The organism is Bradyrhizobium sp. CCBAU 53421 (genome assembly GCF_015291625.1).
Taxonomy (GTDB): Bacteria; Pseudomonadota; Alphaproteobacteria; order Rhizobiales; family Xanthobacteraceae; genus Bradyrhizobium.
In genome coordinates, this window is sequence record NZ_CP030047.1 from 512,206 (window position 1) to 627,548 (window position 115,343).

Here is a 115,343-nt window from a genome sequence, read left to right on the forward strand (position 1 = left end):
CCACGCAACTTTGCTGACGCAGCGTTATCCGACGGTGAAAATCGCACGCCGTAGAAGTACGGCTTGCGCGGCGGCGAGCGGTCTAAAGCGCGATGAAATTGGGTTGGATCGTCATCGCGCTTTAGCTCCTTGTTTGAGCATGACCTCCGCGCAAACGCTTCGCGTTTGTCGCAGGGAAAACCGCTTCACACTTTTCCGGATCATGCTCTAGGAGCCGGTTTCCTGGCAACTCAGCAGCCTCGCGTACTGCACCTTGACTGTGGCGTAGCATTCGCACGCTGTCCTGATCAGTCCGTCCGCGTTGGTAATCTCGATGTGGCCGCGGCTGTAGTGGATGAAATTCGCCTGCTGCAAAGTATGCGCGACCAGCGACACGCTGTTGCGACGCGCACCGATCATCTGCGCCATCGCCTCCTGGGTCAGGGCGACCTTGTTGCTGCCGGAGAGATCGCGCGTCTGCAGCAGGCATCTTGCCAGCCGCGACTCCACCGTATGCACGGCATTGCAGCCAGCCGTCTGCTGGATCTGGGCATAAACGGCGAGACCGTGCCGAATCAGCTTCGCCCGCAGAGCCGGACTCTGGCCGGCGGCCGTCCGCAAGGCTTCGACCTCGATCATCGAGGCGACGCCCGGGACCAGCACCACGGCGCTGTTCAGCGTGGGGGCTTCACCAAGCCCCGCGAACGCACCATAGATGCTGTCGCGACCGACCATCGCAACCTGGACGCGCTCGCCTCGTGCCAGCTTGACCACCAGCGAGATCACGCCCTTGTGCGGCATATAGGTCCGCTTGAGCATCTCGTCGGTCTCGATCAGGACCGACTCGGCGGCGAGGTCGACCGTCCGCAGATGAGGCCGGATCAGCTCAAAATCGCTCTGCGAGAGCGAAGCCAGAAACCCGTTAGGCGATCGCGGAACCGTATCCAAAGCAACCTCCTGCCTGTCGGCAAAGCTTGTCTCTGGCCATGAGGGCTAACGCGTGCAAGTGAACGCTCTTGCAACTTATTCTGGCACGTCTTGGTTCCAATGGAAACATATCTCGGTTCCATTGAGAAGATGCCGAAAGCGCGCACCGGCATCGTCGCGTGTTGAGCATCCGGATCGCTGCGGCCGATCAGTCTTCCGGCCCGATCAATTGTTCGGTGTGCGCCTTGACGGTCGCATAACATTCACACGCCGCCTTCCGCAGACCGTCGATATCGGTGATTTCGATATGGCCGCGGCTGTAGCGCAGGATGCCGGCCTGCTGAAACCCGTGGGCGACGATCGAAACCGCATTGCGCCGCACACCGATCATCTGTGCCAGCATCTCCTGGGTCAGCGGCAAGGCTTCGCTGCCGCACAGGTCGCGTGCGCGCAGCAGCCAGCGCGACAGCCGTGCCTCCACCGGATGCGACACGTTGCAGGCGACGGATTGTTGCGTCTGCGCCATCAGCGCCTGCTCGTAGAGCGCAACCAGGGTCCGGAACTCGGCGCTGCGATTGGCTGCCTCGCGGAAATCCTCCGCCCGCACCATCGATGCCGTGCCCGGCACCACGACAATCGCGTCGGCGAGCAGCGGCCGCTCATGCAGCGCGGCGGATGCGCCGACGACACCGTCACGACCGATGGTTGCAATCTCGACGGATTGCCCGTCGGACAGATTGATCATCATCGAGACCACGCCGCCGTGCGGGAAATAAACCCGCTGCACCGGCGCGCCGGCATCGGCGAGCACCGTTTCCTTGGTCAGGTCGACGGTTTCCAGAAGGGGATGAAGTTGCGCGTATTCCGTGGGGGGAAGGGCTTGCAACAGGCGATTGGGCGGGCGCGATACCGCGGACATTGGAGCTCCTGCCGAGGGCGGGAGCACTACAGTCTCGCATCACCTACTCTTGGCGTGTGGTCAGCGAACATAGCTTGCCTGTCCAATAGCACAAGGGTTGTAGTGCGAACCTTATACCCTCTAGGGGGCAGACGATCGCATCGCATCGGCCTGCGCGGCGTTCGAGACGATTCGAATGCCGCACATCCCGGACGATAAGGTTGCGGCATCGTCTCGCATTTATTGATTTCGATTAACTCTGTTGCCTACCCAAGCGTGTGCCGTCGCGATTGCAGTTACGGAGCTCCAAGCCCTCCGGCCGACGGCGCCAGCATGCGGCAAGTCCCGCAAATGCGAGGACAAATTCGCTGACACGAGATTGGTCCGGCAGTGCACGCGCGCCCTACAAACGAGCATTTGCGGCGGCGGCCGTAGAATTACCGGCAAGGCTGTTCTGGGTATTTGTACGGAGCAGCCCTTTAACGAACGGGTAGCGCGGACGGACCAGTGTGGCAGCGGTCGCCGTGCGAAATTTACGGCGTCGCGTCAATCGTGTTCATCCAGAAGGGTATCAGTATGTCCGGCATCGTCCTCTCGGCATCGGTCCGTCAAAATCTGCTTTCGCTGCAGTCGACGGCCGACCTGCTCGCCACCACGCAGAACCGCTTGTCCACCGGCAAGAAGGTCAACACTGCGCTCGACAATCCGACCAACTTCTTCACCGCGCAGTCGCTCGACAACCGCGCCAGCGACATCAACAACCTGCTGGACGGAATCGGCAACGGCGTGCAGGTGCTGCAGGCCGCCAACACCGGCATCACCTCGCTGCAGAAGCTCGTCGACAGCGCCAAGTCGGTCGCCAACCAGGCGCTGCAGGCGGCAGTCGGCTATTCCCAGAAGTCTCAAGTGACGACCGCCGTGATCACCGGCGCCACCACCGATGATATCCGCGGTACCGCCACCTACAGCAACGCCACCCTCGCCGGTACGGTCGTCAACAACAATCTCTCGACGCCCGTGCCGATCACGGCCGCCACCAAGCTCGTCACCGCGGCCAACTCCGATACCCTGGCGGCGACCCCGACCGGCACGATCAGCGTCAACGGCAAGTCGATCACGTTCTCGACCTCGCAGACCACCTCGACGACCGATGCGTCCGGCAACGTGACCCTCGGCACCGGCGCGGGCAGCAACCTGACGGTCGGCGACCTGCTCACGGCGATCGACGGCATCACCGGCGCGACCACCGCCTCCACGGTGTCGGCTGGCGCGCTCCAGATCAGCACCGGCATCAACCAGGATCTCAACATCTCCGGCTCGGGTCTGGCCGCGTTCGGCCTCACGGCCACGACCAAGGCACGTACCGTGGCGACGCCGTCGCCGCTGGATGGCTTGACGCTGACGATCGGCGCGACCGGCAACGGCACGGCCACCAACATCACGTTTGGTAGCGGCGTCGGCAAGGTGAAGTCCCTCAACGACCTGAACGCCGCACTGTCGGCCAACAACCTGCAGGCCTCGCTCAGCGCGGGCGGTGCGCTCACCATCAGCACCACCAACGATGCTGCGTCGGCGACCATCGGCACGATCGGTGGCACCGCCGCCGCCTCCGGCAAGCTGTTCAACGGCCTCGCGGGCAGCGCTCCGGTGCAGGATCCGAATGGCCTGTCGAACCGCGCCAACCTGGTCAATCAGTACAACAACATCCTGGACCAGATCACCACGACCGCCCAGGATGCGTCGTACAACGGCATCAACCTGCTCAATGGCGATCAGCTCAAGCTGACCTTCAACGAGACGGGCTCCTCGACGCTGAAGATCCAGGGCGTCACCTTCGATGCTTCCGGCCTCAACCTCACCAAGCTGGTTGCCGGCACGGACTTCATCGACAACGCCTCGGCCAACGCCACGCTGAAGACGCTCAACAACGCCAGCGGCCTGCTGCGCACCCAGGCTTCGACCCTCGGTTCGAACCTGTCGATCGTGCAGATCCGCCAGGACTTCTCGAAGAACCTGATCAACGTGCTGCAGACCGGCTCGTCCAACCTGACGCTGGCCGACACCAACGAGGAAGCGGCGAACAGCCAGGCGCTGTCGACCCGCCAGTCGATCGCGGTGTCCGCGCTGGCTCTGGCCAACCAATCGCAGCAGAGCGTTCTGCAGTTGCTCCGCTAAGCGTAGCCGCGACAGACAACGACCAGCGAGGCGGCGGAGGAAACTCCGCCGCCTTTGCTTTTGGGTTCGCTTGACCATCCGACAAGCTTCAACCAAAGGGCGATCGGGCTTTGATGCGGGCCGACGCCATGGCGCGAATGTTTCGCTCGGCTTAACGGGATCCTGATCCCATTTGATTCAAAATGCGACGACCGGTGGAACGGCCTCTTTCCCGTCCGGGTGGTATGGCCTGTCTGGCCGGGACGTCGTGATGCATCGCCTGACTTCGTGTGGCTCATCTTCCGTATTTGCACGGACGGCAAAATTAACGTCGCCGTGAAGGCGGTGGGTTTATCGATGTGAGGCGAGCGTTCCGTAGCACCTTGAGGGGACCTATCCATGGACGATCTGTTGCGCGAGTTCCTGACGGAGAGCAGCGAGAGCCTGGATACGGTCGACAACCAGCTGGTGCAGTTCGAGCAGGATCCGAACAACGCGAAGATCCTGGACAACATTTTCCGCCTTGTGCACACGATCAAGGGGACCTGCGGCTTCCTCGGGTTGCCGCGGCTGGAAGCGCTGGCGCATGCCGGCGAGACCTTGATGGGCAAGTTCCGCGACGGCATGCCGGTGAAGGCGGAAGCCGTGACGCTGATCCTGTCCTCGATCGACCGCATCAAGGAGATCCTGGGCGGGCTCGAGGCGACCGAGGCCGAGCCCGAAGGCAACGACCGCGACCTGATCGATCAGCTGGAAGCGATGGTCGAGCACGGCATGGCCGCATTGTCAGGCTCGACGCAGTCGATGCCGACTGCCGAAGACGATGTGCCTGTGGTTGAAGCGCCGTCCGTGCAGGCGGCGATGACAGAGGGCACGCTGGTGGTGCAGACGCTGGAGCGTCCGCTGCGCCCGGGCGAGGTCTCGCTCGACGAACTCGAGCGCGCCTTCCGCGAGACCGAGACCGAAGTCGCCGCGCCTGCGCCGGTCGCGAAGCCTGCTGCTGCGCCCGCCGCCGAGCCGACTGAAGCTGCCAGGAAGCCGGCCCGCAAGGCCATAGCCGAAGACGTCCAGGAAGGCGACAAGATCGCCAACCAGTCGATCCGGGTCAATGTCGACACCCTCGAACACCTCATGACCATGGTCTCCGAGCTGGTCTTGACCCGCAACCAGCTCTTGGAGATCTCACGGCGCAACGAGGACACCGAGTTCAAGGTGCCGCTGCAGCGGCTCTCCAACGTCACCGCCGAGCTGCAGGAAGGCGTCATGAAGACGCGCATGCAGCCGATCGGCAATGCCTGGCAGAAGCTGCCGCGCATCGTCCGCGATCTCAGTGGCGAACTCGGCAAGCAGATCGAGCTGGAGATGCACGGCGCCGACACCGAGCTCGACCGCCAGGTGCTCGACCTGATCAAGGACCCGTTGACGCACATGGTGCGCAACTCCGCCGATCATGGCCTCGAGACCACCGCCGAGCGCGTCGCCGCCGGCAAGCCGGAGCAGGGCACCATTCGCCTCTCCGCCTATCACGAAGGTGGCCACATCATCATCTGCATCGCCGACAACGGCCGCGGGCTCAACACCGAGCGGATCAAGGCCAAGGCGCTCCAGAACGGCCTCGTCACCGAGGCTGAGCTGGAGAAGATGACCGAGGCCCAGATCCACAAGTTCATCTTCGCGCCGGGCTTCTCGACCGCCGCGCAAGTGACCTCGGTGTCCGGCCGCGGCGTCGGCATGGACGTGGTGCGCACCAATATCGACCAGATCGGCGGCACCATCGACATCAAGAGCGTGGCCGGCGAGGGCGCCTCCGTCACCATCAAGATCCCGCTGACCCTGGCCATCGTCTCCGCCCTGATCGTGGAGGCCGGCGGCGACCGTTTTGCGATTCCCCAACTGTCTGTCGTCGAGCTGGTGCGGGCCCGTGCCAACTCCGAGCACCGCATCGAGCGGATCAAGGACACGGCAGTGCTGCGGCTGCGCAACAAGCTCTTGCCGCTGATCCATCTCAAGAAGCTGCTCAAGATCGACGACGGCGCCACCACGTCAGACGCCGAGAACGGCTTCATCGTGGTCACGCAAGTCGGCAGCCAGACCTTCGGCATCGTGGTCGACGGCGTGTTCCACACCGAGGAGATCGTGGTCAAGCCGATGTCCACCAAACTACGGCACATCGACATGTTCTCCGGCAACACCATTCTGGGTGATGGCGCCGTGATCATGATCATCGATCCCAACGGCATTGCAAAAGCCTTGGGCGCGTCCGGCTCCTCGGCCCATGACATGGCCGACGACAGCGCGAGCGCCCACGCCAATAGCGGCGAGCAGCTGACCTCGCTCTTGGTGTTCCGCGCAGGTTCGAGCCAGCCCAAGGCGGTGCCGCTCGGCCTCGTCACCCGGCTGGAAGAGATCGCAACCGACAAGATCGAGCTCTCGAACGGCCGCTACATGGTGCAGTACCGCGAGCAGCTGATGCCGCTGGTGCAGATGGCAGGGGTCGAGATGCAGAGCCAGGGATCGCAGCCGATCCTGGTGTTCGCCGACGACGGCCGCTCGATGGGGCTCGTGGTCGACGAGATCATCGACATCGTCGAGGAGCGGCTCAACATCGAGGTGGCGGGCTCGCAGGACGGCATCCTCGGTTCGGCCGTGATCAAGGGCCAGGCCACCGAGGTGATCGACGTCGGCCACTTCCTCCCGATGGCGTTCGCCGACTGGTTCTCGCGCAAGGAGATGCGGCCGTCGGCCTCGGCGCAGTCGGTGCTCTTGGTCGACGACTCCGCGTTCTTCCGCAACATGCTGGCGCCGGTGCTCAAGGCCGCCGGCTACAAGGTGCGGACCGCGGGAGGCGCCCAGGAAGGGCTCGCCGCGCTGCGCTCCGGGCAGGCCTTCGACGTCGTGCTGACCGACATCGAGATGCCCGAGATGAACGGCTTTGAGTTCGCCGAGAACATCCGAAGTGACCACAATCTCAACCAGCTGCCGATCATCGCGCTGTCGGCGATGGTGTCGCCGGCGGCGATCGAGCGCGGCCGGCAGGCCGGCTTCCACGACTATGTCGCCAAGTTCGATCGTCCCGGGCTGATCGCGGCGCTGAAAGAGCAGACCGCCGAGATCCGGAAAGCGGCCTGACGGGACCGAGGGAAACAACATCGATGACCAGCAAGACCGAGACCAGTGAGGGCGCGATGGCCGAATACGTCACCGCGGTGATCGGCGGGCAGCTGTTCGGGCTGCCGATCTCGCGGGTGCAGGACGTGTTCATGCCGGAGCGGCTGACGCGGGTGCCGCTGGCCTCCAGCGAGATCGCCGGCGTGCTCAACCTGCGCGGCCGCATCGTCACCGTGGTCGACATGCGCGCCCGGCTCGGCCTGCCGAAGGCCGACGACGGCCAGCTGCCGATGGCGGTCGGCGTCGACCAGCGCGGCGAATCCTATGGCCTTTTGATCGACCAGATCGGCGAGGTGCTGCGGCTGCCGGACGACAGCCGCGAGGACAACCCGGTCAACCTCGATCCCCGCATGGCCAAGCTCGCCGGCGGCGTCCACCGCCTCGACGGCCAGCTCATGGTCGTCCTCGACGTCGATCGCGTGCTCGAACTGGTGCCCAAGATAGCTTCCAACACACTTGCTGCAGCGTAACGCTCCGCCGCGGAGACGGCGGATTCCACAAGGAGGCCAAGCTATGAAGACATGTCTTGTCGTCGACGATTCCGGTGTGGTGCGCAAGATCGCACGCCGCATCCTCGAAGGAATGGAATTCACCGTCATCGAAGCCGAGGACGGCGCGGTCGCGCTCGAAGCCTGCAAGCGGACGATGCCGGACGCGGTGCTGCTCGACTGGAACATGCCCGTCATGGACGGCTTCGAATTCCTCGTGCAACTCCGTCGCATGCCCGGTGGCGACCAGCCCAAGGTCGTGTTCTGCACCACCGAGAACGGCATCGACCACATCTCGCGGGCGCTGCATGCCGGCGCCAACGAATACATCATGAAGCCGTTCGACAAGGACATCGTGATCGCGAAATTCCAGGAAGTGGGTCTACTGGCGCTCGATACGCCGGCCGAAGCCTGACACCCAGTTTCACCCATTGCCTTTGCGAGGCTCCCGTGACGCCCCCCGACTACGAGTATCTGCGTAAGCTCCTGAAGGACCATTCCGGTCTCGACCTGTCCGCGGACAAGCAATATCTGATCGAGAGCCGCCTGCTGCCGCTAGCACGCAAATGCGGCCTGTCCGGCATTCCCGACCTGGTCGCCAAGATCAAGGCCGGCTCATCGACGCACACCGTCCAGGTGGTCGAGGCCATGACCACCAACGAGACCTTCTTCTTCCGCGACAAGGTGCCGTTCGACCATTTCCGCGACACCATCATGCCCGAGGTCCTGAAGGCGCGTGCCGCGCGCCGCAGCGTCCGGATCTGGTGCGCCGCCGGCTCGACCGGCCAGGAGCCCTATTCGCTGGCGATGTGCCTCAAGGAGATGGGCGCGGCGCTTGCGGGATGGCGGGTCGAGATCACGGCGACCGATCTGTCGCAGGAGGTGCTGGAGAAGTCGAAGGCCGGCATCTACAGCCAGTTCGAGGTGCAGCGCGGGCTGCCGATCCAGATGCTGGTCAAGTATTTCAAGCAGTCGGGCGAACTCTGGCAGATCAATCCGGAGTTGCGCGCGATGGTGCAGCACCGTCAGCTCAATCTGCTACACGATTTCTCCCAGCTCGGCACCTTCGATGTGGTGTTCTGCCGCAACGTGCTGATCTATTTCGATCAGGACACCAAGATCAACATCTTCAACCGGCTCGCCCGGCTGATGGAGGCCGATGGCTTCCTGGTGCTCGGCGCCGCGGAAACCGTGGTCGGTCTGACCGACACGTTCAAACCGATTCCCGAGCGGCGCGGCCTGTACCGGCCGAGCGGGCTGCGGGCCGCGCTTGCGATGCCAAGGCCTGCCATGGCGGTCGGATATTGAGCGATGACGGAGGACGGCAAATCCATTGAGCGTGTCACGTTCAGCCGGGGCGTCGATGTCTGCATCATGGCCATCGACGGCACCTGGCGGCGCGACTGCCAGCTCAACGCCATCTCCGACAATGATGCGGCGCTGACCGTCGAGGGTTCCATTCAGGGGCTCAACCTGAAGGAGTTCTTCCTCCTGCTGTCGTCGACCGGGCTCGCCTATCGCCGCTGTGAACTGGTGCGCGTCAACGGCACCGAAATGGACATCAGCTTCCTCAAGGGCAAGCCGACCAAGCGGCGGTCGGGCTCCGACGAAGAGCGGGCCAGGGCCTGATAACGAGAAGGCCTGATTTGGAGAGGGGCTGACCCGGCCGCGTGGGCGATGCCTGCTGCCAATCCGAATGTGGAACTGATCGTCGCCTGGAGGGTTGGACGTCGTCTGGACAATCTGCGCTGACGTGTCGAACCCGGCGGTGGCGGCCTGATCAATTCAGGAAACGTACCGGTGCCTCTGGGTCGCGCAGCCGGTCGAGCGCGATGCCGAGGCCTGCGTCGCAGGCCTTCAGGGCCGTGGACGCCACGGCGTAGCGCGGGGTGACGTCGTCAAGCACGAAGATGTTGGCGGCGGCGTCCTGCTCGGCCAGAAGTGCCTCGCGCGCAATCGCCGCCTCGATCAGGCGCAGGCTCGCCTGGACATGGCCGATCAGCGCGACCAGGTCGGTCACGATCAGGCTGTAGGGATCGCTACCCTCGTCCAGGCACACCGCAACGCCGTCCGCCGCTGCATTTTCCATGCATGTTTCTCCACTGCCGCCAGTTTTAGGGACCGCGGTGCTACTTGTGCGTTAAGCGGACGTCCCGTACAAATACGGGTCCATGATCGAGATGGTCGAGTGACTTCTTGTGCAGTCTGGCAGCACGCTTCACCACTGATGGACGAGACATATGGTTGAGAATGGCGCTCCTCGCGGGGAAATCTTTGTAGTCGACGACGATCCCGCCGTTCGCGAGACGCTTTCCGTGGTCCTGTCGACCGCCGGCTACAAGGTGATCTGCTTTGCGGACGGCGCTGCGCTGCTTGCGGTGGCGCGCAGCAGGACCCCGGCCTGCATCCTGCTCGACGTGCATATTCCCGGCAAATCCGGCCTCGACATCCTGCGGGAGCTGCACGGCGAGGATTACCCAGCGCCGATCTTCATGATCTCCGGTCAGGGCGACATTCAGATGGCGGTCAGCGCCATCAAGAACGGCGCGCTCGACTTCATCGAGAAGCCGTTCCGCGGCAACGAGATCGTCAGCCGCCTCAATGAGGCGATCGACGCCTATACCAGGCGGCAGGCCGAGACCTCGGCGTCGCGCATCGCCTCGCTGCACTTTCCCGGCCGCGAGCCGCTCACCCGCCGCGAGCGCGAGGTGCTCGAGCAGTTCACTGCAGGCGCTTCCAACAAGGAGGCCGGGCGTCACCTCGGGATCAGCCCGCGCACGATCGAGGATCACCGCGCCAACATCATGAAGAAGCTCGGCGCGCGCAACGCCGCCGATCTCGTCCGCATCGTGATGACGGCGCAGCAGAAGTAAGCCAAGTCCGTCCTACGCCGGCCAAGGCTGGTTCACATTCCGGCTTCCACATTGCGGAGTTTGTGCGCCGCACGCTCGGCTTGTGGCGCGGGCCAGTGCCGATTGCGAAACAGGCGCGAGCCGCGAACGGCACGTCTGCGCCGCGCGCGGGACGACACGTCCGGAAATCCTGTATATGCGTGACGCAGGGCATACGCGCCGGGAGCGCGCGCGTGCGAGCAATGTCGAGACCCGCGATACCAAAACAGATGGCGCATCCAAGATGACCAAGAAGAACAAGACCCCGGATCAATTGCGCAGCGCGCGCTGGTTCGCGCCCGACGATCTCAGAGCCTTCGGCCATCGTTCGCGCGCGATGCAGATGGGCTACGCGCCGGAAGAATGGCGCGACCGGCCGGTGATCGCGATCATCAACACCTGGTCGGACGCGCAGCCCTGCCACATGCACTTCAAGAGCCGGGTCGACGACGTCAAGCGCGGCGTGCTGATGGCCGGCGGCTTTCCGCTGGAGCTGCCGGCGCTGTCGCTGTCGGAATCGCTGCTGAAGCCGACCACGATGCTCTATCGCAACATGCTGGCGATGGATGCCGAGGAGCTGCTGCGCGGCCATCCGGTCGATGGCGTGGTGCTGATGGGCGGTTGCGACAAGACCACGCCCGGCCTGCTGCTCGGGGCCACCAGCATGAATCTGCCGGCGATCTATCTGCCGGCGGGGCCGATGCTGCGCGGCAACTGGAAGGGCAGGACGCTCGGCTCCGGCTCGGACGCCTGGAAATACTGGGACGAGCGCCGCGCGGGAAAAATCTCCGACAAGGACTGGGTCGACATGGAGGCCGGCATCGCCCGCAGCTATGGTACCTGCATGACGATGGGCACGGCTTCGACCATGACCGCGATCGCCGAGGCGATCGGCATGACGCTGCCCGGTGCCTCGTCGATCCCCGCGGCCGACGCCAACCACATCCGCATGAGCTCGGAGGCCGGCCGCCGCATCGTCGAGATGGTGTGGGAGGATCTGACGCCGCAGAAGATCCAGACGCGAAGAGCCTTCGAGAATGCGATCACGGTCGCGATGGCGATGGGCTGCTCAACCAATGCGATCATCCACCTGATCGCGCAGGCGCGCCGCGCCGGCCAGGACATCTCGCTCGACGATTTTGAAAAGGCGAGCCGCAAGGTGCCTGTGATTGCCAATGTGCGGCCGAGCGGCGACCTCTATCTGATGGAGGATTTTTTCTATGCCGGCGGGCTGCCCGCCCTGATGAGCCGGATCAAGCCGCATCTGCATCTCGACTCCATCACCGTCACGGGCAAGACGCTCGGCGAGAACATCGCAGGCGCCGAGGTCCATAATGACGACGTCATCCGCAGCGTCGACAACCCGATCTACAAGGAGGGCGCGCTCGCGGTGCTGAAGGGCAATCTCGCACCCGACGGCTGCGTCATCAAGCCAAGCGCCTGCGATCCGCGATTCCTCAAGCACACCGGGCCGGCGCTGGTGTTCGACGACTATCCGTCGATGAAGAAGGCGGTCGACGATCCCGATCTCGACGTCACCGCAGACCACGTGCTGATCCTTCGCAACGCCGGGCCGCAAGGCGGGCCGGGCATGCCGGAATGGGGTATGCTGCCGATCCCGACCAAGCTGGTGAAGCAGGGCGTGCGCGACATGGTGCGGCTGTCGGATGCGCGGATGAGTGGCACCAGCTACGGCGCCTGCATCCTGCACGTCTCGCCGGAGTCCTATATCGGCGGCCCGCTGGCGCTGGTGAAGAACGGCGACCGCATCACGCTCGATGTTGCCGCGCGCACCATCAATCTCGATGTGTCTGAGACGGAGCTCGCCAGGCGCCGCGCGGAATGGAAGCAGCCGGAAAAGCGCTTCGAGCGCGGCTATGGCTGGATGTTCTCGAAACACATCAAGCAGGCCAATGAGGGCTGCGACTTCGATTTCCTCGAGACCGGTTTCGGCAAGCCGGTGGGCGAGCCGCCGATCTATTAACTCACCACGTCGTTCCGGGGCGCGAAGCGGACCCGGAGCCTCGAGATTCCGGGTTCGATGCTGACGCATCGCCCCGGAACGACAACCGGAAAAATCACATGTCCAAACTCAGCGACGCCACCCGCAACAGGCTGAAATCCGTCTCCACCGCGACCGTTGCGACCGCGCTGTTCAAGCGCGGCTTGCGCATCCAGATGATCCAGGATGTCCACCCCTTGAGCCCGGATCAGCCGACCATGGTCGGCGAGGCCTTTACCTTGCGCTATATGCCGGCGCGCGAGGACCTCAACACCATCGAGGTATTCCGCGATCGCGCGCATCCGCAGCGTAAGGCGATCGAGGATTGTCCGCCGGGCAGCGTGCTTGTGATGGACAGCCGCAAGGATGCGCGCGCCGCGTCTGCCGGCGCGATCCTGGTGACGCGGCTCATGAAGCGCGGCTGCGCCGGCGTCGTCACCGACGGCGGCTTCCGCGATTCGGCCGAGATCGCGCGGCTCGGCTTCCCGGCGTTTCACCATCGCCCGAGCGCACCGACCAATCTGACGCTGCATCAGGCGATCGAGATCAATGTCCCGATCGGTTGCGGCGACGCGCCGGTGTTTCCCGGCGACGTGATCCTCGGCGACAGCGACGGGGTCATCGTGATCCCGGCGCATCTCGCCGACGAGATCGCCAATGAGACCTTCGAGATGACCGCGTTCGAGGATTTCGTCACCGAGCAGGTCCAGAAGGGCCGCGGCATCTTCGGCCTCTATCCCGCGACCGACGAGCAGACGCTGAAGGATTTTGCAGCCTGGCGGAAGGTGAAGGGACGCTAGCTTTCGCTACGCCCTCCGCTTTCATTGCTTGATCAGCGATCGCCACACACTCCGCCGTCGTCCCGGCGAAGGCCGGGACCCATAACCACAGGGAGAAGTTTGGCGAAGACTGCCAGTTGCGTTGTGCCGTGGTACCGCGACTTCCCAGCTCGATGGATCACGCGGCATGGGTCCCGGCTTTCGCCGGGACGATGGGGAGGGGGCCGCGCAAGCCAACCGGCGTCCTACACCTCCGCCCTCTCCGCCATCCCGACCGCCCACAGCGCGAACGCATAGACGATCGCGACTTCGTCCAACCGGTTGAACCGACCCGACGCGCCGCCGTGGCCGGCGCCCATGTTGGTGCGCAGCAGCACCGGGCCGCCGCCGCGCATCGTGGCGCGCAGCCGCGCGATCCATTTCGCCGGCTCCCAATAGGTGACGCGCGGGTCGGTGAGCCCGCCCATCGCGAGGATCGCCGGATAGTCCTTGGCCGCGACATTGTCGTAGGGCGAATAGGACAGGATGGTGCGGAAATCCTTCTCGCTCTCGATCGGATTACCCCATTCCGGCCATTCCGGCGGCGTCAGCGGCAGCGTGTCGTCGAGCATGGTGTTGAGCACGTCGACGAACGGTACCTCGGCGACGATGCCGGCGAACAGCTCGCCGGCGCGGTTGGCAACCGCGCCCATCAGCATGCCGCCCGCCGAGCCGCCATGGCCGACGATGCGTTTCTCAACCGTATATTTCGCCTCGATCAGTGCGCGGCCTGCGGCGGCGAAATCGTCAAACGTATTGGGCTTCTTCTCGCGCTTGCCGTCGAGATACCAGCCCCAGCCCTTGTCGGCGCCGCCGCGAATATGCGCGATCGCATAGACGAAGCCGCGATCGACCAGCGACAACCGGTTCGCTGCAAACGACGCCGGCATCGCCATGCCATAGGAGCCGTAGCCGTAGAGCAGCAGCGGCGCCTTGCCGTCGCGAACGAAACCCTTGCGGTGCAGGATCGAGACCGGCACCTGCGCGCCGTCATGCGAGGTCGCCATGATGCGCGTGGTGACGTAATCGGCCGGGTTGTGCCCCGACGGAATCTCCTGCCGTTTGCGCAGCACTCGTGTCCGCGTCGCCATGTCGTAGTCATAGACCTCCGACGGCGTCGTCATCGACGAATAGGCGAAACGTAAGTTGGTGGTGTCGAATTCGTAGCCGCCCATGGTGTCGAGCGAATAGGCCGCCTCGTCGAACGCGATCGCGTGCTCCTCGCCGCTGCTGAGGTCGCGGATGATGATCGCCGGCAGCGCGTTGGCGCGCTCCAGCCGCACCATGTGGCCGGCATAGAGCTCGACGTCGAGCACATAAACCCCTTCACGATAAGGGATCAGGTCGCGCCAATTGGCACGTTCGGGCGAGGTAAGCGGCGCGGTGACGACCTTGAAGTCGATGGCGTCGTCGGCGTTGGTCAGGATGAACAGCTCGTCGCCGCGGTCGGCGATCGAATATTGCACGCCTTCCTCGCGCGCCGCGACGAGGCGCGGCGGCGCGTCGGGGTTGGAGAGGTCGATCAGCCGCTGTTCGGAGGTCTCATGGTCACCGCCGGCGATCACGCAGAAGCGGCCGCTGGCGCTCTCGTGCAGATGGGTGAACCAGCCGGAATCCTGCTCCTCATAGATCAGGGTGTCGTCGGCCTGCCTGGTGCCGAGCTTGTGCCGCCACACCTGCATCGGGCGGTGATTGTCGTCGAGCTTGACGTAGAAGAAGCTCTTGGAATCCAAAGCCCAGACCACGCCGCCGTCGGTCTCCTCGACGAGGTCGTCGAGATCGCCGCCAGTTGCCCAGTCACGCACGCGAATCGAGAAATATTCCGAGCCCTTGGTGTCGGCGCTCCAGGCATGCAGGCGATGATCGTTGGAATGCCGGCTGCCGCCGAACTTGAAATATTTGTGGTCCTCTGCAAGCGCGTCGCCGTCGAGCACGACATGCACCTCGCCGCCGTCGCGCGGCGTGCGGCAATACAGCTCGTGCTGGCCGCCCTCGCGGAACTTGCGGAAATAGGCGAACGGGCCGTCCGGCGACGGCACGCTGGAATCATCCTCCTTGATCCGCCCGCGCATCTCCTTGACCAGCCGCTTCTGCAACGCGTCGGTATGGCCGAGCAGACTCTCGGTGTAGCCGTTCTCGGCTTCGAGATAGCTCCGGATATCAGGATCGAGGATCGAGGGATCGCGCAGCACCTCCTGCCACCTGGGATCCTTGATCCAAGCGTAGTCGTCCGTCACCGTGATGCCGTGGGTGGTGAAGGAATGCGGCCGGCGCGGCGCGACAGGGGGCGGTGTTGTGGTGGCGGATTTGGTCACACGATCCTCATGGTGCGGGGTTCCGCTTTATATCGGGATGAATGTGGCGATTGCCAGATGGTGTGGGCATGCTTGGTTGCCTCGTCATTGCGAGCGAAGCGAAGCAATCCATCGTTCCCCGAAGGGATAGAATGGATTGCTTCGTCGCTTCGCTCCTCGCAATGACGACGTGGTTAGGGGAAGCTACCCGTTCCGTAGCCTCGCCCCCGCATTGCCGCCGGACATCGGGATCTGGTTCACCGCCAGCACCACGGCGAAGGTGATCACCAGCATCGCGATGCCGAGCACCGCGATCGCGGCGAGGTCGCCGCCTTCGTTGAGGTCGTAGATCAGGACCGAGAGCACCTTGGTCTGCGAGGTGAACAGCACGATCGCCGCCGACAGTTCCCGCATCACGCCGATGAAGATGAAGCACCAGGTCGCGATCACGCCGGTGCGCAGCAAAGGCGCGGTGATCTGGCGCAGCGCCTGCAGCCGTGTCGCGCCGAGGATGCGGCTCGCCTCCTCGAGCTCGGGATGGATGGTCGCGAATGCCGCCTGCAATTGCTGATAGGCCGAGGGCAAATTGATGGTGAGGAACGCGAGCAGCAGGATCCACAACGTGCCGTACAGCACGAAGGGCGGTCGCGTGTAGCTCAGGAACAGGCCGACGCCGAGCACGATGCCGGGCACCGCGACCGGCGCGGTGGCGAGGAAGCCGAGCACACGATGGCCCGCGATCACCTTCCGCGTCGTCACATAGGCGATGACCAGCGCGAGGATGGTGCCGATTGTCGCGGTCGCGGTGCCCAGGATCACCGTGTTCTTCAGCGCGAGCTGCGTCGACGACAGCTCGGTGAACACGAAGACGATGTTGTGCAGCGTCGCCGTCGACGGCGTCACCAGCGTGGTCGCGTTGGGCGAGAACGCGGCGTTGAGCAGCGCGAGGTAAGGCAGGAAGACGGGATTGAGCAGGACCAAAAGGCAGAAGCCGAGCGCGGCCCAGCGCCAGCCGCGCAACTCGACCCGGCGCGGTGCGCCATATTTGCCGCCGATCACCGAATAGCCGCGTCGCCCGAGCAGGGCTTTCTGGCCCTGTAGCAGCAGGATGGTCAGCACCAGCAGCGGCACCGCGGCGGCGGCCGCGAGCTCGAGCTTCGGCGGATACTGGAACAGGCTCCAGATCTTGGTCGTCATGGTGTGGAAGCCGGCCGGCAGCGCCAGGATCGCGGGCGAGCCGAACAGCGTCATCGCTTGCAGGAACGCGATCAGGGCACCGGCGACCAGCGCGGGCAGTGCCAGCGGGATCGTCACCCGCCGCGCCGTGGTCCAGGCATTGCCGCCGAGGATCGCGGAGGCGTCTTCCAGCTCGCCCGGCATGGTGTCGAGTGCATTGGCGACCAGCACGAACACGAACGGGAACGTGTAGCAGGAGATCACGAAGATGATCCCGGTCATCGAATAGATGTTGAACAGCGCGTCGGCATCCTCACCCGCGAACAAGCGGTAGAGCTGGTTCAACAGCCCCGAATTCGGCGCCGCCAGCAACTCCCAGGCGACCGCGCCGAGGAACGGCGGCGTCACGAACGAGGCCGTCACCAGCGCGCGGATGGTCTGCCGCCCCGGCATGTCGGTGCGCGACACCAGCCAGCTGATCGGCGCTGCGACGATGCAGCAGATCAGCGCCGACGTGGTCGCGATGATCGCGGTCGTCAGCAGCGGATCGAGGAAATCGGGATTGCTGAATAGCGTGACGAAGTTTTGCAGCGTCGGATGGCGGTTCTTGTCGGTGAAGGCAAACACCGCAAGCCACGACAGCGGCAGCAGGATGAGGAGGACCAGCACGGCCGCGAACAGCCACAGCACGGGGCGGGTCCAGTCGATGCGGGGGCGGGGGGCGGGGGAGGTGGTGGTTGTTGTCATGTTGACCCGCGGTGAACTGTCTCAGCTCCCTCGCCCCGTTCTTGCGGGAGCGAGACGAGCGAAGCTCGCTCTTGGAGGGTTGGGGTGAGGGGCTGCTTCGGCGAGCAGAGCGCGCGGAGAGTCCCCCTCACCCGCCGCGCATCTTGCGATGCGCGTCGGCCTCTCCCCGCAAGCGGGGCGAGGCAAGGAAGCGTGCACGCGACCTTCATCCTCACACCCGAAACAGCCGCGCATAGCGCGTCTTGATCTCTTCGGTCATCGCCTCCACCCCTGCCGGGTCCTCCTTCATCAGCTTGATGTCTGCGAGCTTGCGCCGGCCGGCCTTCGGCTGCACCTGGGCATGCAGCGAATACTGGCCGGTGAAGTCGACGAAGAATTGCTGGGTCGCGCGGGTGTGCAGCCAGGCCTGGAACAGCTTTGCGGCGTTCGGATGCGGCGCGCCGGCGAAGATGCCGGTCGGACCCGAGATCGTCGGCGTGCCTTCGGTCGGATAGACCGGCTCGACCGGCTGTCCGGCCTCCTTCAACAGCACGATGCCGTATTCATTGCCGTCGGCCATCACCGCGCGCTCGCCGAGCGAGAGCTTCTTCGGCGGATCGGTCGAGGACTGCACCTGCATCACGCGCTGCTTGGAGAGCTTCTCCAGATACGGCCAGCCGAGCTCGCGCACGATCTGGAACGTGGTGGTCATGATGGTGCCGCTATAGGCCGGATGGCCCTTCACCATCTTGCCGATCCATTTGGGATCGAGCAGGTCGTTAAAGCTCTTCGGCGCATCCTCCGCCTTCACCAGATTGGTGTTGTAGGCGATCGACGACAGCCACAGCCGCGTTGTCACGGCCATGCCGTCCGGATCGCGATATCCGTCGGGAAAATGTTTCGCGACGTCCTCGGGCACGAACGGCATCAGCCAGCCGCTCTTTTTCCACGGAATGAAGTGCGAGGCATCGGCGCTGTTGACGACGTCGGCGGCGTGGATGTTGGAATCGAATTCCTGCGCCACGCGCTGGAACAGCCGCTCCGAGCCGGATCGCTCGATCTGCACGCTGATGCCGGGATAAGCGGCCTCGAACGCCCTGCCGAGTTTTTCGCCGACCGGCAGGTCCATCGACGAATAGAACACCAGCTTGCCTTCCCTGGTCGCGGCCGCGACGAGGTCGGGCGTGATCGCGGCCGGCTCGGGCGCCGCGGCGCGTGCCGGTGAGGCGAACACCGCGCCGGCCGCAAGCACCGCCGAGCCTTTCAGGACATCGCGTCTGGAAATCTTCTTCCGCATCGCGTCCTCCCGTTTCTTCTTGTCTATCGGCTGAGCGCGCGGCAGCGCTCGGGCGGCAAGGTCAGCCAGACCTCGCTGCCCTTCTCGACGGCGGTCTCCGTCGGCGTGGTCACCCGCAGCGAGGTGCCGTCTGATGTTTCCACCATGTAGTCGCGGTTCATGCCGAGATAGACCTGCCGCGTCACGATGGCCTTGAGCGTGTTCTGCGCCGCCGCGGGCGCCTGCGTCGAGAGCTGGATCTCATGCTGGCGGATCGCAACCGGCGCGCTCTGGCCAGCCGTGAGTCTCGCGCCGACCACAGCGAGCGTCGCGCCGGCGAACTCGACATGGGTCGCATCGCGCGCGATGCCCTTGATCACATTGGCGGCGCCGATGAAGCGCGCCACGAATTCGGATTCCGGCCGCGCATAGATGTCCTCAGGGCTGCCGAGCTGGTCGATCTTGCCGGCATTCATCACCGCGATCAGGTCGGCCGTCGTCATCGCCTCGGACTGGTCGTGGGTGACATAGACGGTGGTGTAGCGGTATTCGTCGTGCAGGCGACGGATCTCGAACCGCATCTCCTCGCGCAGATTGGCGTCGAGATTGGACAGCGGCTCGTCGAGCAGCAGTGTCTCGGGACCGACGATCAGCGCGCGTGCGAGCGCGACGCGCTGCTGCTGACCGCCGGAGAGCTCGCCCGGATAGCGCTGTGCCAACGGTTCCAGCTTGGTCGTCGCCAGGATCGCGGCAAGCTTCTTGGCGATGGTGTCGCGGTCCATTTTGCGCAAGCGCAGCCCATAGACGATGTTCTCCGCCACCGTCATATGCGGCCACAGCGCGTAGCTCTGGAAGATCATCGACATGTTGCGCTGCTCGGGCGGCAGCGTGCGCGCCTTCGACGACACCACGCGGTCGCCGACCCGGATCTCGCCGTCGGACGGCTCGAGAAATCCGGCAATCAGCCGCAGCGTCGTGGTCTTGCCGCAGCCGGACGGTCCGAGCAGGCAGACCAGCCGGCCGTGGTCGATCTTAAGCGAAACGTCATCAACCGCGACAAACGATCCAAACCGCTTGACCAGGCCACGCAGTTCCACCGATGCCAAGCGATCCCTCCATTTTGTTCTGTCGCAGGGATCAGTGCCCGGCCGTTGCCGGCAGTAAAGCGGAAATTGATGACGACGAAAAGTGCGCGGGGCCTGTCAAATAGTTGGGGTGCCGCTTCGTTGCGTCTCCGGTCATTTCTCCCGTCATCCTGAGGAGCGCGCCCTTGCGCGCGTCTCGAAGGATCGACGGCCCGGATATCTCGGCGCACTCCGGTTCGCTCGCGGCGGTGACAGCGGGGGCCGTCGATCCTTCGAGACGGCCGCTGCGCGGCCTCCTCAGGATGACGGGGAAAGGGTTGCTCCGCCTCGATGCGCCAGTCGGCTGATCGTGGCCCAATCCGATTTGATCAGTGCCTCCTTCTTCGCCCGGCTCCAGCCCTTAATCTGCCGCTCGGCCGCGATGCCGTCGGTGATGCGCTCGAAGTGTTGCGACCAGACCAGAACGACGGGCCGCCGATTATAGGTGTATCCGGGGAAGGTGCCCGCATTGTGCTGCTCGATACGTGGCGCGAGATCGTCACCTGTCGTACTGCCGACGTAGTACGAATTGTCGGCGCAGCGAAGCATGTAGACGTAAATGCCCATCGCGACGGTCCTGGCGCGCGTACGCTTGAACCAAGCATACGTCGCAACGGCCAAGTGGCAAGCGCTCGTCGGATATTTTTGCCACACCGTGAATGTCGTCCCGTCATCCTGAGGAGCGCGCTTTTGCGCGCGTCTCGAAGGATGGACCGCCCGGCTGTCTCAGCGCGTGTGTGTTCACTCGCGGCCACAGCGTGGCCCGCCGATCCTTCGAGACGCCGCTTCGCGGCTCCTCAGGATGACGGGTTTGATAGTGTTAACCGCAGCTCTCGCCGAGCCTACGCCTTCACGTTCTCGCCGAGCCACTGGATGGCGGCGTCGGCGCCGGCTTTGCCGTGGGGGATGTTCAGCGCGGTCAGCGCGACCTCCACGACGCCGAGCGTGCCGAGGATCATCGGCGCGTTGACGTGGCCCATATGCGCGATGCGGAAGGCCTGGCCCTGCAAATCGCCGATGCCGGTGCCGAGCACGACGCCGCATTTCTCCTTGGCATAGCGCTGGATCGCGGCGGGATCGGCGCCCTTCACGGTCACGGTCGTCACCGTGTTGGAGCGCTCGGCGGCTTCTGCGATGTTGAAGCCGAGCACCTGGCCTTCGCCCCAGACCGCGACCGCACGGCGCACCGCTTCGCCGAGCAGGCGGTGCCGCTCGAAGGCATTCTCCAGCCCTTCGGCATGCAGCATGTTGATCGCCTCGCGCAGCGCGAACAAGAGATGCACCGGCGCGGTGCCGGCATATTTGCGGTAGTGCTCGGAGCCCTCGCGCTCGGTCCAGTCCCAATAGGGCGTGCGCAGATCGGCCTTCTTGTGTGCGTCCCAGGCACGGTCGCTGGCGGCGACGAAGCCGAGGCCGGGCGGCGTCATCAGGCCCTTCTGCGAGCCACTCATCGCGACGTCGACATACCATTTGTCCATCTCGAACGGCATGCAGCCGAGCGAGGCCACGGTGTCGACCATGAACAGCGCGGGATGGCCGGCGGCCTTGATCGCCCTGCCGATCGCCTCGATGTCGTTATAGGCGCCCGACGCGGTGTCGACCTGCACGGCGAGGATCGCCTTGATCGTGTGCTCCTTGTCGCGGCGCAGCCGCTCCTCGACCTCGGCCGGGCGGATCGCGCGGCGCCAGTCGCCCTTCAGCACCTCGACATCGGCGCCCATCGCGGCCGCCGCCTGGCCCCAGCCGATCGCGAAGCGCCCGCTCTCGAGCACCAGCACCTTGTCGCCGCGCGACAGCACGTTGGACAGCGTCGCCTCCCAGGCGCCGTGGCCGTTGGAGATGTAGATGTAGGACTTGCCTTTGGTGGCGAACAGGTTCGAGAGATCGCGCAGCAGGCTTTCGGTCAGTTCGACCATCTCGCTGGAATAGATGTCGAGCGCCGGGCGATGCATCGCCTGCAGCACCTGATCAGGCATCGTGGTGGGCCCGGGGATGGCCAGAAACTCCCGGCCCGCGCGAACGGTCATCGTCCTGTTCCTTATGGGTAAAGAGCGCAAATCATGCGTGTGAGGGGTCAAGCGCGGAGGATATTCCATCGCGGCCCGGATTGCGAGCAGGCGGAAGCAATCCAGCGTTTCCAAAAGCGCGGGGCAGCATGATCCGGAAAAGTGCGAAGCGGTTTTCCGACAAGATCATGCTCAATGATGAGCTAACGCGCGATGGCGATTCAACCCAGTCTCATCGCGCTTTAGCCTTATTTGTCGATGGCCTCGACCACCGCACGCCAGATCTGGTCCTTGAACTGGGTCGCGGCGGGGCTCGGAATCTGCTCGACGGTGCCGTGGTTCTTGGCGCAGGCCTCGACCAGCCGCAGCACCCAGATTTCGCCGTCGGTGTAATAGAGATCGCCGCCGCCATTATGCCCGTCGAAGGTCGGGCCGATGCCGGTGACCTGGTATTTCGCGGTGACCATGCCGGCGGATTCCAGGTCGGTCGCGAGCAGCGCGCGTTCGGCGTCGAGGTCGGGCGCGATGTGATGCGTCACCGCGCCGGTGTAATGACTGACGCCGACGCTGCGGTCGAGCGTCGCAGCGCCGAGCCACACCGGGCGCTTTTCCTGGCCCTGATCGAGCACCCGCCAGAACCGGACATGGTTGCGGCGATCCGCGCTGGTTCCGACCGGCCGCTCGAAGGCGAGGTCCTCGCGGCGGCCGAGATAGAACAAATTGCTCACCGGCGCATCCTTGTAGGGACGATCGAGCAGCACCGAGCCGACGATCTCGATCGAGGATTTCAGCGTGACCGGATCGGCCGGAAACCAGCCGGCCTCGTGCATCGCGCAGACCACGTCCTTGGTGTCGCCGATCAGCCCGACATTCATGGGATCGCCCGGAATGCCCTGCGCGGTACGCGTCACCATCGGCAGGTTGGCGAGGCCCTTCTGATGCTCGTAATGCGTCCACAGCGCCGGCAGCACCAGATAGGCCGCGATCAGATAGACGACCAGCACGAACAGCAACAGCATCTGCGCCTGCCGGAGGCGGCTGCGCCGGCGCGCCGCAGGCGGGTTAATCTCGACGTCAGTCACGACACAGGTTTCCGGATCAGTGCGTGGCGCGGCCTTAGCGCCGCGTCTCGCGGCAGCCGGCGGCCTCGGCTTCCTCGACCGAGCAGAACCAGCGCGTGCCCTTCGAGATCTTCATCTCGATCTTGGCGTACCAGCGGCTGGTCGGCTGGTGGAAGATGCATTCGCCGGAGCGGTTGACGTTGCCCTTGATGGTGCAGTCGGGTGAGGGCGCAACCGGACCCGAGGCGGACGCGAGCAGGATCGAGTGCGCACTCTCCGGCACCTTTGCGGCGCCGAGCACGGCGGTCTTCTTGTTGCGCACGCGCCAGTCCCACGGCGCGATGAACGCGCCCTGCCACATCCCGGCCTTGGCCTCGCGCGCCGCCTTCTCGTCGGCTTCGTAGTCGTGCGAGATACGGGTGAAGGCCAGCGCCCAGCCATTGCTGACCATCCACTTCTGGATGTCCTCGCCGTCGACCTCGCAGCGCGCAATGGTGCGGCCGCGGCGATCGACCGAGCGCGCGTGGCAGGTCCAGCTCCTGTTGCCGGCATGCTTGATCAGCTCGTCGCGCGCGGCGACGCCGCAGGTCCAGCGCTCACCCTTGGTGTTGAGGCAGAGCTGATCGGTCGACGGCGCGTCGATGCCGCCGAGCCGGATCTTGACGCTGCCGATCACGAGCTGGTCGCCGTCGCGGATCTTCGGCACGCCGGTGATGTCGGCGGCGACGGCCAGCGTCGGCAGCGACAGCAGCAGGCCAGCAGTGAGCAGCGTCTTCAGCATCGGCGTTCCCGGCCAGGTTGTTTTCGTTCAGCGTTCAGTGCCCAAAGGGTCGGCAAGGATTGTGCGGGCAATTGGGCAACCGTGCCAGTGGAGTCGTGTTTCCGCCAGTTTCAACTTCGCGTCATCCAGGCATGAATGGGCCATTCATCCTTCCATGCCCTCTACCCATCCTACACGGCTACGAAGCGTTCGCCATTCGTCGCTTCGCCAGCGCGAGGGCCATCAGCACGAAGGCCGACGTCACCTCGGGGCCGCCGACCAGGATGCGTGTCGGCGTCTTCATCTTGTTCCACTCATAGGCCCTGTAGGGCCCCTTGCGACCGCCCTCGCCAAGGCCCTGCACGATGCAGTGCAGCGCCGGCGTGAAGCTCGAGACCTCGGCGCCGAGATGCGCCAGCGCCATCAGCGCGAGCGCCGCGTCGAACGGGTTCATCTCATGCGCGGTCAGTTCGCCCTGGACATAGCCGAGCACGCGGGCGCGGATCAGTGCGAACACATTGCCCGGATCGATCACGCGCTGCGCCGCCAGCGGCAGCGCGATGAAGGCGGCGTAGCAGCGGCCGAAATAGGCCGAATACAGCTCGGGCAGATAATAGATATGCGAGCGCGGATTCCTGAACGCGCCGCTTTCGACCAGATTCTTCTGGAACGCGATGATGCGATGCACCGTCTCGAGCCGCTGCGGCGTCTCGATGATCTGCCAGCGGACAAGGTTGCGGAACGAGACCTCGAGGATGTCGAGGTTCAGCGTCGGATCGAGGTCGTTGCCGTAGGGCCGCTCGCCGGCGAGATTGTCGATCCAGGTGACGACGCCGCCCTCATAATCGATGTGATCGTTCAGTGGCACGGTGACGCGGGGCTCGTTGGCGCCTGATCGCACCTGGTAGCCGCGATAGAAATCCAGCAGCGGCTGCTGCAGGATCGGATCGTCGGCGCCGGCCTGCGTTGCGGCCGAGAACGCGCACGCCGTGGTGTCGCAGTCGGGCACGTAGATGCCGAAGCCGAGATCCTGCTTGATCTGGGCGAAGAAGCGCGAGAAGCGCGGATGCCGGCCCGGCGCCAGCGCGGTGATCACCTTGACGACCGAGCCGTCATGCGACGGCACCTCCTCGGCGCTGGTCTTCAGGCAAAAGTCCACCATCTCGCTGATCGCGCGCCGCGCCGCGCCCGCTTCATCCGGTGACGCGAGTCCGGTCTCGGCATAGCTCAGCAGCGCCTCAGTGAAGAACGCGTCGTAATAGGCGGAGCGGTGGCGGATCTGCACCGGCTCCCACATCGGTTCGGCGATGCCGCGCCACGGCGGGTTGATCAGCGTGCGCGCCGGCGAATGCGCGATGAAGACGCGCGCCAGCGAGAACAGCAAGGTCGAGTTCTTGTAGCCGCGCGCGTTCAGGCCCGTCAGCGCCATCAGCATCTCGCGCCCGCCGATGTCGGCGTCGCCGATCAAATTGAAGGCGGCGTAGGTCGGGATGAAGCCGTTCTTGCCGAACGAGCCGAGGAGGTGCGCGCCGGTTACGCGGATCACGCGGTCGATCTCGGCCGGCGCGGGCGGGCGGGCTGTGACGGCTGCGGCCGGCGGGGCGGGGTGGCGCGCGCCGATGCCGTCCATCAGGTCGGCGATGGGGGCGCCGACCGCGGCCCAGTCCGGCGCCTCGGCGTCGCGCGCCTCGGTCAGCGCGGCGCGCAGGCCGGCCAGGCGGTCCGGGTCGTTGAGGGCGGGCAGGCCGGTGCGGCGGAGCAGCGCGCGCAGCGGCGGATTGCCGAGCGCGGTCCGGTAGAATTTTCCGAGATGGGCATCGCCGCCGCGATAGGCCTGCAGCACGGGGTCGCAGACGTCGTAAAGCGACGGGCCGTCCTTTTTGGCGGTCAGCGCCCGGCACACCGCGCCCGCGATCTCGTGAAGGCCCATGAATCCCTTTCTCAAGGAACCGGTTAACGCCGCCGCCCCGGCGGTGTTTCCTCCGGCCCTCCCCAAACTCGCAAGCCTTTGGAAAGCTACATGAATCCGTACAAAATACAAATGTGACAGAGATCACGTAACGGGATCTTAACAGCGTCAATGGCCTCTGCCGGGCGGCAGCATGCAGCAAACCGGGTTGCTCCGGCGGCTCAGCCGGGTTAAGGGAATGTTTGTTGCGGCGCCGCAAATTGAGATCAATCGACGGCACACACGGCTCAACCCCATTAAACCTGACGGCCACTGACGCGTTTACCCGGCGCGATTTCGTTCGAGCGTTATCGGGAAAAGGATTGGGATTAGGAACGCCATGAACCTTAGGCAGCTTCATATTTCCCGTCGCACCATCGCCGTCTGCGTGGCGGTGGCTGGCACGGTGTCGCTGGCGATCGGCGCTCATGCCGCGCTCAACAAGCGGACACCGGATGTTGCCAAGGAGACCGTCGCCGGAGCCGTCGCCACCGGGCAGACCGGCAGCATTGCGGGCGGCGCCTCCCGCCTCGCGCTGATCATCGGCAACGGCCACTATCCGGATGCAGCTGCGCCGCTGGCCCAGCCGATCAACGATGCCCGCACCTTGTCGTCGGCGCTGCGCCGCCAAGGCTTTGACGTCGACGTGGTCGAGGATGCGACCAAGGACGACATGTTCCGCGCGGTCGAGCGCATGAAGGCCAAAATTCGCCCCGACACCGTCGTGATGCTGTTCTTCGGCGGCTACGGCGTGCAGGTGGGTCGTGAAAGTTACATGATCCCGGTCGATGCCACGATCTGGAAGGAAGCCGACGTCAAGCGCACCGGCGTCAGCGTCGAGTCCGTGCTCGATGCGATGAAGGAGCGCGGCGCCAAGGCCAAGCTCGTGGTGCTCGACGCCTCGCGCCGCAATCCCTATGAGCGCCGCTTCCGCGCCTTCTCGCACGGCCTCGCCCCGATCAGCCCGCCGGAGAACACCATCGTGCTGAGCTCGGCGACGCCGGGCAAGGTCGCCGATGACAGCAAGGGCGCCAACAGCGTGCTGGTCTCCGAGCTGATCAACAACCTCAACGCCCAGGCCGGCGCCGAGACCGCCTTCAACAAGACCCGCGTCGCGATCTCCCGCGCCAGCGAAGGCGAGCAGGTGCCGAGCGTGTCGTCCTCGCTGCTGGAAGACATCAAGCTCGGCGGCTAGGCCGGGCTGTCCTGCGCCGGCGCGGCTCGCGCATTCGCTCCCAAATCACGAGCATGCTGTGTGGAGAGAACCCCTCTCCCCAACCCTCCCCCGCAAGGGGGGGAGGGAGCCTGACATGCGTGCTCATCTCACGTGCGTAGCAGCGCATTGCTTTTATCGCAGCTCGCGTAAGGCAGCCACCGGCGGAAGGGTTCCCTCCCCCCTTGCGGGGGAGGGTTAGGGAGAGGGGTGCCGCTTGCTCCGCTGCAAGACGCATCGCGAAGGCCTCGTTGCTTTCCACCCGCTCGATCGCGCCGCCTTACTGCGCGCCGAACGGCACCGAGGCGCGCACCCGATAGGTCCACAGCGCAAACTGGCCGCCGATGCCGCCGCGCTCGGCGCCGAGCGCAACCTGCGCGCCGCCACCGAACCGCGCCGCGATGCCGGCGATGGCGCGCGCCGACCAGCCGTCGAGCACGAACTGTGTCGGCACCGCCGGCGCTGCGATCGGCGCAGCCGCGTTGTCCCGGTTGAAATAGTAATCGCCGTAGAGCCCGGCATAGGGTGCGAATTCCGCGGTCGGCGACCACGCGATCGGATAGGCGACCTTGACGCCGCCACTGGCGCGGCCGGTGGCGAAATCGCGCGCGGTCTGCAGCGTGCCGAGGCTGTCGGTATACGCGTTCTCATGCTCCCACAGCGCATAGACCCGTGCCGACGGCTCGATCATGAAGCCGTAGGCGCGGTAGTTGCCGGTCACGCCACCTGAAGCCAGCCAGCGCTCGCCGCCGAAATTGCCTGTCGCAGTGCCGGCAGAACCGTCATAGCCGATCCCCGAATAACTCACCGTGGTGTCGAAGCGGATATTGCGCGAGATCATCCAGCCGAGATAGCTGCCGATGGTCCAGCCGTCGCCCTTCAGCCGGCCCTGCAGCGCATCGGAGCGGAAATCGAAATTCTCGTAGCCGCCGAGTACGCCGAGCAGGAAGTTCGGCGTGAGCTTCCTGCTGATGCCGGCGAGCACATTGACCTGGTTGCCCCACAGCATGGTCTGGCCCGGCAGCACGCCGCTGCCGCCGGCGCCGCTGCTGCCCCAGTGATCCAGCATCGCGCCCTTGACCTCGGCCCAGGCGTACCAGTCGCGCGGCTCGACTACGCGCGGCGGCGCCTTCACCGCCTTTGTCGTCAGTGCGGCGAAGGCGTCGTCGACGCGCTGCGCGCCGCTTCGCGCATAGGCCTGTGCTCCCGCGCTGCCGCGCTGTGCCGCGCCCGGATCGATCTGTTGCGCCGGTGTCGCCTCGGGATCGGCGGCGAAATTGAAACGGATGCCCGACGCGTTCGGCTGCGCGAAATTGCCGTCGTCGGAAAACGCCTCCGAGATCGCGGAATCCACCGCGCCGGAGATCGCCTGTCCCGAATTCTGCGCCACCACCGGGGCCGCCAGCACCTGGATGGCGCGCAGCTTGAGGCTGTCGGCCGGCGTGTTGACGGCCTGGATCACAGGCTGGGCGCTGCTCGCCGCGAAGATCGCGCTGCCGCCATAGCTTGCGGTGATGGTGTGGCTGCCGAGCGTGAGCGCTGCGGTGGTGAGCGCCGCAACGCCGGCGCCCGATAGCGTGACCGTGCCGAGCACGCTGCCGCCGTCCCTGAACGTCACGGTGCCGCTTGGCGTGCCGCCCTGGCTGGTCGCGGTTGCGGTGAACGTCACCGCCTGTCCGACCTGGCTCGGATTCTGCGAGGACGCCAGCGACAGCGCGGTCGCACTGAGGTTGATGGTTTGCGCAAGCGTCGCGGTGCTGGTGCCGAACGATGCGTCGCCGCCATAGGACGCCGTGACGATGAAGCTGCCGCCGGCGGCAAAGCTGTGGCTCAGCGCCGCAGTCCCCGAAGCGAGGGCAGCCGTCGCGCTGGTGCCGTCGCCGAAGTTGAACGTCACCGTGCCGGTCGGCGTGCCGCCGGTGCCGCTGACATGGGCGGTGAAGCTGATCGCCTGTCCGGCATTGCCCGGATTGGCCGACGAGGTCAGCGTCGTCGTCGTCGCCGACGCGTTGATCTGCTCGGCGAGTGTGGCAGTGCTGGCCGCGAATGTGGTGTCGCCGGCATAGGACGCGGTGACGGTGAAGTTGCCGCCGCTGACGAAACTGTGGCTGAGCGTGGCGTTGCCGGCGGCGAGCGTCGCCGTTGCCGTTGTGCCGTCGCCGAAGTTGAAGGTCACCACGCCGCTCGGCGTGCCCCCGGTGCCGCTGACATGGGCGGTGAAGCTGATCGCCTGTCCGGCGCTGCCCGGATTGGCCGAGGCGGTCAACGTCGTGGCCGACGCCGCCGTATTGATGTGTTCGGCGAGCGTGGCAGCGCTGGCCGCGAATGCCGTGTTGCCGTTGTAGGACGCGGTCACGGTGAAGTTGCCGCCGGCCGCAAAGCTGTGAGTGAGCGTGGCGGCGCCGGCGGCGAGCGTCGCGGTCGCGGTGCTGCCGTCGCCGAAATCGAGAGTCACCGTGCCGTTCGGCGTGCCGCCGCTGCTTGCGACATTGGTGGTGAAGCTGATCGCCTGTCCGGCCGCGCCTGGATTGGCCGAGGGCGTCAACGTCGTGGTCGTCGCCGCCGCCGTCACGGTTTGCGTGATCGTCGTCGTGAAGGCGTTGTAGTTGCTGTCGCCATTATAGGTGCCGGTGATGGTGTAGGAGCCGCCGGTGGCATAGGTGTGCAGCCCGGTGCCGCCGCCACCGACGAGGCTGATGGTCTGGGTGCTTCCGTCACCATAATCGAGCGTCACGGTGCCGGTGGGTGGCGGACCCCCGGCAACGGGGATGACGGTGAAGGCGACGCTGACGGCCTGCCCCGACGAGCTCGGATTGGGCGATTGGTTGAAGGCGATCCCGCTCACGGTGCCTTTGGTCACGGTCACCGAGGCGGTGCCACTGCTCGGATCGGGGCTGAGATCGCCGACGAAGGAGGCGGTGACCGTGTAGGTGCCGGCAGCCGAATATTGATGGGTTGCCAGCACGGTGCCGCCGCTGGCAATCGGCTGGGAGCTGGTAGCGGAGCCATCGCCGAAATCGAAGGTCACAATTCCGGTCGCCGTCGCGTCACTGTCGATGACCTGGGCGGTGAAGACCGCGGCACCGCTGCCGAGGGGGCCGAACTGCGTCGGCGGCGACACCGTGGTCGTGCTGGTGCCGGCAAGGGCCGGCGCCGTCAGGGTGAACAGCACCAGCGCGGCGAGCAGCACGGAGGCCGTCAAGGTGCGCAACGACCGCTTGCGCCATTGCCGCCAACCGGGCGCCGACGAAGTCCTGGCCGCAAATCCGCAGGTGTCCGACACCATTGGGGCACCCCGTGATAGGCAAATACACCATCAAAACAACGAGAAACCAACGCGTGATGCCGCACGGGCGGCAGCCGTGCCCACGCCGTTCACGTGCGGCAACCTGCCGCAGCGGTAGGTCCGCAGCAAACGCTTTTGCACAGTAGCGTGCAGATTGCCGCCCAGTTGTGTTGCTACCGCCACAAGCGCCACGGCGGCGCACGCCTTCCGGTTTGGCGACGCGCGTCTGGTCGTGGTTGGATCTACGCTACTTCGCGTCCGCGCTCGCGCCGACCGGCCGCACCGGATCGCCTTCGCGCAGCAGCGCGCCGGCGCGGGCGACGACGATGTCGCCTTCCTGGATGCCGTCGCGGATCTCGACCTGCCCGGCCGACATCAATCCGGTCTCCACCCGCCGCGTCTCGACGCGGCCGCCGCGCACCACCTGCACCACGGTGCCGGCGGTGGAATAGAGGATCGCGGTCAGCGGCACCGCGACGCCGCAGCTCTGCCCGGTCTTGATCTGGGCGCGGCCGGACGAGTTCACCAGCAGCCGCTGGTTCGATCCGATGCCGACGAACACCTGGCCGAGCTGGCTGTTCGGCTCGATGGTCGGCGCGATCATCCGCACCTTGCCGTCCATCTCGCCGGCGCCGATGACCTTCAGCCGCGCGGTCTGCTCGGTCTTCAGCTTGGCGATGTCGCGGGTCGGCACCATGCCGACGAGGTCGTATTCGCTTCGGGCGATGATCGAGAACAGCGCATCCTTGCCCGAGGCCGGCGCGCCCACGATCGCCGATGATGCCGAGATCGTGCCCGCCACCGGCGCGGTGAGGTTGATCGAATTGGTGCCGTCGGTCAGCCGCGCCAGCACCTGTCCGGCGGTGACGGTGTCGCCGGGATCGGCCTTCACCTCCGCCACCTTCAGGCCGAAGCGGTCCGGCCGCACCTGCTGCTCGTCGCGCGCCAGCACGATGCCCGAGACCTCGACGATATTGCCGAAGCAGTACTTCGAGGCCTTCAGCACCGTCACCGCCGCGCCCTTCGGCACGGCGTCGGCTTCGCCCGCGGCACGCGCGGGAGAAGCCGCGAGCAACAGCAGCGCGGAGGCGGCGAGGGCGACAGCGCGCAGGCGAGGCAAAATCATCGGCAAACTATTCCCAAAATGAGGGCCTCCTGAATACCAGATGAGGCATCGCCGAGCCAGCCGGCTGCGCCGTGCCGGCAGCCGCTTCGGCCGGCCCTGCGCATGCGGCGAGCTCCAGCTTCGCCAGCTCCTCGGCGCGCCAGATGTGGCGCAGGATCTCCGGATTGACCCGCTCGGCGTGCGTCACCGGCAGCATGTGGCCGGCCGCCGGCAGATGCCGCAGCTCGGCGCCATCAATGATCGCGGCGAGTTTTGCGACAATGCGCTGCGTCACATAGGGCGACAGCCCGCCCGACACCAGCAGCGTCGGCACCCGCAAGGCGCGCGCCGCCGTCGCCACGCCGTCGAGATCGAGCGCGGCGTTGAAATCGTAAGGCAGCTTGTCGGCCTGTTCGATCATCCGCAGCCGCCCGCTCGGCGAGAACTGCTCGCGCGGGCCGGAGCCGGCCCAGAACGCGGTGAACGCCTCGACCGCCTCGAGCACCGCGCCGTCGAAAATATCCTGCGACACCACCTGCGCAATTCGCGCGAAGCGATCGTACAGCCGCACGTCGGCGGTGCCGTCGCGCAGCAACGTCGGCAACACCGGCTCGATCAAGGTCAGGCTGCGGATGCGCGGCGCATAAGCCGAAGCGGTCGCCAGCCGGAACGCGATCGCCCCGCCGTAGGAATGCCCGACCAGATGGATCGGCCCCTCCGCCTTGGCGAGCCAGGGCTCGAGCCGCGCGATCTCGCCGTCCAGCGTCCGCGGCCAGTCGCGCCCGCAGGCGGCGACGCCATAGCCGGAAATGTCCGGCGCCATGAACGGCGTGCCACCGAGCGCGCCCGCAAGCTTGGTCCATTGCCGTCCCGACCCCAGCGAGCAGTGCAACGCCACCACCGCCGCCGCCGCGTGCGTCCCGTCCAGTCCTGTCATCAATCCCATCCTGCTTGTTCTTGTCGTCGCAGGGCGCGCGTTCGCACGCGCCCGTCATGACGCGAGCGAGGTTGGGGAGGGGTTATTCCCGGGAGGGGCGGGTGGGGTCGTGATCGTGATTGCGGAGACAGACAGATTAACTGGATGTTGATTTGAGGCTCGTGGCAGTCGGCGCCCGGGAACGGGGCCACACCTTCGATGCCGCCCCGGCCTTCGCCGGGACGACGTGGGGAGAGAGCGTGCCGCTTGCCTACTCCGCCGCCGCTTCCGCGCTCGGCTCGCCCTTCCAGCGCAGAATCTCCGCGGCGAGGATGGGGTGGTTGAAGCCCTTCACCACGAGGTCGTCGATGGCGCGGCCTTCGACGCACGCCTCGACGATGCCGTAGACGCGGCGGCTCACCACGATCTGGTTGGGCCTGGCTTCGCCGCACAGGCGCGAGGCGAGGTTGGTGACGCTGCCGATCGCGGCATATTCCAGCCGCTGCTCGAAGCCGACCTGGCCGAGCGTGGCATAGCCGACGGCGATGCCGATGCCGAAGCCTAAGCTATGCCCGCGGTTGCGCCACTTCTCGGTCAGCGGGCCGATGGTGTCGCGCATCTCGACCGCCATCTTCACGGCGCGCGCGGTGTGATCGGCGAACTGGATCGGCGCGTTGAACAGGATCATCACGCCGTCGCCGGCATATTTGTCGAGCGTGCCTTCATACTTGAAGATCAGCTGGCCGAGCGCGGCGTGATATTCGCGCAGCACGTTCATCGCTTCCTCCGGCTCGGTCGCCTCGGTGAAGGCGGTGAAGCCGCGCAAGTCGCAGAACACCACGGTGACCTCGCGGCGGTGGCTGTCGAGCAGGCCCTCGGGATTGTCCGACGAGGCGATCAGCTGCGCCACCTGCGGCGCCAGGAAACGCTCGAGCTTGCGGATGCGCTCGATCTCGGTGAGCTGGGTCTCGACCCGTGCCTCCAGCGACTTGTTCCAGTCCTTGAGCTGCTCGGTCTGCTCGCGCAGCTTGTCGGCCTGCTCGCGCACGGTGGAATTGGCCTGTTCCAGCGCGTGGCTCTTCTGGTCGACTTCCGTGAACAGCCGCGCGTTGCGCATCGCCAGCACCGCCTGGTGCGCGAAGGTCTTCATCAGGCCGATCAAGCCCGCCGGGAAATCGCCGGCCGCCTTGCGCAGCACCACCAGCGAGCCGAGCACGCCCTGCTGGTCGACCAGCGGCACCACAAGCACGGAGTGGAAGCCGGCGCCGACCACGACATCGCGCAGCGGCTGATCGGCCGGATCATCAGGGCTTGCAGCGAGATCGGGAAATGCCAGCGGCTCGCCCCTGGCCGCAGCCTCGGCAAGCGGGCTGTTATCAGCATCGATCGCGCGATGCCGGCCCTCGGCCGCAGCGTCGATGCCTATCGATTGCGTCAGGTTGAACGTGCGCTGTGCGGCGTCATAGCCATAGATCAGCACCGCGTCGGCATGGGTGATCTCGAGCGCGCGGGCGGCGACGGTCGGCAGCACGGCGTTGAGGTCGAGCGAGGACGCCACCGCGCGGCCGACCTCCTCCAGCACCTTTAGCTCGTTGATCGATTGCGCGAGGTCGCGGGTGCGCTCCTTCACCTTCCATTCGAGGTCGGAATAGGTCTCCGCAAGCTGCGAGGCCATGCTGTTGAATTGCCCGGCAAGCTCCTCCAGCTCGTCTGATGTCTTCACCTCGATGCGATGGCCGAAGTCACCGGCCCCAAGCCGCCGCGCGCCGGTGCGCAGCGCGGTGATCGGCACCAGCATGCGCCGCGCCAAAATCGTGCCGGCGATGATCGCGACCACGAGGCCGAGCGCGATCAGAAGCGCGATGCGCACCAGCTGGTCGCGGATCGGGGACAGCGCCTGTGCGGTCGGCTGCTCGTAGAAGACGTGCCAGCCGAGGTCGGGTGCCGCTGTTGCCGTCGTCAGCACCGCGTTGCCGTCGACATCCTTGCCGGAGGCGACCGGCCTGCCGCTGCGCGACAGCACCGCGGCGACCTGCGGCAGCGCGGCGAGGTCCTTGCCGACCTCGGGGCCCTTCGACGAGCTCGCCAGCACGCGGCCCTTGGCGTCGACGACATAGGCATAGGCGGTGCGGCCGACCTGGGAGTCGCCGAAATAGTCGCGGAGGAAGCCGAGGTCGATCTCGGCGACGGTGACGCCGGCGTTGAAGCCGGAATGCTGCTCGCCGATCGACATATACGGCCGCTCGTCGCGGAAATACGCCGGCGCGTAGGCGGTGCCGCGCTCGACCGCCTCGGTAAAGCGCAGGTCGCGGGAGAGATCCGCATTGGAATTCAGCGTCACGGTCTGGCGCGACAGCCGCAGCAGTTCGCGGCCCTGGCCGCTGATCAGAGTGAGCTGGTTCACCGCCGGAACCTGGCCGAGCAGCTGGGCATAGTCGGCGCGGCGCAGCTCGATGGTGTTAGAGGAGGCGCGGGTCACCCAGGAGATCTGCCGCTCGAGATCGGAGATCGATTGCTCGATGCGCTTGGCGGTGGCATCCGCCTTCTCGCTCATCGCATCCGTCAGCGTGGTCCTGATGCCGCGATAGCTGATCCAGGTCTCGAGCGCGCCGTTGACCGCGAGCACGAACACGACGAGCCCGACCAGCGCGAGGACGTATTTGGCGAACAGGCCGCCGCGCAGGAACCAGTTGTTGCCCTTGTCCGGTGCCCCGTTCATCCAGCCTCGTCCGTTCTCCTCCAATCAGTCGCGTGCGCCACTGTACCTAGCGCTGTTTAGCACGGATCGGCAGGGCACGGCGGGGCCTCCCGTCGCATGGTTAGCCCTGCATTCCGGCGGGGGAGATCCGGGAATATTCAGCGGCTGAACAGCTGCCGCAGCACGTCGTTCATCGCGGGATTGTCGTGCTGCTCGGCGGTGTCGGCCGGCGGAGGGGCGGGCGGCGGTGGCGCGGCGGCGGTCGGCGCGTCGGGGGTGGGCTGGGCGAGGCTGCGGCTCGGACGGGACGCGTTGCCCTGGTTGAGGGTGGAGAGGCCCTGCTGCAGCAGGTTCCCGATGGTGTCACCGAGCTGCCCGCCGAGCGGGTTGTTCTGGCCGGCGGCGCCGCCGCCTGGAGGCTGGCCGGTGCCGGGCTGCGCGCCGCCCTGCACGCCGTTGAGCAGGTTGGTCAGCCCGTTGAGACCCTGGCTCAGACCCTGACCATTCGCCCCGAACAGGCCCTTGCCCATCTCCTTGAGCTTGGCATAGGCGGCTTCTGGATTGTCGAGGATGCCCTGCATCTCGGGATAGATCCGCGGGCTCACCCAGGGGCCCTCGATCATCACGGGGATGCCGAGGCCGACCGGATTGCCGGCGCGGCCCTGGCCTTCGGTGGTCATCACGAGCTGCGGCTCGACACGGAACCCGATCTGGCGGGTGTTGAGATCGATGGTGCCGACCCCGCTCATCTTCACCAGCGGCCCGATCAGGTTGAGATCGGTGGTGACGGCCTGGCCCTTGTCGAGCTTGAACGAGGCCGAGAGCTGGCTGAGATCGGTCGACAGCTCCTGACCCTGCTGCCAGCCCGAGAGGGTGCTGGTGGTGAGGTTGCGGATCATCTGCGCGACGTTGAGGCCGAGGATCTTGCCGTCCTGGAACACGACAAAGGCGGTGCCGCCGAGATTGCCGACGATGGCGCGTTCGCTGCTGCCCTGCGAGGTCAGCGCGATCTTCGCCTGCATCCTGCCGTCGAGCTTGTCGAACTCGGCGAGGCTCTTCAGCACCGGCAGCGCCCGCACGCCGGCGAGATCGAGCCGCAGCGCGTAGGTCGGCGTGGCGCTCCTCGCGTCGATCGTGACGTCGCCATTGGCGGTGCCCTCATAGGCGCCGAGATTGCCGAGCTTCCCCTTCAGCACGCCGCTGTCAACAGATGCATCGATCGCCGCCTGCGCGAAGCGGCCGTCGCCGATCACGAGCTCGGCCGTCGAGATGCGCGCCTGGGCGTCGACGTAATTCAGGCCGTTGAGATCGATCGCCGCGTTGCTCCAGCTGTTGGTGCCCAACGGCTGCGCCGCGTCGGACTGGCCCGGCGTCGGCGCGATCGAAATGCGCTGGAAGTCGAGATCGAGCTTCACCAGCGGCTTGTTGCTGGCGAAGTCGACCGAGGCCCAGCCGGTGAAGCCGCCGTCGCCGAGCGTGCCCGACACGCCGTTGAACATCAGCACCGTGCCGTTCAGGCGCGCTTCGGCATTCGCCTTGATCGCCGCGGGCAGCAGGCCGGGCGCGTCGATGTTGAACTCGGCCGGCATGTTCTGACGCTCGAGCGGCCCTTGCGGCGCGGTCGCGCGGATCTCGAACTTCAGCGGCTTGTCGCTCGCGCGCGCATTCCCGGTGATGACGATCTTGCGGTCGCTGCCGATCGTCGCGTCGGCGTTGAACGTCTCGATCCGGTTCTCGACCCGGTCGCGCACATTGGCGAACACGATGGTGCCGCGGTTGATGCTGACATGCCGGATCGTGATGCCGCCACTCTCGGAGGCGGCAGACTTCGCCGGCGGATTATGGTCGCGGGTGCGCTCGCGTTGCAGCGGCAGATTGATGACCGGCTTCTCGATCACGAGATCGGTGACGTCGGGCCGGCCCGACCACAGGCTCGACAGCGTCATCTCGGCTTCGACGCTGCCGGCCGCGAACCGGTTGTTGGCCTCGCGCTCCCGCGGATCGTGCAAGACGACGTCGCGCAGCGTCAGATTGACGGTCGGCCAAAGGCTAACCTTGGCGCCGCCATTGATGGCAAGCGTGTAGCCGGTCTCCCGTTCGACCCGTTCGGTTATGGCCGACGTGAGGAAGGAGGACGGGATTCCGACCGCGGCCACCAGCGCGATGATCACAATCACGGCAGCGATGGCGGCCCCGGCGAATTTCAGTGCTCTCATATCGATATTCCAGGCCGGGCAGACAGGGTTCCGCCGCGGAAAGGGACGGCCGGTCGCACGAGATTATCCCGCAAACGGGACCTCGCTCCAACGAGGTGAAAAATAATCCGTTACCAGCATGAACTTATGTGACCTCTCACACACTCTTATGAGGGTGATTTTTGCTAACCGGGCGTCAGGGGACCGCTCGGATGGATTTGGAAGGCAATACAATGAGCAAACAGGCCGAATTTGCGGTCATTCTGAAAATGAACCCTATGTTCGCCGATCTCGGTGCGGACGAATTGCAGCGGCTCTCGGGCCTCTGCCACACCCAGCAGCTCGCCACCGGCGAGGTGCTGTTCCAGAAAGGCGATCCCGGCGATGCCCTGTTCGGGGTCCGCCGCGGCCAGATGCGCATCGAAACCGGAGCCTCCGACGGCAGCCGGCTCACATTGAACTTCATGGGCTCCGGCGATCTGTTCGGCGAAGTCGCCGTGCTCGACGGTCAGGATCGCACCGCGGATGCGACCGCGGGCGAGCCCACCGAACTGTTCGTCCTGCGGCGGGAGGATTTCCTCGGTTTCCTCGAGCGCGAGCCGAAGGTCGCGGTCCGCCTGATCGAATTGCTGTGCCAGCGCATCCGCTGGCAGAGCGAGCGGATGGAAGAATCCGTGCTGCAACCGTTGCCGGTCCGCCTTGCACGCCGGCTGTGCGCGCTGGCCGAGGATTTCGGTTCCGAGGTGCATATCTCGCAGGAACAGCTCGGCATCTTCGTCGGCGCAGCGCGCGAGAGCGTCAACCGGCAACTGCAGACCTGGCGCAAGGACGGCATCGTCGACCTGCAACGCGGGCGGATCATGCTGCACAACATGACCAAATTGACGGCGGTCGCGCGCAACGATTAGAGCGTCTTCGCGCGAAGCAGACGCGCCTTCGCGTGCAGAAAACGCGTCAAACCAGGCGCTGAACGGATCGCATGCAACGCGCGCGCGAGGATCACATCCTCTCGCGCGCCCTGCTTGCGCGTGTTGACGCACTCTTGCCTAAAAGACGTGCTTGCATGATGTGGCCGGTATCGCTTTCATCGGCCTGCCGGTCCTTGGGGTGACACCCAGCCTTGCTGGCCTCACGCCATCCACCAGCAAACCCCTGCGGTCTCTTTCCCGTTGACCGCAGGGGTTTTGCATTCCGACATTTGCATTCCGAGAAATGCGTGGCGCGAATGCGCCTACCGCAACACCACTTCGGGATTGGCCCAGCGCAGATATTGGCGCGGCGCGGCGCCGAGCTCGCGCTTGAACATCGCGGCGAACGCGCTCGGGCTTTCATAGCCGACGTCGAGCGCAACGCAGGTGACGGCCTCGCCGGCGCCGAGCCGCGCCAGCGCTTCCAGCAGCCGTACCCGCTGGCGCCATTCCGCAAAGCTCTGTCCGGTCTCGCGCCGGAACAGACGCGTCAACGTCCGCCGGCTGAGCTGGCAGCGATCGGCCCATTCGTCGAGCGTGAGATCGGAGCTCGGATCGACCAGCACCGCTTCGCAGATCGCGGCGAGCCGCGGATCGGGCGGCACCTGCACATGCAGCGACACTTCGGGCATCCGGCCGATCTCATCGAGCAGGAAATCGACCAGCCGGCCGTCGCGCCCTTCGGGATCGTAACGCGTCGGCATGTGGACTGCTTCTTCCATCAACGCTTCGACCAGCGCGGAGACCTTGATCAGGCGGCAGGTCGCCGGCGCATTCCGCACCCGATCCGGCGTGACATAGATGGTCTGGATCTCGACCTCGCCCCACGCACGCGACTGGTGCGCAACGCCGGCCGGAATCCACAGGCCGTGGCCGGGCGGCACGACGAAATGGCCGCGCTCGGTCATCATCGAGGTCACGCCTGCGGTCTGCAGGATGAATTGGTCGCGGCGATGCGCGTGTCGCGCGCTCGTGCTTTCGTTCGGATAGGAGGCCGCCATCGCCGCGAGCGGCCGTTCGACCAGTTGCAATTGTCCGGCATAATGCGCGGCAGCTACGGGACCGGACTGCTTGCGGCACACGCGCAAACCGGTGGTGTCATTTCGTCGCGCTGCGACTTTCAAGTGTCGTGAGCTCCTGATCGATCGTCGTTTTCGCAGGGTGCTCATGCATCTTCCGGGCCAGTTGGCCCGATCGCGATGGTTGTTGTCCCCATTCAGGTAGCGCGGGATAGGGCGTTTGGCAACAATGCCTCACCCCGCGACATTCGCCGAAATCGAATGCCTGACGCGCGGCGACGGAGAGGTCCGATGAACAGACGCGAATTCACCAAGGCGATGCTGGCCTGCGGTGCAGCCATCCCGTTCGGCATCACGCGGGCGGCGGGCCAGACCCGCGGTGGAACGCTCAACACCATCATCCAGCCCGAGCCGCCGGTCCTGGTGACCGCGCTGAACCAGCAGCAGCCGACCCTGACGCTCGGCGGCAAGATCTATGAAGGCCTGCTGAAATACGGCGCCGACCTCAAGCCGATGCCCGGCATGGCGCAGTCCTGGGAGATCTCGCCTGACGGCCTGACCTACACATTCAAGCTGTTTCCGGGCATCACCTTCCACGACGGCAAGCCGATGACCTCGGAGGACGTGGTCTTCAGCTGCATGAAGCTGCTGGTGGAGACGCATCCGCGCGCGCGGCAGAACTTCGCCCGCGTGGCGTCGGCCGAAGCACCCGATCCGCTCACCGTCGTGTTCAAGCTGAAGCAGCCGTTCGCGCCGTTCATCGGCTGCTTCGACTGCACGTCCGCACCGATCGTGCCCAAGCACATCTACGAGGGCACCGACTATCGCAAGAACCCCGACAACGACAAGGCGATCGGCACCGGCCCCTTCAAGCTGAAGGAATGGGTGCGCGGCTCGCACGTTCACCTCGTCCGCCACGATGGCTACTATCTGAAGGACGAGCCTTATCTCGACGAGATCGTCTACCGCGTGATTCCGGATGCGGCCTCGCGCGCCCTCGCGCTCGAGAACGGCACCGTGCAGCTGGTGCAATGGTCCGACGTCGAATTCTATGACGTGCAGCGCTTCAAGGCGCAGAAGAACCTCGAATTCACCACCAAGGGCTACGAGTATTTCGCGCCGCATCAATGGCTCGAGATGAACAATCGCATCGCGCCGATGAACGACAAGCGGTTCCGGCAGGCGGTGATGCACCTGATCGATCGCGAGGCGTTCAGCAAGCGGGTGTATTTCGGCAACGCCAAGGTCGCGACCGGCCCGGTCTCGTCGAAGACAAAGTTCTACGATCCGAACGTGAAGCGCTACGAGTTCTCGGTCGACAAGGCCAAGGCGTTGCTCGACGACATGGGATTGAAAGCGGGCGCCAACGGCAAGCGGGCCGAGATCAAGTACATCGTGCCGCCCTATGGCGAGTCCTATCAGCGCGCCGGCGAATTCTTCCGCCAGAGCTTTGCGCGCGTCGGCATCGACCTCGTGCTTGTCGGTACCGACATGGCCGGCTGGGCCGAGAAGGTCGGCAACTGGGACTACGAGATGACCCAGAATCTGCTCTACCAGCTCGGCGATCCCGCGCTCGGCGTGGCCCGCACCTATATTTCGTCGAACATCAAGAAGGGCATCCTGTTCTCGAACACGCAAGGCTACTCGAACCCCGAGGTCGACCGACTGTTCGATGAAGCCGCGATCACGCTCGACGAAGCCAAGCGCCAGGAGCTCTACAGCAAGGTGCAGCAGATCCTGGTCGAGGATGTGCCGGTGGCCTGGACGCTCGAGATCGAATATCCCATCATCTACGACAAGGCGTTCAAGAACATCGTGACGACGGGCATCGGCTCGCACGAAACCTTCGGGTCGGTCTACAAATCGTGACCCGGCTCGGGAGCGCAACGGCGATCGGGCTCCAGGCGATCAGCCGCATCGCTCAGCTCGTCGCCGTGATCCTCGTCATCGCGACGTTCAACTTCGTGCTGGTGCGGGCCGCCCCCGGCGATCCGGCCCAGGTGATGGCCGGGCAATCCGGCGCGTCCGATCCAAAACTGCTCGATGATCTGCGCAAGGAGTACGGGCTCGACAAGCCGTACTTCGTGCAGCTCGTAAGTCACCTCGGCCGCGTCGTCAGGCTCGATCTCGGCTACTCCTATCGCCAGCGCCGCCCGGTCGTCGACCTGATCCTCGAACGGCTTCCGGCGACGCTGCTGCTGACGGTGACGGCGTTCTGCCTCGCGCTCCTGATCGGCACCGCGCTCGGCGCGCTGGCGGGGCTCGCGGCCGGCAGCGTGCTCGACACGGTGTTCACCGTGCTCTCGCTGGTGCTCTACGCGACGCCGGTGTTCTGGCTCGGCCTGATGCTGGTGCTGGTGTTCTCGGTGACGCTCGGCTGGCTGCCGCCGTTCGGCTACGAGACCATCAACGTCCAGCTCTCCCCGATCGAGCACGCGCTCGACATCATGAAGCACATGATCATGCCGGTCACCTCGCTGGCGGCGATCTACCTGGCGATCTATGCACGGCTGATGCGATCCTCGATCATCGAGGTCGCGCAGCAGGATTTCATCAAGACGGCGCGCGCCAAGGGCCTGTCCGGCACGCGGATCGTGGTCGGCCACATGCTGCGCAATGCGCTGGTGCCGGTCGTCACCGTCGCCGGCATGCAGGCCGGCGCGCTGGTCGGCGGTGCCGTGGTGATCGAGACGGTGTTCGCCTGGCCCGGCCTCGGCCGCCTGACCTTCGAGGCGCTATTGCAGCGCGACTATCCGGTGCTGCTCGGTATCTTCCTGATCCTCTCGATCGTCGTGATCGCGCTCAATCTGCTGACCGACCTGGTCTACCGCCTGATCGATCCGCGCATGACCACTGGGGCGGCGTGATGGAGACAGCGCGCGCCTTCCTGCGTCATCCCAGCGGAATGATCGGGCTTGTCCTGCTGCTCGTCGTTGTCGTCGTCGCGATCATCGCGCCGATCGTGTTTCCGGTCTCGCCCTGGGAAATGGTCGGTGCGCCGTTCACACCGCCGGGTGAAGACGGATTATGGCTCGGCGGCGATACGCTCGGCCGTGATGTCGCGGCCGGCGTCGCCTATGGCGCGCGCGTCTCGCTGCTGATCGGCATCGCGTCGGCGCTCGCAGCGATGGCGATCGGCGTCGTGATCGGCGCGATCTCGGGTTATTTCGGCGGCAAGGTCGATCTGGTGCTGATGCGGATGACGGAGTTGTTCCAGACAATTCCGGCCTTCGTGCTGGCGATCCTGCTGGTCGCGACCTTCAATCCATCGCTGCTGACGATCATCCTGACCATCGGGGCGGTGAGCTGGCCGCCGCTGGCGCGGCTGACACGCGCCGAATTTCTCCGTCTCCGCCATCGCGAGTTCGTCGAGGCCGCGCTGTGCCAGGGCGAGCGCACCTGGCGAATCGTGCTCGGCCACATCCTGCCGAATGCGATCTCGCCGATCCTGGTGGTGACGTCGCTGACGGTCGCGACCGCGATCCTGCTGGAAAGCGCGCTGTCCTTCATGGGGCTCGGCGATCCCAATCTGATGTCGTGGGGCTTCATGATCGGCGCGGGGCGCACCGTGATCCGCAATGCGTGGTGGATGAGCGTGTTTCCCGGCGTTGCCATCCTCGTCACCGTGCTGGCGATCAACCTGTTCGGCGAAGGCCTGTCCGACGTCCTCAACCCGCGCGTCTCGAGGCGCCGGTCATGAGCGACGCCATGCAGTCCAGCGCGCCGGTTCTTGCGGTCGATGATCTCTCGATCGCGCTCCCCAAGGGCGGCGACCGGCCTCTCGCGGTCGAGAACGTGTCGTTTGAGATCAAGCCGAACGAGGTGGTCTGTCTGGTCGGCGAATCCGGCTCCGGCAAGTCGATGATCGCCCATGCCGTGCTGCAACTGTTGCCGCGCGGCGTCGATATCGTGTCCGGCAGCGTGACGGTCGCGGGGAAGGATCCGTCGAAGCTCGACGGCCGTGGTCTGCGAAACCTGCGTGGCGGCAATGCCGCGATGATCTTCCAGGAGCCGTTGTCCTCGCTCAATCCGCTCAAGCGGGTCGGCAAGCAGATCGAGGAGATGATCCTGGCGCACCAGCGGCCGACGCCATCGACGGCGGAGGTCCGCGAGCGGGTGCAGACGCTGCTGACGCAGGTCGGGCTGCCGAACCCGCTGCTGCTGGAGAAGAGCTATCCGTTCGAGCTGTCCGGCGGCCAGCGCCAACGCGTGATGATCGCGATGGCGATGGCCAACCGGCCTGCGCTGCTGATCGCGGACGAGCCGACCACCGCGCTCGATGTCACGACCCAGCGCCAGATCCTGCGCCTGATCGACGATCTCCGGCGCGAGCGCGGCATGGGCGTGTTGCTGATCACCCATGATTTCGGCGTCGTCGCCGACGTCGCCGATCGCGTCGTGGTGCTGCGCCATGGCAAGGTGGTCGAGCAGGGCACCGCCAGCGAGGTGCTGCGCAATCCGGAGGCCGCCTACACCCGCGAATTGATCGACGCGGTTCCGAAGGCGCGGCTTGCCGATATCCATGACACGATCGTGCGGCCGGAGCCGCTGCTGGAAGTCGTCAGCCTGCAAAAGACCTTTCGGGTCAAGCGCGGCTGGTTGCAGCCGCCGCGCGAGGTGGTCGCCGCGGACGGCATCTCGCTGACCCTGCACGAAGGCGAGACGCTGGCCGTCGTCGGCGAATCCGGCTCCGGCAAATCCACGCTCGGGCGCATGATCATGCGGCTGACCGAGCCGGATGCCGGCGCCATCCGTTTCGGCGGCGCGGACCTGCGGCAACTGCGCGGCGAGGCCTTGCGCCAGGCGCGGCGGCAGCTCCAGATCGTGTTCCAGGATCCGTTTGCCAGCCTCGATCCGCGCCAGAAGGTCGGCGATGCCATCGCGCGGGGCCCGATGGCCTACGGTACCTCGCGCACTGATGCGATGGCGCAGGCGAGGAAGCTGCTGGTGCGGGTCGGCCTGTCGGAAACCGCCGCGGATCGCTACCCGCACGAATTCTCGGGCGGCCAGCGCCAGCGCATCTGCATCGCGCGGGCGCTCGCACTCAAGCCGCGGGTCCTGATCGCCGACGAGGCGGTGTCGGCGCTCGACGTGTCGGTGCAGGCCCAGGTGCTGGCGCTGCTCGCCGAGCTGCGCCAGGAGATGCGGCTCGCGATGATCTTCATCACCCATGATTTGCGGATCGCCGCCGAGATCGCCGACCGCGTCATCGTGCTGCAGAAGGGACGCATCGTCGAGGAAGGCAGCACGGCCGAGGTCTTCACCGCGCCGCGCCAGGCCTATACGCGTGACCTGCTCGATGCGATCCCTGGTCGCGATTTCTTCGACCAGCCGGGCTTTGCGGCCGCGGCCGAGACGGCGAGGATCGATTCCGGCATCGACGCGGTATAGACTAACAATAAAGGGAGGTTCGCTATGGGTCATGAGGGCGCAGGCGGCAAGCCGCCGGTCAAGTCGCAGGAGGATCTTCGTGGGCATTTCGGGCAAGTGAGCCCGCTCGCGGAGAAGAAGGTGCTCAACCATCTCGACAAGTTCTGCCGCGACTTCATCGCGCTGTCGCCGTTCCTGGTCATCGCCTCCAGCGACGGCAAGGGCCACGCCGACGCGAGCCCGCGCGGCGATGCGCCGGGCTTCGTCTCGGTGCTCGACGACAAGACGCTGCTGATCCCGGACCGCCGCGGCAACAACCGGGTCGATACGTTCGGCAATATCCTGGCCTCGCCCGGCGTCGGGCTGATCTTCATGGTGCCGGGCATCAACGAGACGCTTCGGATCAACGGGCGGGCGGAGATTTCGCAGGAGCCGGATCTCCTGACGCCGCTGACGGTGCAGAACGTCACGCCGATCATCGGCATGAAGGTGCATGTCGATGAGACCTACTTCCATTGCGGCAAGGCGCTGATGCGCTCGAAGCTATGGAATCCCGCCGCGCAGGTCGAGCGCCACAGCTTCCCGACGCTGGGCCGCATCATCGCCGAGCAGACCGCAGCGATCGAGGTCGAGACCGCCGAGAAGGCGATGGAAGAGGCGTATCGGACGCGGCTGTACTAGGGCTTGATGAAACCGCATTGAATCGGTCTTGCCGCGAGCCGGTTCATCCCCTGCCGTCCACCGCCGTCATCGCCCGGCCTCGACCGGGCGATCCAGTACGCCGCGGCCCCTCGGCTCAAGCACTGCTGCCTCTGGAATACTGGATCACCCGCCTGCGCGGGTGATGACGCCGAGCAAGGTTGAGGCGTCTGCACGATTTCGGAATAATGGAATCGTACCCCTGAGTTGCCCGACGTGTCAAGCTGTCGGGCCGCCGGCAAGCCGCTCGGCTCCTTTGCATGGGGTTGTTTTCGAAAATTTGGTGGGCGCCCCTTCATCGGCCGCTAACACGGCGCGCCTCGGTTCACTCCGCCGCAGGCGAGATCATGTTCGGCGGGCCGGGCTTCTTGGCCTTGCCGGCCTCGGGCTCGCTCGGGGTGAGCTCATGGTCGGCATGCGAGACCACGAGCCGCTTGCCGAGGCGCCAGATCAGGCCGCCGATATCGTCCATCACCATGAACATCGCCGGCACGAACACCAGCGACAGCACGGTCGAGAAGATCAGGCCGCCGATCACCGCGAGCGCCATCGGCGAGCGGAATTCGCCGCCGGCACCGAACGCCAGTGCCGAGGGCATCATGCCGGCGGCCATCGCGATCGTGGTCATCACGATCGGGCGGGCGCGCTTCATGCCGGCGTCGATCATGGCATCCTCGCGCGCCTTGCCGTCGCGGATCGCCTCCACCGCGAACTCCACCAGCATGATGGCGTTCTTGGTCACGATGCCCATCAGCATCAGGATGCCGATCCACACCGGCGTGGTGAGCTGCTTGCCGGTCAGGAGCAGCGCGCCGATCGCGCCGCCGATCGAGAGCGGCAGCGAGAACAGGATGGTGATCGGCTGCAGGAAGGTGCCGAACAGCAGCACCAGCACGGCATAGACCATCATCAGGCCGGCGGTGATCGCGGTGGCGAAGCCGTCGGACAGCTCGGCGAGGCTCTCGGCGTCGCCGGACGGGCTGACCTTGACGCCCTTCGGCAGGCTCTTCATGACCGGCAGATCGTAGATCAGCTTGGTGGCGTCGCCGAGCGCGGCATTGCCGACCAGGTCGGCCGCGACGGTCGCCTGCCGCTCGCGGTCGTAGCGGTTGATGCTGGTCGGGCCCTGATCGAGCTGGATGTCGGCGACGACGGAGAGCGGCACGCCACCGCGCTCGCCGCGCTGGCCGAGCGGCACGCGCAGCTGCTCCAGCATCTGCAGATCGCTGCGCGCATTGTCCTCGAGCTGAACGCGGATCGGCACCTGGCGGTCGCCGGCGTCGAACTTGGCCAGTGCCGGGCCGACGTCGCCGATGGTGGCGACGCGGATGGTCTGCGACAGGCTTTCGGTCGATACGCCCAGCCGTGCCGCGAGCTCGGCGCGCGGACGGATGCGCAGCTCGGGCCGGTCGAGCGCGGTCTCCGAGATCACGTTGGCGATGATCGGGATCCGCTTCATCTGCGTCGCCAGTTCGCTGGCGACGTTGTTGACGATGTTGCTGTCGGTGCCGGTGACGACCAGCGAGATGGCACGCAGGCCGTTCTCGTCGAGGAACCAGAACCTGATGTCGGGGACGTTGTCGAGCTCCTTGCCGATCGACAGCTCCAGCTCGCGCTGGGTGATCCTGCGGTCCGCCTTCGGCGTGTAGTTGATGATCAGCGCGGCGCGGCGCACTTCCTGAATGCCCGGCGGCACGCGGCCGCCGTCGACGAACACGCTGCGCACCTCGGGCCGCTTGCGCAGCCGCGCCACGATCTCCTCGGTGACCTTCTCGGTATAGGCAAGCTGCGAGCCGGGCGGCAGCTCCATCGCCAGCAGCGAGCGCGCGGTGTCCTGCGCCGGCAGGAAGCCCTGCGGCAGCAGTGTGATGCTCCAGATCGACGCGGCGAACACCGCAAAGCCGATCAGCACGGTGATATAATGGTGCTTCACCGACCAGGTGACGAGGCCGTGATAGGTGCGCAGGATGCGGCCGGGCGGCGGGTCGTCGTGGTCATGGTGCTTGAGGAAATAGGCGGCCAGCATCGGTGTCACGAAGCGCGCGGCGAGTAGCGAGAAGAACACCTGCACCGACACGGTGATGCCGAACTGCTTGAAGAACTGACCGGCGATCCCGGACATGAAGCTCGCCGGCGCGAAGATCGCGATGATGGTGAGCGAGATCGCGATCACCGCGAGGCCGATCTCGTCGGCGGCCTCGAGCGCGGCGCGGTAGGGCGTCTTGCCCATCCGCATGTGGCGGACGATGTTCTCGATCTCGACGATGGCGTCATCGACGAGAATACCGGTCGACAGCGTGATGGCGAGGAACGAGACCAGGTTGAGCGAGAAGCCGAGCAGGTCCATCGCCCAGAACGCCGGGAAGATCGACAACGGCAGCGAGACCGCCGCGATGATGGTGGCGCGCATGTCGCGCAGGAACAGCAGCACGATGATCACGGCGAGGATCGCGCCTTCGAACAGGGTCGAGATCGCGGCCTCGTAATTGCCCTTGGTGAACTCGACCGAGGTGTCGATCAGCTTGAGGTCGACGTCGGGATAGGCCACTTTCAGCGCGTCGATCCGCTTCTGCACCGCGGCCGCGACGACGACGTCGCTGGCGCCCTTGGAGCGCTTGATGCCGAGCGCCACCACCGGCTCGCCGTTGAAGCGGGCGAAGGTGCGCCGGTCGGCGATGGTGTCGGTGACGGTGCCGAGATCGTCGAGCCGGATCTCGCCGCCGCCGAACAGCGGGATCATGGTGCCGGCGAGCTCGTTCAGCGTCTTGGCGCCGGCCAGCGTGCGGATCGCCTGGTCGTTCTTGCCGATCTCGGCGCGGCCGCCGGCGACGTCGACATTGGTGCCGCGCAGGATCTGGCTGACGTTGACCGCGGTAAGCCCCACCGCCTGCAGCTTGTCTGGATCGAGCGAGACCAGGATCTCGCGCTCGACACCGCCGATGCGCTCGACCTGGGCGACGCCGCGCACGCCCTGCAGCGCGCGCTTGACCACGTCGTCGACGAAGTATGAGAGCTGCTCCGGCGTCTTGCCGGGCGAGATCGCGGCATAAGTCACGATCGGCAGGCCGATCACGTCGACGCGCTGGATCAACGGCTCGGTGACGTTCTGCGGCAGGTTGGCGCGCACCCGCGTCACCGCGTCCTTGACGTCGTTGAGCGCGCGGTCGGTGTTGGTCTCCAGCGCGAACTGGATCGTGGTCACCGACAGGCCGTCGGTGATCGAGGAGGAGATGTGGCGCACGCCCTCGACGCCGGAGACGCCGTCCTCGATCGTCTTGGTGACCTGCGATTCCAGTTCCGACGGCGCGGCGCCGAACTGCGAGACCGCGACCGAGATCACCGGAATGTCGGCGCTCGGCAGCCGCGTCACTGCGAGCTTGGTGAAGGAGACCCAGCCCAGCACCAGCAGGATGATCGAGAAGACGATCGAGGGAAGCGGGTTCCGGATCGACCATGCCGAGATGTTCAAAGCCATGAGCTTGCCTGAATTAGCGTGATCGCGTGCGATCGAGTTCGTCGGCGAACATGGTCTTGATCTGGTCGCCGTCATGCAGCGAGGTGCCAGCATCGGCCACGACGATTTCGCCGACGTCGAGGCCTTCAAGGATTTCGGTCGAGGTGTCGGAGGTCAGCCCGACGCGCACCCTGCGGGTCTCGACTGTGTTGCCCTTCACGACCTGCAGGGTCAGGCGGTCGATCGCGGTGCGCGGCACCGCGACGCCGCAGGAGCGCTTGGCGTCGATGTTGGCGCGGGCGAACATGCCGACCTTCAGCGTCGGATTGTTGTTGATGGTGATGCGGACGTGCCCGAGCTGGGTGGTGCGGTCGATCTGCGGCGAGATCTGGCGGACCTTGCCGACGATATCGGGCGCATCGTCGCGGCTGATCCGCACGTTGGCGCCGGGATTGAGCTTCAGCAGTTGGAAGCCCGGCACCTCGGCATCGAGCTCGATCTCGTTGTTCACCGAGATCTTGAACATCGGCGGCGCCTGCGGCGAGGCCGGGGCGCCGGGCGCGGTGCGCACCTCGGTGACGAGGCCGGCGGCCGGCGCGCGCAGCACCAGCGGCTTGGCATTGCCCTGCGCGGCCTGCTGCGGCGGCGGGGTCAGCCGCGCCAGTTCCTGGTTCTCGGTCACGGCGTCGCCCTCGCGGACCAGCACGTCGGTGACCTTGGAGCCGTCCTGGTCGACATTCACCTGCGCCTCGCGGCGCGGCACGATGAAGCCGGTGACGCGGACCATGTCGGAGAAGCAGGCATTGGTCGACTTCGTCACCACGACCAGCGCCTGGCCCGGCGTCTCCTTCTCCTCCGGACGGGAGCGGTGCTCGAACGCGTAATAGGCGACAGCCAGCGCGAGGAAGACCACCGTGCCAAGCGCAGGCTTGAGGTATTGGGAAAAGTTCATCGCCTGATCAATCCAGCGCTTGGCTCGTATCGATAGTGATTATCTTGGGCGCTCGTCGAAGTCTCGCCACGTCGTCGTATTGCGTGAGCATCGAAAAGGCCAAGGTCCATTGTTCCGGATCATGCCCGGACGTCATGTGAGGCGGGTCACCTGTGAGGCCGCTTTGGGCTGCGGCCCTAAAGCAAATGCGCCCCGCCGGGGTGCGGGACGCATTGTAACCCCAAAAAGGGGCCACGCCACCGCTCATCACATCCGGATCACTTGGACGCGGTGTCCTTGTTTTCCACGTTCACGACCTGGACGCGCCGGTTGATGTCCGCCATCGGGTGGCTCGGGTCCTTCAGCTTGCTCTTGCCATAGCCGACCGTGACGAGGTCGGTGCCGTTGATGCCATATTTGTCGACCAGATAGCGCTTGATGGCGTCGGCGCGGCGCTCCGAGAGGCCCTGATTGTAGTCCTCGCCGCCGGCGGCGTCGGTATGGCCGGCGACCACGAAGGTCGAGCCCTTCAGGTCCTGATTGGTCAGGGCGCGGCCGAGCGCCTGCACCGACGGCAGTGACTTCGCGCTGATGTCGGCGGAGTTGTAGTCGAAATTGATCTCGAGATCGATCTTCGGCTTGTCCTGGACGATGGTCGCGATTTCCTCGCGCTCAGTCGAGGACAGCGAACGGGTGGCGCGGCCACGGATGCTCTGCACGAACTTGGCCTGGTCGGCATTCAGCCCGGGCGAGGTCTGCGGGCCGACCGAAAGGCCGCGGGTCAGCGGCTTCTTCTCGGGCGTCAACGCCTTGATGATCTGGTCCTCGGTGACATCGTCACCGGCGCGGGCGGCCGCCATGCCGAACGACAGCACGGCGCCGACGGTCACGATTGAAAGCATCGCGGCCCTTGCCGACGGCTTGAACATCTCGGTCCCTCCTGCGCAGGCTGGCGCGGTTCCATGCAACGGTTGAGATTGATCGCGGACATCGCTGCCCGGCATGCATCCTCTGATTAGTCGCGCGATTGCAGCGGCGGTTCGAGCCGCAGGCAGGCCGTCGTCCATATGTTACTGGACGCCGTAGTCGGCGAATTCCTTGACGATGTTCGGGTCCATCGCCTTGGCGTTGGCGATGTCGAGATCGCCTTCCGCGACCGCGCCGTTGCGCTTCTTGGCAAGGCCGCGCCCGTACAGCGACGAGGTCAACCGCGGGTTGATCTTCAGCGCGGCGTCGAAATCGGCGATCGCGTTCTTGTTCTGCCCGCCCTTCAGGTTCATCAGGCCGCGGCTGTCGAGCGCATCGACGAAATTCGGGCGCAGCCGCAGCGCCTCGTTGCAGTCCTTCAAGGCGGCCTGCAGGTCGCCGATCACGGTGCGGACCCAGCAGCGGTTGTTGTAGGCCTCGACATCCTTCGGGTTCAGCCGCAGTGAATTGGTGAAGTCCTTCACCGCGAGGTCGTAGGCGCCCTTGCTGGCAAAGACCTGGCCGCGGCGATACAGCGCAGCCGCGTCATCCGGATTCTTGTCCAGCCTGTCGTTCAGGCTCTTGATCGTCGGATCATCGGCGAGAACAGGCGAAGTGCTCGGCGCCGGCGTGGGCTGGATCACCACCGGCGGCGGAGGCGCCGGCGGCGGCAGCGCGATCTCGGGCGCCTTTGGCGCGGGCGGCGGTGCCGTCGGAGCTGTCGCGACGGATGGCTTCGGCGGCGCCGGTGGCGGCGCAGTTGCCGCAGGAGGCGGCGGTGCCGGCGTCGGCGTTGCCGCGGGCGGGGCTGGCGGCGCCGGGGGAGGCGCGACCGGCGGTGCCGCGGCCACCTCGGGCGACGGCGATGCGGCGGGCGTGGGCCCGGCAGTCGATGCTCCCGGCGCACCGCCCGGAATGAACGAGAAATCCTCGGCCAGCGACGACGAGATCCACGGCACCTGTTCCTGCCGTGAGGCCCGGGTCACGCCGACGCGGGTGCGGTTCAGCGTTTCCTCTGCCATCAGGTCGGGGGTGCGGATTTCCTTCAGCAGTTCCCGCACGAACAGGCTGCGGTCGCTGCCATTGTCCGAGACCACGGACGACAGCGCGGCCGAATACATGACCAGCGTTCCGTTGGGTGCGATCACCGGGGCAAGCCCCGCCGAGAAGCTGCGGAAGCGGCGCTCGAACGGGTTGCGCCTGGAGGCATCGATCAGGGCGATCTTCACCCCGGCGCCGCGGCTGTTGATCTCGCCGAGCACGGTCTCGAGGCTGAAGCCGTCGCGGCGGACGTCGGCCTCGGCCCAGATCTGGGCATCGACCGGGATCATGTAGCTCTGCCGGTTCGACTGGATGCCGTAGCCGGAGAAGAAGATCAGCGCGACCGAGCCCGGCTTGATCTTGCCGTAGAGCCGGTCGAAGGCACGGCGCATGCCGTCGCCGGTCAGGTTCTCGCCGACCTCGACGGTGAAGCCGTCGCGCTTGAGCTCGTCGGCGACGTCACGGGCGTCGTTGACCGGCTCCTTCAGCGGCGCGTCAGCGTCGGGATATTTGGCGTTGCCGATGACCAGCGCGAAGCGATCGCCGGCGGCGAAGGACAGGGTCGGCGACGCGATTGAAAAAATCAGCGTGGCGAGCAAGGCAAGGCGGATTTTCATAATCGCGGCAAATCCAGATCGCGGCATTCCAATGAAATGGCGCCGCTTCCAGCCTGCGCCCCGGGGACCTTACTCTAGCGAAATCGCATTATCAAACCACGGCCAAACCCCGTCAACGACTTGCGGCAGCATCGTTTATCGCGGCGGCGATCATTAGGCCGCACTGCAACAGCACGCGGTCATGGCCATCGCCGTCGTGGCATGGTGCTGGTTCCTTTGAGCGGATAATGTGATTGCACTCACAGTGGCTTGCGCAGTGGTTTGGGCCGATCTGTCATGCGCGCGTCGCAGTCAGCGCGGTTTGACCTTTGCGCGAGGCGATGGCTTTGTGTTCGGGACGCAAGCCATTCAACAAGACCGCAAGCAAGAGCGAAACCGATGGGAAACGCCTACGAGATCTACGCCCTGCGCTATGCGACGATGTCGCCGCGCACGCCCCACCTGAATTTCCTGCTGCCCGATCCGCATGACACCACCGCGCAGGATCTGGATTATTTCGTTTGGCTGATCCGCGGCCACGGCCGCGACATCCTGGTCGACACCGGCTTCAACGCCGAGGAAGCCAAGGCGCGCGCCCGCAAGCTGACGCTCAACCCGGTCGATGCGCTGGCCGGCTTCGGCGTGTCGGCCGACGCGATCCGCGACGTGATCGTGACCCATCTGCATTACGATCATGCGGGCAATCTGGATCGCTTCCCGAATGCCAAATTCCATCTGCAGGAACGCGAGATGAGCTACGCGACCGGCCGCTGCATGTGCAACGGCATGCTGCGCCATCCGTTCTCTATTGAACATGTCACCCAGATGGTCCGCCACGTCTATGGCGAGCGCGTCACCTTCCATTCCGGCGACGGCGAGATCGCGCCCGGCGTCACCGTGCATCGCGTCGGCGGCCATTCCGACGGCCTGCAGGTGGTGCGGGTCGAGACCGCGCGCGGCCCGGTCGTGCTGGCCTCCGACGCCGCGCATTATTATGCGAACCTGCACAGGAGGAGCCCGTTCCCGATCGTCTATAATGTCGGCGACATGGCGCAGGGCTGGGAGACCGTCGAGCGGCTCGCCGGTCATCCTGACCGCTTCATTCCCGGCCACGATCCGATCGTCAGCGAGATCTATCCGCGCGCCAGCGACAAGGTCGATGCGTTCGCCCTGCATCTGGCGCCGTCGCGATCGTTCGCGAAATAGCTTCGCCGGTTTGGGCGAAGCGCAGTTCAAGAAACGTCAAAAGAAGAGTTGATATGACTGAATACAAGACTCTCGGATTCATTGGCCTCGGCGTGATGGGTGAGCCGATCTGCCGCAACCTCGTCAAGAAGAGCGGCAAGCGCGTCGTGGTGTTCGACCTTGCGCCCGAGCCGCTGCAACGGCTGCGCGCCGACGGCGCCGATGTGGCTGAAACCGTTGCCGACGTCATCAAGCAGAGCGATGCGCTGTTCCTCTGCCTGCCGAGCGCGAAGCATGTGCGCGCGGTGTTCGAAGGCGACGGAATTTTGAAGAATGTGAGGGCCGCCCAGGTCGTGGTCGATCTCGGCACGTCCTCGGTGAGCCAGACCCGCGACTTCGCCGCGCAATTGCAGGCCAAGGGCGCGGCCTGGGCCGACGCGCCGATCGCGCGCACCCGGCAGGCGGCGCAGGACGGTACGCTCAGCGTCATGGTCGGCGCGGTGCCCGCGCTCTATGCTGCGATCGAGCCCTTGATCCGCTGCTTTGCCACCGACGTCACCAATTGCGGCGAGGTTGGCGCCGGGCAGGTCACCAAGATCCTCAACAACATGGTGCTGTTCGAGACCGTGAACGCGCTGGCCGAGGCCGTTGCGGTGGCGAAGCACAATGGCGTCGATCCGAAACTGCTGCTGGAAACCCTGTCGAAAGGCTCGGCCGACAGCTTTGCGCTGCGCAACCACGGCATGAAGGCGATCGTGCCCGGCGTGTTTCCCGAGCGCGCGTTCTCGACCGAATATGCGCTGAAGGATCTGTCCTACGCGCTCGAGCTTGCCGCCGATGCCGGCATCAAGATCCGCGGCGCGGAGCTGATCGGCACGGTGCTGCAGGAGGCGATCGACAAGGGATCGGGGGAGAATTATTTCCCGGTGATCGCGAAGCATATCGATCGCGGCTAGTGCAATATTTCGCCTCGCATCAGTGTGCGTAACCCTATCACCGTCATGCTGAGGAGGCCGCGCAGCGGCCGTCTCGAAGCACGACGGCCCGACTGCGGCCGTGCATCCTTCGAGGCTCGCTCCGCTCGCACCTCAGGATGACGGGTTTGGTAGCTGTGCGCGAAAGAGGGCCGCCTTAATACACGTCCTTGGCGTCGGCCTCTTCGCTGGTCTGCACCAGCTCGAGGCTGTTCTCGACCTTGCCGAGCAGTCGGCCGAGGTCGCGGCGTTCCTGCGCGGAAAGACAGGACAGGATCTCCTGCTCCTTGCGCAGCAGACGCGGGATCAGCTCCTCGTACAGCGCCTGGCCCTTCTTGGTCAGCCGCAGGCGGAATTCGCGGCGGTCGTCGGCGTTCTCGACGCGCTCGACGATCTCGCGCTCCATCAACGCCGACACCGCGCGGCTGATCGTGGACTTATGGGTGCGGGTGCAGTGCGCGATATACTGCGCGCTGCAGGGATCGCTGCGGAAACCGAGCGTGGCAAGCACGCGCCATTCCGGAATGTCGAGGCCGTAGCGCGCCTGATATTCGCTCGACAGCGCCGAGGACACCTCGGCCGCCAGCCGATTCAGACGGAACGGCATGAAGTGGAAAAGGTCGAGGCGCTTCTTGGTCGGCGCGGCATCGTCGCGCGCGTCCGCTTCCACGGCGCTGCGCGGCCGGGCTGGAGGCTGGCTTGCAGAGGTTCTGGCCAAAAATTCCTCCAATTTGAGTTGACGGCGAGCCCGACTGGGAGTTTAAGATAGTTGCAAGTGAGACTAATTTAGCAAGGTCACGGCCGGCCCGCAAGGTCCTGGTCGTAATCCAGTCACACAAGCCGCAGCTCGAGCACAAAATAAGGGCCGGCGGCACCAGGGAACATCCAGGGTCACGCAATTAGGGTCACGCAATGGCATCAGCCAACACGGCACAGGCCAAAACCCAATTCGGCTATCGCCGCCATCCCGACCAGGACCGGTCGGGCGCCAATGTCGCGGAGCATCCGGTCGTCGTGGTCGGCGCTGGGCCGGTGGGATTGTCGCTCGCGATCGATCTTGCGCAGCGCGGCCAGCGCGTGGTGCTGCTCGACGATGCCGACCGGATCGGCGAGGGCTCGCGGGCGATCTGCTTCTCGAAACGCTCGCTCGAATTCTGGGATCGCCTCGGCGTCGGCGACCGCATGGTCGAGAAGGGCGTGGTGTGGAGCGTCGGCAAGATTTTTCACGGCGCCTCGCAGCTCTACCAGTTCAATCTTCTTCCTGAAGAAGGCCACAAGCGGCCGGCTTTCATCAATCTGCAGCAGTTCTACGCCGAGGCCTATCTGGTCGACCGAGTTGAGCAGCTGCCTGAGATCGACCTGCGCTGGCGCAACAAGGTGATCGCGCTGGAGAGCCGCAACGATGGCGTCGCGCTGACGATCGCGACGCCTGAAGGCTCCTATCAGGTGCATGCCTCCTTCGTTGTCGCCTGCGACGGTGCGCGGTCCTCGCTGCGGCAGATGGTCGGCGCCGAGTTTGCAGGCCAGGTGTTCGAGGACCAGTTCCTGATCGCCGACGTCAAGATGACGGCGGCGTTTCCGACCGAGCGCTGGTTCTGGTTCGATCCGCCGTTCCACGCCGGGCGCTCGGCGCTGCTGCACAAGCAACCGGACGATATCTGGCGGATCGACCTGCAGCTCAATCCCGATGCTGATCCGGTCGCCGAGAAGCAGCCCGAGAACGTCCGACCGCGGATCGAGCGCATGCTCGGCCATGACAAGTTCGAGTTCGAGTGGATCTCGCTGTACAAGTTCCAGTGCCGCCGGATGGCCAGGTTCATCCACGGCCGGGTGATCTTTGCCGGTGATTCCGCCCACCAGGTCTCGCCGTTCGGCGCGCGCGGCGCCAATTCCGGGCTCGAGGACGCCGAGAATCTGGCGTGGAAGCTCGACCGCGTGCTGCGCCGGCTGTCGCCGGAAGGTCTGCTTGAGACCTATCACATCGAGCGCAGCGCGGCGGCGGACGAGAACATCCGCGAGTCCACCCGCTCGACCGATTTCATGGCGCCGGTAACCCGGCAGGAGGCGCGGCTGCGCCAGGCCGTGCTGTCGCTCGCAGAGGATACCGAGTTCGGCAAGCGCATGGTCAATGGCGGCCGGTTGTCGGTGCCGTCGGTCTACGACACGCCGCTGTCGAGTGAGGATCGTGACGACTGGCGCGGCGGCCCGCGACCGGGCACCTCGATGCCGGATGCGCCGGTGACCGAGCAGGGCGGCGGTTCCAGCTATTTGACCGACGTTTTCATCAAGAAGGGAACACGCTTCACGCTGCTGGAGTTTGGCAATGGCACAGCTCTCGATGTGCCTGATGGCGTCGGCACCATCCGCGTCGGCGGCGAGGGTGGGCTGGTCGACGCGCAGGGCCTCGCCGGCAAGCGCTACGATGCCGAGCCCGGCACTGCCTATCTGCTGCGGCCCGATGGTTATGTCGCGGCGCGCTTCCGGAAAGCGGCGCGGCCGGCGCTCGACGCGGCACTGGCGCGCGCATCAGGCGTGAACTGAGGGATCTGCGATGGCGCTGTCGACCAGTTCGAACTTCGCAAAGCCCGATGACGCCTTCCGCGCTATCGTCGAGGCACATCGCGGCCTCACCGAGGCGCAAAGCGCCGATCTCGATGCGACGCTGGTTCTGGTGCTCGCCAACCACATCGGCGATCTCGACGTGCTACGCGAGGCGATCGCGCTGGCGAAGCGGCGCATGCTGGACGCGAGCCAGCAGCAGCAACAACAGCAACAACAATAGCACTGATCAAACGGACAGGATTGAACTGATGGCCAAAGGTTTCGCATCGACCACGGATCTCGCCGAGAAGAAGGTCACCTTCTCCGAGATCGGCACCGATCTCTACGCCTTCACCGCCGAGGGCGATCCCAACACTGCCGTGATCGTCGGCGACGACGGCTGCCTGGTGTTCGACGCGCAGGCAACGCCCGCGATGGCCAACAAGGTGATCGAGCGGGTCAAGACCGTCACCGACAAGCCGATCAAATATGTCGTGCTGTCGCATTATCACGCGGTGCGCGTGCTCGGCGCCTCCGCTTACAAGGCGCAGGGCATCGTCGCCTCGCAGGAGACCTATCGCCTGATCCAGGAGCGCGGCCAGCAGGACTGGGATTCCGAATACGGCCGCTTCCCGCGACTGTTCCAGGATGCAGCGAGCATTCCCGGCCTGACCTGGCCGACGCTGACCTTCGAGGGCGAGATGTCGATCTATCTCGGCAAGCGCGAGGTGCGGCTGATGCAGCTCGGCGCCGGCCACACCTCGGGCGATATCGTCGCCTGGGTGCCGGATGCCGAGGTGATGTTCTCCGGCGACCTCATCGAATATCACTCGGCCTGCTATTGCGGCGATGCACATCTGCGCGAATGGCCGATGACCTTGAACGAGATCCGCGCCTTCAATCCGAAGGCGATCGCGCCGGGCCGCGGCGATGCGCTGAAGGGCCTCGAGACCGGACGCGATGCGATCGCGATGACCCGCGACTTCGTCACCACGCTCTACGGCGCCGCCGAAGCGTCCGTCGCCAAGGGCCGCAGCCTGAAGGAATCGATGGCGGCGACGCGCGAGGTGATGGATCCGAAGTTCTCGAAGTTCGCAATCTACGAGCATTGCCTGCCGTTCAACGTTTCGCGCGCCTATGACGAGGCGTCCGGGATCGACGATCCCGTGATCTGGACCGACAAGCGCGACCAGGAAATGTGGGCCGCCCTGCAAGGAGGAGGATAGTCGTGAACATCAACACCTCGCCTGATCAGATCGTTCGCAGCTCGGGGCAGGTCACCCCGGGCTACATGTCCGGCTTCGGCAACAGCTTCGAGACCGAGGCCTTGCCCGGCGCACTGCCGATGGGGCGCAACTCGCCGCAGCGCTGCGCTTACGGGCTCTATGCCGAGCAATTGTCCGGCTCGCCGTTCACGGCGCCGCGCGGCACCAATGAACGCTCCTGGCTGTATCGTATCCGCCCGTCGGTGCGGCATTCGGGCCGCTTCGCCAAGGCAGATAGCGGGCTGTGGCGCACCGCGCCGTGCCACGAATACGACATGCCGATCGCGCAACTGCGCTGGGACCCGGCGCCGATCCCGAAGGAGGACATGACCTTCCTGCAGGGCGTGCAGACCATGACCACGGCGGGCGATGCCAATACCCAAGCGGGTATGGCGGCGCACATCTATCTCATCACCAAATCGATGGTCGATCAGCATTTCTACAATGCCGATGGCGAGATGATGTTCGTGTTGCAGCAGGGCAATCTGCGCCTCGTCACCGAGTTCGGCCGCATCGATGCCGAGCCGGGCGAGATCGTGGTGATCCCGCGCGGCGTGAAATTCCGCGTCGAGATTCCGAATGGCCCCGCGCGCGGTTATCTCTGCGAGAATTACGGCGGCGCCTTCACGCTGCCGGAGCGCGGCCCGATCGGTGCCAACTGCCTCGCCAACTCGCGCGACTTCCTGACGCCGGTGGCGGCCTACGAGGACAAGGACACGCCGACCGAGCTCTACGTGAAGTGGGGCGGCTCGCTGTTCAAGACCACGTTGCCGCATTCGCCGATCGACGTCGTCGCCTGGCACGGCAATTACGCGCCCTACAAATACGATCTACGCACCTTCTCGCCGGTCGGCGCGATCGCCTTCGATCATCCCGATCCGTCGATCTTCACGGTGCTGACCTCGCCGTCGGAGACCGCCGGCACCGCGAATATCGACTTCGTGATCTTCCCGGAGCGCTGGATGGTGGCCGATAACACCTTCCGCCCGCCGTGGTACCACATGAACATCATGTCCGAGTTCATGGGCCTGATCTACGGCGTCTACGACGCCAAGCCGCAAGGCTTCGTGCCGGGCGGCATCTCGCTGCATAATTGCATGCTGCCGCACGGCCCCGACCGCGAAGCCTTCGAGCACGCCAGCAACTCTGAGCTGAAGCCGGTGAAGCTGACCGGCACGATGGCCTTCATGTTCGAGACCCGTTTCCCGCAGCGCGTGACGCAGCACGCCGCGACGTCGTCGACGCTGCAGGATGATTACTCGGATTGCTGGAAGGGCTTGGAAAAGAAGTTCGACCCGACCAAGCCGTGATCTGACCCTCCCCTGTAGGGGGTCGGTTCGCATGCAGCGAAGCGGAATGCGAAACGGGGTGGGGTGATCTTTCAACACGGGCAGTGTGTTCGCGGATAGACTGTCACCCCACCCCGCCGCTCATTTCATTCGCGTCGACCCTCCCCCTCCAGGGGAGGGTGAAGAAGATCAGCTGTTGCACCGGATTGCACATCGGAACCACAATGCCCCACCCCAACGACCCAATGCTCCGCTCCTTCATCGACGTCGCGCCGACCTCCGACTTCCCGATCCAGAACCTGCCCTATGGCGTGTTCTCGTCGAAGGACGGCCTTGCGCCGCGCGTCGGGGTTGCGATCGGCGACTATGTGCTCGACCTCTGGGAGCTCGAGCAGGACTCGCGGCTCGATGTCGGGCCGCTCGGCGTGTTCTCGCAACCATCACTCAATGCCTTCATGGCGCTTGGGCCGAAGGTATGGTCGGCGACGCGGGCGCGGATCAGCGAGCTGTTGCGCTCGGATCACCCGGAGCTGCGCGACAACAGGGAGTTGCGGGCGCGGGCGCTGGTGCCGATAGCCGACGTCCGGCTGCACATGCCGTTCGCCGTCTCGGGCTATACCGACTTCTATTCGTCGAAAGAGCACGCCACCAATGTCGGCGTCATGTTCCGCGGCAAGGACAATGCGCTGCAGCCGAACTGGCTGCACATGCCGATCGGCTACAACGGCCGCGCCTCGACCGTCGTCGTGAGCGGCACCAAGGTCAAGCGGCCGCGCGGTCAGCTCAAGCCGCCGACCGCAGAGGTGCCGAGCTTCGGCCCGTGCAAGCGGCTCGACTTCGAATTGGAGATGGGTGTCGTCGTTGGACAGGCGTCAGCGATGGGCGAGATGCTGACCGAGAAGCAGGCCGAGGAGATGATCTTCGGCTTCGTCATCCTCAACGACTGGAGCGCGCGCGACATCCAGCAATGGGAGTATGTGCCGCTCGGCCCATTCCAGGCCAAGGCGTTCGCGACCTCGATCAGCCCGTGGGTGGTGACGCGCGAGGCGCTGGAGCCGTTCCGCATGCAGGGCCCGGCGCAGCAGCCGGAGCCGCTGGCCTATCTCAAGCAGGCCCAGCCGAACAATTACGACTTGCAGCTCGACGTGAGCTTGCGCGCCGGTGCGATGAACGAGGCGAAGACGATCTGCAGCACCAACTTCAAATACATGTACTGGTCGTCGGTGCAGCAGCTGGTGCACCACGCTTCCAGCGGCTGCGCGATGAATGTCGGCGACCTCCTCGGGTCCGGCACGATCTCCGGCCCCGAAAAGCACCAGCGCGGCAGCTTGCTCGAAATCAGCTGGAACGGCACCGAGCCGGTCGAGCTTGCCAGCGGCGTGACCCGTTCGTTCCTCGAAAACGGCGACTCGCTCGTCATGCGCGGCTGGTGCCAGGGCGACGGCTACCGCGTCGGGTTTGGCGAGGTCGAAGGCACGATCGTCGCGGCGGAGTGACGCATTCGTCATTGCGAGCCAACGGGTCGCGCGAATGCGCGCCCGATGACAGGCTCCGCGAAGCAATCCATCGATCCGCGTATGATGATGGGTGGATTGCTTCGTCGCTTCGCTCCTCGCAATGACGAGAAGAGATCACCGCTCCTCCGGCCTGACATCCCTCAGCCGCGCCGTGTTCGCCGCGACGTCATCAAGGCTGTATTTCAGATGCACCCGCTTGTCCGACGGCGGCTGGTTCACGGTGCAGACGCCCGCCCGCCACGGCTTGGCCGGGCGGATCGGCCGCGGCGCAAAGCCGCCGCCGCAGTTCGGGCAGACATTGCCGAGCTTGGTCTCGGCGCAATCAGCACAGAACGTGCATTCGTAGGAACAGATCCGCGCATCGACGGCGCTCGGTGGCAGGTCCTTGTCGCAATATTCGCAGTTCGGTCGCAGCTGCAGCGCCATGGCTTTCCTCAGATTCCTGGATGCCGCAGACACCGCTGCACCTCTCCCCTTGTGGGAGAGGTCGGATCGCATCGCAAGATGCGATCCGGGTGAGGGGTCACGGTCTCTCGGCAGAGGGTGCTTCGCGGAGAGAACCCCTCACCCCAACCCTCTCCCACAAGGGGAGAGGGAGCCCACTACCGATGTCGCGGTATCGAACCAATTCGCACAGATGATCGCAGGTCGTGCCACTGAAGCGAATGACGGAATTCCCTCGATTCGCGCCATCACGCCTGTAACGATTTCAACGGCAGCCTGGTGCTCTCCTTCAGGCGATCGAGCACGATCGAGGAGCGCACATGCGCCACGCTCTGGTGCGGCATCAGCACGTTGTTGACGATGTCCGACAGGCTCTTGAGGTCGCGCAGCATCACCTTCAGCACGTAGTCGGCATCGCCGGTCAGCGCATAGGCCTCCTGGATGTCGTCGACGCGGTTGACCAGTTCGCGAAACCGCTTGGCATTGTCGGGCGAGTGGGTCGCCAGCGTGATGTGGATGAAGGCGATCAGGCCGAAGCCGAGCGCCTCGCCGGCGAGGTCGGCGTGATAGCCGGAGATCACCTTCTCCTCCTCCAGCCGCATCCGCCGCCGCGAGCATTGCGAGGCTGACAGCCCGACGAGGTCGGCCAGCTGCTGGTTGGTCAGCCGGCCGTCGTCTTGCAGGGCGGCGAGCATTTTGAGGTCGAAGGCGTCGACTTCAGGCATGCGTCAAATATCCATTCCATGCACGGATCGTGCGCAATAATAGCGAAGCGAGCCCTATTTTGCACGCACGTTGCGCCTCAAGTGACGGAAACTGATCTCCAGACAAATCAGGGAGTTACCCGCCATGGGTCCGTTTCCGCACGATGCGCCGCCGGCCGAGATTAGCACCGAGAACCCGATGGGCACCGACGGCTTCGAGTTCGTCGAATACGCCCATCCCAACTCGGCGGAGCTACACGCCCTGTTCAAGCTGATGGGCTTTGTCGCGGTCGCCCGCCACAAGACCAAGGCGATCACGGTCTATCGCCAGGGCGATATCAACTATCTCGTCAATGAGGAGCCGGGCAGCCACGGCTTCAATTTCGTCGCCGCGCACGGCCCCTGCGCGCCGTCGATCGCGTTCCGTGTGGTTGATGCCAAGTGCGCCCATGAGCGCGCGATCGCACTCGGCGCGGAGCCGGCGGATGTGTCGTCCGCGGCGAAGACGCTCGATGTGCCCGCGATCAAGGGCATCGGCGGCAGCCTGCTCTATTTCGTCGATCGCTACGGCGCCAAGGGTTCGGCCTATGATGCCGAGTTCGAGTGGTTAGGGGCTGCGAACCCGCGCCCCGCGGGCTCCGGCCTCTATTACATCGATCACCTCACCCACAACGTCCATCGCGGCCGGATGGATGTCTGGACCGGCTTCTATGCAAAACTGTTCAACTTCCGCCAGATCCGCTTCTTCGACATCGAGGGCCGCGCATCCGGCCTGTTCTCGCGTGCGCTGACCAGCCCGGACGGCAAGATCCGGATTCCGATCAACGAGGACGCCGGCGATTCCGGACAGATCGAGGAATATCTCAACGTCTATCGCGGCGAGGGCATCCAGCACATCGCCTGCGGCGCGCGCGATATCCACGCGACGGTCGAGAGATTGCGCGCGGACGGCCTGCCGTTCATGCCGTCGCCGCCCGACACCTATTTCGAGCGGATCGATGCCCGCCTGCCCAAGCACGGTGAGGACGTCGCGCGGCTCAAGACCAACGGCATCCTGATCGACGGCGAGGGCGTGGTCGACGGCGGCCAGACCAAGGTGCTGCTGCAGATCTTCTCGGCGAACGCGATCGGGCCGATCTTCTTCGAGTTCATCCAGCGCAAGGGCGACGACGGCTTTGGCGAAGGCAACTTCAAGGCGCTGTTCGAATCGATCGAGGAAGACCAGATCCGCCGCGGCGTGCTGAAGGTCGATCACGCGGCGTAGGCACAGTGCCACGATAGCGCACAGCCAATAGGTGTCGTCCCTGCTTTCGAAAGCAGGGACCCATAACCACAGGACGTGGGGATGAAGCGAGCTGGGGCCACAGCGTCGCGCAACAACGGTGCCCTGTGGTTATGGGTCCCGGGTCGCGCTGCGCTTGCCCGGGACGACGACGAGATTTATTTCGTCGCTTTCCAAGCCGCCGTCACATCGCCGATGCTCGCCAGCTCCGGTTCGCGGATCGCGGACGGCGTGCGCGAGAAGCGCGGTGCGGGGGCGGGCTGGGTGACGCCGTGGCGCTCGACGAACACCTGGCGTGCCGCCATGTGCGGATGCTTCGGGGCCTCTTCCATCGTGAGGATCGGCGCGAAACAGATGTCGGTGCCTTCCATGATCTTGCACCAGTCGGCGCGCGACTTGCTCTTGAACACCTTCTCCAGCTTCGCCTTCAGCGCCGGCCAGGCCTTGCGGTCCATCTGGGCATCGAAGTCGGCGTCGGTCAGGTCGGCATGCTTGCGCAGCAGCGCGTAGAACTGCGGCTCGATCGAGCCGATCGAGATGAAATTGCCGCAGGAGCATTCGTAGACGCCATAGAAATGCGCGCCGCCGTCGAGGAAATTCTGGTCGCGGCCGCCGCTCCAGCGGCCTTGCGCGGCCATGTCGTAGAACATCGACATCAGCGAGGCCGCGCCGTCGCACATCGCGGTGTCGACCACCTGGCCCTTGCCGGACTTCTGCGCTTCCAGGAGTGCTGCGAGCACGCCGACCACGAGATAAAGTGCGCCGCCGCCGAAATCGCCAACCAGGTTGAGCGGCGGCACCGGCTTCTCCTTAGGTCCGATCGCGGCAAGTGCGCCTGTGATCGAGATGTAGTTGATGTCGTGGCCGGCGGCGTTGGCCAGCGGGCCTTCCTGGCCCCAGCCGGTCATGCGGCCGTAGACCAGTTTTGGATTGCGCGCGAGCACCACATCGGGGCCGAGGCCGAGGCGCTCCATCACGCCGGGGCGGAAGCCCTCGATCAGCGCGTCGGCATGGCCGAGCAGTTCGAGCACTTCAGCGATCGCCGCCTTGTTCTTGAGATCGAGCTCGATCACCTTGCGGCCGCGGGTCGCGACCGCCTTCAAATTCTTGCCCGCGCCGACCCGGTCCAGCGTGATGACCTCGGCGCCCATGTCGGCGAGCAGCATGCAGGCGAACGGGCCGGGACCGATGCCGGCGAATTCGACGATGCGGAAGCCTGTGAGCGGGCCCGAGGTGCGAGCGGCGGTATGGGAGGCGGGCTTGTCGAGCACGTTGTTGTTCCGTTGTTGCTATTGGGAAGTAGTCGAAGGGTCTTGTTCACTCGTCCGACGCGCGGGGAATCGCACCGGCGCTGCCGTCAAAGGCGCGGCCTGGCCGTCGGTACCCATGGCAATGGGGGCTCGCTTGCTCTGTCGAACGTCATGGGTCCTCTCCCCGCGGGCCGTCCATCTGACGGTATTTTTAATTAGCTGATTAGCTAAATTCTCTCGCCTAACGGGGGATGTGGCAAGCCCTTTTGGCTGGAATGCCAGCAAAACGCGAACGGCGCGCATCGCTGCGCGCCGCCTGCATAGGTTCCCGAAGGATAGAGACTAACCGGCCGCGGTCACGGCCCGCTGTCCCATCACCTTCACCAGGTTGGCGCGGTAATCCGCCGAGCCGTGGATGTCGGCGAGCAGGCCGCTCGCCGGGATCGTGACGCTGTCGAGCGCCGCGGCCGCCCAGTTCGCCTTTAACGCCTGCTCGATCGGGCCGACCCGCATCACGCCGCTTTGCGACGCACCCGTCGCGGCGACGCGGACGTCACCCGACTTGGTCTTGGCCACGAACACGCCGGTCAGTGCAAAGCGCGAGGCCGGATGCCGCATCTTGGCATAACCCGCCTTGGCCGGGACCGGAAACGACACCGCGGTGATGATCTCGCCATCCTCGAGCGCCGTCGTGAACAGGCCCTTGAAGAAGTCCTCCGCCGCGATCGACCGTTTGTTGGTCTTGACCGTCGCGCCGAGCGCCAGCACCGCCGCCGGATAATCCGCCGCCGGGTCGTTGTTGGCGAGCGAGCCGCCGATCGTGCCGCGATAGCGCACGGCGGGATCGCCGATCATCGACGCCAGATTGGCGAGCGCCGGGATCGCTTTCTGCACCGCATCGCTTTGCGCCACGTCGTAATGCGGCGTAGCGGCCTTGATGGTGACGGTTTCGCCCGAGACCTCGATGCCGATCATCTCCTGCACCTTGGAGAGGTCGATCACGTCCGAAGGCGAAGCAAGACGCTGCTTCATTACCGGAAGCAGGGTTTGTCCGCCGGCGAGGAATTTTGATTCCGCGCCTTTGGCGAAGGTTGCGGCGGCGTCAGCGACCGAGGAAGCGCGATGATAATTGGTCTCGTACATGGCTCTTCCTCCCTCAACCGTGAATGGCGTGCCAGACGCGATCGGGCGTCGCCGGCATTTCCAGCTTGTTGTTGCCGATGGCGTCCGTGATCGCGTTGATCACGGCGGCAGAGGCGCCGATCGCGCCGGCTTCGCCGCAGCCCTTGACGCCGAGCGGGTTGCCCGGACACAGCGTCGTGGTGTGGGAGAGCTGGAACGACGGCAGGTCGTCGGCGCGCGGCATGGTGTAGTCCATGAAGGACGCGGTCACGAGCTGACCGGTGTCGTCATAGACCGCGCCCTCGAGCAAGGCCTGACCGATGCCCTGCGCAAGGCCGCCATGGACCTGGCCCTCGACAATCATCGGGTTGATCAGCCGGCCGAAATCGTCCGCCGCCACGAAGTTGACGAAGGAAGTCTTGCCGGTGCCCGGATCGACCTCGAGCTCGCAGATATAGGCGCCGGCCGGGAAGGTGAAGTTGGTCGGGTCGTAGAACGCCGTCTCCTTCAGCCCGGGCTCCATGCCATCAGGCAGGTTGTGCGCGGTATAGGCGGCGAGCGCGACCATCGGCAGCGCGATCGACTTGTCAGTGCCGGTGACCTTGAACTCGCCGTTCTCGATCACGATGTCGCTCTCGGAGGCCTCGAGCGCATGCGCCGCGATCTTCTTGGCCTTGGCTTCCACCTTCTCCATCGCCTTCACGATCGCCGTACCGCCGACCGCAAGTGAGCGCGAGCCGTAGGTGCCCATGCCGAACTGCACCTTGTCGGTGTCGCCATGGACGATCGAGACCTGGCTGATCGGCACGCCGAGCCGCTCGGCGATGATCTGGCAGAACGTCGTCTCATGGCCCTGGCCGTGGCTGTGCGAACCGGTGAGCACCTCGATGGTGCCGACCGGATTGACGCGGATCTCCGCCGACTCCCACAGGCCGACGCCGGCGCCGAGACTGCCGACCGCCTTCGACGGCGCGATGCCGCAGGCCTCGATGTAGCAGGAGACGCCGATGCCGCGCAGCTTGCCGTCGGCTTTCGCCTTGGCCTTGCGGGCCGGGAAGCCGGCATAGTCGATCGCCTTCATCGCGGCATCGATCGAGGCGTGGAAGTCGCCGATGTCATACGCCATGATAACCGGCGTCTGATACGGGAACGTGGTAATGAAGTTTGCCTTGCGCAGCTCGGCCGGATCGACCTTCAACTGCCGCGCCGCCGTCTCCATCATGCGCTCGATGAGGTAGCTCGCTTCGGGGCGGCCGGCGCCGCGATAGGCGTCGACCGGCGTGGTGTTGGTGTAGACGCCGATCACCTCGGCGTAGATCGCCGGGATCACGTACTGGCCCGACAGCAGCGTCGCGTAGAGATAGGTCGGCACCGCTGAGGAGAACAGCGACATATAGGCGCCGAAATTGGCGTGGGTCTTCACCCGCAGCCCAAGGATCTTGTTGTCCTTGTCGAACGCCATCTCCGCCTTCGAGACATGGTCGCGGCCATGCGCGTCGGTGAGGAAGGCCTCGGAACGATCGCCGGTCCACTTCACCGGGCGACCCACTTTCTTGGAGGCCCACAGCGCCACCATCTCTTCCGGATAGATGTAGATCTTGGAGCCGAAGCCGCCGCCGACGTCGGGCGCGATCACGCGTAGCTTGTGCTCGGGCGCGATGTTGTAGAACGCCGACAGCACGAGGCGGGCGACGTGCGGGTTCTGCGAGGTCGTGTAGAGCGTGTAGTGCTCTTCGGCCTGGTCGTAATGCGCGACCGCCGCGCGCGGCTCCATCGCGTTCGGCACCAGGCGGTTGTTGGTGAGTTCGAGCGTCACCACGTTGGCGGCCTTGCTGAATGCATCCTTCACCGCGGCTTCGTCACCGAGATGCCAGTCATAGACGATGTTGCCTGGGGCTTCGGGATGCAGCTGCGGTGCGCCCGGCTTGATCGCGGCCTTGATGTCGGCCGCCGCGGGAAGCTCTTCGTAATCGACGACGACGGCTTCCGCCGCGTCCCTGGCCTGGTTCTTAGTCTCGGCGATCACGACCGCGACCGCCTGTCCGACGAAGCGCACGGTCTCCGGCGCCATCGCCGGCCACGCGCCCATTTTCATCGGCGAACCGTCCTTCGAGGTGATCGCCCAGCCGCAGATCAGGTTGCCGACCTTGTCGTCGACGATCTGCTGTCCGGTCAGCACCGCGATCACGCCGGGCATCTTCATCGCCTCGGCAGAGTTGATGCCCTTGACCTTGGCATGTGCATGCGGGCTGCGGATGAAGTGAGCGTAGCTCATGCCGACCATTTTAACGTCGTCGACGTAACGTCCTTGTCCGGTGATGAACCGGCGGTCTTCCTTGCGCACGACACGTGCGCCAATTCCTTCAACACCCATGGTCTAGTCCTCCCGACCGGAGATTCGATTTGCCGCCGTTTCCATCGAGATCGGCGGTGATGAGCTTGATCGTGTGCGGTGCGCGAGCTGCTATTCGGCGGCCTGCGCGACCTTCATGCGGCCGGCCGCATCGAGCACCGCCTTGACGATGTTGTGGTAGCCGGTGCAGCGGCAGATGTTGCCTTCGAGCTCCTGGCGAACCGTTTCCTCGTCGAGCTTGCCGCCATGCCGGTGCACGATATCGACCGCGGACATGATCATGCCGGGGGTGCAGTAGCCGCACTGCAGGCCGTGATTGTCGCGGAACGCCGCCTGCATCGGATGCAGCTCGTCGCCCTTGGCGAGCCCTTCGATCGTGGTGACGTTGGAGCCCGCCGCCTGGCCGGCCAGCATGGTGCAGGATTTGACCGCCCGTCCATCGACATGGACGACGCAGGCGCCGCACTGGCTGGTATCGCAGCCGACATGGGTGCCGGTGAGGTTCAGGTTTTCGCGCAACAGGTGCACGAGGAGGGTTCGGTCCTCAACGTCGACCGAGACCGCCTTGCCGTTTACCGTCAGTTTGACTGTAGACACGCGTTTCTCCCAATAGCTTCGTTATGGGCCCAGTAGACCACGCTTCATATGGGACGTAACCGCGATCAAAGTCGTAGTTGCGGCCCTGTCATGAAGGCTCCGGGCTGTGCCTGCGATCCTAGCAGGCGGCCGTTCGATGGGCAATTTGCAAGCGGCTGCCGGCGTGCTCCGGCGTGACGAAAATGCGCTGCGGCGCAAGCGATTTTGGGCCGACTGACGCTGCCTGCGGCGCGCCAAAATCGTCGCCGCGATTGCTACTACCTTCCGCCTATAACGACGCAAAAGCGTTGCTGTCATTTTCATCGCCGACGCAGCGACGCAAGATCGCTGGTTCATGAAATTGGGCATCGATCCGCGCGCGCGATGCATCCATCGCGGCAACGAAACCATATTGGAGGAAGCCAATGAAGCTGAGGAGCGGGATTTTCTTTGCCGGTGTGTCGCTGGTCGCCATGGTGCTGGCAGGCATTGGCGCGTCGAAAGCGAATGATTCCGTCGTGAAGGCGGCGTCCGATCCCAACGGATGGGCGATCGCCGGCCACGACTACGGCAATACGCGTTTCAGCCCCTTAAAGCAGATCAATTCCGAGAACGCCGGCAAGCTGCAGCTGGTCTACTCGCTGTCGCTGGCCTCGCTGCGCTCCAACGAGTCCTCGCCGCTGGTGATCGGCAAGACGCTGTACGTGTCGACCTCGTGGGGTCCGAAATACGTCTATGCGGTCGACGCCGCGACCGGCGCGCGCAAGTGGACCTGGCAGCCCGACATTCCGGATGACGTGCTTCAATACGCCTGCTGCGACGTCAATAACCGCGGCGTGTCCTATGCAGACGGCAAGATCTTCGTCGGCCGGCTCGACGGCAAGCTGACCGCGCTCGATGCCGAGTCCGGCAAGGAGCTCTGGACCTCGACCGTGGTCGACTACAAGCAGGGCTCGGTCATCACCTCGCCGCCGCTGATCGTCCGCGACAAGGTGATCACCGGCTTCGGCGGCGGCGAATACGGCGTCCGCGGCTCGTTGCAGGCCTTCTCCCTCAAGGACGGCAAGCTGCTCTGGCAGACCTTCACCGTGCCGGCGCCGGGCGAGCCCGGCAGCGACACCTGGAAGGGCGACACCGGGCTGCATGGCGGCGGCGCCGCCTGGCTGGTCGGCTCCTACGACGCCAAGACCGACACGGTCTACTGGGGTACCAGCAATCCGGGACCGTGGAATACCGCGGTGCGCTCCACCGGCGACGGCAATTTCGGCAAGCTGACCAACCTCTACACGGCCTCGACGCTGGCGATCGATCCCAACACCGGCAAGATCAAGTGGCACATCCAGGGCACGCCGGCCGACGCCTGGGACTATGACGGCGTCAACGAGCTGCTGCTCGCCGACCTGAAGATCAAGGGCGCCGAAACGCCGGTGCTGATGAAGGCGGACCGCAACGGCTTCTTCTTCGTGGCCAACCGCGAGACCGGCAAGGTGATCTCGGCCGAGAAATACGTCTTCGCCAACTGGGCCAAGAAGTGGGACGTCAACACGATGCGGGCGGAAGAGGATCCGGATAAGCGTCCGGGCCCCGGCCATCCCGCCAAGGACATCTGCCCGAACCTGATCGGCGGCAAGAACTGGCAGCCGATGTCGTTCAACCCGCAGACCGGCCTGGTCTACATCCCGAGCAACAACGTCTGCATGGACTGGTCGGTCTCTGACGTGAACTACAAGCGCGGCGTGTTCTATCTCGGCGCCGAATTCCCGACCAAGCCGGGCCCCGGCGGCTTCCTCGGCGAGCTCGTGGCCTGGGATCCGATCGCCAACAAGAAGGTCTGGAGCATCAAGGAAGACCTGCCCTTCAACGGCGGCACGCTGACGACCGGCGGCAATCTGGTGTTCTCGGGCAATCTGCACGGCGACTTCCGCGCCATCGATGCCAAGAACGGCAAGGTGCTGTGGAGCAAGAACCTCGGCAGCGGCATCGGCGCAGGTCCCGTGACGTATTCGGTCGACGGTAAGCAGTATGTCGCGATCGTGGTCGGACGCACCGCGGCGCTGCCGGCCTTCCTCGGTGACATCGGCAAGAAGATGGTCGCCGCGGCGCCTGAAGGCGGCTCGCTGTTCGTGTTCGCCCTGCAATAAACGATGGTCCAGGAGGCAGCATTGTCCGTATCTTGCATCGCCCGAAACGAACTGCGCACCCCCTCGCGCAACGCGCGGTTGGAACGTGCAATCCGGACCGTGCTGCTCTCCGCCCTGCTGATGGCGCCGGCCCTGGCGGCCGGCGCCGACGAGACAAAGCCGCCGCTGCGGCTCTGCGCCGACCCGACCAACCTGCCGTTCTCGAGCGACGAGCCGGGCAAGCCCGGCCTCTATCTCGAGATCGGCCAGGCGGTCGCGCAGAAGCTCGGCCGCACCGTGAGCTATAACTGGTACAAATCCTATTTCGGCAAGCGCACCGTGCGGGAGACGCTGCTGGGCAAGCAATGCGACGCCATGGTCGGCCTGCCGTTGATCGACGATTTCATGGGTCCGGCGGTGATCTTCTCGAAGCCGATCGCTCATGAAGGCTACGCGTTGGTCGGTGGCAAGGATCGCAAGCTCGCCGGCATCGACGATCTCAAGGGATTGCGGGTTGCGGTGCAATATCAATCGACGCCGCAGAACCTGCTGGCGCTGCGCGACGACATCCGGAAGGTCACCGTGCTGAGCCCTGAGGAGGGCATGGCGGCCCTCGAGCAAGGCAAGGCCGACATCGCCTTCATCTGGGCGCCGGTGGCGGGCTGGCTCAACAAGACGACCTATGGCGACAAGTATCAGATCGTGTCGACCGAGGGCGACGGCCTGCTCTGGGCGACGGCAGTCGGCTTCGCCAAGGCGTCCGGCGCGCTGCGCGATGAAGTCGACGGCGTGCTGCCGTCGCTAGAGCCGGAGATTTCCGCCCTGTTTGCCAAATACGGCGTGCCGGACGGCGCGCCGGTGAAGTTCAGCCAGGCAGACCAGGCAACGACCTCGTCCGTCGGAGCAAGCGAGCCCGTCACCGTCGGGCAGGCGGCCGCGGCCGAGAAACCGGTCCAGACCGCCGTGGCCGCCGGGGATGCCAAGGGCGACGCCAATGCGGGGCGGGAGGTCTTCAACGGCACCTGCGCCCATTGCCACGGTCCGGACGCGGTGCAGGCCGAGCGAAAGATCGATCTCAGGCTGCTCAAGAAGCGCTATGCTGACGACATGGAACAGACATTCTGGAAGACAGTTCATGACGGGCGGCCAGCCAAGGGCATGCCGGCCTGGAAGGACGTCTTCAGCGACGACGAGCTCAGAAACGTATATGCCTATCTGCAGAGTGTGCAGGATACCGGCGGATCGAACTAGCCGCGGTAGCGTTTTCGAGCGAAGTGGATACCGGTTCGCGTGAAGAAAACGCGTCAGAATATGAATCGAGAGCCCCGTTCCGATTCTATCGGAACGGAAAAGGCTCGAGCAGTGCGAGGGTCCTCATGATGGGGTTCCTGATCATCGACGATCACCCCCTGTTCGGGGAGGCGCTTGGCAACGCCATCCGCATCTCGCATCCCGATGCACGGATCTACGAGGCGACCTCGATCAAAGGCGCGCTGGGTATCCTCGCCAGCGAGCCGAACATCGACCTCGCGCTGCTCGATCTGCTGCTGCCCGACGTGGTCGGCTTCTCCGGTTTCCAGAAGATCCGGGATCGCTATCCGCGGCTGCCGATCGCCATCGTCTCCAGCGAAGAGGACAAGCACACCATCCGCGAGGCGCTGGAGATGGGCGCAGTCGGCTATCTGCCGAAATCGACCTCGCTCGGCGAGCTGTCGCAGGCGATCGCGCGCGTGCTGAGCGGATCGGTCTCGGCGCCGCGCGATTTCGTCGCGGTCGGCGCACTGGAGCAGTCCGAGACCGCGCGGACGCTGCGCGAGCGGATCCAGAAGCTGACGCCGCAGCAAATCCGCGTGCTGCACCTGATCATCCGCGGCTTGCAGAACCGCGAGATCGCCTCCGAGCTCAAGCTCGCGGAATCCACCGTGAAGGCGCATGTCACCGAGATCCTGCGCAAGCTGAAGCTGTTCAGCCGCAACAAGGCGATCATCGAGCTCGGCAAGATTCCGCTTCCGGTCCCCGATGCCTGCGCGGCTGCGAAGCCTGACAAGGCCTCCTAGAGCATGACCCGGAAGAGTGCGAAGCGGTTTTCCGAAAAGATCATGCTCAAACAACAAGCTAAAGCGCGATGACGATTCAACCCAATCTCATCGCGCTTTAGGCTTGCTGCACTGCGAGGCGGCGCATTGAACATGCTGCCTATAGGCCGCCGCCCGGCTTTGAGATAACGTCGTGCGAACAATGGCTGTCATGAGTATCCGAGGGAGGACGGCGCAGCATTGACCACGACCGCGCCCCTGGCGGACGAGCCGCCGCTCGATAGGGCGGGTGCGCCTCGACTGTTGATCGTCGAGGACCACCCGCTGTTCCGCGCTGCCCTGATCGGCGTGATCGGGGCCGAATTTCCCGATGCCGAGGTGCTGCAGGCGACCTCGATCGATGGCGCGCTCGACGTGATCGCGGTGCGCGAGGGCCTCGACCTGATCCTGCTCGACCTGTCGATGCCGGGCACCACCGGCCTGCTCGGCGCCTACCGGGTGCGGGCCGCCGCGCCGCGCAGCGCGCTCGTGATCGTGTCTGCGCATGACGATTCCCGGATCATCGGCGGCGCGATCGCGCTCGGCATTTCCGGATTCATTCCGAAGTCGACGCCAAAGGTCGAGCTGGCCCGCCTGCTGCGCGGCATACTCGAAGGCGAGGTGTGCCTGCCGACGCGTTTCCGCGATCCGGCCGCCGCGCGGAAGGGCCAGGCCGAAACCAAGCAGCTGGTGCAGCAGCTCGGCCAGTTCACCGCGCAGCAGCTTCGCGTGCTCGACATGATCTGCCGCGGCCTGCAGAACAAGCACATCGCCTATCAGCTCGATATCTCGGTCACCACCGTGAAGGTGCACGTCTCGGAGATCCTGCGCAAGCTCGGGGTGCGCAGCCGGACCGAGGCCATCATCGCGCTGTCGAAACTGGATTTCGGCAAGCACGACCATGCGCCGGTGACGACTCCGCCGTCGTCTCACAGTGCTGAATCATAGCCGCGCATTCGACTGCTCGGCCGCCAGCAGGAACGACAGCAGCGAGCGCATCTCGGCAGGCTTGATCGGCTTCTTAAGGAGTTCGTGGCCGAAGGCCGAGACGTCGGAGGCGGCCTTGGCCGAGTAGTCGGCGGTCACGATGATCGCCGGAACCTTGGCGTTGATCTCGCCGCGGATCACGTCGACGGCCTGGATGCCGGTCTCGCCATTGTCGAGGTGCAGGTCGGCGATGATGGCGTCGGGAATACCGTCCAGCGCGTGGATGCGCTCGAGCGCCTCGGTCTTGGAGATCGTCACCGCGACGTCGCAGCCCCATTTCTCCAGGAGATGGGCGAGGCCCTCGGCGCTCGAGAGGTCGTTCTCGATCAGCAGGATCTTCGCGCCCTCCATGCCGCCATAACGATAGTCGACGCTGGCCTGTTCACGCACCGGGATCGCCACCGGATCGAAGGTGCGGGGCACGGTGACCGAGAACACCGAGCCCTTGCCGGCGCGCGAATTCAGCCTGATGTCATGGCCGAGCAGGTCGGCAAACCGGCGCACGATCGACAGGCCGAGCCCGATGCCCGCCTTGTCGCTCGCGCCGGCGTCGCCGCGCTGAAACTCGACGAAGATGGCCTCGCGCTGGGCTTCCGGAATGCCCGGGCCGGTGTCGTGCACCTCGATGCAGATGTCTTCGCCCTTGAGGCGGCATCCCATCAGCACGCTGCCGCGCTGGGTGTAGCGCAGCGCGTTGGCCAAAAGGTTCTGCAGGATCCGGCGCAGCATCAGCGGATCCGAGCGCACCACCGCCGACGTCGGCATGATCTTGAAGCCGAGGTTGCGCTTGGCGGCGGTTGCCACAAACTCGTGCTCAAGCGGCTCGAACAGCGAGGCGATGGCGACCGGACCGAATTCGGGCCTGAGCACGCCGGCATCGAGCTTCGAGATGTCGAGCAGCGTCCGCAGCATGTCTTCCAGCGTCGCCAGCGAACGGTCGATCTGGTCGGTCAGCGCGACGCTCTTGGGCTCGCGGGCCATCTCGGTGAGTGCGGAGAGCGTCAGCCGCGCCGCATTGAGTGGCTGCAACAGATCGTGCGTCACCGAGACCAGCACCGACGATTTCAGCGAGCTTGCCGCCTCGGCCTGTTGCTTGGCCTGCAGCAGGCGCCCATTGGTCTTCTCCAGCGATTGCAGCGCCTGCTTGAGCTGCTGGGTGCGGTCGCGCACCTGCTGATCCAGCGCGATCGCGGTCTCGAACAGCGAAAAGGCGTTGAGCTGCTGGTCGGTCGAACGTTCGACCCGCGACATCAGCGCCGCGTTGATCTTGCGCAGCTTCTCGGCTTCGCGTTCGAGGGCGGCAATGCGTGTGGTCTTGCTGTCGGTCATTGCGGCGCGACAGCCCGCTTGCCGATGGCGATACCGGTCAGCGTCTGGTTGACATGCATGGAGCGATACTGCTCGCCATAGGTCTGAAAGCCAATCACTTTGTTGCGGCGATAGAGCTCCGACATCTCCCGCGACAGCTGGCGCTGCTCGACATCGAGCCGGCGCAGCACGCATTCGAAGCCGATGAACATCGAGACCTCGCCGAGATCCTCGGTCAGCTCCTTGAGCAGGCGGCTCGTCACGTCGATCGGGTCGCGCTCGCGCGCCACCGTCAGCACCATGCCCTCGTCGATCGCGCAGAAGAACTGCAGCGACCCGTCGGGATTGGTGCGCTGGATCGACCGCGCGTAATAGGCGCCGCCGACGCGGACCAGGACCGGATGCGCGGCGAAGGAGAACAATTCGAGCTTGCTGTCGCTGAGACCGACGGCACGGGAATATTCCAGCGCGGCGGGCTCGGCGTTCAATTCCTTGACGATACGGTGCTCGATGTCGGCTTCGGTCACCACCATCTTGGTCGAGGTCGGTTCGAAATGGTCGCATTTGAAGGTGCGGAACGGCAGCCGGGTCCGGATCAGGATCAGGACGGCGGCATCGGTAAAGGCTTCGCCGCCGTAGAACACCCACGACTTCTCGAAGCGCAGGCCGTCGCCGGCGGAGCCGCCGACCACCGGAATGTCGCCGAGCGATGCGTAGATCGCCGACATGATGGTTTCCTCACGCTGGCACATGCCGTCGATGAAGAGCAGCCCGAAGGAATCCTCGGTGTGATCGCAATGCTCGGTGCGCTGCGCGAAGTCGTTCTGCAACTCGGTGCACATCGAGCGGCCATGATCGACCCGGAACGTCGCAAGATCGAACAGCGGCCGGGCGGCGATGACGAAATCGGCGGCGTCAAAGCCCATCGCGACGACGCTGTCCTCATCCCAGCCGCCGGGCGACAATTCGCCGGCCGTGGTGCAGCCGAAGATCGGAACGTCGCCCATCCGCCTCGACAACTCGGCAATGAATTCCTTCGGATCATAGAACGGCGAGACGAACACCACGAGCATGGCGAGATCGGCCGCCGCCAGTTGGCGCGCGATCTCGTCGGCCGCTTGCCGCGGCCCGTCGGTCTTTGCCTGCACCACGACAATACTGTCGGTGGCGCTGCCGTTCTGCTTCGCCAAAGGCGTTCTCCCTGACCTGAATTTTTTGCTTTTCTTGGCGCGGCCTGTCGTGACCGCGCGGGTCGCAAGGGCATACGGGCCATGCCGCGATGGGTTGCGGTCAGGCCTGCCGGTATCTTCTAGGTCGTGAGGGGAAATGTCATGGGCCGGGCGACTTCGCCGGCAGCTGCGCTCGTCGCAAGCGGCAACGGCGCCGTTCGACGCGATGACATGGGACACCTCCCGATGTGTTCTCCCGGCCCGGGCAGGGACAGGTTTGATCGGTTCTAAAGTATCGGGCCGGACCCGCGCGTCAATCCGCAAGCCTACCGCCTCTGCCCGACCAAGGTAGTACCGCGCCGGACCGGGCGGCCGCTGCCCATTTACCGGGCTTTATCGATTCTGCCTTAGTTTTGCCCTCCGGGGGCTGGGGCGGGTTGCTGCCGGACCCCGTGTGGTTTTCAGAATGAAGACGGGGGTGGGAATGCCGGGACTCAAGCGATCGCTGTCGATCAGGCTCCCAACCCTCAGATTTCGCGCCAAGATCATGCTCGGCTTTGCCGTCACCTTGGCGCTGTCGGCAGCCACCATGGGCTTTGCCTACATGGGCTTCGAGCGGGTCTCCGCCGGCGTCGGCTCCTACCGCCAGAGCGTCGCGGAAGCCGATCTCGCCCGCAACATCGATCGCGAACTGATCTCCTACCGTTCGCTGGCACGCTACTACGTCGCGACCGGCAAGGAGGACGACGCCAAGGCGGCGCTCGCCGCCGAGGCCAGCCTGAAGGACGCCATCGTGGCGTCGATGAAGGGCACCACCAATCCGGCTCGGCTCGAACAGGTCACCAAGCTGGAGCGCGAATTCCGCGCCTTCACCAAGATCTTCGCCGAGATCGTCCGCATCAAGGACGACAGCGCGCAGACCGCGCAGAACAGGCTGGTCCGCAGCGCGACCTCGATGCGCTACAAGCTCGACGATTTGCCGAGCAATGCCGATGATTCCGAGTTGCAGTCGATCCAGTTCGGCGCCAAGAAAGTTTCCGATCAGCTGCAGTCGATCACCGGGGCGGTCAACAGCTTCGTCGTCAACGGCGACAAGACGGTCGCCTCCAGCGCGCTCGCCCGGCTGAAATTCGCCGACAACCTGGTGAAGGGGATCACCTCGCAGAACGAGCGGATCACCCAGGGCGTGAAGGATATCACCGGACTGCTCGAAGAGTACCGCGAGGCGCTGGCCAAGCTGATCGCGAATGCGAAGTCGATCGACGAACTGACCGTCGAGATGACCGAGTCTGCGGCCGCCATCAGCCAGGGCGCGGCGGCGATGAAGTCCGACCTGCTCGCCGATCAGAAGCGGCTCGAGACCGAATCGCATTCCATGATCGGCGAGACCGAGCAGCTCATCCTGATGCTTGCCGCCGGCAGCTTCGTGCTCGGACTCGGCTGGGCCTTCCTGCTCGGCAAGGGCATCTCGCGGCCGATCGCAGCGATGTGCGCGGCGATGCGCGAGCTCGCGGCAGGCAATTTCGACGTGGTGCTGCCCGGCCTCGGCCGCCGCGACGAGCTCGGCGAGATGGCCGGTGCCGTCGAAGAGTTCAAGGTCCAGGCGGTCGCCAAGGCCGAGCGCGATGCCGCGACCCAGGAAGCGCAGAACAAGGCGAGCGCCACCGCACGGCGCAACGAGCTGATTCGCTTCGCCGACGAATTCGAATCGGCCGTCGGCTCGATCGTCTCCAACGTGTCGGCGTCCGCGGTGCAGCTCGAATCCGCGGCGGGTACGCTGACCCGGACCGCGGAGACCACGCAGAATCTGTCGAGCCAGGTCGCCGGCGCGTCCGAGGAGGCCTCCAGCAACATGCAGTCGGTTGCGTCCGCGACCGAGGAGCTGTCGGCGTCGGTCGACGAGATCGGCCGCCGCGCCAAGGAATCCAGCCAGATCGCGGATTCAGCCGTGCGCCAGGCCGAGCAGACCGACGCGCGGATCGGCAAGCTCTCGCGCGCCGCGCAGGAGATCGGCGACGTGGTCAAGCTGATCACGGCGATCGCCGAGCAGACCAACTTGCTGGCGCTGAACGCCACCATCGAGGCCGCGCGCGCCGGTGACGCCGGCCGCGGCTTCGCCGTGGTCGCATCGGAAGTGAAGTCGCTGGCGAGCCAGACCGCGAGGGCCACCGACGAGATCTCCACCCACATCTCGGGCATGCAGGCCGCGACGCAGGAATCGGTTGCCGCGATCAAGGAGATCGGCGGCACGATCGGGCAGATCTCGGGAATTGCGACCAATATCGCAAGCTCGGTCGAGCAGCAGAGCGCCGCAACGCAGGAGATCGCGCGCAGCGTGCAGAACGTCGCGCAAGGCACCCAGGAAGCCGCTGCCAGCGTCACCCAGGTCAATCGCGGTGCCACCGAGACCGGAGCCGCCTCCGAAGAGGTGTTGAATTCGGCCCGCTCGCTGTCGGTCGAGAGCTCGCGGCTGCGCGAGGAGCTCGACCGCTTCATGGCGAACATCCGTGCGGCGTAACGTTTGCGCCAGCCCATCAATTATCGTCATCCCGGCGCAGGCCGGCAACTGTTATGTTGGTTTGGTCTGCAGGTACGGCTTTCGGTCTCGCATCATGGCATTGAGGACCGTTAGCAGCTTCCTGGCGACGGCGATGAGGGCGAGTTTGGCTGGTTTTCCGGCCTGTCGCAGCCGTGCATAGAAGGCCTTGAACGGATCAGCTCTGCGAACTGCGTTGAGGGCCGCCATATAGAGGGCGTCACGAACGCGCTTTCGGCCGCCCGCAATCTTGCGCTTGCCGCGGAAGGCGCCGCTGTCGACGTTGAAGGGAGCCAGGCCAGCGAGCGCTGCGAGTTGTTTGGGCCCGACCCGCCCGAGTTCCGGCATCTGCGCGATCAGCTGCATGCAGGCTACCGGACCCACGCCGGGCAGCGAACGCATTAACTTGGCATCGTCCGCGATCTCCGCTTCGGCTTTAATCAATGCACTGATGTCCGCCTCGATCTCGGCGATCTCGCTGTCGAGGACCTCGATGAGGCGGCCAATGCGTTCGGCCATTGCGCGATCGTCGGCCTCGCTGCGCCGGTTCTTCTCCTGGGCGCGCATGAGGACCAGCTGATCCCGCCGTTTTGCAAGCCTCGCCAAAGTGTTGCGTGCAGGATCGGCGACCTGCTCGGGGGCAGGCTGCATGGCCCGCGCAAAGGCCGCCAGCATCCGCGCATCGATCGGATCGGTCTTGGCGAGTAGGCCGCTAGCCCGTGCAAAGTCGCGGGCACGGGCCGGGTTGATCCGTGCGAACTGGATCCCGGCCTGACGCAGCGCCTCGCGAAGCGCGAGGTCATAGATACCCGTCGCCTCGAAGACGACCAGCGCAGCGCATTGCCAACGCGCCACCTGCTGTGTGATGGCCTGTGGCGCGTTGGCAATGCGCCTCGGCACGCCGTCAGCCTCATCAAAGATATCGAGGTGTTTCTTGGAGATGTCGATTCCAACGTAACGAAGAGCTATGATCACGGTGCCTGTCCCTGTGATGCGAGGTCTGTTGGCGCAGCCTCGTGCAACTGTTCAGGTTTGTAGATGGAACGGGCGGGAGACCGAGCCGGCTCACGGCGTCAAGCGCCAAGGACCCAACGGCTTCCCGCCCACCCTCATCATGACAGACTTCCAAGACACAGGGACCCATAACCACCGCCCTTCGTTGACGTACGGATAACTTGCCGCGTGCCTATTACCTAGGCCGCGGCGTATGGGTCCTGGCTTTCGCCAGGACGACGGAATCAATCACGTTGCCGGGACGACGCCGTTGGTTGAGGAGGTGGCGGAATCAATCCCGTCCGAACTGGTGCTTCAATTCCACCTTGGCGCGTTCCAGCCGTGACCGTTCGGTCTTCGGCAGTGTCCTGCCGGCGCGGTTGATGTAGAAGGTCAGCATCGACAGCGCGGACCGATAGGCGCCGCTCTTGCGGCGCGTGCTGTGCTCGGCAGATGTTTTCAGCGACGATGCGATCTTCTTCGCGCTGGTCTGCTTGAACACGCCGTGCTTGAGGTCGAGCGCGTCACTCTCTTTCGTTACCCGCTGCGACCATCGCTTCGACGTCGTCTTGCTTGCTCCGCGCTTGCGGCGCGTCGTGCTCGCGGATCGCTTTGCTGATTTTGTCGCTGATTTTCTTGCCGTCTTGCGCGTCGCTTTCTTGTGTGCGGCCATCGATGCCTCCGTGGCTTTCGAGCCGAGAACAGTTCGCAGCAATCGCGGTTCCTATGCCGCATCGCGGGAACCCTTGCCGGGCTGCGGCGTTGACGTCGCGTGGCGGGCACTCCGTTTGCCGCAATCCTGGGAAAGAGAACCTTGGAACCTGCCGTTCCGGGGTCTTTCTCATTGGTCCATTCTGATGACACTGCAGCGGACACAATTGAGCTCTGCGACGACGCACGAGGCCGTGGCCCCAGCCACAGCAGACGAAGACCGCATCATCGAGACCTCGATCCCGGTCAGGCTCGACAATCTCAGCTGGAGCGGCTTTCACACCCGCGTCGTGCTGGCGCTCGGTATTACCTGGATACTCGACGGGCTCGAGGTGACGCTTGCCGGCGCGCTGTCGGGCGCGCTGAAGGAGAGCCCGACAATGGGCTTCTCCAACGCCGATGTCGGCCTTGCCAGCAGCGCCTATCTCGCCGGTGCCGTGCTCGGCGCGCTCGGTTTCGGCTGGCTCACCGACCGGATCGGCCGCAAGAAGCTGTTCTTCATCACGCTCGCGCTCTATCTCTCGGCGACCGCTGCGACCGCGCTGTCGTGGAACGTCGCGAGCTACGCGCTGTTTCGCTTTCTCACCGGCGCCGGCATCGGCGGCGAATACACCGCGATCAACTCGACCATCCAGGAGCTGGTGCCGGCGCGCTATCGCGGCTGGACCGATCTCGTCATCAACGGCAGCTTCTGGATCGGCGCCGCGATCGGCGCGCTGAGCGCGATCGTCCTGCTCGATCCTGCTTTCCTCGCACCGGATCACGGCTGGCGGATCGCCTATTTCACCGGCGCGGTGCTCGGCCTCGTCGTGCTCTTGATGCGGATGTGGATTCCGGAGAGTCCGCGCTGGCTGATGATCCATGGCTATCCCGACCGGGCCCACAAGATCGTCGCTGATATCGAGACCTCGGTGCTCGGTCATGAACAGGCCAGCGAAGATTTTGACAAGATCAGGTTGCGGATGCGCGATCACACGCCGTTGCGCGAGGTCGCGGTGACGCTGTTCTACACCTACCGGCAGCGCTCGCTGGTCGGGCTCACATTGATGGCCGCGCAGGCATTCTTCTACAATGCGATCTTCTTCACCTTCGCACTGATCTTGACCGATTTCTTCGGCATCGCGGCCAGCAATGTCGGCTGGTATATCCTTCCCTTCGCCGCCGGCAATTTCCTCGGGCCGCTGCTGCTCGGTCGCCTGTTCGATACGCTGGGCCGCCGCACCATGATCGTGCTGACCTACGGCACCTCGGGCGTGCTGCTGGCGCTATCCGGCTATCTGTTCTCGATCGGCGTGCTCAGCGCGCAGACCCAAACCATCGCATGGATGGTGATCTTCTTCTTCGCCTCGCCGGCCGCGAGCGCCGCCTATCTCACCGTCAGCGAGACGTTTCCGCTCGAGGTCCGCGCGCTCGCGATCGCCGCCTTCTACGCGATCGGCACCGGCATCGGCGGCGTCATTGGCCCTGCGCTGTTCGGCGCGCTGATCGACACCGGATCGCGCAACAGCGTCTTCGCCGGCTACCTCTTGGGGTCGGCACTCATGATGGTCGCCGCAGCAGTCGCATGGCGCTACGCCGTCGCGGCCGAGCGAAAATCGCTCGAATCTGTCGCGCGGCCCCTGGCATTTGTGGAGTAGACTATGACGAAGCATGAATTGGCCGAAATGCCCCTGGATGACGACATCGCCCCTGACGCGACGACCGGCAGCGCGCCGGCGCCGGCATCGCTGATTCCGCCGCTGGATCGCACCGCGGTGCTGCTCGACATCGACGGCACGCTGCTCGATTTCGCGCCGACGCCGCGCGAGGTCTGGGTGCCGCCGGAGCTCGCGACCACGCTGAAGCAATTGCACGAGCGCACTGGTGGCGCGCTGGCGCTGGTCAGCGGCCGCTCGCTCAACGACATCGATTTGATCTTCGCGCCGGACCAGTTTCCCGCGGTCGGCGGCCACGGCGCCGAGATGCGGCTGCAGCCGGACAGCGAGGCGGTCGCCGCGCACGCGCCGCCGCTCGACAAGGAATTGAAGCGTCGTCTCGCTGCGATCGCCAAGCTCAGTCCCGGCATTCTGCTCGAGGACAAGGGCTATTCGCTGGCGCTGCACTACCGGCTGGCGCCGCACGCTGAGAAGGCGATCTATGAGGCGGTGTCGCTGATCCGCGCCGAGCTGCCGAATGCGCCGATCGAGGTGCTGCCGGGCAAGAGCGTCTGCGAGATCAAGCATTCCGGCTTCACCAAGGCCACCGGTGTGCTCGAGTTGATGACGCATGAACCGTTCAGGGGACGCCGCCCGTTCTTCATCGGCGACGACGTCACCGACGAGACCGTGTTCGCGATCATGCCCGACTTCAACGGCCTTGCATTCTCCGTCGGCCGTCGCGCGACCGGCGTCGCCGGACATTTCGCCGGGCCGAGCGATGTGCGAACGTTCCTCGCGCAGCTGCTCGACGACGATAGGGACGCCAGCCTGTCCTAACCAAATCACCTGCATCGCACGCTCGAATCGAATGCGGTTGTTTTGCGTCGTGGCGCTTGCCTCGCATGAATTTTTCTTTTCGCGAGTTCCCGCGAGTTCCGTGCGCGTTTGTCAGAATTTGGTTTCAATTGGGAGATTCCTTGATCAGGAACCATCTTGATGAATGGTTGTTAATACGCGAGTTGACCAACAGGAGGGGACCGGGTGAACCTCGTCGTCGTATCGAACCGCGTCTCGCGCGGAAAACCCAATGAACCCATGACGGGGGGGCTTGCAGCGGCATTGTTGCCGGTAGTGGAAAAGACAGGGGCAATATGGGTTGGTTCCAGCGGACGCGTCCGCGACGGGAACTTGAAGGAACCTTTTGCGGAAGTCGAAGCTCTCGGGGCCGGCGCGCTGGCAATGCTCGATCTGCCGGCCGCGCACTATGGCGGCTACTATGAAGGCTTTGCCAATTCGGCGCTGTGGCCCGCGATGCATTCGCGCGCCGATCTGATCCGCGCGTCGTACGAGGACTACACCAGCTATCGCGAAGTCAATGCGTTCATGGCGCGCGCGTTGCTGCGCTTCCGCAAGCCTGACTCCGTATTTTGGATCCAGGACTATCACTTCCTCGCGCTCGGCGCCGAACTGCGCGATCTCGGCGTGACGCAGCCGATCGGTTTCTTCCTGCACACGCCGTGGCCGGCGCGCGCGGTGATCGCGGGCGTGCCCAATCATCGCGAGCTGATCGAGGCGATGCTGTCCTATGACCTGATCGGGTTCCAGACCGAGGAGGATTGCGAGAATTTCCTGAGCTACGTGCAGAACGATCTCGATTTCGAGGTGCGTGACGGCGTGATCAATTCGTCGTTCGGGCGCACCCGCGCTGCGGTGTTCCCGATCGGCATCGATCCCGGCAAGTTCGCGCAGCAGGCGACCAAGGCGATGACGCATCCCGACGTGACGCGGCTGCGGCGCAGTCTCAACGGCGAGAAGCTCGCGATCGGCGTCGACCGGCTCGATTATTCCAAGGGCCTCGTCAACCGCATCAAGGCGTTCGACAAGATGTGGTCGCTGCATCCGGCGCTGAAACGCTCGGTGTCGCTGCTGCAGATCGCAACGCCGTCGCGCGGCGCGATCGAGGCCTATGGCAATCTCGCGAGCGAGGTCGCCAAGCTCGTCACCGACGTCAACGGCGTGCATGGCGAGGTGGACTGGACGCCGATCCGCTACCTCAACAAGGGCTTTGGCCAAGGCGTGCTCGCTGGGCTCTACCGTACCGCGCAGGTCGGCGTGGTGACGCCGCTGCAGGACGGCATGAACCTGGTCGCCAAGGAATATGTCGCCGCGCAGAACCCGGCCGATCCCGGCGTGCTGGTGCTGTCGAAATTCGCCGGCGCGGCGAACGAGCTCGACGCCGCGCTGCTGGTCAATCCGCATGACATCGACGGCATGGCGCGCACCCTTGCGACGGCGCTCGCGATGCCGCTGACCGAGCGGCGGATGCGCTGGGAAGCCATGATGGAGAAGCTCAACAGCGGCACCATCCAGCAATGGTTCGCCGACTTCATCGAGGTGCTGCAGGATACGCACAGTGCGGGAAACGCGGCGCTGCCAGAGCCACCAACCCTGTGGCCGCGCCGCACGGCGGATTTTGCCGCGCGATATCACTGAGCGAGCATGACCACGCTGAGGCGTGTTGGCTCCTGCCTCCGGTGTTATGTCGTCCCTGCCTAGTGCGCAATTGCGCACCAGGCAGGGACGACCGCGAAGTTGCGGCGCATGTCGCGAGCCCATCCATTCGCGTTCTCGCGACATCACTGCCCGAGCTTCGCATCCCGTTTCGCGCTCTCTTGAAGCGGGGCGCAGGCCGCATGATCCTGCGAGCTTGGTTGGCACCGGGGCGTGGCGAGGATCGGCCGATCGACCGCATGGTCTGATTTGCGCCGGTCTTTGACCGGCCACCGGCCAAAATCGCACGAAACGGCGAACCAGGAGGCGCGGTTCGGCTGGCGCCATCGCCAATTTACCCAATATTTTCAATCTATTGGGGAAATTTCGTGTGCCGGCCCCGCGCTCCCTTGCAAAATCCGCCTCAGCCCTTCAAGAGAGGCCTCCCGGAGAGATGGCCGAGTGGCTTAAGGCGCACGCTTGGAAAGCGTGTGTGCGGGAAACCGTACCGTGGGTTCGAATCCCACTCTCTCCGCCATTTGCACGATTTTCCACGCAAAACCACGATTTGGCGCGATTTCCCGCGACCTGCGAAAATGGCCATGCGGCGCCCGCTGGCATTGTTGACGAGATGTCATCCGACACACCGCCAGGCGCTGCTCGGGTTGACCATCAGCATGCGCGAGCTCGGCGCTACACCATTCCCTTGCCTGCGTCCGATCCGTGACGTCGTTGCCGGGCCTGAAGCACGAGAATGACAAGCAGCGCCAGGAAAATGACGAGGAAGGAAACGGCACTCGTCAGTGTTCCAAGCGCATAGATGTCCGGCTTCGTGACGGTGGTCGTCAGGCCCTGCAGATCGAGGGGGAGCGTGTTGACGGAGCCGATGGTCTGGCTTGAGCGTGCGAGCTCATCCCAGGACAAGGTAAATCCAAACAGACCGATACCGACGACCGACGGCAGTATGATCGGCAGCACGACGTGCCGAAATGTCTGCCAAGGCGTTGCGCCAAGGTCGCGTGCCGCCTCTTCGAGCCGGCTGTCAAATCGGTTGAAGATCGCAAACATGATCAGCAGGCCAAATGGCAGGGTCCAGGTCAGATGCGCGCCAAGGCCGGACGTAAACAGCCCCATGGCCGTTGTCCAATCTCCGACCCCGCTCTTGATGATGAAATCGTCAAGCAGGCGGAATTCCAGGGCGATGCCGAGCGAGGTAATGATCGACGGCATGATCAGGCTTGCGATCGCAACATAGAACAGGAAGGTCGCGCCGCGGAACGATCTGCGGAAGGCCATGCCCGCTGACACGGAGAGAACGACCGTGCACACCATGACGACGAGGCCGAGCTGCAGCGATCGCTTGAAAGCCGCCCCGATGTCGACGATGCCCGAACCGGAGAACACCTTGCCGAACCACACCAGGGACACGCCGTTCATGGGAAAGGTCAGGCCGCCATCGGGTCCCTGAAACGACAGGATATAGATCGCGAACATCGGACCATAGAGAAACAGGACGTAGGCGGTGAAAAACGCGGCGAGGAGATAGAAGGATCGCGGTCGCTTCTCGCCCATCTCACAGTTCCTTGCGAATATCGACGATCCGGGTCAGCGCCGAAATAATCAGGATCGTGATGCCGAGCAGGATGACGGCATTGGCTGCAGCCGCCGGGAATTGCAGCGCATTCAGACGCGCCTCGATGATCTTGCCGGCAGATGCAATCTGTTGGCCGCCCATCACCCCGATCGTGACAAAATCACCCATCACGATTGTGATCACGAAGATCGAGCCGATGACGATTCCGGGCTTTGCCAGGGGAATGACGATGTTCACCAGCGTCTGCCAACCGGTCGCGCCGGCATCGTAGGCGGCTTCGATCAGTCGCTTGTCGATGCGGATCATCGAGTTGAAGATCGGCACCACCATGAAGAACGTGAAGAGATGCACGAGGGCAAGTACGACGGAAAACTCCGAGAACAGCAGCCACTCCAGCGGTTGGTGGATCAACCCTGCGCCCTCGAGGCCCCTGTTGACCAGACCGTTCCGGCCAAGTAGCGGAATCCACGCAATCATGCGGATCACGTTCGATGTCCAGAACGGGATGGTGCAAAGCAGGGTGAGTACGATCTGCCAGGTTTTCGACCGGACGTGGAATGCAAGGAAATAGGCGACGGTAAACCCGATCAGAAGGGTCAGGACCCAGGTCAGCAGGCATAGCTTCAGGGTCTTCAGATAGGTCTTCAGGATGGTGCAGAGATTAGGCAGATCGGCAATGCATCCCTCGAACGTATCGCCGTAGCCACGCAGGCTGAACGCCGGGATCATTTCGTACTCGTTGTAGTCCCACGCGCTGACGATCGTCACGAAGAGCAGCGGCAACAGGAAGAACAGCGCGAACACGAGCATCATCGGTGCGGCCTGAAGCCACGCAGCGAAGGTCTTGCGGTCTTGCATCATTGAAGCGCCAATCGCGGCGATGGCGAAAGGACTTGCCGTGCGCGTTGGCCCGACAAGTCCTTCTGGATTGGATCAGGCGGCGATGAATTCATTCCACTTGCGTACCATGTAGTCGTTCTCGTCCATCACCGCGTTCCAGCAGGCGACGGCGCCCATGCGGTCGTCGTAGGAACCTCCATCGCGCGTGGCGCCGGCCTTCTCGAGGATCGTGCCGTCGGGCGCCTTAATGTCGCCGACGGCGGCCTTGCCTTCCATCCAGTAGCCCCATTCGTCCGCCGTCATGTTGGCCTTGGCGGTCGAGAGCACGGCCGAATAGTAACCCTGGCGATTGAGATAGGCGCCTGCCCAACCCGATAGATACCAGTTCACGAACTCATAAGCCCAGTCGAGCTTCGGTCCCGAAACCGCCTTCGATACACAGAACCCTGACGCCCAGGAGCGATAGCCTTCCTTGAGCGGCTGGAACGTGCAGGCGATCCCCATCGAGCGCACCTTGGTGACCGCGGGCGACCACATCGACTGAATGACGGTTTCACCCGATGCCATCAGGTTGACGGATTCGTTGAAATCCTTCCAGAATGCGCGGAACTGACCGGCCTTTTTGGCCTCCGTCATGATCTTCATGGTGAGATCAATCTCGGCCTTCGTCATGTTGCCCTTGTCGGCATATGTGTGCTGGCCACTGGCTTCGACCACCATCGCGGCATCCATGATTCCGATCGAGGGAATGTTGAGGATCGAGGCCTTGCCCTTGAACTCGGGATTGAGCAGTTCAGTCCACGATGAGATCGGCCGCTTGATCAGATCGGGACGGATGCCGAGCGTGTCGGCGTTGTAGACCGTGGGAATCAGCGTCACGAATTCGGTCGGTGTCCTGGAGAAGGTCTTTGAGTTCGCTCCTTCGAGATAAAGCACCTTCCAGGGCGCGGTGCCCTGGTCGCCGATCTTCCTGCCGTTCGGCAACTGACCCTTGGTGAACACCGGCGTGATGTTGTCGAATTCCTTGATCTTCTTGGCGTCGAGGGCAAAGATATTGCCCGACGGCACAAGCTTCTTCAGCGAGAAATACTCCGTATCCAGCACATCGAACGAGTTGGGCTGGGTGATCACACGTTTGGTCACGTCGTCGGTGGTTGCCGTGATGTATTCGATCTTGATCCCGGTATCTGCCAGACATTTCTTCGAGATTTCGTCACCTTCGTTCACTGCCGTTCCGAGGTAGCGCAGCACTTTCGCATCGGCTGAACGGACATAAGGAAATCCGGTAATTGCGCCGGAGCCCGCCGCGAGCCCGACCGCTCCGGCCGCGCCCTTCAGCACGGTGCGGCGGCTGATGCGACGATCGAATTTCGAAGATTTGCTCATGATGATCTCCCTGAGTGTCAGGCCGCCCTTTCAGGCGACCGGATAGTTGCAGAACTGGCGGTCTTCAGAAGGCTGGCCTGCATCGGGTCCCATGTGGCAAGAACGCGCTCGCCGACGATGTAGTTGGCTTCGTCGAATTGGGTCTCCGTGACCTGGGCCGAGATCTCGGGCCCGCCGTCGACGGCAATGACGACGCGGACATAGGTTCCCTGGTACTCGACCTCGCTGATCGTGCCCGCGACCGATGGGCCGGCGACGGTTTCGGTCGGTCGTTTCAGCATCAGCCGATCAACCCGAACCGCGAAGGTCTCATGGTTCAGGGCAATGACGTTGTGGCCGCCGATGAACTTCGCGGTGAACTCGGTTCTCGGGTGGTTGAAGATGGCGCGCGGCGAGCCCTGCTGCTCGATCCGGCCGCCATTCATGAGAACCACGATATCGGCGAGCGCCATCGCCTCGTCCTGGCCATGGGTCACGTGGATGAAGGTCAGCCCGAGCTCGCGCTGCAGTTTCTTCAATTCTGCTCGCATTCGCAGCCGCAAGAACGGATCGAGCGCCGAAAGCGGCTCGTCCAGGAGCAAGATTTGAGGAGAGGTGATCAGCGCGCGCGCGAGGGCCACGCGCTGTTGCTGGCCCCCGGAGAGCTGGCCCGGCAGCCTTGCCGCGTAGGGCTGCATATCGACGAGCTCCAGCAACTTGCCGGCCTCGGCGTGGCGTGCGGCCTTGGCAACGCCCTTCATTTTCAGGGCGAAGCCGACATTGTCGATGACAGAGAGGTGCGGGAACAGGGCGTAAGACTGAAACATCATCGCCGTGCTTCGATCGGCGGGGGGCAGGTTGGTTACATTCTTCGGACCGACCAGGATGTCGCCTGAACTGACGGCCTCGTGCCCGGCGACCATTCGCAGTGTGGACGTCTTGCCGCAGCCAGACGGCCCGAGCAGGCAACAATAGGAGCCGGCGGGAATCTTGAGATTGATGGCGTCAACGGCGGTGACGTCGCCATACATCTTCGTCAACTGCACGAGTTCGAGCGCCGCCGTCGTTGTCATCCGCACCATTCCGCATGGTCTACCGAGCCCCTGAGCGACCTTGTCACCCCGGAGAGCTATCCGGGGTTGGGATGCAACAGATGTGCCAAAAATTGCGACAGATGAGACAGAAACTGGGCAAATCCTGCTGGTCGCCAAGGCCGACCGCGCCATTGCGACCAAAATCGGAGCTCAGTTGTCCCCGTTACCCGGCTTCCGCAGCCGATGCCTGAACGGAAGCGGCTGGGACGTGTTGAAAAGCGTCCCATCGGCAAGACGATCTGATGTGATCAAGGTGTTTCCGCCGCCCGGAGGCATCGACAATCGTTATGGTCGGCCTGACCGTCTCGTCGGCCGAAGAATTGCAAGGGCAGCGTATGCGCACAAAATCGGTCAACGTCGTTCGTATCTCCACCAATGGGCCCGGTGATGTCTCGGGGCTGCTGAGCCTGATCCAGCAAGGCAAGATCGATCCGAGGTCGATCGTCGCGATATTGGGCAAGACCGAAGGCAACGGTGGCGTCAACGATTTCACGCGCGAATACGCCGTGTCAGCGCTCAGTGCCGCCCTGGCTTCCTATGTCGATCTGCCGCCGCAGCGTGTCGAGCAACGGATCGCGTTTGTGATGTCGGGTGGTACGGAAGGTGTGCTCAGCCCACATATCACCGTCTTCACGCGTGACGATGTCGCCGATCGCGGGTCCGAGGCCATTTCCGGCAAGCGCCTCAGCATCGGGATGGCAAATACGCGGGATTTCCTGCCCGAGGAGATCGGGCGCGGCGGGCAGATCAGGGAGACGGCAGGGGCAGTGGCCGCCGCCATGGCCCAAGCTGCGATCGTCGATCCACAGGACGTCCATTTCGTACAGATCAAGTGCCCGCTTCTGACAAGTGACCGCATCGAGGCGGCAATGGCGCGGGGCAATGAGACCGCGACCAACAGCGCATACGGTTCGATGGCGTACTCGCGTGGCGCGTCGGCATTGGGGGTCGCCGTCGCGCTTGGCGAGATCGAGGGCGAGATTGAGGACAAGGATGTCCTTCGGCGGTTCGATCTGTTCTCGTCGGTTGCGTCCACGTCGGCAGGCATCGAGCTGATGCATAATGTGGTCATTGTGCTCGGCAATTCGGCGTCGTCAGCCGCCCCATTCGCGATCGGACACGCCGTGATGCGCGACGCGATCGATTCCGCAGCCGTGGTCGAGGCGTTGAAAAGCGTAGAGCTGCACACCGAGCACGGCTCCAAGCCGTCGAACGCGGCGCGCGAGCTCGTCAACATCTTCGCCAAGGCGGAAGCCGCGCCAAGCGGGTGCATCCGCGGATTTCGTCACATCATGCTCGAAGACACCGACATCAGCTCGACCCGGCACGCCCGCGCGGCGGTCGGCGGATTGATCGGTGGCCTGTCGGGAACAGGCGCCGTCTATGTTTCCGGAGGCGCCGAGCATCAGGGGCCGGCCGGCGGAGGGCCCGTAGCCGTGATCGCCCGGCTGTTGGACGATCAATCCGACTGACGATTGGACTTGTCGTGATACCTTACGTCTACCTTGTGCCGAACATTCTGTCTCCGGCATCGCCCAGGCCCGGCACGATATAGCCGTGATCATTCAGTCTCTCGTCGATGGCAGCAGTCCAGATCGGCACGTCCGGACACTCATTCTGGAATCGGGCGATCCCCTCGGGGGCCGCGAGCAGGCAGACGAACCTGATATCCCGGGCGCCTCGCGATTTGAGCAGACTAACTGCGGCGCAGGCTGAATTTCCCGTCGCAAGCATCGGATCCAGCAGGATCACGATGCGTTCCGACACATCCTGCGGCGCCTTGAAGAAATACTCCACGGCTTGAAGCGTCTGCGGATCCCGGTAAAGGCCGATATGTGCCACGCGCGCCGATGGGACGAGCGCCAGCATCCCGTCGAGAAATCCGACACCCGCCCGCAAGATTGGAGCGAGAGTGAGTTTCTTGCCCGCGATTTTGGGGGCCTTCATCGCGGCGACCGGCGTATCGATGTCGACCATCTCCAGAGGCAAGTCCCGGGTGACCTCATAGCAAAGCAGCATTCCGATCTCGTTCAGAAGCTCGCGAAACCCTTTGGTGGAGCGATCCTTGTCGCGCATCAGCGAGAGCTTGTGCTGGACCAGGGGATGGTTGACGAGGTTCACGCTTTCTTTGCTCATGGGATCGCCCTATCTGCGGTTGCGCGCGCGGAATAGCGTGCAAGTGGCGTGCCCGATTTGCCCGAGATATAGGCACCGATCCCAGCGGCTCACCGCAGGATAGACGGATGACCTTGCCTTTTCCGGCCGCCGATCGCCCCTTCGTTCATGGAATTGGAAACGAGCGGCAGGTCCTGCTCCACGGGTCGTGATAGCGTCGTAAACCTTACCACTAATGCGCCCGTTGTGTTCAGCCGCGATTGGGACATACTGCAGAATCCTTTTGGCTGCCGGTAACCGGGCTTTTTACCCGGCGGACAGGCGCCATGTGTTGGTGCGTAACGATGACTAAATCCAATCGAACCGATCACATCCGGATTACATCCCATCCGGCGCCGGGCGCGAAAATCGAATTCCCGATTCATTGGGGAGCGGCCACGGCGCGTGAACGCGGACCGGTGATTGGGACGGTCTCACGCCCGCAGCAGCGCAATGTCATCGGCACTCATGGCGGCTCCTATTCGATCTATCGGGCGCTGGCGGTCTCGTCGGGCGCGCTCGATCCGATCCGGCGTCCGGATCTGACCAACACGCAACCAGCGGCCACGATTGGGCCATTCCCGCAATGGACGGATCCGAACCGGATCGTCTCGCTTGATCCGTGGGGGCACCTGGCTGCGGAGGCGTTCGCGAAGGAGATCGCGGAAGGCGTCGATATCCGTCCGAGCATCGCGATCACCCGCGCCCGCCTCGACTTGCCCGAATTGCAAGCTGCGATATCAGCCGGTCGGCTGAAGCGCGACGGCGCCGTCGTTCACGAGGGGGGAAGCGTCTCCGTCGTCAAGATCGCGATCGACCCGGTCTGGTATCTGCCGGGAATCGCGGCGCGCTTCGCCACGACTGAAAGCAATCTGCGCAGGCAGTTGTTCGAGCAGACGGCCGGCATGTTTCCGGAACTGGTGACACGACCTGACCTCCATGTGTTCCTGCCGCCGATCGGCGGCACCACGGCCTATCTGTTCGGTGATGTCGCCAAGCTGCCTGACCATCGCACCAGCATCACCTGCCGCGTGCATGACGAATGTAACGGCTCCGACGTGTTCGGCTCGGACATCTGCACCTGCCGCCCATACCTGCTGCACGGCATCGAGGAATGCGTGCGTGCAGGACAGACCGGCGGGCTCGGCATCATCATCTACAACCGCAAGGAAGGCCGCGCCCTCGGCGAGGTAACCAAATTCCTCGTCTACAATGCGCGCAAGCGGCAGGAAGGCGGCGATGCCGCCACGCAGTATTTCGAGCGCACCGAATGCGTTGCGGGTGTACAGGATGCCCGCTTCCAGCAGTTGATGCCGGACGTCGTGCACTGGCTCGGACTGCAGCGCATCGATCGCTTCGTCTCCATGAGCGACATGAAATACGACGCGCTGGTGAGCCAGGGCATCGACATCGTCGAGCGCGTACCGATTCCCGACGACCTGGTGCCGGCCGACGCCCTGGTGGAGATCGCAGCCAAGAAGGCCGCCGGCTACTACTCGCCGGAGGAGCCCACCCAGCGCGACTTCGTCGGCCGTTCTCTCGATAAATATTGAGCGCGGCCATGTCCTCCATGAAGTCCGAGACGGCGGCGGCCCTGTCGTTGCTCAATGCCGGCGCGGTGCGGGAGCGCGCGCAGCGGCTTCTTGCCATCGGACTTGAGGACCAGCTTCCGAACTTCCGCGTCCACCTCGGCCGGATGGACTCGACGGCCGAGCTGGTGGTGCAGACCACACGAGAGGCGTATCCCTCGCTCGACGTGCCGTTTCATTCGCGCTGGCGGCATTTCTCCGTGAATGGTGTCGATCGCTGGGCGCGCCTGGCCGGCCAGGTCGCATGGCCGGATCGCGCGACACGGGCCCGTGCCGAATTCGATCTGGCCATGGTCAGCGTCTTTCTGGACGCCGGCGCCGGGCCGTCATGGCGTTACCGTGACCCGGTGACCGGATTGGCCATTGGCCGTTCGGAAGGATTGGGACTGGCAAGCCTCGCGATGTTCGCAGGTGGCGCATTCTCGTCGGACCCGCGGCAGCCGCTGCGAGTCGATGCCGATGTGCTCGCGAATTTGTCCATGACGGATCTCATCCGCGGCATGCAAGTCTCGGACGCCAATCCGCTGGTCGGCATTGAAGGCCGGGTGAATTTGTTGCGTAGCCTCGGCCGGCTGCTGGCCTCGAAGCCGGCTGTCTTCGGACGCTTCGATACGCCGCGGCCCGGCGGGCTCTTCGACCGGCTGGCATCGGTTGCCGACGATCGCAGGCTTCCAGCCCCTACGATATTGTCGGAACTGCTCAGGGAGTTCGGGCCGATCTGGCCGTCGCGGCTGACGCTCGGCCGAATCGCTCTCGGTGATTGCTGGAAGCATCCGATGCTGACCACCGGGGATGCGACCAGCCAGCTCATGCCGTTGCACAAGCTCTCGCAGTGGCTGGTCTATTCGCTGATCGAGCCGCTGCAGATTGCCGGCATTGCCGTGACCGACATCGACGGGCTGACCGGCCTTGCCGAGTACCGCAACGGCGGTCTCTTCATCGACAATGGCGTGCTGACATTCCGCGACGACAGCGATGCGTTGCGGGAGCACGATGTCGCGTCGCCACTTGTGGTGGAGTGGCGGGGGCTGACGGTGGCGTTGCTCGACCGCGTCGCGGATAATGTGCGCCGGCGCCTGGGGCTCGACGCAACGGCATTGCCGCTGGCGAAAATCCTCGAAGGCGGAACCTGGGCTGCGGGCCGACGGCTGGCGCGCGAACGCCGCGCCGACGCGTCGCCTCCGGTCAAGATCGTCAGCGACGGCACGGTGTTTTAGCGCGGAGACTCGGTATGGAAGGCGTCACGATCGTTAGCCATCCGTTGGTGCAGCACAAGCTGACCCTGCTGCGCAACAAGGACACTTCGACCAAGTCGTTTCGCGAACTCCTCAAGGAGATCGGGATGCTGCTGTGCTACGAGGTGACCCGCGACCTGCCGCTGGCCGATGTCGAGATCGAGACGCCGCTCGCGAAAATGAAGTCGCCGGAGATATCGGGAAAGAAGCTGGTGTTCGCGCCGGTGCTGCGCGCCGGCGTCACCTTTGCGGAGGGCATGCTCGACCTCGTGCCGACTGCGCGCGTCGCCCATATCGGCCTCTATCGCGAACCCGAGACATTCGTGGCCGTGGAGTATTTTTTCAAGGCTCCGAGCGATTTGCACGAGAGACTCGTGATCGTGATTTCCCCGGTGCTGGCGACAGCCAATCTGTCCGTCGCGGCGGTGGATCGGCTGAAGGAGCGCGGTGCCAATGACGTCCGGCTCGTCAGCCTGATCGCCGCGCCCGAAGGGGTCGAACGCATGCGTGGCATTCACCCGGATGTTCCGATCTGGCTTGCGGCGATCGACGAAGGGTTGGACAAAAACGCTTTCATCCTGCCGGGCCTCGGCGATGCGGGTGACCGTGCCTACGGTACGCGATAGTCAAGTCTGGTGGCGTATCGGAAGGCTCCGTGATCAATTCTCTTCTTCGGATACATCCGGCAGCTCGGCGAGCCTCGGTATGAACCGCACCACGACGTTTGCTTCCTTCAGCATCGTGCCGGCAATCGCAAAATCCTGGGCCCAATTCGAATTGGGCTGGTCAGGTTCATAACCAACGACCTCCGATATGCCCGATTGAATGATCGCTTTCGTGCATTCCACGCAGGGAAACCAGGGAACGTAGATCGTGCAACCCTTGAGCGCTATTCCGATGCGTGCCGCATTGAAAATGGCATTCTGCTCGGCATGGCAGCTCCAGATATACTTTGCGCCGGTGATGCGGGAGTGTCGCTCTTCGACCGCATCGTTGACCCCGCGCGGCAAGCTGTTGTAGCCGGTCGAGCGTATTTCATGATCGGGTCCGACCACGACGGCGCCGACCCGGCGTCCCTTTTCAATGCTCCAGTGCGCCAAATGGTGCGCCAGAAGCATGAACCGCTCGTCCCACTTGCTGTCTCGCAATTCGTCCGACCCTGTTACCGGAGGGACAGCATCAAATAGGTGCCAAAGCCAGTCAATAGTCCTGACGCCTCCCGCCGGTACAGTTCGCCGTGGGCCGGCAAATCTCGTTGGCAACACCGACCGGTCCCGGCCGACGCCAGTCGGCCGATGACTCGGCCAAAGGCCGACCGTCGAGAGGGTCGGCCTTTCCGATCGGGTTACAGCGGTCAGTGCCCGGCCGGGGCTGAATAGCCGCCGCGATAATAGCTCGACGTGCCCTCATATCCTTCAGGTGTGGCTCGCGGCCAGGCCGCGTAGGCGTCAAGGTTGCGCGCCGGGGCCTGGGCCTGCGTCGTGACGGTCCGGTGCGGGTTGATGCGATGACGCTCGGCTGCAGTCGCGAACTGAACCAACGCCGTGCTGATGAGAACCGAACTGAGTGCGGTAAGCAGTATTCTGGGCAATGTCGTTTCTCCCTTGCCGATTTTTGTGTTCGAGGGTCAATTCGCTGGCCTTCGAATCTACTTGCTGAACTATGTCTTCACGTACTCGGTCGCGATGGCGGGGGAGTCACGAAGTAGCGAGCAAATTTCTTGGTCACGACTAAATAATCGGCACTGGTGGCCCCGTGTTACCGTGGACTTTGGTAATCCGATCAGCTTCAATAAGGCGTGTTCGAGAGCCGCTCATGAAAAAGGTCCTGGCTGCCCTGCTGTTGCTGACGGCGCCCGCCTGGGCGCAGACCAGGCCGGCGACAGTCAAGCCGGCCGCGAAGCCGGGCACGTTGTTGGCGGACGATTGCGCCCCGATCGGCCGTACCGCGAAGGGCGAACTGGTCTACTCGCTGAAGTGCGAAAACTTGCCTGCGCCGGTTGCTCCACAGGCGGCGGCTCCGGCAGCGCCGCCAGCTGCGGAAGAGCCGGAAGTACGCCGGAGCGGCGTATTCGGTTGGTCTTATGACCGCCGTTAGCAGCGCTTTCTCTTCGCGGAGACGCATGGAATAGTCCTTGCTTTCCTTGTCCTGCAAATGGTTGCAAGGGACCGCGGCCATTCGATAGCTGTGCGCCAAGAGTGCCTTCAGATTGGGTGTTTGATGTCGAGAGCGCTCGCCGAGTTGAACGCCTGCAGCCGCGACGAGTTTGTCGCCGCGCTCGCCAACATCTTCGAGCACTCGCCATGGATCGCGGAGCAGGCCGCCCACAACCGGCCATTCTCCGGCATTGCCGGATTGTTCGCGGCCATGACGGCGGCCGTCGATCGAGCTCCTGCGGAGCTGCGGATGGCGCTCATCAATGCGCATCCCGATCTCGCCAGCAAGACGCAACGTGCCGCGGGGCTGACCGCGGAGTCCAATGCCGAACAGAACAGCGTCGGTCTAGATCGCCTGTCTGATGCGGAATATGAGGCGTTTGAACGCGTCAACACGGCCTACCGCTCGAAATTCGGCTTCCCTTACATCGTCTGCGTGCGTCGGCACACCAAGGACTCGATCCTTCGCGACTTCGCGCGGCGTCTGCCGAATGACCTCGCGACCGAAACGCAAACCTCGATTGACGAGATCTGCCGGATCGCTGCGCTGCGGCTGGACCAGTCGGTGATCGGCGGTGATCGCCTTGCGGTGTCCGGCCGGCTATCGACCCACGTGCTCGACACGAACAGCGGAAAGCCGGCCGCGGGGGTCGCCGTCGAGCTAGTTGAGCTGGCCGAGCTCGGCGTCAGCCGGGTGGTTGCGCGCACGACGACCAATGCAGACGGCCGGACCGACGCGCCGCTTATTGGCGGACGTCCTGTGCCGATCGGAACGTACGAACTCACATTCGGCATCGGCGCGTATTTTGCTGCTCGGGGCGTGCCGCTGGCGGATCCTCCCTTTCTCGATCGCATCACGCTGCGTTTCGCGGTGAGCGAGCCGGAAGGCCATCTGCACGTGCCGCTGCTGGTGACGCCATGGAGCTATGCAACTTATCGCGGAAGCTGAAAGCCGCGGCGCCAGTGGCGAGAATTCCGCCAGGGACGGCCCTTCCGACGAGACCAGCGCCGTCCCGGCTTGCCACTGGCATGAACGTTGCTCCATCCTTCGGAGCCGAGGTAACATTCCCGATAATCGCCAACCTGGTTGGAGACACACGTGCCGCTGATCACGAACAGATACGGTAAGGGCCGGGTCCGCGTGATGCGAGTTCATCGCGAGGGCGACCGGCATGACGTCAGCCAGCTCGACATCAAGGCCATGCTGCAAGGCGAGTTCGCGCGCACCTTCACACACGCGGACAATTCCCTGACCGTGTCGACCGACACGATCAAGAACATTGTCAATGTCGTGGCGCGGGAAAACACCGGGCTTAGCCCGGAGGATTTCTGTCAGGTTCTGGCGCAGAAATATCTCGATACGTACCCGCAGGTCGCCTCGGTGTCGGTCAGCTCGCACGAGACCAGATGGAGGCGGCTGAGCTTCGACGACAAGCCGCATCCGCACAGTTTCGTGCTCGACGGCAATGGCAGGCCGACCGTAGCGGTCGCCGTGGAGCGGGGCGGGCCGATGTCGATTTCGTCGGGCATCGACAATTTCGCCTTCATGAAGTCAACGCAATCCGGCTGGGAGAACTACGTCAAGGATCGCTACACGACGATTCCCCCGACCAACGACCGGATCTGCGCGACCAGCATGGTCGCGACATGGAAATGGTCGGGAAAGCCGGCAGACTATCCCGCCACCAATGCCAGGATCCTCGATACGGTGCTGGAGGTGTTTGCCACGACCTATAGCTGGAGCGTGCAGGACAGTCTCTACCGGATGGGCGAGGCGGCGCTCGCGGCGGTGCCGGAGATCTCCGAGATCAGCATGGCCTGCCCGAACATGCACTTCATCTTGATGAATCTCTCCCCGTTCGGGCTCGACAACAACAACCAGGTCTTCTTGCCGACCGACGAGCCACACGGCCAGATCGAGTGCACCGTGGCCAGGGAATAAGGGCGCAGTTTGAGGTTTCAGACGATTGACTGGCCCGGTTCGTCCGGAGCCCGGCCGAACTTCTCGAGCAGTGCTGGAAACAGGCGGTCAGGCTTGAACGGTGTGCTCGTGAAACGGATGCCGGTCGCATCCGCAATCGCATTGCCCAGCGCTGCCGTGACCGGATTGTAGGGGCTCTCGCTCATCGATTTTGCGCCCATTGGACCAATCGTATCCGACGTCTCGGCGAAATAGACCTCGCAGCGCGGCACGTCGGCAAACGACGGGAGATGATAGTCGCGAAACGTCGGGTTGATCACTTTGCCGCTATCGTCGATGACCAGTTCCTCATAAAGCGCGGCACCGAGCGACTGCGCAACACCGCCTTCGATCTGGCCGCGACACTGCATGGGATTGGCGACGCGGCCGGCATCCGCGGCCTGCACGCTCTTGAGGATACGGACTTCGCCGGTGCCCTTGTTCACGGCAACGCGAAAGCCCTGTACGTTGAATGCAACCGAACGCGGCGTGCCGGCCGAATTGCCGCTGCCGTGAAGCGTTCGTCCACTGGCTCTCGCCGCCCGGGCGAGTTCGAGGAATGACCGGCGTTCCGCGCCGCAGATTGCGGTCTCATTCTCGAGAGTGCAGTCAGCGGCACCGGTGCTGCTCAGCTCGGATGCGAATGTCTTGATCGCGTCGGCTAGGTTCTCTGCGGCCGCTTGCGTCGCTCGCCCGGCGACAAAGGTGCCCGCACTGCCATAAGCGCCGGTGTCGTGGCCGCCCAGCGCAGTATCGGATTGCCGGAGGCTGATGCGATCGACGGTTGTCGCTAACGCCGTCGCTGCGAGCTGTCGATGTACGGTGCTGGTGCCGTTGCCAAACTCGGCGGTTCCTACCGTCAGCTCGAATCCACCGTCGTCGCGGAGCGTGATCGTCGAATCGGAGAGGTGCCCCGCCGGCGGTACGGTGTCGATCATGGTCAGTGCGATGCCCTCGCCGATCAGCCAGTCCTCGGAAAGGGCGTAGCGGGGGCGCTCCGCCGACATCGCGCGCTCGACCAGGTCGATGCATTGGTCGAGCCCGTAAGAGCCGTACCGCACGTCGTGGTAGTCCGACGGCGGTGGTGACAGCATGGGATCGCCGGGCTTGACAATGTTGCGACGACGCATCTCGAAGGGATTAATGCCGAGTTGCTTCGCCAGTTCGTCGATGGCGGCCTCGACGGCAAACAGCGTCTGCGGCAGGCCATAGCCGCGGAAAGCGCCTGAAGGTAACGTGTTGGTATAGGCGGCGATCGCGTCGACCTTCTTGTTCGGGCAGTTGTAGACGCTGATGCATTCGCTGACGGCGTGGAACAGCACGGGCCCCGCGTGATTGCCGTAGGCTCCAGTATTCGAGAGCACGTCGAGCTGCAGCGCAGTCAGCATGCCTCGGCTATCGGCACCGGCCCTGACGATGACGCGCATCGGATGCCGGGTCGACGTCGCGATGAACTGCTCTTCGCGGGTGAACTCGAGCTTGACCGGCCGGCCGGTGGCAATCGCAGCCAGCGCCAGAATATCCTCGACGAACATTTCCTGCTTGCCGCCGAAGCCGCCGCCCACGCGTTCGCAAAACACGCGGACGCTGTCCAGTGGACGATCGAAGATCTGCGCCAGCGATCGCCGCGTCAGGTACGGCACCTGGGTGCTCGAGCGAACGTTCAGGATGCCGTCGGTATCGATCCAGGCAAGCCCGCCGTGGGTTTCCAGCGCTGCATGCTGCACCCGCTGGGTGGTGAATGTGCCCTCATAGGTCGCGGCCGAGATTGCAAGCGCCCCGGCGACATCGCCGAATTCGCCATGGGTTTCGGCGACGATATTGCGCGAGGCGTCGCTGACGCGGTGGATGTCGGCGCTCTTGCCGCCGTGAATAATTGGTGCGTCCGGCGTGATTGCTAACGCCGGATCCGTTACCGCTGGCAAGATGTCGTAGCCGACCTTGAGGCGGCGACAGCCTTCTTCGGCGGCCGCCTCATTTTCGGCGATGACAGCGGCGACCTTCTGTCCGACGAAGCGGACGATGTCGTCAAGCACCCGGGTATCATCCGGATCCATCCACGCCTTTTCGTGCAGCGCCGTCGAGAACAGCCGTTTCGGTGCGTCCTCATGGGTCAAAACCGCATGGACGCCTGGAACCGCAAGTGCCGCCGTCTTGTCGATCGCGACGATCCTGGCGTGTGGGTGCGGCGAGCGCAGCAGCTTGATGTGCAGCAATCCGTCGAGCTGAACGTCGAAGGTGTAACGTGCCGTCCCGCGTACCACGAGCGGACCGGCCGGCGCGGGGAGGCTGCGTCCGAAGGCGCTTCCCGCAGCGGCGTCCTCGACATTCGTCTTGCCGTCGAGCGCATCCTCGATCGAGCGATAGCCGGTGCAACGGCAGATATTGCCTTTCAGCGCCACGCCGAGCTCCTGGCGCTGGGCCTGGTTCAGCGAGGCGCAGGTCAGGATCATGCCCGCAGTGCAGAAGCCGCATTGAAATCCCTGGGCATCCAGAAAGGCTTGCTGCAGCGGATGCGCACGCGTCTCGGACCCGAGGCCTTCGATGGTCGTCACCGCATGTCCGTCGGCGCGGAATGCCGGGATAACGCAGCTATGCACCGGTTCGCCGTCAAGCAGCACGGTGCACGCACCGCAGTCGCCGGCGTCGCAGCCCTTCTTGACGCCGAAATGCCCGAGCTCGCGCAGGAATGTACGCAGGCATTGGCCGGGGCGAGGCGTCTCTGCAAAGATCTTGCCGTTGATGTCGATGCTCATGTGCAACTCATGAGCCGGTCGCGAGTTCGCTGCGGATCTCTTCGGCCAGCCGCAGGGTCATGTGCTTGCGCCACATCGGCCTGCCATGGACGTCGGTGTGGTACATGCCGTCTGCAATTTCCCGCAGGATGGTTGTGCGCAGAGCCTCGGGACCGGGCAGGTCGGCAAAGGAGAGCTGGACCGGCCGTGTCGTGGAAGCCGTTATCGTCAGCCGCAGCGCGTCATTGCTATCCACGCTTCCGATGAGGAGCGCCGCGGAGCGGCCGACCGGCGTCAGGGATATCTGGCGAAAGACCGAGCGCCGTCGCAGCGCCGCAAGTGGAATATCGATCTGGCGCAACAGATCGCCGCTCGTGAGCACGTTCCGCCGATTGCCGGTGACAAAATCGGCGACCGGAACCTGGTATTCGCCGCCGTCCGCGCGCCACACCGTACAGACGCCGCCGAGCGCCGACGTCAGTGCGATCATCGGCCCGGCCGGAAGCGACATGCAGATATTGCCGCCGACCGTCGCGGTCTTCCAGATCTTGAAGGAAGCGAGGAAGGCGCGGCAGCATTGGCCGATCAGCGGGGCCGCGATCCAGTCCGGCGGGCAGGCGAAGCTGTCGAGTTGCGCCACCGTGCAGGTTGCCGCGATGCCGAGGCGATCATCGTCGACGGTCAGCGCGGGCCATTTGAGGTCGGTCAGGTCGATCAGGCGATTGAGATCCGTCTGCGGCTCGGAAAACAGCCAGGTGCCGCCCGCAAGCCACGCATCGCCTGCCGTCCAAACGGGCAATTGAGCCCGCGTCCGCGGCCGAACGACGTCTCTGATCGTGTTCAAATCCATCGCGATTCCAGCGCCTTCTCCGTGTTATGTGTTCGGGCAGGAACTCCTGCAAGACTGACGCCAATTGTGGGGCGATCCTTGCAAGCGAAAGGCAAGGCCCGGCAGTCGGAGATGATGGTTGGAATCATGGCTCAAGCGCAACCGATCTGGATCAAGGATCCACTTTCCATCCTGGCCGATGGGGCCGAACGCGGCGTCGTGATCCAGGATGGCAAAATCGTTGAACTGGTCGGCCGCGGTCGCGAGGCCGCGACCGCCGATATAACGGTCTTCGACGCCAGCGCCCATGTCGTGCTGCCTGGCCTGATCAACACCCATCATCATTTCTACCAGACTCTGACGCGCGCCGTTCCGGCTGCGCTCGATCGCGAGCTCTTTCCCTGGCTTCAGGCACTCTATCCGGTGTGGGCGAGGCTGACGCCGGACGCCTTGTCGCTCGGCGTCACCGTGGCGATGTCGGAATTGCTGCTGTCGGGCTGCACCACCACCACCGACCATCATTACGTGTTCCCCGCCGGGCTGGAGCATGCCATCGACATCGAGGTCGAGGTGGCCAGACGGCTCGGCTTGCGCGTGTTGCTGACGCGCGGCTCGATGAACCTGTCGCAGCGCGATGGTGGCCTGCCGCCCGACAGCGTGGTTCAGGATGAAGACACCATCCTGGCCGACAGCGAGCGGGTCGTCGCCCGGCACCACCAGCGCGGCGCGGACGCGATGGTGCAGATTGCGCTGGCGCCATGTTCGCCGTTCTCGGTGACCACCTCGTTGATGCGCCGGACCGCCGAGCTTGCCGGCAAGCTCGACGTTCGCCTGCACACCCATCTTGCGGAGACGGAGGACGAGAACAGATTCTGTCAGGAGACCTACCGTTGTCGTCCGCTGGATTATCTCGAGCAATGCGGTTGGCTCAATTCACGCACCTGGCTTGCGCACGGCATCCATTTCGCCCCGGAGGAAATGGTGCGGCTTGGCAAGGCCGGGATGACGGTCAGCCATTGCGCCTGCAGCAACCAGGTCCTCGCCTCAGGTTGCTGCCCGGTCTGCGAAATGGAGGAGGCCGGTGTCGGAATTGGGCTCGGTGTCGATGGCTCCGCCTCCAACGACGAGTCGAACCTGATGCAGGAGGTGCGCGCGGCCTTCCTGGTGCAGCGGGCGCGCTATGGCGTCAATCGCGTCAGTCACATCGACGCGCTGCGATGGGCGACCAAGGGATCCGCAGCCTGCGTCGGGCGGCCCGAGCTCGGTGAAATCGCGGTCGGCAAGGCGGCCGATCTCGCGCTCTTCAAGCTCGACGAACTGCGCTTCTCCGGGCACGGCGACCCGCTCGCGGCGCTTGTGCTGTGCGGGGCGCACCGTGCCGACCGCGTCATGGTCGGCGGCCGCTGGACCGTCATTGACGGGGCGATTCCCGGGCTCGACGTCGCCGATCTGATGCGCCGGCATAATGCCGCCGCCCGCGCCATTCAGGCCGGTTAGGTTACGGCGCAAGCGGCGCCTCGTCGACCGTCAGGCCAACTTGACCCTCCCCCGCAAGAGGGGAGGGTCCTCTCGGAGCGGCGATCGCTCACTTGCCGGGAAGCTTGTCGTCGATGCCCTTGACGTAGAAGTTCATGCCGAGGATCTGGTCATCCGCCAGATGATCGCCGCCCTTGCACTCGATCTCCTTGCCGTCCTGCGCGACGACGGGGCACTTGAACGGATGCAGCTTGCCGGCGGCGATGGCCGCCTGGGTGTCCTCCGCCGTCTTCTTCACGTCGTCAGGCATGTTGGTGTAGGGCGCCATTTCGAACATCTTGGTCTCGAGGCCGCCCCAGGTATCGCCGGATTTCCAGGTGCCGTCGAGCTCCGCCTTCACCCGCTCGATATAATAGGGTGCCCACGTGTCGAGGATCGAGGTCAGTTGCGCCTTCGGGCCGAACTTGACCATTTCGGAGTCCTGGCCGAATGCGAGCTTGCCGCGCTCGCCTGCGATCTGCATCGCGGCTGGCGAGTCGGTGTGCTGCATGATGATGTCGGCGCCCTGATCGAGCAGCGCCTTCGCAGCATCGGCTTCCTTGCCGGGATCAAACCACGAGTTCACCCAGATGATCTTCACCTTGATGGCGGGATTGACGGTCTGCGCGCCGATCATCGTCGCGTTGATGCCCGAGACGACTTCGGGAATCGGGAACGAACCGATATAGCCGAGTACGCCAGCCTTGGACATCTTGGCTGCGATCTCTCCCTGGATGTAGCGGCCCTGGTACCAGCGCGCCGAATAGGTCGACATGTTCTTGTCGCGCTTGTAGCCGGAGCAATGCTCGAAATGCACGTTGGGATACTTCTTCGCCACCTTCAGCGTGGGATCCATGTAGCCGAATGACGTGGTGAAGATCAGCTTGTTGCCGGCGCGGACGAGCTGCTCGACAGCGCGCTCCGCGTCCGGACCTTCGGGAACGTTTTCGAGAAAGGTTGTCTCGATCTTGTCGCCGAACTCCTTCACCACGGCCTGCCGGGCAAGCTCGTGCTGATAGGTCCAGCCGAGATCGCCGACCGGCCCGAGATAGATGAATCCGACCTTCAGCTTGTCAGCGGCGACCGCGCTGCTCGTGATGCCTCCGGCCAGCAGAAGTGCGGCGGCGGCCGCAAGCAAATTCCTCTTCATCGTGATGTCCTCCAACAGTGGGGTGAACAACAATTTTTGGACGGCGCCCCCCAATCGCGCCGGTCCGGAAATCCAATGTCAGCGATCGGGAACGAAGACGGTGCCGAGTGCTGCAGGCGCGGTTGAACCGCCGGTTCGCGCGCGCGACAGCAGCACCAGCACGATCACGGTTGCGAGGTAGGGCAGCGACGACATGAACTGGGACGGAATGCCGATTCCGGCGCCCTGTGCATGCAGCTGCAGGATCGTCACCGCGCCGAACAGATAGGCTCCGATTACCAGCCGGCCGGGCCGCCAGGAGGCAAACACGGTCAGCGCGAGCGCGATCCAGCCGCGGCCTGCGGTCATGCCCGGGATGAAGAAAGGCGTGTAGGCGAGCGGCAAATAGGCGCCGGCGAGCCCGGCGCAGGCGCCGCCGAACATCACGGCGTACATCCGGATCCTCAGGACAGGATAACCCAGCGCATGGGCCGACACGTGGTTGTCGCCGCAGGCACGCACGATGAGCCCGGCCCGCGTCCGGTACAGAAACCACCAGACCGCCGCGATCAGCGCCAGCGAGAGATAAACGAATCCGTCCTCGCCGAACAGAATGCGGCCAATCAGCGGAATGTTGGTGATGAAGGGGATATAGAGATGGGGGGCCGGTGTGATCCGCTCGCCGACGAAGCCGGCGCCGATCAATCCCGACAGACCGATGCCGAATATGGTGAGCGCCAAGCCGGTGGCGACCTGATTGACCGCTAGCCCGAGTGCCATTCCGGCGAACAGCAGCGACATCAGCGTACCGGCGATCATTCCGCAGAGCGCCCCGACGATGATCGAACCGGTCAACCATGCGCCGCCAAAGCCGCAGGCCGCGCCGACGATCATCATTCCCTCGACGCCGAGATTGAGCACGCCAGAGCGTTCGGTCACCAGCTCGCCTGTTGCCGCCAGCAACAGCGGCGTCGATGCCGCCAAGACCGACAGGATGATCGCTTCAATGAGTTCCACGCGCGACCTGCGGAGACGAGGAGATGATGCGGAAGCGATAGAGAATGAGGGAATCGCAGGCGAGCACGTAGAACAGCAGGACTCCCTGGAAAACCTTGGTGACGTCCAACGGGATTTTCATGGCAATCTGCGCCTGCTCGCCGCCGATGAAGGTGAGTGCGAGAAACAGCCCTGCAATTAGTATTCCAACCGGATTCAATCGTCCGAGGAATGCAACGATAATCGCGGTGAAGCCGTAACCTGGCGAGATGCCGGGCTGGAGATGACCGACGGGCCCCGCGACCTCGATGATCCCGGCCAGCCCCGAGAGCGCCCCAGAGATTGCAAATGTCAGCAGGATCAGCTGGTTGGCATTGAATCCACCGAATCGAGCCGCACGGGGCGCAGCCCCCACAACGCGGATTTCGAAACCCTTGATCGTCTTGCCGAGCAGCACGGCGCCGGCGGCGACCACGATGAGCGCGAGGATCGAGCCGAGATGCAGCCGACCTCCCTCGATCAGCGTCGGCACCGTCGCGACTGGGTCGAACTCGGCCGTGGTCGGGAAGTTGAAGCCTTGCGGATCACGCCAGGGCCCGCGCACCAGATAGTCGAGCAGCAGGTCCGCCACATAGACCAGCATCAGCGAGGTCAGGATCTCGCTGGCGCCGAACCTGACCTTGCAGATGGCAGGGATCAGCGCGTACAGCGCGCCTGCGATAGCGCCGAACAGCAGCATGGCCGGCAGCACCCAGTGGCCCGCCTCGGTGCCCTGCGTCTTCACCGCGATCCAGCTTCCGGCGACCGCGCCCATCAGGAATTGTCCCTCGGCGCCGATGTTCCAGGCATTGGCGAGATAGCAAAGCGACAGGCCGATCGCGATCATCACCAGTGGTGTCGCCTTCACCGCGATCTCCTGCAGCGAGTAGCCGTCGGCGAGCGGCGCGATGAAATAAACATAGAGCGCCAGGATCGGATTCTTGCCCATGACCGCGAACAGGATCGTCATGGTCACGATGGTGAGCCCGATCGCGATAAGGGGCGAGATCAGCGCAACGGTCCTGGACCGCTCGGCGCGTTTCTCAAGTACCAGCTGCATGCGCCTGCTCCGTTGCCTCGAGGCTGCTTCCGCCCATCAGCAGGCCGAGCTTCTCGCGGCTTGCTTCCGCGGTCGGCAGCGGCTCCGACAAACGACCGTGAAACATCACCGCAATGCGGTCCGAAATTTCGATGAGCTCGTCGAGATCCTGGCTTGTCACCAGCACGGCGGCGCCGCCGGCGGCGAGATCGAGCAGCGCCTGGCGGATCACCGCGGCCGCGCCGGCATCGACGCCCCAGGTCGGCTGGTTGACGACCAGCACGGCCGGATTGCGCAGGATCTCGCGGCCGACGATGAACTTCTGGAGGTTGCCACCGGAAAGGCTCGCGGCCTCCGGATCGCGCTTCGCCTTGCGCACGTCGAAGGTCTCGGTCGTTCGATCGACGGCGTTCAGCGTGGCGGCGGTGTTGACGAAGCCGTGCAGCACCATGTTGCCGGCGACGTGGCCGGTGAGCAGCGCATTCTCCGAGAGCCGCATGCGCGGCGCGGTTCCGTGGCCGAGCCGCTCCTCGGGGACAAAGGCTGCCCCGAGCTTGCGCCGCCGGCTGATCGAGAGGTGTCCCGCGGCGATTCCCTCGATGACGACAGTGCCGGGGTCCCTGGCCAGCCGCTCGCCCGAAAGTGCCGCGAACAACTCGTCCTGTCCGTTCCCGGCGACGCCTGCAATTCCCAGGATTTCACCACCCCTGAGCTCAAGCGAAATTCCCTTGAGGTGCACGCCATGGGGATCGTCGGGTTCGAGGTTGAGATCGATGATCACGAGCCGCGGCACGGTGATCTCGCGGGTCGCCGCCGGCTTCACCTCCTTGATCTCGGTGCCGACCATCATGCGGGCGAGCGAGGCGGCGGTCTCCGCCTTGGGATTGCAGGTCGCGACCTTCTTGCCGTTGCGCAGGATGGTGGCGGTGTCGCACAGCCGCTTCACCTCTTCCAGCTTGTGGCTGATGTAGAGAATGGCGCGTCCTTCGCTCTTCAGGCGCTCCAGCACGACGAAAAGCTGGTCCGCCTCCTGCGGCGTCAGCACCGCGGTGGGCTCGTCCAGGATCAGGAATTTCGGATCCTGCATCAGCGCACGGACGATCTCGATGCGCTGGCGCTCTCCGACCGAGAGCTGCCAGACCTCGCGCTTCGGATCGAGCGGAAGCCCGTAACTGTGGGACACCCGCTCGAGCCGCGCGGAGATTTCCTTGAACGATTCCTTGCCATCAAGCCCGAGCGCGACGTTCTCTGCGACAGTGAGGTTGTCGAACAGCGAGAAGTGCTGGAACACCATGCCGATGCCGCGCGCGCGAGCCTGCGAAGGGCCGGACAAGACCATGCTTCGGCCTTCCCAGCGCAATTCGCCTTCGCTCGGTTGAACCAGACCGTAGATGGTCTTGACGAGAGTGGATTTGCCGGCGCCGTTCTCGCCGAGCAATGCATGGATCTGCTGCGGCCAGATATCGAGATCGATCCTGTCGTTGGCGAGAAACGTACCGTACCGCTTGGTCAGGGTGACCGTTTGCAACAGCGGCGTGGCACTTGTGTGCTGCCCGGCGGATGTCGTGTCTCGCATCCAAGGATATCGCCTGCGTCAGGAGAGGGAGTGGCAATAGTGGGCCAGTTTTGGAACGTGCGTAAGTAGCAAAAAACGCCACTGATTGCTTAAGCCTTCGGCACAACTGAGTTTTCCGTAGTTGCACGGGGACCGCCCGAGCTGCGCCGCAGGAGCGCGCGTCACCCGGCGCAGCAGCCAAGAGTGTTGCAAGATTGTAACTGTCGAGCCAATTCGAAATGGCGGTAGGCAGCGATGACGCGAAGTTGAGCACGATCGCGGAAGCGCGCTCCGGTGAATTGATTGCGTGCCAACGGCGAATTTCATGCTGCGCCGAAATGTCTCAGATCGCTAGCAATGACGGGCATAATTTGAAAAATCCAAAATCCGTCGATGCCGATTTTCCGGCGGCCGAGCTTTGCGAAAACCAGCCAAGCCGGACCGATCTTGCGGAGCCTGCTGATCAAACACGCGTCACGACGTGGAAAAAGTTCAGGCTTCCCGTTCTGCCGGAAGCGGCGTCACGTTCCAGCGTAAGCACGAATTCCGTTTGCTTCACTCTGGGGGTCATTCGCGATGTTCAATATCCGCCGCACATTGTCAGCAGCTGCGCTGTTGTTAGGATTGATACCGGCCGCCAATCCTGCAAGCGCCGCCGATCTTCCGGTCAAGGCGCCCAAGCCGGTGGCCGACCTGCCATTCTTTCTGGTCATCGATGATCGCGTGACCTATTCCTACATCTTTTCCGGCACCGATCCCGGCGTCTTTTCAGTCCGTCCGGACGGCAGCATCAATGGAAAGACCGCGAAGCAGGTATACTCGTTCACGCATTTCGACATCTGGGCCTATGGCCAGAACTTCTTCACGATCTCGATGTACAAATCGGATCACAACGACCCGGCGTCACCGTGCTCGAATGTCGGTGTGACGATCACAGGAGCTCCAGCTACCTGCGCCGGCGCGACCGAGATCTATGGCCTGTTCCGCTCGACCTTCGGCTGGAATCAGATATTCAACACGAAGGCGTTCAGCATGGGGCCGCTGAACAATATCTCGTTCGAAGTCGGCATGGATGCCAACACGGAGAACAACTTCCTCGCGCCGGCCAAGCGCGACGTCGTCGCCGGTCTGCAGTTTGAGTTCAACCTTCCCTACAAGGGCTACATCAACGTGTCGCCGTTGATGTACTACGAGTTCTACAATCACAATGCGTTCGACCAGTGTGGTCTGTTCGGCCCGGGCGTTCCTGGCGTGAGCTGCATCAGCGACGGCAATACCAAGTTCAAGCCGACCTGGGCCGTCGAGGTGAACTACTACATGGATCTCGGCTTCCTGCCTGAGAACATGCAGTATTTCTCGATCAGCGGCCGCGCCGGCTGGTACGGCAAGAAGGGCACCGAGAACGAGCCCATGGCGTTCAATCCGGTCACCAACATCAGTACCGCGGTGGAGCTGAACTCCGAGCCAATCCGTCTGACCTTCGACGCGAGCAAGGCGTTCTGGGGCCCGAAGTATTCGCACTTTGTCGACGTCTGGGTGGCCTACCGCTACTGGCAGAACAAGTTCGGCCTCGATCACGCCAAGAGCGTTGTCTGTAACGTGGCGGCCGGCGTGAGCAACAATTCCTGCACCGAGGAATCGCTCTATTCCGGCATCTCGGTGAAGTTCTGATCCACCCAGGCCGTTCCAACGGGTGGTCCTGATGGCGCCGCGATGACCCCGCGGCGCCATTTCCCCTGTTCGACGACAAGGGCTGCCTTTCAAAGACTCAACCTGTTTTCCAAACGCCTTGATGCAGGGCTGCGGCCTCCGCCTCGAGTTGCGGTCCGACGACCTCGGTCGAACGTTGTCCGCTGCGAAATACCTCACGGCAAGGCAGATCGAGAGTTGGATTCTCGGCGTGATCGCCGGTGAGTTCGCGCAGGGCATGCTCGCTGAGGCCGTAGACGACGCGGCCGATGCCTGCCCAATAGATCGCTCCTGCACACATGGCGCATGGCTCGGCGGAGGAGTAAAGCGTCGCTCCCTTCCGCACGTCGGCGGGAAGCGTCAAACAGGCCTGCGTCGCCAGCAGCCGCTCGGCATGCGCGGTACCGTCGCGCGAAGGCATAAAGCCGTTTTCGGCCTCCAGCAGGACGCGACGATCGTGGTCGACCAGGACTGCTCCAAAGGGATGGTTGCCGTGGGCGAGCGCGCGGCGGGCCACGTCGAATGATTGGCGCAGAAAGTGCGTGTCGACGTCCTCCTGGCTCAGTGTCGCAATGTCAATCATAGAGGATGCCACCATTTCAAACGGCAGCGCTTACGGGATTTCGGCCTGCGCCTGCCGATCGGATCACGCCCTGCCGCCAAGCGTCCGAGAGTTAATGACGCTCGTCAAGCAGTATTCGTGGCGCGGATCGCGCCAATGACGCGGTTGAGACTCTGCCCTGGCGTGTCCGACAGGTGCTACCGAGGAAGGAGTTCGCTGGAGTTGTGAGAACGACCGTTCGCATCGATCGCGCAGTCACTTCAGAACAGGACTGCGAACACCGGGCGGAGCCAGCCTTACCCCCGGCTTCTGGCGAACCTTGCTCCCGCTCAGTTCCTCGCTTTTGACCCATCAGCGACATGCGGGGCGAAGTCTGCTATCGTGCAACGCGGGTGCGGGGAGTCTAGCTGAACGAGATGGCCCGCATGTTCGACCTCCTGAGTGATGTCTTTGAGACCATCAGGCTCAAAGGAACACTTTATTTCCGTACCGACTATTCGCCACCCTGGGCCATTACCGTTCCGGCATACGAGCAAGCGGCGCGGTTCCATTTTGTGATCCAGGGGTGCTGCCATGTGAGCCTTCCATCCGGCAGCAATATCGTTCTTGAACCAGGCGATGTCGTCTTGATTCCCCGCGGTCGGGGACATGTCCTTGCCGATCGTCCGGGCCGGGCACCGGCGCCGTTGGAACGCGTGATCCAGGAATCGGGTTACGACGGCAAGGGCGCGTTCGTGATCGGCAAGGGTGACCCCCAGGCCACAACACAAATGGTTTGTGGTCACCTTGGCTTTTCGCAGGGCGCCGATCATCCGCTGCTTGGCGCATTGCCCGAAGCAATCCTGATAACCCAGCCCGACCGCGGTCGTTATCCGCTGCTTGACGAGTCACTGCGCCTGGTTGCGCGGCGTGCGCTGAGTGACGAGGTCGGTGCCGCCGCTTCGATCGCGCGTCTGTCGGAAATCGTTTTTATCGAGGCTGTGCGGGCAAGCGTCGAACGTCATCCGCCACTGGCCAACATCATGACCGCGATGACGGATATTCATATCGGCCGCTCCCTCGAACTGGTGCACAAAACGCCCGGCGATCCATGGACGGTCGAAACTCTCGCCAAAGCAAGCGGCATGTCGAGGAGCCGCTTCGCGGAGCGGTTTACGGAACTCGTCGGTGTTGCGCCTATGGCTTATGTCACGGAATGGAGATTGCAAAAAGCTTTGGCCAGGCTCGGCAGTTCCAAAGCAAGCGTGAAAGAAGTTGCAGCTCAGGCCGGCTACCAATCGGCGGCGGCCTTTGCGCGGGCATTTTCCCAACGCTTTGGAATTCCTCCGACCGATACTCGTGATCTTGAATCGTCATAGGTTTGCATATCGTCCCAACTGTCTTGCAGACAGTCCGTACTTTGTTCGCGTGTCTTGCTCCTGCGACCCGCGCGATCCTAGCTGAGTGGTGTTGCGAACAGTCGCCACTCAGACCAAAGGAGTCGATCGTGCAAATCAATCAACAAGCCACCCATCCCTCTACTCACTTCGACCCCAGGTTCGTCACCAAGACGATACACGCTTACCTGGACTATCCTGTTGCTGCGAGCTTGATCGCCTTACCCTTCGTGCTCGGACTCGGCGGCTCAAATCCTTCGGCAAAATGGGTCGCTGTCGTCACTGGCGTGGCAGCGATCATTCTGACGTTCTTTACGAATCACAGAACGGGCGTCATCCGGATTATCCCGTTCTCATTTCATGTCGCGGTTGATGCTCTCGTCGGCATCATCTTCGTGACGGTGCCGTTTGTCCTCGGCTTTACCGGTCTCGATGCCTGGTACTACTGGGCAAACGGTGGAGCGCTGTTAGTGGTGCTCTGCTTGCAGAAGCCTGACGCGATGCAGATGCGGACCGCAAGCGCTTGAAGTCCACCTGCTTCCAGCAAGGAGGCAAATGACTCAGGAGAGAACGACCATGAAGGCAATGGTAGTAACGAACCGGGCTGCGGGAAAGGCCGGGATGAAGCTGGTGGAGCGGCCCGCGCCGCAGGCAGCGATCAACGACGTCGTCGTTCAGATCCATGCGGCAGGATTCGTCTCGACTGAGCTGGAGTGGCCCTCGACCTGGACGGATCGCCTCGACCGCGATCGAACACCGTCGATCCTCGGCCACGAACTGGCCGGAGTGGTCACCGCTCTCGGCTACGGTACGACGGGGCTGTCGCTGGGACAGCGAGTGTTCGGCCTCGCCGACTGGTATCGCGACGGCACCCTGGCGGAGTATGTAGCCATAGAGGCTCGCAACCTCGCGCCGCTCCCGGGCGACGTCGATTTCACGGTGGGCGCGAGTCTGCCAATCTCGGGCCTCACGGCGTGGCAGGGACTGTTCCAGCACGGCCGCCTTCAGGCGGGCAAGAGCGTACTCGTGCACGGCGCGGCCGGCGCAGTCGGTTCGATCGTGACGCAGCTCGCACGAGAGTTCGGCGCCCACGTCATCGGCACCGGACGCGCCGCCGACCGTCAGACGGTGCTCGACTTCGGCGCGAAGGAGTTCGTCGACCTCGACAACGACGCCCTGGAAGACGTCGGCGGAGTCGATCTGGTGTTCGATGGCATCGGCGGCGAGATCGGGAAGCGATCCGCGCGTCTGGTTCGAGCCGGAGGAACGCTGGTGTCCATCGTCGCGCCGCCCGAGGCACGGCCCGCCGACGGCCTCGCGGTCGACTTCGTCGTCGAGTCTGATCGTGCCCAGCTGGGTGAGATCGTCCAGCGGGTGCGGGACGGACGACTACGGACGAACATCGGCAACGTCTCGACCCTCGACGATGCCGTCGCCGCCTTGAACCCGACCGAGCGACGCAGGGGGAAGACGTTCATCCGCGTTCGTCCCTGAGCGACGCACGCCCATTGATGCGCGCAGCCGGCCGAGCGCTTCGTCGGCGACGCGCATGGTCGACGGCACGGTCTGGGAGGGCGTGCGGCTCCAGGAACTTCGCCGCATGCTCTCTACAGTCGCAGCCTTCCTGACATGAGATTGTTACACGGCCTGCCTATGGTCCCCGCCCGACCATGACAGGCCTGTAAACGCGAGGAGCCGAGTTGAACCCGGATGCGCCAGCACGAGCCTGGAGCGCTCGGAGGCTGTGCCGTGCTCTGATGCTGGGCGTCTGTCTCGTCCTGGCGCCGCCGAAAGTATCGGCGCAGGAGGCGCAGATCGACTTTGATATCGTCGCCCAGCCGCTGGCGGCCGCGCTCGAACAGTATGGTGCCGTGGCTGGGCGGAACGTCCTCTACAACAGCAACCTGACGGCCGGACTGCGTTCCAGCGCCGTGCGCGGGCCGATGACCGCGGACATGGCGCTCGTACGTCTGCTCGCGGGCAGCGGTCTGTCGGCGCGTGTGCTCGGAGAGACGTCTTTCGTGCTTTATCCCGCTCCGGCCACAACGCAGGCGGTGCTGCCGCTTCCGGTAAGCCATTATTATGCGCGGCTGCAGACCGGCCTTCGCGCCGCACTGTGCGCTGAGGCGGATGCACGGCCGGGCGGTTATCGGATTGCGCTGCAGTTCTGGATCGATCCCGCCGGCAACGTCGAACGGTTCGCGCGGCTTGGCTCGGCAGGTAGTGCCGCGGCCGACGCGGGCATCGATCACGCGCTCCATCGGATCAAGGTCGATATGCCGCCGCCGGCCGGTCTTGCCCAGCCAGTGACCCTGGTGGTGATCCCGCAGGGACCCGGCACAACGATGGCCTGCAATGGTCCTCCGGCGCGCCGCGCCAGTGCGACGCCATGACCGAGGCGTCCCTGGCGCTGATCAGACGTCTGCTGGTCGAGCGCTACGATGAACTCAAGCGACGATTGACGCGACGGCTGGGATCGTCCGAGCTCGCGGGCGAGGCGTTGCAGGACGCCTGGCTCCGCATCGCCCGGGTGGATTCGATCGGTGTCGTCCGCAATCCCGGCAACTATATCTTTGGCGTCGCCATGAACGCGGCGCGTGATCGCCAGCGTACTGCCGATAGCCGGACCCTGAGTGCCGCCGAGGTCGATGGACTGCTCGAGATCGCCGATGGCGCGCCCGATCCGGAGCAGGTGACGCGCGCGCGTTCGGACCTGCGCGGGCTGGAAGCTATCTTGCGCGAACTGCCGCCGCGCCGCCGCGCGATCCTGCTCGCAGCACGGCTCGACCAGATGCCGCGGCAGGAGATCGCCCGCCGCTTCGGTATCTCCCTGCGCCTGGTCGAGTTGGAGCTGCAGCGGGCGCAGGAATATTGTCTGGCGCGACGTGATCGGAGGGGCGAATAGCATGCGGTTTCGCCTGGCTCGAACCGTCTTCTTGAGAGTGGTGGCGCGAGCCGCCGCATCTTGGCGTGGGCAGGCACGGGGCGGACGCCGGCCATGAGCGCGAAGGACAAGGACGACATGGAACTTGATCCGCTCAAGCGGGAAGCGGTGGGCTGGGTCCGGCATCTCACCTCCGGGCGGGCCACTGCGGCGGACGCCGAGGCGCTGCGGCGCTGGTGCGCCCAGAGCGCGGAGCATGTTGCCGCCTTCACCGCCGCGAGCCGGCTGTGGCGAGATCTTGCTCCGGCCGGCCGCAATGTCCGGGCG

At 64.6% G+C, this 115,343-nt stretch carries 94 protein-coding genes and 1 tRNA gene (1 of these 95 running past the window's edge); 49 read left to right on the forward strand and 46 right to left on the reverse strand.

Annotated elements, in window-relative coordinates; all coding sequences use genetic code 11:
• Window positions 1-207: 207 nt before the first annotated feature.
• Window positions 208-927 carry a Crp/Fnr family transcriptional regulator gene (locus XH92_RS02450; RefSeq protein ID WP_194457811.1) on the reverse strand — a complete coding sequence of 240 codons (720 nt, stop codon included), beginning with the start codon at window positions 925-927 and terminating at the stop codon, window positions 208-210.
• Window positions 928-1,114: 187 nt separating this feature from the next.
• Entirely contained in the window at window positions 1,115-1,825 is a 711-nt protein-coding gene (locus tag XH92_RS02455; protein WP_246788184.1) for a Crp/Fnr family transcriptional regulator, read from the reverse strand.
• A 555-nt stretch (window positions 1,826-2,380) separates the two neighbouring features.
• On the opposite strand from XH92_RS02455, the gene XH92_RS02460 reads away from it, so the two are divergent.
• The 6 genes from XH92_RS02460 (at window position 2,381) to XH92_RS02485 (ending at window position 9,243) form a co-directional block, all read left to right on the forward strand.
• Window positions 2,381-3,979 (forward strand): flagellin, encoded by a 1,599-nt coding sequence (locus tag XH92_RS02460; RefSeq protein WP_194457812.1) that lies wholly within the window; start codon window positions 2,381-2,383, stop codon window positions 3,977-3,979.
• A gap of 378 nt (window positions 3,980-4,357) precedes the next feature.
• On the forward strand, window positions 4,358-7,087 hold the full coding sequence (locus XH92_RS02465) for a hybrid sensor histidine kinase/response regulator (protein ID WP_194457813.1): 2,730 nt from the start codon (window positions 4,358-4,360) through the stop codon (window positions 7,085-7,087).
• A gap of 23 nt (window positions 7,088-7,110) precedes the next feature.
• Complete coding sequence (locus tag XH92_RS02470) at window positions 7,111-7,596, forward strand: chemotaxis protein CheW (RefSeq protein WP_194457814.1); 486 nt, start codon at window positions 7,111-7,113, stop codon at window positions 7,594-7,596.
• A 43-nt stretch (window positions 7,597-7,639) separates the two neighbouring features.
• Complete coding sequence (locus XH92_RS02475; RefSeq protein WP_194457815.1) at window positions 7,640-8,029, forward strand: PleD family two-component system response regulator; 390 nt, start codon at window positions 7,640-7,642, stop codon at window positions 8,027-8,029.
• 35 nt (window positions 8,030-8,064) lie between these two features.
• Window positions 8,065-8,922 carry a protein-glutamate O-methyltransferase CheR gene (locus tag XH92_RS02480; RefSeq protein WP_194457816.1) on the forward strand — a complete coding sequence of 286 codons (858 nt, stop codon included), beginning with the start codon at window positions 8,065-8,067 and terminating at the stop codon, window positions 8,920-8,922.
• A 3-nt stretch (window positions 8,923-8,925) separates the two neighbouring features.
• Window positions 8,926-9,243: a PilZ domain-containing protein gene (locus XH92_RS02485; protein ID WP_146989739.1), complete on the forward strand. Its 318-nt coding sequence runs from the start codon at window positions 8,926-8,928 to the stop codon at window positions 9,241-9,243.
• Window positions 9,244-9,394: 151 nt separating this feature from the next.
• Here XH92_RS02485 and XH92_RS02490 read toward each other — a convergent pair whose 3' ends face one another.
• Window positions 9,395-9,703 carry a hypothetical protein gene (locus XH92_RS02490; RefSeq protein WP_194457817.1) on the reverse strand — a complete coding sequence of 103 codons (309 nt, stop codon included), beginning with the start codon at window positions 9,701-9,703 and terminating at the stop codon, window positions 9,395-9,397.
• A 151-nt stretch (window positions 9,704-9,854) separates the two neighbouring features.
• Between XH92_RS02490 and XH92_RS02495 the strand changes: the two genes are divergently transcribed.
• From XH92_RS02495 to XH92_RS02505, 3 genes are all read left to right on the forward strand, one after another.
• The gene (locus XH92_RS02495) at window positions 9,855-10,487 is read left to right on the forward strand and encodes a response regulator transcription factor (RefSeq protein ID WP_050632109.1); all 633 of its coding nucleotides are present in this window, start codon (window positions 9,855-9,857) and stop codon (window positions 10,485-10,487) included.
• 262 nt (window positions 10,488-10,749) lie between these two features.
• Entirely contained in the window at window positions 10,750-12,489 is a 1,740-nt protein-coding gene (gene araD, locus XH92_RS02500) for an L-arabinonate dehydratase (RefSeq protein WP_194461073.1), read from the forward strand.
• Window positions 12,490-12,587: 98 nt separating this feature from the next.
• On the forward strand, window positions 12,588-13,307 hold the full coding sequence (locus XH92_RS02505) for a ribonuclease activity regulator RraA (RefSeq protein ID WP_194457818.1): 720 nt from the start codon (window positions 12,588-12,590) through the stop codon (window positions 13,305-13,307).
• Window positions 13,308-13,531: 224 nt separating this feature from the next.
• Here the strand turns inward: XH92_RS02505 and XH92_RS02510 are convergent, their stop codons facing one another.
• The 9 genes from XH92_RS02510 to XH92_RS02550 form a co-directional block, all read right to left on the reverse strand.
• The gene (locus XH92_RS02510) at window positions 13,532-15,640 is read right to left on the reverse strand and encodes a S9 family peptidase (RefSeq protein ID WP_194457819.1); all 2,109 of its coding nucleotides are present in this window, start codon (window positions 15,638-15,640) and stop codon (window positions 13,532-13,534) included.
• Between the two features lie 183 nt (window positions 15,641-15,823).
• Entirely contained in the window at window positions 15,824-17,542 is a 1,719-nt protein-coding gene (locus XH92_RS02515; RefSeq protein ID WP_194457820.1) for an iron ABC transporter permease, read from the reverse strand.
• A 211-nt stretch (window positions 17,543-17,753) separates the two neighbouring features.
• Complete coding sequence (locus XH92_RS02520; RefSeq protein ID WP_194457821.1) at window positions 17,754-18,818, reverse strand: substrate-binding domain-containing protein; 1,065 nt, start codon at window positions 18,816-18,818, stop codon at window positions 17,754-17,756.
• Window positions 18,819-18,841: 23 nt separating this feature from the next.
• The gene (locus tag XH92_RS02525) at window positions 18,842-19,894 is read right to left on the reverse strand and encodes an ABC transporter ATP-binding protein (RefSeq protein WP_246788646.1); all 1,053 of its coding nucleotides are present in this window, start codon (window positions 19,892-19,894) and stop codon (window positions 18,842-18,844) included.
• A 285-nt stretch (window positions 19,895-20,179) separates the two neighbouring features.
• Window positions 20,180-20,488: a GIY-YIG nuclease family protein gene (locus XH92_RS02530; protein ID WP_194457823.1), complete on the reverse strand. Its 309-nt coding sequence runs from the start codon at window positions 20,486-20,488 to the stop codon at window positions 20,180-20,182.
• A 275-nt stretch (window positions 20,489-20,763) separates the two neighbouring features.
• Window positions 20,764-21,948, reverse strand: coding sequence for an alanine--glyoxylate aminotransferase family protein (locus tag XH92_RS02535; RefSeq protein WP_194457824.1), 1,185 nt, complete (start codon window positions 21,946-21,948; stop codon window positions 20,764-20,766).
• Between the two features lie 227 nt (window positions 21,949-22,175).
• A complete protein-coding gene (locus XH92_RS02540; RefSeq protein WP_246788647.1) occupies window positions 22,176-22,946 on the reverse strand; it encodes an LssY C-terminal domain-containing protein in 771 nt (256 codons plus the stop codon).
• A 97-nt stretch (window positions 22,947-23,043) separates the two neighbouring features.
• A complete protein-coding gene (locus tag XH92_RS02545; protein WP_194457825.1) occupies window positions 23,044-23,769 on the reverse strand; it encodes a thermonuclease family protein in 726 nt (241 codons plus the stop codon).
• A gap of 178 nt (window positions 23,770-23,947) precedes the next feature.
• Window positions 23,948-25,678 carry a hypothetical protein gene (locus XH92_RS02550; protein ID WP_194457826.1) on the reverse strand — a complete coding sequence of 577 codons (1,731 nt, stop codon included), beginning with the start codon at window positions 25,676-25,678 and terminating at the stop codon, window positions 23,948-23,950.
• 358 nt (window positions 25,679-26,036) lie between these two features.
• Here XH92_RS02550 and XH92_RS02555 point away from each other — a divergent pair, with 358 nt between their 5' ends.
• Complete coding sequence (locus tag XH92_RS02555; RefSeq protein ID WP_194457827.1) at window positions 26,037-26,891, forward strand: caspase family protein; 855 nt, start codon at window positions 26,037-26,039, stop codon at window positions 26,889-26,891.
• 298 nt (window positions 26,892-27,189) lie between these two features.
• On the opposite strand, the gene XH92_RS02560 is transcribed toward XH92_RS02555, so the two are convergent.
• The 5 genes from XH92_RS02560 to XH92_RS02580 all read right to left on the reverse strand — a co-directional run bounded on the left by XH92_RS02560 (window position 27,190) and on the right by XH92_RS02580 (window position 37,130).
• Window positions 27,190-30,120: an Ig-like domain repeat protein gene (locus XH92_RS02560; protein WP_194457828.1), complete on the reverse strand. Its 2,931-nt coding sequence runs from the start codon at window positions 30,118-30,120 to the stop codon at window positions 27,190-27,192.
• A 322-nt stretch (window positions 30,121-30,442) separates the two neighbouring features.
• Window positions 30,443-31,321, reverse strand: coding sequence for an efflux RND transporter periplasmic adaptor subunit (locus XH92_RS02565; RefSeq protein WP_194457829.1), 879 nt, complete (start codon window positions 31,319-31,321; stop codon window positions 30,443-30,445).
• A gap of 7 nt (window positions 31,322-31,328) precedes the next feature.
• On the reverse strand, window positions 31,329-32,237 hold the full coding sequence (locus XH92_RS02570) for an alpha/beta fold hydrolase (RefSeq protein ID WP_194457830.1): 909 nt from the start codon (window positions 32,235-32,237) through the stop codon (window positions 31,329-31,331).
• Between the two features lie 250 nt (window positions 32,238-32,487).
• Window positions 32,488-34,935 (reverse strand): adenylate/guanylate cyclase domain-containing protein, encoded by a 2,448-nt coding sequence (locus XH92_RS02575; protein ID WP_194457831.1) that lies wholly within the window; start codon window positions 34,933-34,935, stop codon window positions 32,488-32,490.
• 137 nt (window positions 34,936-35,072) lie between these two features.
• Entirely contained in the window at window positions 35,073-37,130 is a 2,058-nt protein-coding gene (locus tag XH92_RS02580) for an AsmA family protein (protein WP_194457832.1), read from the reverse strand.
• A gap of 212 nt (window positions 37,131-37,342) precedes the next feature.
• Between XH92_RS02580 and XH92_RS02585 the strand changes: the two genes are divergently transcribed.
• Window positions 37,343-38,017, forward strand: a complete 675-nt coding sequence (locus XH92_RS02585) for a Crp/Fnr family transcriptional regulator (protein WP_194457833.1) — start codon at window positions 37,343-37,345, stop codon at window positions 38,015-38,017.
• 323 nt (window positions 38,018-38,340) lie between these two features.
• On the opposite strand, the gene XH92_RS02590 is transcribed toward XH92_RS02585, so the two are convergent.
• The gene (locus XH92_RS02590; RefSeq protein WP_194457834.1) at window positions 38,341-39,201 is read right to left on the reverse strand and encodes a helix-turn-helix domain-containing protein; all 861 of its coding nucleotides are present in this window, start codon (window positions 39,199-39,201) and stop codon (window positions 38,341-38,343) included.
• A gap of 186 nt (window positions 39,202-39,387) precedes the next feature.
• On the opposite strand from XH92_RS02590, the gene XH92_RS02595 reads away from it, so the two are divergent.
• From XH92_RS02595 to XH92_RS02615, 5 genes are read left to right on the forward strand one after another with little or no spacing between them, the layout of a single operon-like run.
• Complete coding sequence (locus XH92_RS02595) at window positions 39,388-40,965, forward strand: ABC transporter substrate-binding protein (RefSeq protein WP_194457835.1); 1,578 nt, start codon at window positions 39,388-39,390, stop codon at window positions 40,963-40,965.
• Window positions 40,962-41,963, forward strand: coding sequence for an ABC transporter permease (locus XH92_RS02600; protein WP_194457836.1), 1,002 nt, complete (start codon window positions 40,962-40,964; stop codon window positions 41,961-41,963). The genes XH92_RS02595 and XH92_RS02600 overlap by 4 nt, the downstream gene beginning before the upstream one ends.
• Complete coding sequence (locus XH92_RS02605; RefSeq protein ID WP_194457837.1) at window positions 41,963-42,796, forward strand: ABC transporter permease; 834 nt, start codon at window positions 41,963-41,965, stop codon at window positions 42,794-42,796. The genes XH92_RS02600 and XH92_RS02605 overlap by 1 nt, the downstream gene beginning before the upstream one ends.
• The gene (locus XH92_RS02610) at window positions 42,793-44,487 is read left to right on the forward strand and encodes an ABC transporter ATP-binding protein (protein WP_194457838.1); all 1,695 of its coding nucleotides are present in this window, start codon (window positions 42,793-42,795) and stop codon (window positions 44,485-44,487) included. Before XH92_RS02605 ends, XH92_RS02610 begins: the two co-directional genes overlap by 4 nt.
• A 24-nt stretch (window positions 44,488-44,511) precedes the next feature.
• On the forward strand, window positions 44,512-45,147 hold the full coding sequence (locus tag XH92_RS02615; RefSeq protein ID WP_194457839.1) for a pyridoxamine 5'-phosphate oxidase family protein: 636 nt from the start codon (window positions 44,512-44,514) through the stop codon (window positions 45,145-45,147).
• A gap of 343 nt (window positions 45,148-45,490) precedes the next feature.
• Here the strand turns inward: XH92_RS02615 and XH92_RS02620 are convergent, their stop codons facing one another.
• From XH92_RS02620 to XH92_RS02635, 4 genes are all read right to left on the reverse strand, one after another.
• Window positions 45,491-48,640: an efflux RND transporter permease subunit gene (locus XH92_RS02620; protein WP_194457840.1), complete on the reverse strand. Its 3,150-nt coding sequence runs from the start codon at window positions 48,638-48,640 to the stop codon at window positions 45,491-45,493.
• 13 nt (window positions 48,641-48,653) lie between these two features.
• A complete protein-coding gene (locus XH92_RS02625) occupies window positions 48,654-49,571 on the reverse strand; it encodes an efflux RND transporter periplasmic adaptor subunit (protein ID WP_194457841.1) in 918 nt (305 codons plus the stop codon).
• A 257-nt stretch (window positions 49,572-49,828) separates the two neighbouring features.
• Window positions 49,829-50,479, reverse strand: coding sequence for an OmpA family protein (locus tag XH92_RS02630; protein WP_194457842.1), 651 nt, complete (start codon window positions 50,477-50,479; stop codon window positions 49,829-49,831).
• Window positions 50,480-50,620: 141 nt separating this feature from the next.
• Window positions 50,621-52,174, reverse strand: coding sequence for a caspase family protein (locus XH92_RS02635; RefSeq protein ID WP_194457843.1), 1,554 nt, complete (start codon window positions 52,172-52,174; stop codon window positions 50,621-50,623).
• Window positions 52,175-52,552: 378 nt separating this feature from the next.
• On the opposite strand from XH92_RS02635, the gene XH92_RS02640 reads away from it, so the two are divergent.
• Both XH92_RS02640 and XH92_RS02645 read left to right on the forward strand, forming a co-directional pair.
• Window positions 52,553-53,359, forward strand: coding sequence for an N-acyl homoserine lactonase family protein (locus XH92_RS02640; protein WP_194457844.1), 807 nt, complete (start codon window positions 52,553-52,555; stop codon window positions 53,357-53,359).
• Between the two features lie 53 nt (window positions 53,360-53,412).
• The gene (locus XH92_RS02645; protein WP_194457845.1) at window positions 53,413-54,294 is read left to right on the forward strand and encodes an NAD(P)-dependent oxidoreductase; all 882 of its coding nucleotides are present in this window, start codon (window positions 53,413-53,415) and stop codon (window positions 54,292-54,294) included.
• Window positions 54,295-54,469: 175 nt separating this feature from the next.
• Here the strand turns inward: XH92_RS02645 and XH92_RS02650 are convergent, their stop codons facing one another.
• On the reverse strand, window positions 54,470-55,030 hold the full coding sequence (locus tag XH92_RS02650) for a MarR family winged helix-turn-helix transcriptional regulator (RefSeq protein WP_371817926.1): 561 nt from the start codon (window positions 55,028-55,030) through the stop codon (window positions 54,470-54,472).
• A gap of 194 nt (window positions 55,031-55,224) precedes the next feature.
• On the opposite strand from XH92_RS02650, the gene XH92_RS02655 reads away from it, so the two are divergent.
• The 5 genes from XH92_RS02655 (at window position 55,225) to fahA (ending at window position 60,903) form a co-directional block, all read left to right on the forward strand.
• Entirely contained in the window at window positions 55,225-56,853 is a 1,629-nt protein-coding gene (locus tag XH92_RS02655; protein WP_194457846.1) for an FAD-dependent oxidoreductase, read from the forward strand.
• Between the two features lie 10 nt (window positions 56,854-56,863).
• Window positions 56,864-57,094, forward strand: a complete 231-nt coding sequence (locus XH92_RS02660; RefSeq protein WP_194457847.1) for a DUF2783 domain-containing protein — start codon at window positions 56,864-56,866, stop codon at window positions 57,092-57,094.
• Between the two features lie 28 nt (window positions 57,095-57,122).
• Window positions 57,123-58,079, forward strand: a complete 957-nt coding sequence (locus tag XH92_RS02665) for an MBL fold metallo-hydrolase (RefSeq protein WP_194457848.1) — start codon at window positions 57,123-57,125, stop codon at window positions 58,077-58,079.
• A 2-nt stretch (window positions 58,080-58,081) separates the two neighbouring features.
• Complete coding sequence (gene hmgA, locus XH92_RS02670; protein ID WP_194457849.1) at window positions 58,082-59,428, forward strand: homogentisate 1,2-dioxygenase; 1,347 nt, start codon at window positions 58,082-58,084, stop codon at window positions 59,426-59,428.
• A gap of 203 nt (window positions 59,429-59,631) precedes the next feature.
• Complete coding sequence (gene fahA, locus XH92_RS02675; RefSeq protein WP_194457850.1) at window positions 59,632-60,903, forward strand: fumarylacetoacetase; 1,272 nt, start codon at window positions 59,632-59,634, stop codon at window positions 60,901-60,903.
• 135 nt (window positions 60,904-61,038) lie between these two features.
• Here the strand turns inward: fahA and XH92_RS02680 are convergent, their stop codons facing one another.
• Complete coding sequence (locus tag XH92_RS02680; protein ID WP_194457851.1) at window positions 61,039-61,350, reverse strand: DUF1272 domain-containing protein; 312 nt, start codon at window positions 61,348-61,350, stop codon at window positions 61,039-61,041.
• A gap of 266 nt (window positions 61,351-61,616) precedes the next feature.
• Window positions 61,617-62,093: an Lrp/AsnC family transcriptional regulator gene (locus XH92_RS02685; RefSeq protein WP_194457852.1), complete on the reverse strand. Its 477-nt coding sequence runs from the start codon at window positions 62,091-62,093 to the stop codon at window positions 61,617-61,619.
• Between the two features lie 124 nt (window positions 62,094-62,217).
• Between XH92_RS02685 and hppD the strand changes: the two genes are divergently transcribed.
• On the forward strand, window positions 62,218-63,336 hold the full coding sequence (hppD, locus tag XH92_RS02690; protein WP_194457853.1) for a 4-hydroxyphenylpyruvate dioxygenase: 1,119 nt from the start codon (window positions 62,218-62,220) through the stop codon (window positions 63,334-63,336).
• 176 nt (window positions 63,337-63,512) lie between these two features.
• On the opposite strand, the gene XH92_RS02695 is transcribed toward hppD, so the two are convergent.
• The 4 genes from XH92_RS02695 to XH92_RS02710 form a co-directional block, all read right to left on the reverse strand.
• Window positions 63,513-64,625 (reverse strand): CaiB/BaiF CoA-transferase family protein, encoded by a 1,113-nt coding sequence (locus tag XH92_RS02695; RefSeq protein WP_194457854.1) that lies wholly within the window; start codon window positions 64,623-64,625, stop codon window positions 63,513-63,515.
• A gap of 321 nt (window positions 64,626-64,946) precedes the next feature.
• Window positions 64,947-65,747, reverse strand: coding sequence for a xanthine dehydrogenase family protein subunit M (locus XH92_RS02700; protein WP_194457855.1), 801 nt, complete (start codon window positions 65,745-65,747; stop codon window positions 64,947-64,949).
• Window positions 65,748-65,760: 13 nt separating this feature from the next.
• Complete coding sequence (locus XH92_RS02705; protein ID WP_194457856.1) at window positions 65,761-68,100, reverse strand: xanthine dehydrogenase family protein molybdopterin-binding subunit; 2,340 nt, start codon at window positions 68,098-68,100, stop codon at window positions 65,761-65,763.
• A 90-nt stretch (window positions 68,101-68,190) separates the two neighbouring features.
• The gene (locus XH92_RS02710) at window positions 68,191-68,676 is read right to left on the reverse strand and encodes a (2Fe-2S)-binding protein (protein ID WP_076864653.1); all 486 of its coding nucleotides are present in this window, start codon (window positions 68,674-68,676) and stop codon (window positions 68,191-68,193) included.
• A 404-nt stretch (window positions 68,677-69,080) separates the two neighbouring features.
• Here XH92_RS02710 and XH92_RS02715 point away from each other — a divergent pair, with 404 nt between their 5' ends.
• The 4 genes from XH92_RS02715 to XH92_RS02730 all read left to right on the forward strand — a co-directional run bounded on the left by XH92_RS02715 (window position 69,081) and on the right by XH92_RS02730 (window position 73,798).
• Window positions 69,081-70,796 carry a PQQ-dependent methanol/ethanol family dehydrogenase gene (locus XH92_RS02715; protein ID WP_246788187.1) on the forward strand — a complete coding sequence of 572 codons (1,716 nt, stop codon included), beginning with the start codon at window positions 69,081-69,083 and terminating at the stop codon, window positions 70,794-70,796.
• Between the two features lie 78 nt (window positions 70,797-70,874).
• Window positions 70,875-72,026, forward strand: coding sequence for a c-type cytochrome (locus tag XH92_RS02720; protein WP_371817927.1), 1,152 nt, complete (start codon window positions 70,875-70,877; stop codon window positions 72,024-72,026).
• Between the two features lie 125 nt (window positions 72,027-72,151).
• Window positions 72,152-72,832 (forward strand): response regulator transcription factor, encoded by a 681-nt coding sequence (locus XH92_RS02725; RefSeq protein WP_194457858.1) that lies wholly within the window; start codon window positions 72,152-72,154, stop codon window positions 72,830-72,832.
• A gap of 219 nt (window positions 72,833-73,051) precedes the next feature.
• Window positions 73,052-73,798, forward strand: coding sequence for a response regulator transcription factor (locus XH92_RS02730; RefSeq protein WP_194457859.1), 747 nt, complete (start codon window positions 73,052-73,054; stop codon window positions 73,796-73,798).
• On the opposite strand, the gene XH92_RS02735 is transcribed toward XH92_RS02730, so the two are convergent.
• Window positions 73,793-75,166, reverse strand: a complete 1,374-nt coding sequence (locus XH92_RS02735; RefSeq protein ID WP_194457860.1) for a hybrid sensor histidine kinase/response regulator — start codon at window positions 75,164-75,166, stop codon at window positions 73,793-73,795. The genes XH92_RS02730 and XH92_RS02735 overlap by 6 nt on opposite strands.
• Window positions 75,163-76,335, reverse strand: a complete 1,173-nt coding sequence (locus XH92_RS02740; RefSeq protein ID WP_194457861.1) for an FIST N-terminal domain-containing protein — start codon at window positions 76,333-76,335, stop codon at window positions 75,163-75,165. Before XH92_RS02740 ends, XH92_RS02735 begins: the two co-directional genes overlap by 4 nt.
• A 463-nt stretch (window positions 76,336-76,798) precedes the next feature.
• Between XH92_RS02740 and XH92_RS02745 the strand changes: the two genes are divergently transcribed.
• Complete coding sequence (locus XH92_RS02745) at window positions 76,799-78,832, forward strand: methyl-accepting chemotaxis protein (RefSeq protein ID WP_194457862.1); 2,034 nt, start codon at window positions 76,799-76,801, stop codon at window positions 78,830-78,832.
• A 51-nt stretch (window positions 78,833-78,883) separates the two neighbouring features.
• Here XH92_RS02745 and XH92_RS02750 read toward each other — a convergent pair whose 3' ends face one another.
• Window positions 78,884-79,825: an IS110 family transposase gene (locus XH92_RS02750; protein WP_194455593.1), complete on the reverse strand. Its 942-nt coding sequence runs from the start codon at window positions 79,823-79,825 to the stop codon at window positions 78,884-78,886.
• A 310-nt stretch (window positions 79,826-80,135) separates the two neighbouring features.
• Window positions 80,136-80,516: a DUF3175 domain-containing protein gene (locus XH92_RS02755; RefSeq protein ID WP_194457863.1), complete on the reverse strand. Its 381-nt coding sequence runs from the start codon at window positions 80,514-80,516 to the stop codon at window positions 80,136-80,138.
• Window positions 80,517-80,700: 184 nt separating this feature from the next.
• Between XH92_RS02755 and XH92_RS02760 the strand changes: the two genes are divergently transcribed.
• The 4 genes from XH92_RS02760 (at window position 80,701) to XH92_RS02775 (ending at window position 85,219) form a co-directional block, all read left to right on the forward strand.
• Window positions 80,701-82,191: an MFS transporter gene (locus XH92_RS02760; protein WP_246788189.1), complete on the forward strand. Its 1,491-nt coding sequence runs from the start codon at window positions 80,701-80,703 to the stop codon at window positions 82,189-82,191.
• A gap of 3 nt (window positions 82,192-82,194) precedes the next feature.
• Window positions 82,195-83,028, forward strand: a complete 834-nt coding sequence (gene otsB / locus XH92_RS02765; RefSeq protein WP_194457864.1) for a trehalose-phosphatase — start codon at window positions 82,195-82,197, stop codon at window positions 83,026-83,028.
• 204 nt (window positions 83,029-83,232) lie between these two features.
• Window positions 83,233-84,684: a trehalose-6-phosphate synthase gene (locus XH92_RS02770; protein ID WP_194457865.1), complete on the forward strand. Its 1,452-nt coding sequence runs from the start codon at window positions 83,233-83,235 to the stop codon at window positions 84,682-84,684.
• 445 nt (window positions 84,685-85,129) lie between these two features.
• Window positions 85,130-85,219: transfer RNA gene (locus XH92_RS02775), tRNA-Ser, on the forward strand.
• A 155-nt stretch (window positions 85,220-85,374) separates the two neighbouring features.
• Here XH92_RS02775 and XH92_RS02780 read toward each other — a convergent pair.
• From XH92_RS02780 to XH92_RS02795, 4 genes are all read right to left on the reverse strand, one after another.
• The gene (locus XH92_RS02780; protein ID WP_194457866.1) at window positions 85,375-86,253 is read right to left on the reverse strand and encodes an ABC transporter permease; all 879 of its coding nucleotides are present in this window, start codon (window positions 86,251-86,253) and stop codon (window positions 85,375-85,377) included.
• A 1-nt stretch (window position 86,254) separates the two neighbouring features.
• Window positions 86,255-87,136, reverse strand: coding sequence for an ABC transporter permease (locus XH92_RS02785; RefSeq protein ID WP_194457867.1), 882 nt, complete (start codon window positions 87,134-87,136; stop codon window positions 86,255-86,257).
• A gap of 72 nt (window positions 87,137-87,208) precedes the next feature.
• Window positions 87,209-88,501, reverse strand: coding sequence for a PotD/PotF family extracellular solute-binding protein (locus XH92_RS02790; RefSeq protein WP_194457868.1), 1,293 nt, complete (start codon window positions 88,499-88,501; stop codon window positions 87,209-87,211).
• A gap of 17 nt (window positions 88,502-88,518) precedes the next feature.
• Window positions 88,519-89,553, reverse strand: a complete 1,035-nt coding sequence (locus XH92_RS02795; protein WP_194457869.1) for an ABC transporter ATP-binding protein — start codon at window positions 89,551-89,553, stop codon at window positions 88,519-88,521.
• Window positions 89,554-89,909: 356 nt separating this feature from the next.
• Between XH92_RS02795 and XH92_RS02800 the strand changes: the two genes are divergently transcribed.
• Window positions 89,910-91,046 carry a ring-opening amidohydrolase gene (locus XH92_RS02800; RefSeq protein ID WP_194461078.1) on the forward strand — a complete coding sequence of 379 codons (1,137 nt, stop codon included), beginning with the start codon at window positions 89,910-89,912 and terminating at the stop codon, window positions 91,044-91,046.
• 28 nt (window positions 91,047-91,074) lie between these two features.
• On the opposite strand, the gene upp (XH92_RS02805) is transcribed toward XH92_RS02800, so the two are convergent.
• Window positions 91,075-91,710 (reverse strand): uracil phosphoribosyltransferase, encoded by a 636-nt coding sequence (gene upp / locus XH92_RS02805; protein ID WP_194457870.1) that lies wholly within the window; start codon window positions 91,708-91,710, stop codon window positions 91,075-91,077.
• A gap of 323 nt (window positions 91,711-92,033) precedes the next feature.
• Between upp (XH92_RS02805) and XH92_RS02810 the strand changes: the two genes are divergently transcribed.
• From XH92_RS02810 to upp (XH92_RS02820), 3 genes are read left to right on the forward strand one after another with little or no spacing between them, the layout of a single operon-like run.
• Window positions 92,034-93,281 (forward strand): GTP cyclohydrolase II, encoded by a 1,248-nt coding sequence (locus XH92_RS02810; RefSeq protein WP_194457871.1) that lies wholly within the window; start codon window positions 92,034-92,036, stop codon window positions 93,279-93,281.
• Window positions 93,282-93,298: 17 nt separating this feature from the next.
• Window positions 93,299-94,534 carry a URC4/urg3 family protein gene (locus XH92_RS02815; protein ID WP_194461079.1) on the forward strand — a complete coding sequence of 412 codons (1,236 nt, stop codon included), beginning with the start codon at window positions 93,299-93,301 and terminating at the stop codon, window positions 94,532-94,534.
• 14 nt (window positions 94,535-94,548) lie between these two features.
• Window positions 94,549-95,178 (forward strand): uracil phosphoribosyltransferase, encoded by a 630-nt coding sequence (upp, locus tag XH92_RS02820; protein ID WP_194457872.1) that lies wholly within the window; start codon window positions 94,549-94,551, stop codon window positions 95,176-95,178.
• A 33-nt stretch (window positions 95,179-95,211) separates the two neighbouring features.
• On the opposite strand, the gene XH92_RS02825 is transcribed toward upp (XH92_RS02820), so the two are convergent.
• Window positions 95,212-95,670, reverse strand: a complete 459-nt coding sequence (locus tag XH92_RS02825) for a dCMP deaminase family protein (RefSeq protein WP_194457873.1) — start codon at window positions 95,668-95,670, stop codon at window positions 95,212-95,214.
• Between the two features lie 697 nt (window positions 95,671-96,367).
• Between XH92_RS02825 and XH92_RS02830 the strand changes: the two genes are divergently transcribed.
• From XH92_RS02830 to pucL, 3 genes are all read left to right on the forward strand, one after another.
• Entirely contained in the window at window positions 96,368-96,649 is a 282-nt protein-coding gene (locus XH92_RS02830) for a hypothetical protein (RefSeq protein WP_194457874.1), read from the forward strand.
• A gap of 123 nt (window positions 96,650-96,772) precedes the next feature.
• Window positions 96,773-97,657 (forward strand): 2-oxo-4-hydroxy-4-carboxy-5-ureidoimidazoline decarboxylase, encoded by an 885-nt coding sequence (gene uraD, locus XH92_RS02835; protein ID WP_194457875.1) that lies wholly within the window; start codon window positions 96,773-96,775, stop codon window positions 97,655-97,657.
• A 150-nt stretch (window positions 97,658-97,807) separates the two neighbouring features.
• On the forward strand, window positions 97,808-98,650 hold the full coding sequence (gene pucL, locus XH92_RS02840; RefSeq protein WP_194457876.1) for a factor-independent urate hydroxylase: 843 nt from the start codon (window positions 97,808-97,810) through the stop codon (window positions 98,648-98,650).
• Window positions 98,651-98,667: 17 nt separating this feature from the next.
• Here the strand turns inward: pucL and XH92_RS02845 are convergent, their stop codons facing one another.
• Window positions 98,668-101,424 carry a molybdopterin cofactor-binding domain-containing protein gene (locus tag XH92_RS02845; RefSeq protein ID WP_194457877.1) on the reverse strand — a complete coding sequence of 919 codons (2,757 nt, stop codon included), beginning with the start codon at window positions 101,422-101,424 and terminating at the stop codon, window positions 98,668-98,670.
• A 7-nt stretch (window positions 101,425-101,431) separates the two neighbouring features.
• Window positions 101,432-102,253, reverse strand: a complete 822-nt coding sequence (locus tag XH92_RS02850) for an FAD binding domain-containing protein (RefSeq protein ID WP_194457878.1) — start codon at window positions 102,251-102,253, stop codon at window positions 101,432-101,434.
• Between the two features lie 126 nt (window positions 102,254-102,379).
• On the opposite strand from XH92_RS02850, the gene XH92_RS02855 reads away from it, so the two are divergent.
• Complete coding sequence (locus XH92_RS02855; protein ID WP_194457879.1) at window positions 102,380-103,729, forward strand: 8-oxoguanine deaminase; 1,350 nt, start codon at window positions 102,380-102,382, stop codon at window positions 103,727-103,729.
• Window positions 103,730-103,817: 88 nt separating this feature from the next.
• Here XH92_RS02855 and XH92_RS02860 read toward each other — a convergent pair whose 3' ends face one another.
• The 4 genes from XH92_RS02860 to XH92_RS02875 form a co-directional block, all read right to left on the reverse strand.
• Window positions 103,818-104,897: a BMP family ABC transporter substrate-binding protein gene (locus tag XH92_RS02860; protein WP_194457880.1), complete on the reverse strand. Its 1,080-nt coding sequence runs from the start codon at window positions 104,895-104,897 to the stop codon at window positions 103,818-103,820.
• 78 nt (window positions 104,898-104,975) lie between these two features.
• Window positions 104,976-105,893 (reverse strand): ABC transporter permease, encoded by a 918-nt coding sequence (locus XH92_RS02865; RefSeq protein ID WP_194457881.1) that lies wholly within the window; start codon window positions 105,891-105,893, stop codon window positions 104,976-104,978.
• Entirely contained in the window at window positions 105,880-106,971 is a 1,092-nt protein-coding gene (locus XH92_RS02870) for an ABC transporter permease (RefSeq protein WP_194457882.1), read from the reverse strand. The genes XH92_RS02865 and XH92_RS02870 overlap by 14 nt, the downstream gene beginning before the upstream one ends.
• Window positions 106,955-108,526: an ABC transporter ATP-binding protein gene (locus XH92_RS02875; protein ID WP_194457883.1), complete on the reverse strand. Its 1,572-nt coding sequence runs from the start codon at window positions 108,524-108,526 to the stop codon at window positions 106,955-106,957. The genes XH92_RS02870 and XH92_RS02875 overlap by 17 nt, the downstream gene beginning before the upstream one ends.
• Before the next feature lie 218 nt (window positions 108,527-108,744).
• Between XH92_RS02875 and XH92_RS42885 the strand changes: the two genes are divergently transcribed.
• On the forward strand, window positions 108,745-109,224 hold the full coding sequence (locus tag XH92_RS42885; protein ID WP_246788655.1) for a hypothetical protein: 480 nt from the start codon (window positions 108,745-108,747) through the stop codon (window positions 109,222-109,224).
• A complete protein-coding gene (locus XH92_RS02880) occupies window positions 109,130-110,176 on the forward strand; it encodes a hypothetical protein (RefSeq protein WP_246788649.1) in 1,047 nt (348 codons plus the stop codon). The genes XH92_RS42885 and XH92_RS02880 overlap by 95 nt, the downstream gene beginning before the upstream one ends.
• A 97-nt stretch (window positions 110,177-110,273) precedes the next feature.
• Here XH92_RS02880 and XH92_RS02885 read toward each other — a convergent pair whose 3' ends face one another.
• Window positions 110,274-110,777 carry a nucleoside deaminase gene (locus tag XH92_RS02885; protein ID WP_194457885.1) on the reverse strand — a complete coding sequence of 168 codons (504 nt, stop codon included), beginning with the start codon at window positions 110,775-110,777 and terminating at the stop codon, window positions 110,274-110,276.
• 404 nt (window positions 110,778-111,181) lie between these two features.
• On the opposite strand from XH92_RS02885, the gene XH92_RS02890 reads away from it, so the two are divergent.
• The 6 genes from XH92_RS02890 to XH92_RS02915 form a co-directional block, all read left to right on the forward strand.
• Entirely contained in the window at window positions 111,182-112,114 is a 933-nt protein-coding gene (locus tag XH92_RS02890; protein WP_194457886.1) for an AraC family transcriptional regulator, read from the forward strand.
• Between the two features lie 128 nt (window positions 112,115-112,242).
• Entirely contained in the window at window positions 112,243-112,659 is a 417-nt protein-coding gene (locus XH92_RS02895; RefSeq protein ID WP_210345535.1) for a hypothetical protein, read from the forward strand.
• 49 nt (window positions 112,660-112,708) lie between these two features.
• Entirely contained in the window at window positions 112,709-113,626 is a 918-nt protein-coding gene (locus XH92_RS02900; RefSeq protein ID WP_194457887.1) for an NADP-dependent oxidoreductase, read from the forward strand.
• A gap of 263 nt (window positions 113,627-113,889) precedes the next feature.
• Window positions 113,890-114,525, forward strand: a complete 636-nt coding sequence (locus tag XH92_RS02905) for an STN domain-containing protein (RefSeq protein WP_194457888.1) — start codon at window positions 113,890-113,892, stop codon at window positions 114,523-114,525.
• A complete protein-coding gene (locus tag XH92_RS02910) occupies window positions 114,522-115,037 on the forward strand; it encodes an RNA polymerase sigma factor (protein ID WP_194457889.1) in 516 nt (171 codons plus the stop codon). Before XH92_RS02905 ends, XH92_RS02910 begins: the two co-directional genes overlap by 4 nt.
• A 93-nt stretch (window positions 115,038-115,130) precedes the next feature.
• Window positions 115,131-115,343, forward strand: partial view of a FecR family protein gene (locus XH92_RS02915; RefSeq protein ID WP_194457890.1) — the beginning only. Its footprint extends 774 nt past the window's final position; 213 of the gene's 987 nt are visible here — the first part of the coding sequence; the start codon lies at window positions 115,131-115,133; its stop codon lies off the right edge, out of view.

Excerpts from the sequence above, each read along its gene's own strand:
- XH92_RS02490 (WP_194457817.1), bottom strand. The coding sequence starts at position 9,703 with ATGGAAAATGCAGCGGCGGACGGCGTTGCGGTGTGCCTGGACGAGGGT.
- XH92_RS02905 (WP_194457888.1), top strand. The coding sequence starts at position 113,890 with ATGCTGGGCGTCTGTCTCGTCCTGGCGCCGCCGAAAGTATCGGCGCAG.
- XH92_RS02520 (WP_194457821.1), bottom strand. The coding sequence starts at position 18,818 with ATGCGGAAGAAGATTTCCAGACGCGATGTCCTGAAAGGCTCGGCGGTG.
- XH92_RS02795 (WP_194457869.1), bottom strand. The coding sequence starts at position 89,553 with ATGACAACGACGGCGGCGCTCGAACTCGTGCAGTTGACGAAGATGTAT.
- XH92_RS02910 (WP_194457889.1), top strand. The coding sequence starts at position 114,522 with ATGACCGAGGCGTCCCTGGCGCTGATCAGACGTCTGCTGGTCGAGCGC.
- araD (WP_194461073.1), top strand. The coding sequence starts at position 10,750 with ATGACCAAGAAGAACAAGACCCCGGATCAATTGCGCAGCGCGCGCTGG.
- XH92_RS02575 (WP_194457831.1), bottom strand. The coding sequence starts at position 34,935 with ATGAACGGGGCACCGGACAAGGGCAACAACTGGTTCCTGCGCGGCGGC.
- XH92_RS02580 (WP_194457832.1), bottom strand. The coding sequence starts at position 37,130 with ATGAGAGCACTGAAATTCGCCGGGGCCGCCATCGCTGCCGTGATTGTG.
- XH92_RS02755 (WP_194457863.1), bottom strand. The coding sequence starts at position 80,516 with ATGGCCGCACACAAGAAAGCGACGCGCAAGACGGCAAGAAAATCAGCG.
- XH92_RS02900 (WP_194457887.1), top strand. The coding sequence starts at position 112,709 with ATGAAGGCAATGGTAGTAACGAACCGGGCTGCGGGAAAGGCCGGGATG.
- XH92_RS02535 (WP_194457824.1), bottom strand. The coding sequence starts at position 21,948 with ATGACCGTTCGCGCGGGCCGGGAGTTTCTGGCCATCCCCGGGCCCACC.
- XH92_RS02890 (WP_194457886.1), top strand. The coding sequence starts at position 111,182 with ATGTTCGACCTCCTGAGTGATGTCTTTGAGACCATCAGGCTCAAAGGA.
- XH92_RS02515 (WP_194457820.1), bottom strand. The coding sequence starts at position 17,542 with ATGACAACAACCACCACCTCCCCCGCCCCCCGCCCCCGCATCGACTGG.
- XH92_RS02725 (WP_194457858.1), top strand. The coding sequence starts at position 72,152 with ATGATGGGGTTCCTGATCATCGACGATCACCCCCTGTTCGGGGAGGCG.
- XH92_RS02465 (WP_194457813.1), top strand. The coding sequence starts at position 4,358 with ATGGACGATCTGTTGCGCGAGTTCCTGACGGAGAGCAGCGAGAGCCTG.
- XH92_RS02545 (WP_194457825.1), bottom strand. The coding sequence starts at position 23,769 with ATGCTGAAGACGCTGCTCACTGCTGGCCTGCTGCTGTCGCTGCCGACG.
- XH92_RS02615 (WP_194457839.1), top strand. The coding sequence starts at position 44,512 with ATGGGTCATGAGGGCGCAGGCGGCAAGCCGCCGGTCAAGTCGCAGGAG.
- XH92_RS42885 (WP_246788655.1), top strand. The coding sequence starts at position 108,745 with ATGGCGGTAGGCAGCGATGACGCGAAGTTGAGCACGATCGCGGAAGCG.
- XH92_RS02800 (WP_194461078.1), top strand. The coding sequence starts at position 89,910 with ATGCGCACAAAATCGGTCAACGTCGTTCGTATCTCCACCAATGGGCCC.
- XH92_RS02810 (WP_194457871.1), top strand. The coding sequence starts at position 92,034 with ATGACTAAATCCAATCGAACCGATCACATCCGGATTACATCCCATCCG.
- XH92_RS02825 (WP_194457873.1), bottom strand. The coding sequence starts at position 95,670 with ATGCTTCTGGCGCACCATTTGGCGCACTGGAGCATTGAAAAGGGACGC.
- XH92_RS02585 (WP_194457833.1), top strand. The coding sequence starts at position 37,343 with ATGAGCAAACAGGCCGAATTTGCGGTCATTCTGAAAATGAACCCTATG.
- XH92_RS02625 (WP_194457841.1), bottom strand. The coding sequence starts at position 49,571 with ATGAACTTTTCCCAATACCTCAAGCCTGCGCTTGGCACGGTGGTCTTC.
- XH92_RS02845 (WP_194457877.1), bottom strand. The coding sequence starts at position 101,424 with ATGAGCATCGACATCAACGGCAAGATCTTTGCAGAGACGCCTCGCCCC.
- XH92_RS02635 (WP_194457843.1), bottom strand. The coding sequence starts at position 52,174 with ATGAAAATCCGCCTTGCCTTGCTCGCCACGCTGATTTTTTCAATCGCG.
- XH92_RS02735 (WP_194457860.1), bottom strand. The coding sequence starts at position 75,166 with ATGACCGACAGCAAGACCACACGCATTGCCGCCCTCGAACGCGAAGCC.
- XH92_RS02495 (WP_050632109.1), top strand. The coding sequence starts at position 9,855 with ATGGTTGAGAATGGCGCTCCTCGCGGGGAAATCTTTGTAGTCGACGAC.
- XH92_RS02605 (WP_194457837.1), top strand. The coding sequence starts at position 41,963 with ATGGAGACAGCGCGCGCCTTCCTGCGTCATCCCAGCGGAATGATCGGG.
- XH92_RS02565 (WP_194457829.1), bottom strand. The coding sequence starts at position 31,321 with ATGATTTTGCCTCGCCTGCGCGCTGTCGCCCTCGCCGCCTCCGCGCTG.
- XH92_RS02630 (WP_194457842.1), bottom strand. The coding sequence starts at position 50,479 with ATGTTCAAGCCGTCGGCAAGGGCCGCGATGCTTTCAATCGTGACCGTC.
- XH92_RS02855 (WP_194457879.1), top strand. The coding sequence starts at position 102,380 with ATGGCTCAAGCGCAACCGATCTGGATCAAGGATCCACTTTCCATCCTG.
- XH92_RS02700 (WP_194457855.1), bottom strand. The coding sequence starts at position 65,747 with ATGTACGAGACCAATTATCATCGCGCTTCCTCGGTCGCTGACGCCGCC.
- XH92_RS02460 (WP_194457812.1), top strand. The coding sequence starts at position 2,381 with ATGTCCGGCATCGTCCTCTCGGCATCGGTCCGTCAAAATCTGCTTTCG.
- XH92_RS02665 (WP_194457848.1), top strand. The coding sequence starts at position 57,123 with ATGGCCAAAGGTTTCGCATCGACCACGGATCTCGCCGAGAAGAAGGTC.
- XH92_RS02780 (WP_194457866.1), bottom strand. The coding sequence starts at position 86,253 with ATGGGCGAGAAGCGACCGCGATCCTTCTATCTCCTCGCCGCGTTTTTC.
- uraD (WP_194457875.1), top strand. The coding sequence starts at position 96,773 with ATGTCGAGAGCGCTCGCCGAGTTGAACGCCTGCAGCCGCGACGAGTTT.
- XH92_RS02790 (WP_194457868.1), bottom strand. The coding sequence starts at position 88,501 with ATGAGCAAATCTTCGAAATTCGATCGTCGCATCAGCCGCCGCACCGTG.
- XH92_RS02875 (WP_194457883.1), bottom strand. The coding sequence starts at position 108,526 with ATGCGAGACACGACATCCGCCGGGCAGCACACAAGTGCCACGCCGCTG.
- XH92_RS02475 (WP_194457815.1), top strand. The coding sequence starts at position 7,640 with ATGAAGACATGTCTTGTCGTCGACGATTCCGGTGTGGTGCGCAAGATC.
- XH92_RS02570 (WP_194457830.1), bottom strand. The coding sequence starts at position 32,237 with ATGACAGGACTGGACGGGACGCACGCGGCGGCGGCGGTGGTGGCGTTG.
- XH92_RS02550 (WP_194457826.1), bottom strand. The coding sequence starts at position 25,678 with ATGGGCCTTCACGAGATCGCGGGCGCGGTGTGCCGGGCGCTGACCGCC.
- XH92_RS02860 (WP_194457880.1), bottom strand. The coding sequence starts at position 104,897 with ATGAAGAGGAATTTGCTTGCGGCCGCCGCCGCACTTCTGCTGGCCGGA.
- upp (WP_194457870.1), bottom strand. The coding sequence starts at position 91,710 with ATGAGCAAAGAAAGCGTGAACCTCGTCAACCATCCCCTGGTCCAGCAC.
- XH92_RS02620 (WP_194457840.1), bottom strand. The coding sequence starts at position 48,640 with ATGGCTTTGAACATCTCGGCATGGTCGATCCGGAACCCGCTTCCCTCG.
- XH92_RS02455 (WP_246788184.1), bottom strand. The coding sequence starts at position 1,825 with ATGTCCGCGGTATCGCGCCCGCCCAATCGCCTGTTGCAAGCCCTTCCC.
- XH92_RS02870 (WP_194457882.1), bottom strand. The coding sequence starts at position 106,971 with ATGCAGCTGGTACTTGAGAAACGCGCCGAGCGGTCCAGGACCGTTGCG.
- XH92_RS02485 (WP_146989739.1), top strand. The coding sequence starts at position 8,926 with ATGACGGAGGACGGCAAATCCATTGAGCGTGTCACGTTCAGCCGGGGC.
- XH92_RS02555 (WP_194457827.1), top strand. The coding sequence starts at position 26,037 with ATGAACCTTAGGCAGCTTCATATTTCCCGTCGCACCATCGCCGTCTGC.
- XH92_RS02645 (WP_194457845.1), top strand. The coding sequence starts at position 53,413 with ATGACTGAATACAAGACTCTCGGATTCATTGGCCTCGGCGTGATGGGT.
- XH92_RS02595 (WP_194457835.1), top strand. The coding sequence starts at position 39,388 with ATGAACAGACGCGAATTCACCAAGGCGATGCTGGCCTGCGGTGCAGCC.
- XH92_RS02715 (WP_246788187.1), top strand. The coding sequence starts at position 69,081 with ATGAAGCTGAGGAGCGGGATTTTCTTTGCCGGTGTGTCGCTGGTCGCC.
- XH92_RS02815 (WP_194461079.1), top strand. The coding sequence starts at position 93,299 with ATGAAGTCCGAGACGGCGGCGGCCCTGTCGTTGCTCAATGCCGGCGCG.
- XH92_RS02760 (WP_246788189.1), top strand. The coding sequence starts at position 80,701 with ATGACACTGCAGCGGACACAATTGAGCTCTGCGACGACGCACGAGGCC.
- XH92_RS02540 (WP_246788647.1), bottom strand. The coding sequence starts at position 22,946 with ATGCTGTTGCTGTTCGTGCTGGTCGTCTATCTGATCGCGGCCTATCTG.
- XH92_RS02640 (WP_194457844.1), top strand. The coding sequence starts at position 52,553 with ATGGGAAACGCCTACGAGATCTACGCCCTGCGCTATGCGACGATGTCG.
- XH92_RS02745 (WP_194457862.1), top strand. The coding sequence starts at position 76,799 with ATGCCGGGACTCAAGCGATCGCTGTCGATCAGGCTCCCAACCCTCAGA.
- XH92_RS02885 (WP_194457885.1), bottom strand. The coding sequence starts at position 110,777 with ATGATTGACATTGCGACACTGAGCCAGGAGGACGTCGACACGCACTTT.
- XH92_RS02680 (WP_194457851.1), bottom strand. The coding sequence starts at position 61,350 with ATGGCGCTGCAGCTGCGACCGAACTGCGAATATTGCGACAAGGACCTG.
- XH92_RS02830 (WP_194457874.1), top strand. The coding sequence starts at position 96,368 with ATGAAAAAGGTCCTGGCTGCCCTGCTGTTGCTGACGGCGCCCGCCTGG.
- XH92_RS02660 (WP_194457847.1), top strand. The coding sequence starts at position 56,864 with ATGGCGCTGTCGACCAGTTCGAACTTCGCAAAGCCCGATGACGCCTTC.
- hppD (WP_194457853.1), top strand. The coding sequence starts at position 62,218 with ATGGGTCCGTTTCCGCACGATGCGCCGCCGGCCGAGATTAGCACCGAG.
- XH92_RS02530 (WP_194457823.1), bottom strand. The coding sequence starts at position 20,488 with ATGGGCATTTACGTCTACATGCTTCGCTGCGCCGACAATTCGTACTAC.
- fahA (WP_194457850.1), top strand. The coding sequence starts at position 59,632 with ATGCCCCACCCCAACGACCCAATGCTCCGCTCCTTCATCGACGTCGCG.
- XH92_RS02705 (WP_194457856.1), bottom strand. The coding sequence starts at position 68,100 with ATGGGTGTTGAAGGAATTGGCGCACGTGTCGTGCGCAAGGAAGACCGC.
- XH92_RS02505 (WP_194457818.1), top strand. The coding sequence starts at position 12,588 with ATGTCCAAACTCAGCGACGCCACCCGCAACAGGCTGAAATCCGTCTCC.
- upp (WP_194457872.1), top strand. The coding sequence starts at position 94,549 with ATGGAAGGCGTCACGATCGTTAGCCATCCGTTGGTGCAGCACAAGCTG.
- otsB (WP_194457864.1), top strand. The coding sequence starts at position 82,195 with ATGACGAAGCATGAATTGGCCGAAATGCCCCTGGATGACGACATCGCC.
- XH92_RS02610 (WP_194457838.1), top strand. The coding sequence starts at position 42,793 with ATGAGCGACGCCATGCAGTCCAGCGCGCCGGTTCTTGCGGTCGATGAT.
- XH92_RS02685 (WP_194457852.1), bottom strand. The coding sequence starts at position 62,093 with ATGCCTGAAGTCGACGCCTTCGACCTCAAAATGCTCGCCGCCCTGCAA.
- XH92_RS02785 (WP_194457867.1), bottom strand. The coding sequence starts at position 87,136 with ATGATGCAAGACCGCAAGACCTTCGCTGCGTGGCTTCAGGCCGCACCG.
- XH92_RS02470 (WP_194457814.1), top strand. The coding sequence starts at position 7,111 with ATGACCAGCAAGACCGAGACCAGTGAGGGCGCGATGGCCGAATACGTC.
- XH92_RS02655 (WP_194457846.1), top strand. The coding sequence starts at position 55,225 with ATGGCATCAGCCAACACGGCACAGGCCAAAACCCAATTCGGCTATCGC.
- XH92_RS02850 (WP_194457878.1), bottom strand. The coding sequence starts at position 102,253 with ATGGATTTGAACACGATCAGAGACGTCGTTCGGCCGCGGACGCGGGCT.